The sequence below is a fragment of the Allorhizobium ampelinum S4 genome, assembly GCF_000016285.1.
In the GTDB taxonomy this organism is placed as follows: Bacteria; Pseudomonadota; Alphaproteobacteria; order Rhizobiales; family Rhizobiaceae; genus Allorhizobium; species Allorhizobium ampelinum.
In genome coordinates, this window is record NC_011989.1 from 2064131 (window position 1) to 2179473 (window position 115343).

The window sequence follows — 115343 nt, forward strand, 5'->3', positions numbered from 1 at the left end:
ACAATCTGCTGGTGGAATATGGCGAGATGCAGCTCGACATCGCCATTCGCATGAGGGTTCACCTGCTGATGCAAGCGGTCAAGGCGGCCAAGCTGCCGAGCCTGATCGACCTCACCCCCGGCATTCGGTCGCTGCAAATCCATTATGATGGCACCAGCCTGTCGCGCACCCGGCTGCTGGGCCTGCTCAGCGAAATCGAGGCCAGCCTGCCCCCGGCGGGAGATGTGACGGTGCCAAGCCGCACGGTCTATCTGCCGCTCTCCTGGAACGACCCGGAGGCGGAACTGGCGATGCGCAAATACCAGGAGCTGGTGCGGCCCAACGCCCCCTGGTGCCCGTCCAATATCGAGTTCATCCGCCGCATCAACGGCCTTGCCGACGAGCAGGCCGTGAAGGACACCATTTTCAACGCCCGCTATCTGGTGATGGGGCTTGGCGATGTCTATCTCGGCGCGCCGGTTGCCACACCGCTCGATCCACGCAACCGGCTGGTGACCACCAAATACAATCCGGCCCGCACCTGGACGCCGGAAAATGCCGTTGGCATTGGTGGCGCCTATATGTGCATTTACGGTATGGAAGGTCCGGGTGGCTACCAGCTGTTTGGCCGTACCATCCAGATGTGGAACACCTGGCGGCAAACGCCGGTTTTTACCCGCGACAAGCCCTGGCTGCTGGATTTCTTCGACCAGATCCGCTTCTTCCCCGTCAGCCACGATGAGCTGATGGAGGCCCGCGCTGCCTTTCCACATGGCGGCTATCCAATCCGCATTGAGGATGGCGCGTTTTCCTATGCAAACTACGCGGCGGAGCTGGCTGAAAATGCCGAAAGCATCGGCACGTTCAAGCGTCAGCAGCAAGCCGCCTTCGAGGCGGAACGCCAGCGCTGGAAGGACCAAGGCCTCGACAGCTTCACCGCCGATGAAGACGCGAGCCCCGGTCCGGGCGGCGATATTCCAGACAATTGCTTCGGCGTCGAAAGCGCCGTCCCCGGCAATCTCTGGAAACTGCTGGTGGAGGAAGGCCAGTCCGTTGCCGCCGGAGAGACAATTGCCATCATCGAATCGATGAAGATGGAGATCACGGTGACGGCTCATGCGCCGGGCATCTTGCGGGAGTTGCGCGCCATCCCAGGAAAGACGGTCAAAGCGGGCGACGTGATCGCCGTGCTGCAAAACCTCTAAAATAGCCCGCCTCAGCGACACAATGACCGGATATATGGAATGAAATTTCATTTATCCGGTCAAATTTTCTACTAAAAAACCAGAGAATAGATGGAGCTTTCTCGTCCTCGGCCCGATTCGGACCGATAATCACCGATATCGGAGCATGATCGACGCGGGATCGGCATGTTCGGATGCTCTGACAGTTGCGGAAAGGATCAGCCATGCCAAGCAAGACCTGTAGCATCGATACACTTGTCGTTCCGGGACTGAACGGTTCAGCCGCCGGGCATTGGCAACGGCATTGGGTTGAAGGCCAGCCCTCCAGCATCATGGTCGAGCAGGACGATTGGGCTCATCCCGAGCTTGGCGCCTGGAAAGCCCGGCTGGAACAGCAGCTTTCCTCGTGTAGGTCAGGCGCTTGGATCGTCGCCCATAGCATGGGCTGCCTTCTGACCGCCCAAATGGCCGATAGTCCGCTTCGCCATCTGATCCGTGGCGCGCTGCTTGTCGCACCCTGCGACCTGAAAACCACCGAGAACCAACATCCCGATGTTATCCGTTTCGGTGACATGCCCTGTCAGCGCCTGCCCTTTCCCTCATTGATGATCGGCAGCAGCAACGATCCCTATATGGATACAGAAACGTTACAGCGCACCGCGTCCTGCTGGGGCAGCCGGCTGGTCAATCTTGGCCCCGTGGGCCATATCAATCCGCAAAGCGGGTTTGGACGGTGGAGCGAAGGGTATGCTCTGCTCTCGCAGCTGCAAACCACCGTTGAGGGCCGCCGCGCCATCCAGCCAACACTTCCTGCGAGAACGGCACCAACAGCCGCAGCTGAGCCACACGTGCATTCACACGCCTGAACATACGTACAATTTTTTTCAACCTACCTTTGCAAGCAGAGCCTTGATTAAGGCCTCGCCTCATGATCATCATCGGAAAACCTGGATATTCCGATGACATCCCTCTCCCCCAATCTTTCCAATCCGTTGCGCGGCATGGCGCTGATGGCGGGCTGCATGCTTGTGCTGCCGGGCATGGACGCGATTGCCAAATACATGGCCAATATCGAAGGCATGTCGCCGGGGCAGATCACCTTTTATCGCTTCTTCTTCCAGCTTGCCTGCACCCTGCCCTTTCTGGTCGCCTTGCAGGGCAGAAATGCCTTTACCGCCAAGCGGCCGTTTCTCAACCTGCTGCGGGGCGCGTTGCATGGCGCGGCAAGCCTGTGTTTTTTCGCCGCCGTCAAATATATGCCGCTCGCCGATGTGTTCGCGATCTATTTTGTCGAGCCCTTCATCCTGACAGCGCTGTCGGCGCTGTTTCTGGGTGACAAGGTCGGATGGCGGCGCTGGCTTGCCATCCTGATTGGCTTTGGCGGCGCGATGATCGTCATCCAGCCAAGCTGGGAGGTTTTCGGCGCAACCTCGCTGCTGCCGGTGCTCTGCGCCTTCCTGTTTGCGCTTTATATGTTTCTCAACCGCGCCATCGGTAATGCCGACTCGCCGATGACCATGCAGACCATGTCAGGCGTCGGTGGTACAATTTTCATGGGCGGCGCGCTCCTGATTGGTCAATCCGCAGGCAGTGCCGATTTCACCGCCTCGCTTCCCACCAGCGTGACCGGTCTGCTGCTGCTGGTTCTGCTCGGTGTTCTCTCAGGCCATATACACCTTCTTGTGGTGAAGGCCTTTCGCATGGCACCGCTTTCGGTGCTCGCACCGTTCCAGTATTTCGAGATCATTGCGGCGACTATTCTCGGCTATGTGCTGTTTGATGATTTCCCGTCGCCGTCGAAATGGCTGGGCATCGGCATCATCGTCGCCTCCGGCCTATTCATTCTATGGCGCGAACACCGCAGCGCCTCTGCCGAAAAAGCTCTGGCTGCCACCTAAATACACCCAAAAAAGAGCAAATCCATATTTGGTCTTTTACTATTCGAATCCCATGCATTTTCAGGGCTTACCTGCAGCGCTGCGCATATAACGTATCGTTTCAGCTCATTGTAACCTTTTGTAAACTTCGTTCGTTATGGCGAAAGAAAGAATTGGCATTTAGATCAATCTACGGTTTCATGATGAAACGAGGTTTCGACTATGAGGGAATTTCGTCTCTCGTTTCCGGCATGTGTTATCGCCGGAAAACAGAGATTGGACCACCATGACGTGGTTCTTCTCCAGACATATGGCCTGCCGCATGGGGTTTGCACCCATGAAGATGCATTGACGCTTCTGGTGCTGAACGGATGTTGTCCTGATAAATGCGCTGAATGGCAGAGCTATTTTATCGATTCCATGGCTTGCTACATTTTGCGCAAACGGCCGCCGGAAAACCGCATCGACCGGTATAAACTGCAATGGCTGATCAGCACCCTCACCACCGATGGCAAGGCAAACTCGCCAATCGAACAGCGGCTTTTGCAACACATTTCCATGATGATGGCAGACTTGCAGAATGGGCCTATCGAGTCGCCGGTCCTGGTTGATGTCACTGAAAAGACAGTCGTCAGCAGCGTTCATCCATTGAAAAGACAGGGAAGAGAGCTGCACAGCCGTTTCTCAAACCGCGACCACAAAGATAAAAAGCCTTTGCCTCTTCAGCAGCGCAAAAAACGATTTGCGCTGGGCTGAGTTTTGAGAAAAACCCCTTCCGGATCTTGAGGCTTTGCGCAAGTCAGTGCAAAACTCCGCCGACAAGAAACCAAGGGAGACTTCTTTATGGATGTTCGCGCCGCCGTTGCCACCCAGGCAGGCAAGCCGCTTGAAATCATGACCGTGCAACTGGACGGCCCGAAGGCTGGCGAAGTGCTGGTTGAAGTCAAGGCCACAGGCATCTGCCATACCGATGATTTCACCTTGTCCGGCGCTGATCCGGAAGGCCTGTTTCCGGCCATTCTCGGCCATGAAGGGGCTGGCATCGTGGTCGATGTCGGGCCAGGCGTTACCTCGCTGAAAAAGGGCGATCACGTCATCCCGCTTTATACGCCCGAATGCCGCGAATGCTATTCCTGCCTGTCGCGCAAGACCAATCTGTGTACCGCCATCCGTTCCACCCAGGGCCAGGGCGTCATGCCGGATGGCACGTCACGCTTTTCCATCGGCAAGGACAAGATCCATCATTACATGGGTTGCTCGACCTTCGCCAATTTCACTGTCCTGCCGGAAATCGCCTTGGCCAAGGTCAACCCGGACGCGCCTTTCGACAAGATCTGCTATATCGGCTGCGGCGTCACGACAGGCATCGGCGCGGTGATCAACACCGCCAAGGTCGAGATCGGCGCCACCGCCATCGTCTTTGGCCTGGGCGGCATCGGCCTCAACGTGCTTCAGGGCCTGCGGCTTGCAGGCGCCGACATGATCATCGGCGTCGATATCAACAATGACCGCAAGGCCTGGGGCGAGAAATTCGGCATGACGCATTTCGTCAATCCGACCGAAGTCGATGGCGACATCGTTGCCTATCTGGTCAACCTGACGAAGCGCAATGGCGACCTGATCGGCGGTGCTGACTACACATTCGACTGCACCGGCAATACCAAGGTGATGCGCCAGGCGCTGGAATCCTCGCATCGCGGCTGGGGCAAATCGATCATCATCGGCGTCGCGGGTGCTGGCCAGGAAATTTCCACCCGTCCATTCCAGCTGGTCACGGGCCGCAATTGGATGGGGACCGCATTCGGCGGCGCGCGCGGTCGTACCGACGTTCCGAAGATTGTTGAATGGTACATGGAAGGCAAGATCCTGATCGACCCGATGATCACCCACACCATGCCGCTTGAGGACATCAACAAGGGCTTCGAGCTGATGCATTCGGGGACAAGCATCCGCAGCGTGGTTCTGTATTGATGGCAAATATGCCTTATCGGGTTGACGTGCGGAGACTGGATGCATTCTCCGCACGAGACCTTTATGACCTTCTGAAAATGCGCGTCGATGTGTTTGTCGTCGAGCAGAAATGTCCCTATCCGGAGCTTGATGGCAAGGATATCGAAGCCCTGCATCTGCGGCTGACAGATGGTGATGACCTTATCGCAAGCGCCCGGATTTTAACGCCGGAGGAGCCTTCGTCCAAGGTCAAGATCGGGCGTGTTGTCGTCTCGCCCTCCCATCGCGGCAAGCGGCTTGGCGATGCCTTGATGCGCGAAGCCATTGCGGCCTGTGAACAGCGGTTTCCCTCAAGCCCGATTGCGCTTTCCGCCCAAAGCCATTTGCAACTTTTCTATCAGTCGTTTGGCTTTCTTCCGGTCTCGGCGGAATATCTGGAAGACGGTATTGCCCATGTCGATATGGTCCGTGCCGTCTCGATCGGGAGGGCCTGAAACCAATGATCTATGTGGATGCCGACGCCTGCCCGGTTAAAGCCGAGGTGTTGAAAGTGGCCGAACGCCACGACATGCCAGTGACCTTCGTTGCCAATTCCGGCCTGCGCCCGTCTCGCGATCCGATGGTGACAAATGTCATCGTCTCCAATGGTTTCGATGCCGCTGACGACTGGATCGCCGAACGGGCCGGGCCAGGCGATATCGTCATCACCGCCGATGTGCCGCTGGCCGGGCGCTGCGTCGCTACGGGTGCTTTCGTCACCGGGCCGACCGGGCGGATGTTCGATGAGACCAATATCGGCATGGCAACTGCCATGCGCGATCTCGGTGCCCATTTGCGCGAGACCGGCGAAAGCAAGGGCTATAACCGCGCCTTCAGCCCCCGCGACCGCTCGCAGTTTCTGGAAACACTGGATCGGCTTTGCCGCCGCTGCAAATCCCTCCGTCAGGACACGGCCCCATTATGACCTCCAAGAAAAAGCCTCGTTTCTACGCATTGAGACGCCATAGGCACAGCCCGTTCTATGCGTCTGGTCTGCTGGGACTTTTGACGTTGCCGGTCTTTCTGTGGATCAAGCCCGCCTTGGCCGTCGAATGCTCGGCCATCGTGTTTTTCGTCCTCTATATCGCCTTGATGATAAAACGCATCCCCGGCATCACCGCTGAACGCCTGAAAACCAGCCCGCAACGCGACGATGCGCCGACCATCGTCATCCCGCTGGTCAGCCTGCTGGCGGTAGTGGCCGCAGTCGCCGCTCTGTTCAACGCCTTGAACCGGGCCGGTTCTCCCAGCTTGCTGGAAGTGTCGCTAGCGTTTGTGTCGGTCATCAGCGGCTGGTTCACCATTCACACCATGTTTGCAATGCATTACGCCCATGATTATTGGCGTCATCTGACAAGCAATCCCGACCCCGGCCCTTCCGGCGGTCTGGATTTTCCCGACACGCCGGAGCCAGGCGGCTATGAATTCCTGTATTTCGCCTTCGTCATCGGCATGACCGCCCAGACATCCGATGTCGCCATCACCAGCACGGCCATGCGGCGGCTCAACCTCGCCCATTCCATCGTGTCTTTCTTCTTCAACACGATTTTGGTCGCGGCAGCCGTCAACGCCGTCGTTTCGATAGCCAATTGAATAGCAGGAGCCCTATCGCATGAATATTCTGTCGCAAAACACCGCCTTTGGCGGCATGCAGGGCGTGTTTTCGCACCAGTCCGATGTCACCGGTTGCGAAATGACCTTTGCCGTCTTCGTGCCACCCCAGGCGATCAGTGAAAAGCGCCCGGTACTCTGGTATCTGTCCGGCCTGACTTGTAGCCATGCCAATGTGATGGAAAAGGGCGAATACCGTCGGCTGGCCGCAGAACTCGGCCTGATCATCGTCTGCCCGGACACCAGCCCACGCGGCAATGACGTGCCAGATGAGTTGACCAACTGGAAAATGGGCAAGGGCGCTGGCATGTATCTGAATGCCACCGAAATGCCCTGGGCCGAACATTTCCAGATGTACAGCTACATCACCGAGGAATTGCCCGCGTTGATTGCTGAACAGTTCCGTGCCGACATGAGCCGCCAGGGCATTTTCGGCCATTCTATGGGCGGCCATGGCGCATTGACCATCGCGCTGAAACATCCCGACCGCTTCAAGAGCTGCTCTGCGTTCGCCCCAATCGTCAGCCCGCTAAAAGCCGATTGGACGCAGGACGCTTTTGAGAAATATCTCGGTCCAGACCGTTCCCTCTGGCGTCAGTATGATGCCTGCGCTCTGATCGAGGATGGAGCGCGCTTTCCGGAATTCCTGGTGGACCAAGGTAAGGCCGATAGTTTCCTGGAAACAGGTCTACAGCCCTGGCTGCTGGAAGAGGCGGTGAAAAACACCGATATCGGCCTGACGCTGCGGCTGCATGAGCGCTACGACCATTCCTATTATTTTATCTCGACGTTTATGGACGATCACTTGCGCTGGCATGGCGAGCGGCTATAGCGCTTTATATCTGCTGCATAATTTTCTCCTTAAATCGATTCCGATTTAAGGAATTATGCAGTAGGCTAATAATCATACAATTGAGCGGGTCTTCAAAACATCCAGCACGATCTCCGCCCCCGCTTCACCCGCGGGGGTTTTTGTCTGCATTTTCTGCCAGACCAGATCGAAGCCCTCCACCATGGCTTGCCGCTCCCGCGTCTCGGTGGATAGTCGCTCCATCCAGCGGGCCAGCGATGCGCCGCGCAATTGCTCGTTCAGATATTCCGGCACCACGACATAATCAGCGATGATGCTCGGCAAGGCGCCAGTCCAGGTCTTGATCCGGCTATGCAGCAGCTTGATCAGCCAATCGGTCTTATAGGTGGAGACGACAGGCACGCCAGCCAGGCAAAGCTCCAGCAATACCGTTCCTGAAGCAGCGATGGCCGCATCCGATTCGGCAAAGGCCCGCCACTTGGCGTCCTCCCCAACGACCACATCTGGCTTTTCCTCCCAATTGGCAACAGCCTCGCGCACCTGACGCTCCCGCCGTGGTACCGTTGGCAGCACAAACCGCGTCGGCCCATTGCGCTCGACGAAAATCCGGGCTGCATCCCGAAACACCGGCGCGAGCGCCGAGATTTCCGCGCCCCGCGACCCCGGCAGCAGCATGATGGTTTTCGGCTCCTCTGCGGCAGGAAGCGGACGCAGCAGCCGGTCTGCCCGGCAGGCGAGCATGGCGGGGCTGGTGACCAGCCGATGCCCGACAAAATGGGTTTCCGGCCCGCCAAGACGCTGCATCACGGCGGGCTCGAACGGCAGGACGGCCAAAACGCTATCGACATAGGCTAGCATGGCCTTGGCCCGGTATTCCTTCCACGCCCAGACGCTCGGGCAGACATAGTTGACCACCGGCATGGTCGGGCAGGCCGCCCTCACCTTTTTCGCAACACGATGGGTGAAATCAGGACTATCAACAATCAGCAGCAAATCCGGTTTGGCTGATACAAGCGCTTTGGCGGTCCTGCCGATCAATGTCAGGAAACGCGGCAGCTTTGCCAGAACCTGGGTAATGCCCATGACCGACAATTCCGAAAAATCAAACAGTGAGGTCAGACCCTGCGCCTCCAGCGCGGGTCCACCGACGCCGATCAGCGTGATCTCTCCGTCATAGCGCTGCTTCAGCGCCGCGATCAGATCCGCACCCAGCAAGTCGCCAGAGACTTCGCCAGCAATGACTGCGATCTTCAGGGGCCGGTTTTCCATGCTTCACTTCCCTCAGTCGACTTCATTGAGGCTTCGCCTCACCTTAGCTTAACCAGGCTTCGCCCTCAGGTGCCAATTCAATACCGGAGATAAAAATACCCGCCGCATCGGCCTGCCTCAAGGTTTCCTGGCGTTGCAAAAGCAGCGCCCGCCCGGCCTGAACCGCAATGCCGGAAAGCCCAGCCCGGGCGGCATTTTCAATGGTCGACTGCCCGATGGTCGGCAGGTCGGCGCGAATATCCTGCTGCGGTTTGCACAGCTTGACCAGCACACCACTGCGCCGCGATGAAATTCGCCCTTCGGACCGAAGTTCGGCGACGCGCTGCAACATCCGGTCCGTGCCTTCGACACCTTCCAGAGCAACGATGCGACCGCCGACGCTGACAGCGCCCTGCCCGACATCCAACCGGCCCAAGGCATCAGCGGCCTTGGCAGCGGCGGCAATGTCGCGCCTGTCATCATCTGTCGGTCGGGACGAACCGAGCGGCCCAAGCTCCGCCAGCAGTTGCGGTGCAATCTCATGCGCGCCCACCACCCGGCAGCCCTGCGACTCGATCAGTTGAATGACCATTTTCAGCACAGCGTCATCCCCACCCGACAGCAGGGTTTTGACCGCGAAAGGCAGCTTCACCAAAAAACGAAGATTAACGTGGATCTCTTTGAAATTCGGACGCTTTTTAACACCACCAGACATCACCACCCGTTTGATGCCATGTCGCTTTATCAGGCTCGACAGGCCCGCCATATCGCCGACCCCGATCACGGCAGACTGGAAACCGTCCCAGCGTTGGTCCGCCTCGTTTTTCAGCGGCAGGATGAAGGGATCTTCACCCGCCGCCCGCGCCGCTTCGGCGACATAGACCGGCAGCATACCGCTGCCGGCAATGATGGCGAGACGCCCCTGCGGGCCGCTCATCCCTCAGCTCTTGCCGCGGAATGGCGACGAGAGCGCCCGGTCGCTTTCGGCAACAATGAAATCCAGGATTTCAATCACCTCGGCGCAATCGGCGAACTCTTCGCGAATAGCCGCAGCCTTTTCACGAATGGCACCTTCTTCATCGAACAATGCCTTATAGGCCTTGCGGACGCGGTGAATGGTGGCGCGTTCCACCCCGGCCCGGGTCATGCCGACCACATTCAATCCACCCAGCAGGCCGGGATTGCCGTTCAACATACCATAGGGAATGACATCGTAGCTGCAAGCCGACAGCCCACCGATAAACGCCTGTCGTCCGATACGGGTGAACTGGTGAACGGCGGAACCGCCGCCGAGAATGGCCCGGTCACCGATTTTGACATGGCCAGCCAACATCACGTTGTTGGATAGAATGATATGATTGCCGAGCTGACAATCATGCGCCACATGCGAATTGGCCAGAAACAGATTGTTACTGCCGACCACCGTGTGTCCGCCACCTTCTACCGTGCCGCAATTGATCGTTACGCCTTCACGCATCGTGCAATTGTCGCCGATGGTCAAGGTTGTCTCTTCGCCGGAATGATGGATGCTCTGTGGCTCGCCACCGATAACCGCATTGGGAAATATCCGGCTATTCTTGCCGACGACGGTTTTTCCCGTCAGCACCACATGCGACAAAAACTCAGCACCGTCGCCCAACACGACCTTGGAACCGACATGGCAGAACGGTCCTATCGTCACATTTTCCCCGATCACCGCGCCATCTTCGATGACGCTGGAGGGATGAATGCGGGCACTGGCTGGAATAACGGTCATTGCGCTTCCTTATTGACGATCATTGCCCCGATATCGGCTTCTGCGACAAGCGCGCCATCCACCTTGGCATCGCAGTGAAACTTCCAGACATTGCCGCGCTGTTTCTGCTTGGTAACGTGGAACTCCACACGGTCGCCAGGCACCACAGGCTTGCGGAACCTCGCATTATCGATCGTCATGAAATAAACGAGATCGCCAGCCGTTCCGGCTTTGCGGGCACAGATCGCCCCTGCCGTCTGCGCCATGCCTTCAATCAGCAGCACCCCTGGCATGATCGGCTGCTCGGGAAAATGTCCGGTAAACTGCGGTTCGTTTGCAGTTACGTTCTTGATACCGATAGCTGCATTGTCGCCATCGATGTCGATGATGCGATCCACCAGCAGGAAGGGATAGCGATGCGGCAGGAGCTTCATGATCTCCAGAATATCCGCGCGTCCCAACTCTTTCTGCTCAACGGTCATTTCTGCCCCTTTCCAACCTTCGACTTGCCTTCAGACCGTCCCATGATCTGGGCGCAATCCCTGAGAAAATCCCCAAGCGGACGTGCCGGAATACCACCGAATTTCTCGCCCGGCGGAAGATCGCCAATAACACCGCTCATCGCGGCAATTTGAACACCGTCACCTATCTTGATATGGCCGTTAACGCCAGAGCCACCACCAATCAATACGCCATCGCCAATCACCGTGCTGCCGGCAATGCCGACCTGGGCTACGATGCCGCAATGGCGGCCGATGCGCACGTTGTGAGCGATCTGGACTTGATTGTCGATCTTGGTTCCTTCGCCGATCACCGTGTCATCCATCGTGCCGCGGTCAATCGTCGTATTGGCGCCGATTTCCACATTGTCCTGGATAATCACCCGTCCGATCTGCACGATTTTCACCATGCCACGCGGGCCTGGCGCATAACCAAAACCGTCCTGGCCGATGCGCGCCCCGTTATGGATGATAACGCCATTGCCGATATAGCTAGCAATAATACTGGTGCCTGCGGCAATCGAACAATCGCGGCCGATCTTGACACCACGGCCAATCACTGAGCCCGCGCCGATCAGACTGCTAGCGCCGATTTCCACATCCGCACCAATCACCGCCATCGGCTCGACCACAACCCCATCTTCAAGACGGGCACTCGGATCGACAAAGGCCGCAGGAGAAATGTCGGCAGCGCCTGGCCGGGCAACAGGCAAAGGCTGTTTGCCATCTGGATGCAGGAACTGCCCTGCGATAGCAAAAGCTGCATGCGGGTTTTTGATCAGCAGAACCGGAATATGCTCCGGGATCAGCGAACGCAGCGCAACATCGCAAAGGATGGCCCCGGCCTCACAGGTTTCGAGTTCGGCTTTGTTGCGCCTCGACAGGATATAGCAAATATCGCTCTGCTTTGCCCGATAGACAGGCGCCACCGAACGAATGACGCGGTCACCCGCCTCATCCTGTAACAGTTCCGCCCCAAGACGGTCCGCCAGTTCTTTCAAACTGACGCCCGCGTGGGGCGGATAAAAAGTTTCATGCTCCATCACACCAATGTCCCAGACGAGTGAGTTTGTCTGAGGTTCGGACTATAGAAATCAGAACTGGTTCGCAATGGAGAATCGGAACTGCTGCACCTTGTCGTAATCTTCCTTGAGGATAGGCTGTGCGTAATCGAAGCGCAGCGGACCGAAAGGAGATGCCCAGACGATGCCGGCACCAACAGATGCACGCCATGCCATGTCTTCGCCCTGTGCTCCACCGCTGTTCTTCACGTCATTGCCGTAAAGCGTACCGGCATCAGAGAAGACAGCGATACGGAAGCCTGCATCCTGCGGAACGCCCGGAATGGGCATGCTCGCTTCAGCAGAGGCGGTGAAATAGGTGGTGCCACCCAAGGAGTCGTCGTTGCGGTTCGGCATACGAACACCAATACCGTTGTTCTCAAAGCCGCGGATTTCCTTACCGCCGATCTGGAACTGGTCGAAGACGTTCAGGTTATCACCTGTAGCCATGACATGACCGGCGCCGAAAGACAGCGATCCGATAATATCCTGCTCATCCGACAGGCTCTTGAAGATACGGGCCTTACCGTAGAGCTTGTAGTACTCGGAATCGCCACCGAGACCGGCAAACTCGTGGGTGAATGTCGCATAGATGCCTTCATGCGGCAGATTTTTATCATCCAGCGTATTATAGGTCAAAGTCTGCGAAACCGAAGACACGACCCATGGGCTGCCGTTGATTAGATCCTGATAAGGCTGCGACAGGGATGTCGTCCAGTCGTCGACGCCCTTGTACTTGATCTGCTTGTAGGTGTAGCGGAACGTCGTTGCCAGATCTTCAGTAATCGGCGCCGTGACGCGCAGGGTGCCACCCTGTTCGTTGTAATCATAATAATCGTTGCTGCTCGTGCTGCTCTTGAACAGGTCGAAACCAACAGCAAGGCGATAGCCGAGGAAGTAGGGCTCGGTGAATGACAGATTGTAGGTCTGGCTGTCATCCGTACCGGCACCAGCCGCAATACGGATATACTGACCGCGACCGAGGAAGTTCTTTTCTTCCACCGAAGCTTCCAGGATCAGGCCATCGCCACCAACGGAGTAGCCAGCGCCAATACCGAAGGAGCCAGTCGACTGATCTTCGACATTGACGACAATGATGACACGGTCTGGAGCACTGCCCTGAGCCGTCGTGATATTGACCGAGCTGAAGTAGCCCAAAGCTTCAAGACGACGCTTGGCGCGGGTAATGACTTCCTGGTTGAAAGCATCGCCTTCACTGATGTCGAATTCGCGACGAATAACGTAATCGCGTGTCCTTGTATTGCCCTTGACTTCGATACGCTCGACATAGGCGCGCTCACCCTGGTCAACCATATAGGTGACACCGATCGTGCCATTGCCCATATCGCGGTTGCCGCGCGGAACGACGCGGGCAAAGGGATAGCCCTTGGCGGAAACGCGCTGTTGGATCGCTTCCATCGATTTCTGGATTTCGCGGGCGCTGTAAACGCCGCCCGGCGACGTTGTCACCAGACCCTTCAACTCAGTCGGGTCCACGCCTTCAACAGAGCTTTCGACATTAATATCGGAAAACTTGTAACGCTGACCTTCATCAACCGTGATGTTGACGGTGTATTCGTTGGTCTGCTCGTTCAGCGATGCATCCGAAGACGTGATCCGGAAATCGGCATAACCATGATTGTAATAGAACTGACGCAGAGCTTCCTCGTCAGCCTTCAACTTGTCGTCGTTATAGACATCCTTACGGGTCAGGAACGACAAAGGATTGGACTTCTTGGTGCTGATAACGGCCGCAAGGCGGCTATCGCCATAGGCGTGATTGCCGACGAAGTTGATGGCAGCGATTTTGGTACGATCACCTTCATTGATGACAAAAGCGAGATTGACGCGACCAGGGCCAACCGGCGCGGTCTGCGTCGTGACTTCAACTTCACTGCGGCCAATGGCGGCATAGGCCTGCTTGATGCGGTTTATATCGGCCTGGATGAGTTCCTGGCTATAAGGACCAAGCGGCTGCGTCTGAACAACAGTCGTAAGCTTGTCATCTTTGATCTTGCGGTTGCCGTTGAACACGACCTGGTTGACCAACTGGTTCTCGTTGACCGTAACCACCAGGGCGCTGCCGGAAACCGAAATCTTCACATCGGAAAAATAACCCGTTGCGTAAAGACGCTTTACCGAGTCGTCGATGTCGGAATTGGAAAAGGCTTTTCCAGGCTGGATCGTCAAGTTGGAACGAACAGCCTCCGTCCCGACACGCGTCGCACCACGCACATCGATCCGCTGGATCAAGGCCGCATTGGCAACAGAGGCAGATGCCACAACGGCGAGGCCTGCACTTAACGAAACTACACCAGCAGACAGCGCAATCGCTGACACCGCGTTCAAAAATTTTGAACCAGCCTTCATGTGAACTTCTAACCTTTTTTCCGTTGTCCCTCGGTCTTTAAACCGACTCCGGTCCGTTGGTGGTTTTAACCGCTTTTGCTCTACAAGCAAGACCAGTGGTTAATTTCCATTTACTTCGTTTCAACACGTGGCGTATTCGCCACTACCAAGTTGAAACATCGTAAACAAATCCTTATCATCAATGCAAGAACCACTCAGCCAATCAACCTGCTGATGTCGTTCCATGTAGCGAACACCATCAGCGACAGAATCATGACCATTCCCACCTTGAACGCGATTTCCTGCGCACCGGCACTGACTGGTTTTCCTCGTACTGCTTCTAGCGCATAGAGGATTAAATGGCCGCCATCAAGCACCGGAACCGGCATAAGGTTCAGTAACCCAATGGAAACCGACAAAACTGCCGCCAATTGCAGCAAAGCTACAACACCAAGTGTCGCAACCTGACCAGATGCCTGCGCTACCCTGATAGGTCCCCCCAGCTGGTCAGCATTCATTCGGCCAGCAAACAGGTTTGCCAGATAATCATAAGTACCCGTCACGATATTCCAGGTTTGATCGACCCCGGCGCTAACCGATTCGATAAGCCCCAGTTTTTCCACACGAAAATTGCCCCTGGCTGCCGTCGTCATGATGCCAATCTGGCCGACTTCCATCTTATTGCCGAAACGGTCGATGGTTTCGGTCCGGCGCGGCGTCATTGATAGGTCCATCTGGGACTCACCACGCTTGACCGTGACGACGATCGGCACAAGCGGGCGAACGCTCACATAGCGGACCACATCGTCGAAGGTCTTGACGCTGCTGCCATCGAGCGCCACCAGAATGTCTCCGGGCTGCACACCGGCTTCAGCCGCCGCACTCGCAGGCTTGACCTCTGCCACGACAGGATCGGAAACGGGCTTTCCATAAAGGCTGAATGTGACCGAGAAAATTAAAATTGCCAGCAGGAAATTTGCAATTGGCCCGGCGGCAACAGTGGCTGCCCTTTTCCACAATTTTGCACCATTCAGCGTGCGGGCGCGATCCTCAGGGCTCAGCGCCTCAAACTCCGCGGTATCGGTCTTGCTGGACGCATCGGCATCACCGAAGAAGCGCACATAGCCACCCAACGGAATGGCGCTCAGTTTCCAGCGCGTGCCGTGGCGGTCATTGAAGCCGACCAGTTCCGGGCCAAATCCCAACGAGAATGCGAGAATCTTGATACCCGACCAGCGCCCAACCAGATAATGGCCCATTTCATGCACGAAAACGATCAGCGACAGGACCAGAACGAAGGGAATGATATAACCCGTCAGGAAACCGATAACAGCCATAGCACGCCCTTCTCAAACACTCGCTTTACCTATGCGCCAGATTGGCACCGCCGTAAAGGATACACATCACCATTGGTGAACAGCAGAAACTGACTGGTCGTCAACCGTTCGTCAGTGACCGGCGAAATCGAACAACAGTCCACCAACCGAATCGGTCACTCCGTTGTTGATGGCAGCAACGATCATAGCAATCAGAAATGCCGCGAAGCTTGCGGTCGCCAGTCCGTCAACACGATCCATCACGCCGCCGTGACCGGGAATGAGATGACTGGAATCCTTAGCGCCACAGCGGCGCTTGACGAAGGATTCGAACAGGTCTCCCATTTGGCTACAGATGGACAGGACCAGAGCCAACGCAGGTATCCACCAGCCATAGACCGTGAAATAGGATGCCGTCACCGCGTACCCGCCGATGACGGCCGCCACGGTTCCACCGATGGCACCGGACCAGGTTTTGCCCGGCGATATGCGGGGCGCCAGCTTCGGGCCACCGAGCGTGCGTCCAACGAAATAGGCGAAAATATCCGTGCTCCAGACAATGACGAAGACAAAAAGCATGGCGACAAAGCCGATGGCATCGTCATCGCGAATGGCAGCCAAAGTCACAATACAAGCTCCGGCATAAAATACGCCACCGGCAAGCCACCAGGACCAGCGACGCAAAAATGTAAGAAAAACAAGCGTCAAAGTGAAGCCGGACAGCAAGGGTAGGCTCAAAGAGGTATCACCCGCCACAACATTGCCGGCAATGACAGCAACCGAAAGCCAGCCAATGGCAAGGCCACGGATACTGACTTCGTCGAGCCGGGTCATCGTCGACCATTCCCAGAACACGGCGAGGCCGATCACAGCGGCGAGCCCCCGGAAAGGCAGGCCACCGGTCCAGGTGGCGGCGAGTACCACCGCGACCATGACGATGGAGGACAAGATACGGAGCCTGAGTTCTCTGGTCATGGCTGGCTACGATCCGGCAACAACGGCGGCGGCTGGTGCCAGACCGCCGAATCGCCGACTGCGGGAGGCATAGAGTTCCAAGGTCGCCAGAAAGCTCTCGCGGCTAAAATCGGGCCAATATTCCGGCACGAAGATCAATTCGGAATAGGCGGCCTGCCAGAGCAGGAAATTCGACAGGCGTTCCTCGCCGCTGGTGCGGATGATCAGATCCGGATCAGGTATTCCCGCCGTATCCAATCTGGCGGAAATCGCCTCCTGTGTAATGGCGCTGGCAGGTAAAAGTCCTGCCTGCACATCGCGCACCAGGGCTGAAACTGCCCTGGTCATCTCATCGCGCGCACCATAATTGAAGGCAATCACCATAGTCATGCCGGTATTGGTGCGGGTGGTCTCCTCTGCTTCGATCAGCAGCTTGAGAATATCGCTCTTCAGCGTGCTGCGCTCACCGATGATCCGTACCCGTACGTTATTGGCACGAAGCTCGGCAAGGTCGCGGCGCACGAAGGTCTTGAGCAAACCGAACAGGTCAGTGATCTCGGTTTCCGGCCTGCGCCAGTTTTCCGATGAAAACGCAAACAGGGTCAGATAGCGCACGCCGACTTCGCCTGCCGTGCGAACCACTGTCTGCAAGGCTTCCATTCCCTGCCGATGGCCATAAGCGCGCGGCATGCCACGCTGATTGGCCCAGCGTCCGTTGCCATCCATAATGATGGCAACGTGCTCGGGAACGGCGGAAATATCCAAAGTCGTCATATCAGGTCCTGCATTGGCGTCGCAGAGAAGGCAAAAGGTGCAGACTAGACCTGCATGATTTCCTTTTCCTTTTCGGCAAGCAAGCGATCGATATCGGAAATCGTGTCATCCGTCATCTTTTGCAGCTTTTCCGAAAGGCTTCGCGCATCGTCCTTGCCGATTTCGCCATCCTTTTCAGCCTTTTTCAGGCTGTCCATGCCATCGCGGCGAACATGGCGGATCGCGACTTTCGAGTTTTCGGCATAACCATGCGCCACTTTGACCAGCGACTTGCGGCGCTCTTCATTCAGTTCCGGCAGCGGAATGCGCAGGTTTTGGCCGTCGACAATCGGATTGAGGCCGAGATTGGATTCCCGGATCGCCCTGTCGACCGCACCGACCATGCTCTTGTCCCAGATAGAGACGCCCAGCATGCGCGGTTCCGGCACGGTGATATTGGCCACGGTGTTCAGCGCAACGCGAGAACCATAGGCTTCAACCATGACCGGGTCGAGAATATTGGCCGAGGCGCGACCAGTGCGCAACGAGGCGAGGTCGCTCTTGAATGCGTTAATCGCGCCATCCATGCGGCGCTTGATATCGTTGAGATCAATACCTGCTGTCATCTTACAGTCTCCGACAATTCTTCAGTGACGCCTTGAAAACGTGAAACGATCCGTCTGTCAATCGGTCCCGGCTGCCATTCGCCTCCGTCAATCGTCATTAACGACTGTTTTCACACCACCGCCTTGCAGGATGGCGCTGAAGCCACCCTTTTCGTGGATGGAGAAGACGATGATCGGGATCCGGTTTTCCCGCGCCAGGGCAACGGCGGTAACATCCATCACCGCCAAGCCTTTTTCGAGCACTTCAGCATGGGTAATATGGTCGAAACGGGTGGCTGTCGGGTCCTTTTTCGGGTCGGCGGAATAGATGCCATCCACCTGGGTGCCCTTGAAAATCGCCTGCGCACCCATTTCGGCTGCGCGCAATGCAGCGGCAGAATCGGTGGTGAAGAATGGATTGCCGGTGCCGCCAGCGAAAATCACCACCCTGCCCTGCGACAGGTGATGAACCGCGACGCGCTGCGAAAAACTCTCGCAGATTTCCGGCATGGCAATGGCCGAAAGCACCACGGTGTCGATGTCCAGCTTGCGCAGCGAGGTTGCTAGCGCCAGCGCATTGATGACCGTACCGAGCATGCCCATATGGTCGCCGGTTACCCGATCACCGCCCTTGGAGGCAACGGCCACGCCGCGAAAGATATTGCCGCCGCCGACAACGACGCCGACTTCGACGCCCATGGCGCGCGCCTCTGCGATATCGCCGGCGATCCGATCGGCGACCGCGACATCAATGCCGAAGCCCTGGCTGCCCATCAGGGCTTCACCGGAGGCTTTGAGAAGAACTCGTTGATAAATGGGCTTGGAGGTCATGGTCTCTCCTGGAATTGAACCTGCCGCCTGATGAAACATCCCGGCTTGAGACCGGCGGATGATGAAACAGAGGCCGCAATGGTGAAAAACGTCACGAAGTGTGCCGCAGCGAACAAGAAGCGCGGGCGCCAGCAATGCCGGATACACGAAGGGCACCGCGTTGTCACGCGATGCCCTGACTTTTCCCATGATTGGAATGTTTTACGGTAAAGACCGATCAGCCCTTGGCGACAGCAGCCACTTCGGCAGCGAAATCGCTCTCTTCCTTCTCAATGCCTTCACCCAGCAGCAGGCGGGCGATGCCGGTGATCTCGATTGGCGCGCCAACGTCCTTTTCGGCTTCCTTGAGGGCGGCGGCAACGGTCAGGTCGGGATTGATAACGAAAGCCTGCGACAGCAGGGCCACGTCTTCGAAGAACTTGCGCATCCGGCCTTCAACCATCTTTTCAATGATGTTTTCCGGCTTGCCCGATTCGCGCGACTGCTCGATGAACACATTACGCTCGCGCTCGGCAACAGCGGCATCTACTTCTTCAGCGCGCACAGCCAGCGGGTTGGTGGCAGCAACATGCATGGCGATCTGGCGACCGATCGTGTTGAGCGCTTCCTTGTTGCCGGTGGACTTCAGGGCAACCAGCACGCCGAGCTTGCCGAGACCGTCAGCAACAGCATTGTGGACGTAAGTTGCGACAACGCCGTCCTCAACCTTCAGCTGGGTGGCGCGGCGCAGAGCCATGTTCTCGCCAATGGTCGCAATCGCGTCCTTGATCGAGTCGGAAACCGACTTGCCGGTCGCGGCATAAGTCGCGGCATTGATGGAATCAACCGTGCCGTCGGTGGAGAGAGCGACGTTGGAGATGCCGCGAACCATGTCCTGGAAGGCATCGTTGCGGGCAACGAAGTCAGTTTCGGAATTGACTTCGACGACCACGGCGGTTGTGCCGGAGCTGGCAATACCGATCAGGCCTTCGGCTGCGGTGCGACCGGACTTCTTGTCGGCCTTGGCAATGCCCTTGGCGCGCAGCCAGTCGATGGATGCTTCCATGTCGCCGCCATTTTCAGCCAGCGCCTTTTTGCAATCCATCATGCCTGCGCCGGACTTTTCGCGCAGTTCCTTCACCATTGCAGCAGTGATCTCGGTCATTGTTTGCCTCTTTGTCTGTTCAGGGGCGGGCGGCAGGACAGAAACCTGCAACCGGCGCCCGGATTGGGCACGACTTGTACCCGGAAATGTTACAGCGTGATGAAATCAGTGTCATCACACGCACGGGGAACCGTAAGATGGTGCCCGGGGATAAGACCCTATTCAAAGGAGCGGGCCGCCGCACAGCCTGACGCTGACGGGCGGCCCATCAATCCTGTAGAAAAGGCAGGCCTCTAAAGAAGGCTGGCCTTTACAAAGGGCGGGTCACACCCGCCCTCATCCGGTCAAGGCATCAAGCCTCAGCGGAGCCTTCCAGAGCAGGCTCGATTGGAGCTTCAACCGAAGCGCCGATATCGCGGCCAGACGAGCCCTGCTGACGGGCGATGCCGTCGATGGCAGCGCGCGAGATCAGGTCGCAGTAAAGAGCGATGGCGCGCGAAGCGTCGTCATTGCCTGGGATCGGGTAATCGATCAGGTCCGGATCGCAGTTCGAGTCGATGATGGCAACGACCGGAATGCCCAGGCGCTTGGCTTCATCGATAGCGATCTTTTCCTTGTTGGTGTCAACGATCACCATCAGGTCCGGGGTGCCGCCCATGTCGCGGATACCGCCGAGAGCCTTGTCAAGCTTTTCGCGCTCGCGCTCAAGGTTCAGACGTTCCTTCTTCGTGAAGCCCTGGGCTTCCGAATTGAGGATTTCGTCGAGCTTGCGCAGGCGCTGGATCGAATTGGAAATGGTCTTCCAGTTTGTCATCATGCCGCCGAGCCAGCGGGAATTGACGTAATACTGGGCAGAACGCTTGGCAGCATCGGCAATCAGGTCAGAGGCCTGACGCTTAGTGCCGACGAACAGAACGCGACCGCCACGGGCAACCGTGTCAGATACGACCTGCAGGGCGCGCGACAGCATCGGTACGGTCTGAGCCAGATCGATGATGTGGATGTTGTTACGGTCGCCGAAGATATACGGCTTCATCTTCGGGTTCCAGCGATGTGTCTGGTGGCCGAAGTGAACGCCAGCTTCCAGAAGCTGACGCATGCTAAAATCAGGCAATGCCATGCCTTTTTCTCCTTTTCCGGTTGAACCCCCGTGAAGCAAACAGCGTCTTTTTCAAAACGCCACCGGGCGGAACGGACCGGATGTCTCCCGGCCTATCCCAAGCTTCACGTGTGGAATGCCGGTCGCATAGAACGATTTGACGGCCAAGGCAAGACTATTGCATAATTCTTTAGACCGGAATCTGTTTAAAGAGAAAATTATGCAACACATATAGAGCCACAGCGAACCATTGTGCGCTATATATGGCGCACAATGGTTCGCTGTGGGGCCAAGAAAAAGCCTGCAATTGCTACTTTTGCGCCTTGCAGGCCGTCGGTGGCAGCAATTCCAACTTGGAAAGCTTGCCTGTCAGGACAACATCACCGTAATCCAGCGTCAGATCCCGCGTCACCCCATTATCATAGAGGTCGAAGGACTGGGTATAGACCGGCAATTGATCGCCATCCGACTTGTCCTCATAATAGGCGATGGCGACCGGCCAATAGGTGCGGCCCGACAGGGGGTCCTTGGTATCGCCCGTCAGCTTTTTCGATGCCCCCAGCACCGTCGTGGTCAAATAGCTTTTGTCGCCGTCTTCCGTGCCATCAAACACACGAGCCTCGAAGAAGCGATTACCCTTCCTGGCCTTATCTATCATATCGATCATATGTTGAGCCGGAAAACGAGCCGAGGCCAGTTCCAGCTCCTTTTTCTGCGGTTCCTTCAACTCGATGCGAAGACCGTCTGTTTTCGCCGCAGCCGCTCCTTTGACATCCTTGTCCAGCTTGTCGTCGGTAAAACTTTTCGATTCGAAATCGAATCGTCTGGCTGCCATGTCCTCAAAAGTCCGAACCTGCTGGTCCGTCACGCTGACCTGATCGCCGGTCTCGATTTTGGTGACGAATCGGAAGCTGGTAGAATAACCGTCGCAAGCCGAGCCATTGAACTCATAGACCATCCGGCCGCTCATATTATCGACGCCGGACTGGTCGGTCGCCTTTTTCAGCTGGATATCATAGGTGGCGCGATGTGGCGCAAGATCGCCTACAGCCTGCGGATCGACCTTCACGGGTGTCACAGCCGTGTTTGCCGTCAATGCCATAACAAGGGCCAAGGTCAACTGCGGCATGCATATTCTCCTGTTGCGGTCTGGCTTGATGCTATAAGAACTGAGTTGTCAAAAGCGAGGCGCTTACGCAACTTGCCTGAGTTTATCACCACGTTTCCGTTTTCATGCTAGCCGGGATTTGATCATGTCCGACACTATCGACAGCCGCCTTGCCGCCCTTGGCATTACCCTGCCCCAGGCCGCAGCACCTGCTGCCAATTATGTACCCTATGTCATCAGCGGCAACCTACTTTATCTCTCTGGCCAATTGCCGATGGAAGCCGGCAAAATTGCCGTGAGCGGCCTGGTCGGCAGCGATGTGGACCTCGCTTCGGCCCAGCGCGCCGCAGAGCTGTGCGCCATCAATATTCTGGCTCAGGCAAAATCGGCACTGGACGGCGACCTTTCCCGCATTGCCCGCGTCATCAAGCTCAACGGCTTCGTGGCCTCAGGCCCCGGCTTTACCGATCAGCATCTGGTGATCAACGGCGCTTCCAACCTGATCGCCTCGGTGCTGGGTGAGGCGGGCAAACACGCCCGCGCCGCCGTTGGCATGGCCGCCCTGCCCCTGAATGCCGCCGTGGAAATCGATGCCATCCTGGAGATCCTCCTGTGAGGGATGCAAGCTGGATCAAGGAGCGCCCGGTTGCCCATCGCGGTTTTCACGACCAGAACAAACTGGTCTGGGAAAATACGCTGTCGGCGGCCGCCCGCGCCATAGAGGCCGGTTTTGCCATCGAATGCGACCTGCAATATACCACGGACAGCGTGCCGGTGGTGTTTCACGACGACGATATGCAACGCCTGTGCAACATGACCGGCGACGTGCGCGCCCGTACCTCGGCGGAACTGAAAATGATGTCAGTTGGCGGTACAGCCGACAAGGTGCCGACGCTGCGGCAATTGCTCGATCTGGTCAAGGGCCAGGTGCCGTTGATCATCGAGCTGAAAGGCAGACTTGGCGACGACGAGGGCTTTGTCGAAGATGTGCTGGAGGTTCTCAACGGCTACCAGGGCAAAGTCGCGCTGATGAGTTTCGACCATCATCTTCTAAAAGAGCTGAAGGCCAATGATTGCCCCTACCCAGTCGGGTTGACTGCCGAGGGTGCCAAGCCGGAAAATTTCTTTGTCCATGACGAGGCCATGCAACTGGGTCTGGATTTCATCTCCTATTGCGTCGCTCATCTGCCAAACAGCTTCATCGACGCGCAGCGGCAGAAAAACATTCCAGTGATCACCTGGACGGTGCGGGATGAAATCATGCGCGCCCACACCTATACTTATGCCGATCAAATGACGTTTGAAGGCTTTGACCCGCGCGACACCGTGGCATCATAACCTTATAGTGGAGTGGCATGACACAAGAGGTCATCATCCGGGTCGAGCAGTCTTTCCAGGCGATCGACAGACACGCATGGAACAGGCTTTCCGGTGCCGCCAAGGCATCGGGAGGCGAAGCCTATAATCCGTTCAACAGCTGGGCCTATCTTTCAGCACTGGAAGAATCAGGCTCTGCCACCGCCAAAACCGGCTGGCTTGGTCATCATCTGCTGATGGAGGATGGCAATGGGCAATTGCTTGGCGCTATGCCCTGCTATCTCAAGAGCCATAGCCGGGGTGAATATGTCTTCGACCAGGGCTGGGCCGATGCTTTCGAGCGGGCTGGCGGGCAATATTATCCGAAATTGCAGGCCTCAATTCCGTTTACGCCAGCAACCGGCCCAAGGCTGATGGTTGCAGATGGCGTCGAGCCGGAAAGCGCCCGCGCCTCGCTGGCCGCCAGCTTTGCGGAAATATCCCGCAAGCTCGGCGTCTCCTCAGCCCATGCGACCTTCCTGCCGGAAAACGAGCTGGAGCATTTCGAGGATGCGGATTTCCTGCACCGGCTGGACCAGCAATTCCACTTCATCAACCAGGGCTACGCCGATCACGACGCCTTTCTGGAAACGCTAGCGTCGCGCAAACGCAAAGCCCTGAAGAAGGAGCGGCGGGCGGCGCTGGAAAACGGCATCACCATCGATTGGCTGACAGGCAGCGACTTGACGGAAGCGGTGTGGGACCAATTTTTCACCTTCTACATGGATACCGGTAGCCGTAAATGGGGCAAGCCCTACCTGACCCGGCAATTCTACTCGCTGATTGGCGAGCGCATGGCCGAGGACATTCTGCTGGTGATGGCCAAACGCGATGGCCGCTATGTGGCGGGCGCCATCAATTTCATCGGCGAGGAGACGCTGTTCGGTCGTCATTGGGGCTGTAGCGAAGATCACCCTTTCCTGCATTTCGAGGTCTGCTACCATCAAGCCATCGACTTTGCCCTGGCCAAGGGGCTGAAAAAGGTCGAAGCGGGCGCGCAGGGCGAGCATAAGCTGGCGCGTGGCTACCAGCCGGTTACCACCCATTCCGCCCATTACATCGCCCATCCGGGTCTGCGCCGAGCCATTGCCGATTATCTGGAACGCGAGCGCGAAGAGGTGGAGCACATCGGTGCCTATCTCGGAGAACATACGCCGTTTCGCAAGGGCGAACGCCAACCGCGCGACGGCGAGGAAATCGACGGCTGACCTTGATTGAGAGGTCAGAAGCAGAATAGACAAGACCCGGTAACGGAGACAGATAATGACCAATTCGGCCTATGATCCAGACAATATTTTCGCCAAGATCCTCAAGGGCGACATCCCCTCGATCAAGGTCTACGAGGATGACGACGCGCTGGCCTTCATGGATGTGATGCCGCAAGCGCCGGGTCATTGCCTGGTGATTCCAAAGCAGGGATCGCGCAATCTGCTGGATGCCGATCCGGCTGTGCTGGCAAAACTCATCCCGGTCGTGCAGACATTGGCCGTTGCAGTCAAACAGGCCTTCGATGCCGACGGTGTCTATGTTGCGCAATTCAACGAGCCTGCCGCGGGCCAGACCGTGTTTCATCTGCATTTCCACGTCATTCCCCGCCATGATGGGCAACCGTTGAAGCCGCATGTGGGTGGCATGGAGAATATCGACGTGTTGAAGGCCAATGCCGCAAAGATTATCGCAGCGCTATAGCATCGTGCAGAACACTGGAGTCAGCAGGATGCTATAGGTTTTTGTTTTTATGCATTTCCGGACGGAAAACCGCTTCACACTTTTCCTGGAAATGCTCTACAGGACAAACAGACCTGCGGCCAAAACACCCAGCGACACCAGAACCCCAACGATGATCCGCTGACCGGCAAGCAGGAACGCTGCAAAACCGAGGCCGGTGGCAGCCAGCCGCAGCCAGAGCGGCGAATGTTCAAGTGTGCCGGTTGGAAAGACGATCAGCTTGGCCGTCACGGCCATGACCAGGGCCGTGGCAACCGCCCTCACCCAATAGAGCGGCTCGGAACCTTCCTGAAGGCGGTTTCCGGCCAGCACGCCCAGCCAGCGCCAGAGATCGGTCGCCAGCCAGCCTGCGACGATGATAACCAGATAGGGCCAGAACTCCGCCATCATAGCTCCTCCGACAGGTTTTCAACTGGACGAATATCCGAGGGCTCATGGCTTCGGCGGCGGATTTGCCGGTCAATCAGATAGGCAATCGTGCCACCACCCAGGCCTGCGATCAGGATGTCGAAACCTGGGACCGCCAGTGCCAGCAGCGGCCCGGAGACGATGCCGATCACAAAGGCGATCTTCACCACCCGCTGCTTGCCGGTCGCCCAGATCGAGGCGACGAAATAGACCGGCGTGAGAAAAAACAGCAAACCGGCGACAAGCGGCGGCAGGCTGGAGACAAGGCCATAGCACACACCGACCAGAATGGTGTTGACCGCCACCAAAGTCAGGCCGAATCCTGCGAAAAACGCCACCCGCCCTTCCCGTGGCACGGTCTTCAGATTGCCCATCGCATAGACCCAGGCGGTAATGGCGACGAAATGCGACAGGAACAGCAGGAGCCAGGTCGGGGTGCGTTGGCTGCGCATTTCCGGCACCAGCGAGGCGACCATCGGCATCATCCGGATCGAAGAGAGCGATACGGCTAGAAAACAGGCCAGCAGATTGGCTCCGCTCGACATCATGCCGATCAGGATCATCTTGGCAGGCAAGGCCCAGACGATCACGGTCATGAACATCGCTTCATAGCGGCTGACGCCGCTTTGCAATGCGAAGGCGCTGAAGCCGACAAACGATACCATGAGAATAATCGCCGGCAGGCTGAAAAGACCGCGCATGCCCGTGAAGAACCAGCGCAACTGGCTGCGGTCGGCAAGGAGGAGAGATGACATAAGATTTCCAGCAAAAGTCGAAGCGTTACAGCGCATTGCGTTGAAAAATCAGCGCTTCCGCTCATGACAATGCCGGGCAAACTGCCCGGCATTGATGCTGTCAAAAATTTGACCGTTCTTCCAAAAGAATTACTTCTTTTTCGGCACCTTTGGAACCGTGGTTTTCTTGGCGACCGGCTTGGTCTCCTTCAAGGCTTCAACTTCCGGCTCAGCCTTGGCGACTTTTTTTGCCTTGGAACGCGGCTTGGCGATGACCTCGCCATCGTCAGGCACCACGGCGGCAATTTCGGCTTCCTTCTTCGGCTTGACCGGCGCCACATCGGCCACGCAGTCCAGGGATAGCTGTTCGTCACCATCCTTTGTGATAGTGCCGACCTTGACGATCCCGCCCTTCTTCAGCTTGCCAAACAGGATCTCATTGGCCAATGGCTTTTTGATATGTTCCTGAATGACGCGGCCAAGCGGCCTTGCGCCCATTTTCTCGTCGTAGCCACGCGTCGCCAACCAGGCGACAGCGGGTTCCGACAGGTCGAACGTGATGCCACGTTCTGAAAGCTGAGCTTCCAGCTGCATGACAAACTTCTGCACGACCTTGTGGATCACTTCGCTTGGCAGCGGGGCGAACGGAATGATCGCATCCAGACGATTGCGGAATTCCGGGGTGAACAGACGATTGATCGCCTCTTCATCCTCACCACTGCGCTTGGAAGATCCAAAGCCGATCGCCGACTTGGCCATTTCCGACGCGCCCGCATTGGTGGTCATGATCAGGATTACATTGCGGAAGTCGATCTTCTTACCGTTATGGTCGGTCAGCGAGCCATGGTCCATAACCTGCAACAGGATGTTGTAGATGTCAGGATGGGCCTTTTCGATTTCGTCCAGCAGCACGACGCAATGCGGATGCTGATCGACACCATCAGTCAGCAGGCCACCCTGATCGAAGCCGACATAGCCGGGAGGGGCCCCCAGCAGACGCGACACCGTGTGACGCTCCATATATTCAGACATATCGAAGCGCAGCATTTCCACGCCAAGCGACGCGGCCAATTGCTTGGCAACCTCGGTCTTGCCGACGCCTGTCGGACCGGAGAAGACGTAGGAGCCAATCGGCTTATTGGGTTCACGCAGCCCTGCCCGGGCCAGCTTGATCGCCGTTGACAGCGCTTCGATGGCATCGTCCTGACCGTACACGACCGAGCGCAGTTCCTTGTCGAGATTGGCAAGAACCAACTCATCGTCCTTGGACACGGTCTTGGCCGGAATCCGCGCCATCGTCGCGATGGTGACTTCGATTTCCTTCTCGGTGATCAACTTGCGGCGACGCGAGGCAGGCAGCAACATTTGCGCGGCACCCGTCTCATCGATCACGTCGATGGCCTTGTCCGGCAGCTTGCGGTCGCTGATATAGCGGGCCGAAAGCTCGACAGCCGTCTTGATCGCCTCGTTGGTGTAACGCAGCTTGTGATATTCCTCAAAATAGGGCTTCAAGCCCTTCATGATCTCGATGGCATCATCGATGGACGGCTCGTTGACATCGATCTTCTGGAACCGGCGCACCAGCGCCCGATCCTTCTCGAAGAACTGCCGATATTCCTTATAGGTGGTCGAACCGATGCAACGGATCGCGCCAGACGACAAGGCAGGCTTCAACAGGTTGGAAGCATCCATCGCCCCGCCGGAGGTTGCCCCGGCCCCGATCACCGTATGAATTTCATCAATGAACAGCACGGCGCCCGGATAATCTTCCAGCTCCTTGACCACCTGCTTCAAGCGTTCCTCGAAATCACCGCGATAGCGAGTACCGGCCAGAAGCGTGCCCATGTCGAGCGAGAAGATCGTCGCATCGGCCAGTGCCTCAGGCACCTTGCCTTCAACGATCCGCTTGGCAAGGCCTTCGGCAATTGCCGTCTTGCCGACGCCGGGATCGCCGACATAGAGCGGATTGTTTTTTGAGCGGCGGCACAGGACCTGAATGGTACGGTTGACCTCGTCGTGACGGCCGATCAGCGGATCGATCCGGCCGGTCTTGGCCTTTTCATTGAGGTTGACGCAATAGGCCTTGAGGGCTTCCGGCTGCTTCTTGGCCGGACCTTCCTCCTGCTCACGCGGCGGCTTCTGGCTGGCTTCACTCTCTTCCTCGACACCGCGCGGTGGACGAGGTTGAGACGTGCCAGGCCGCTTGCCAATACCGTGGGAAATATAGTTGACGGCATCATAGCGGGTCATTTCCTGTTCTTGCAGGAAGTAAGCCGCATGGCTTTCACGCTCGGCAAAGATCGCCACCAGAACATTGGCACCCGTCACTTCTTCCCGACCGGAAGACTGGACATGGATGACAGCCCGCTGGATGACTCGCTGGAAGCCGGAGGTGGGTTTGGAATCCTCATCATAACCGGTCACCAGATTGGCCAGCTCATTATCGACGTAATCGCTCACGGTCTTGCGCAGCGTATCGAGGTTCACATTGCAGGCGCCCATCACGGCGGCGGCATCGGCATCATCGATCAGTGCCATCAGCAAATGTTCAAGCGTTGCGTATTCGTGGTGGCGCTCATTGGCAAAAGTCAGTGCCTGATGCAGCGCCTTTTCCAGGCTCGGAGAAAATGTTGGCACGGTCAGATCCTCATTTCTTTTCCATGACGCATTGCAGCGGATGCTCGTGCTGCCGCGCGAAGTCCATAACTTGGCTTACCTTGGTTTCGGCGACTTCATAGGTGAAGACGCCGCATTCCCCTACCCCGTGGTTGTGTACGTGCAGCATGACGAGGGTTGCCGCTTCCCTGTCCTTTTGGAAGAAACGCTCCAGAATATGGATGACGAACTCCATCGGCGTATAGTCATCATTTAGCAGCAGAACGCGATATAAATTGGGCTTCTTGGTTTTCGGCTTCGTGCGCGTGATAACCGACGTGCCCCTGTTTGGTCCGTCGTTGTTACCCTGCGCTTGCATGACGATCGGTTGCGCGATCATTTCCATCCATTCTCCCGAGTTCCGGCCGCTTCATCGCAAAAGGCGAATCCCGCCAGACCTCACAGATTCATTAAGGTAGTCCATTTCTCATCGATTTTAAGCCCATAGATACGCACTGCAAAGAGAATTGCGTGTCCGGCCTCAAAAAGGCACCCCGGACAAGTCCCGATACCGACGCAACAGGCCTAAAGATAAGTGCCTTACCCGCGTTTTCCAGACCAGCAATCGCAGCACGTTCAATTCCAGCTGAGATTACCACCAGATCATCATATTGTCTCCCCAGCAATGCCCCAGGCTGACCACAAGATTGAACATGGACATAAGCTGCCAAACCTGTGCTGCATGGGAAGTACCAACGAAAAACGGCCGTCCCACAGGACGGCCGCTTGCAGCGACATCAATAAAAAATGATCAGGCAGCCGTGGCGGCGGACGCCGCTTTCGAAGCCTTGGCAATCGGAGCCTCATAAGGCTTATATGCCGTCTTGGCCAGATCAGCATACATTTCGGTGATCTTGGTGGCTTCCGACACGAAGGTTTCGTAGGAGCTCTTCGCATATTTCGTCTGCAACTCGAAAACGGTTTCGATGCTGCGGGCAGCGGTCAGCTGCTCCAAGAAACCGGCCAGATCCTGGAAGGACTTTTTCGAGTAATCCTGGGCTTCAGCAGCGATCGACTGCATGCCCTTGGCAACCTCGGAATAATTCTTCACCATCGTATCGACGGCTTCTTTGCTCTTTTTGTTCACGTCTTCGAAATTCAACATAACAGCACTCCTTTTTCCTCTGCTGACCCAAACCATAGGACAGATTGCTAAAATTGGTCAAGTCAATTTGTGCAGTGCGTCATCGCCAAAAAGTTGTATTTTATCAATAACAAAAAAGGGCGACCCCATACGCGGCCGCCCTTCATTATCAAATATCAATAAATGCATCCCTTATGAATGCAACCTGCGATCAAAGATCGACATCCAGAATGGCCATCGAGAAATTGTAGGACAGATCGCCGTCCTCGTCATCCTTGAAGACAACGCCGAGAAACTCTTCGCCCACATACACTTCTGCCGAGTCATCCTTGCGCGGGCGCGCCTTTACAGCCATCGTCGGGTTGAATGTCCGCTTGAAATAAGCGTCAAGCTTCTTGATTTCGTCTGCTTTCACAAAAATCTCCATGGATTGTCTGCGCAGCACGAACCTTCGATCCGGCCATGATGCCGCAGCGCTCTCAAAATTCCAGCATGGCAGTGACTGACAAACCGCACGAACCATGCTTCGGCGGCCTGCTTGTCGCATGGGCCAAACAGCTGTGTAAAGCTGCGAATATCGATCCGCCCCTGCTTTTAAGGGATAATTACTGGAAGCGGAATCGGTTCACTAAAAAAATCATCAAACCATTTCATCCGTGACCACCAACCAAAGCAGTCCCGGATGTCATCTGGTTCGAGCGCCAGGCACCGCAATCTCAAAATCCATTGACGGTTGCGATCATGTGGGTACCCCGCATTACGTCAGCCGTCCTCGGACACCAACTGGTTCATCGACCGGGCCGGTTCCGCACAGCCCGCTTCGCCGACCACCCGGGCCGGTACGCCTGCCACAGTCTTGCCAGCCGGTACGGGCTTCAGCACCACAGAACCAGCGGCCACGCGCGAACAGCAGCCAATCTCGATATTGCCGAGCACCTTGGCACCCGCCCCGATGAGCACACCGTCACCGATCTTTGGATGGCGATCTCCGGTTTCCTTACCCGTGCCCCCCAATGTAACCCCCTGAAGGATAGAGACATTATTACCGATTACCGCAGTGGAACCAACCACAAGCCCGGTGGCATGATCCAGGAATATTCCCCTGCCCATCGGTGCAGCCGGATTAATATCCGTCTGAAAGACACTGGAGGACCGGCTTTGCAAATAGAGCGCGAAATCGCGCCTGCCCTTGTTCCAAAGCCAGTTTGCCAGCCGATGGGTCTGGATCGCGTGAAACCCTTTGAAATACAGCACGGGCTCGATAAAGCGCAGGCATGCAGGGTCGCGGTCATAATAGGCCTGAATATCGACGCGCAGCACCGTACCCCATTCCGGCCAATCGCTCAGCATTTCCTCGAAGGTCTGACGCAAGAGACTGGATTGCAGGTCGGCATGATCAAGCCGTTCACAGATCCGGTAGATGACGCTGTTTTCCAGCGAACGATGGTTAAGCACGGTGGAATAGAGGAAAGCCGCCAGAAGCGGATCATGCTCGGCGGCACTGCGCGCCTCCTGGCGCATGCTGTCCCAGATCGGGTCCATGGGCTTGATCATCTCGCGCACCGCAAGATCGTGCATGACAGCCATTGCAATCTCCTCATTGACGTTCATCCTCCATTATATAGATGATCTATCGATCAGACCAGATGGGGGCATGAGATGAAAAAAGCGCGGACCTTTGCGGACAACGGCATTCGAGTGGCCGGACAAAATGGCATCGGCGCGCTGATTATCGATAATCCAACCCGCAAGAATGCGATTACCCAGGCCATGTGGCGCGCCATTCCACCGGCACTGGACTGGCTGATTGCCGAGGCCGGGGTTCACTGCATCGTCATGACAGGCGGCGGCCAGACGGATTTCAGCGCTGGCGCCGACATTTCCGAATTCGACGCCGTGCGCAATGACAGCCGTCAGGCGCGGATCTACGAGGCTGATAATAGCGCGGCTTTCTCGGCCATTCGGGAATCGCGGGTGCCTGTCATCGCTTCGCTTCGCGGGGTTTGCTATGGTGGAGCCTTCGGGCTTGCCGCCGCTGCCGATCTCAGGATCGCTGACGACACCGCGATCTTCGCCATACCCGCAGCCCGCCTCGGCCTGGCCTATCCCGCGGATGCCGTTGCCGACCTCAGCCGGACGCTGGGCAGCCAGATCGCCCGGCGGGCACTGTTTACGGGTCAGGCGTTTCCTGCAGCTTCTCTGCTGAGCTGCGGCTTTCTGGGCGATCTCGTAGCCCCCCAATCCCTTGATGGTGCTGCCTTTTCACTGGCAGAAACCATCGCTGCCAATGCGCCGCTGTCTATCCACGCTGCCAAGCTGGCGCTGCGGGCAACGGAAAGCCAGGACGACAGCCTGCTGAGCGAGGCCGCTGTTCTTGGCTCAACCACGTTCGAAAGCGCCGACTACCGCGAAGGCCGCACGGCCTTTCGCGAAAGGCGCCAACCGATCTTTACCGGAGAGTGAAAACCTTTATCTTCCATCCAGCTCGGCGTAGAATTCTAGAACGGCCTGTTTAAACACCCTGTCACCAACCGCCAGCATATGGTCGCGCTTGGGAATATCGAGTGCGCGGGCATTGGGCATCAGCGCTGCCAGTTCCTGGGGCGATCCGGCAATATCATCCACTGTGCCAACGCCGATCAGGACAGGCATGGTGATTTTTGCAAGGTCGGCTGCGGACAGCAGATCGCGCGATGTGGATATACAGGCGGCAAGCGCCAGCCGGTCGCTGCGGGTCTGCTCGGCAAAGGCGCGAAACATCCGTCCGCGCTCATGGGTCACATCATCAAGCGAAGGCGCCAACAGCGCATCGGCAATCGGATCCCAGTCGCCGACCCCGGTGGATATGCCGATGCCAAGCCCGCCAAACACCAGCGAGCGGACCCGCTGCGGAAAATCCAGCGCCATGAAAGCCGAAATCCGCGCGCCCATCGAATATCCCATGACATGTGCTTCAGCCACACCAAGATGATCGAGCAAAGCTGCGGCATCCGCTGCCATGTTTTCAGGGTGATAGACTTCCGCTTCATGCGGCTTGTCGCTCTGACCGTGGCCACGATTATCAGGCGCAATGACCCGGTAACCGGCATCGCCCAGCGTTTTCAACCAGCCAGGATGCACCCAATTGACCAGGGCGCTGGAGGCAAAGCCGTGGATCAGCAAAACCGCCGGGCCAGACGGATCGCCCTCGTCGAAATAGGCGATCTCCAGACCGTCATGGCGAAAGCGGGAAAAAGCGGGAGCGTTCAGATTCATCACAATCGGTCCAGTTGATAGTCGATCAAGGTGGCGTGCCCCGGCCCGCCGCCCCACAACATGCCATCCCCAATCTGCCAACAAAGACAGGAAGACGCCAGACATCCGCAAGGGTTGCGATACGCAGTAGCCCTGCTGCATAAGTCGTAACCCCTGTAAGGTTCAAGAGTTTATCTGCCCATACCCCTGCAAAGGCACAGGAATTCTGTAAAAACAATCGGCAGCGCCCTGCATTGGCTCTACCCATTTCAAAAAAAGGCGGCTAATGTCCGGCGCAACCCAATCGCGGTGCATGGCGCTAGCAGAGATGCGGATCACGCGCCATAAACGTTTCATCTTCAGTTGAGTTTCCGGACCTTGCAGGCCTTGGAAACTGGGCAACAAGGCATTCGGAGCATAGACATGGCCGGTCATTCCATTCCTCATTTCCAGAACGACGGCGGACATCGGCTTGTCGAAATCGGCGTCAAGGAATTCATGTGCACCGGCGCGTCCGTTCCTTTCGATCATCCGCATATTTTCATCGACCTTGGCCATGACACCGAGAAGGTTTGCCCCTACTGCTCAACGCTCTATCGTTATAACAGCAGCCTGAAGGCAACTGAGACCAACCCGGCTGGCTGCGTTTTTCACGTCAAGGCGGCCTGAGCGGCTCTCAGCGACGCGCCAGCGATCGGATCATCACCATGTCCACGAAAACCGTGGCAATTGTCGGCGGCGGCATAGCCGGTCTCGTCGCGTCCTTGTGCTTTGCCCGCGTGGGTATTGCGACCCGGATTTTTGAGAAAAGCCCGCAATTGCTTGAGGTCGGCGCTGGCCTGCAACTGACGCCAAACGTCACCTGGATTCTCAACGAACTCGGTGTTCTCGAAAACCTGCGCACGCGCTGGCATGAGCCGGATGTGGTGGCGCTCGCCTCCGGCATCAGCTTGAAACGACTGTGCAACGTACCAGTTGGCGCCCACGCGAAATCCCGTTGGCAGGCGCCTTACGGCGTGTTGCATCGCGCAACGCTGCAACAGGCTCTTCTTGAGGCCGTGGCCCAAAATCCGCTTTGCTCCCTGACATTGGACCAGAGGGTTGAAAGCCCCGATGCACAAATCCTGCGCGATCCGCAGACCGGCGAACGTCCCGACCTGCTGATCGGTGCCGATGGTGTCTGGTCGCGGCTACGCAATTTCGTCGCCGGAGGCCCCGATGTGTCCTTCAGCGGCAGCATTGCCTGGCGCGTCACTCTGCCTCAGGCTGAATCGCCTGCCTTTCTCGACCGCCAGTCCGTAACGGCTTTTCTGGGACCGAATGCCCATATGGTCACCTACCCCTTGCGCGATACCGACAGTATCAACATTGTGGCCATCGGCGCGGGCGTCGATCCCGGCGAAGGATGGGCGGCACAAACGCAAGAATCTCAAGCACTGCTGCTGGAGCGGGCCTTCAAAGGGTGGAATAGCGACATCCGCACCATGCTGGCGAATGCCAAGGGTAACATGACCTTCTGGCCACTGTTTCAGGCTGGAAATGGCCGTTGGCACAACGACAAAGATCTGGTGCTGATCGGTGATGCGGCCCACGCCATGCTCCCCTTCTCGGCCCAGGGTGCCGCCATGGCCATTGAAGACGCTTTCGAACTGGCCGATTTCGTCTCCAGCCGGTCCATCCCCCAGGCGCTCGCGGCTTATGAGGCGAGCCGGCAAAAACGGGTCAGTGCCGTGCGCAAACGGGGGGCAATCAACAAATTCGCCTATCACGCCAAGGGGCCGCTGCAAATCGGGCGCGACGTCCTCTTGTCCTTGCGGTCTTCCGATAGTTTCGCGCGCGATCTCGACTGGCTCTATGGCTACCGGCCTGTCTTGACAGACCGGTAGCCATAAATTGTCCGATGCCTTCAATCCGAAATCGCTTTCGGGTCGGAGAATTAAACAGTAGCTGCCGCTGCGAATCCTCTCTCCAGGTCCGCTTGAAGGTCGGCAACATCTTCAAGTCCGATCTGAAGACGAATCAAAGGCCCGTCGGTTGGCGGTTTTGTGACAACGCGGTCGCCGACATTGGCCAGTACCGCCAGGCTTTCGTAACCACCCCAGGACCATCCAAGGCCGAAAATCTGCAAGGCATCGAGAAAAGCATGCGCCTTGCGCTTGAACTGCGCCGGATCGCTTTCCGCCAGCACAAAGGAAAATATCCCCGACGCGCCTTTAAAATCGCGTTTCCAGATGTCATGACCGGGAAAACTGGGCAGGGCCGGATGCAAGACCCGCGCAACATCGTCCCTCGTCTCCAGCCATTCGGCAACGGTACGAGCACTGCGATCATGATGGGCGAGCCGAACCGCCATGGTTCTAAGACCACGCAGAACCATATAACTGTCCTCTGCCGAACCGCAGAGGCCCATGGCGCCATTGGCAGCCTTAAGACGCGGCCAGCAGGCCGCATTGGCCGAAACCGTCCCCATCAGGATGTCGGAATGGCCAGCCGGATACTTCGTTGCTGCCTGCATGGAAATATCGACACCGAAATCCAGTGGCCGGAAATAGAGCGGCGTTGCCCAGGTATTGTCCATGCTGACCACGGCGCCATGACTATGAGCGATATCAGCCAGAAGGCGAATATCCTGCATTTCGAATGTATTGCTGCCGGGAGCCTCAGCGTGAACCAGCTTTGTATTGGCGCGCATCAGCGATGCTAGTCCCGCGCCGATGGCAGGGTCATAGTATTCAACCTCGACACCCATCCGCTTCAACATCGTATCGCAGAAATGTCGGGCTGGGTCATAAACCGAATCAACGATCAGCGCATGATCGCCAGGCGATAGGAAGGCCAGGAAAGGGACGGTAATCGCAGCGAGGCCGGAGGGCAATATAATCGTTCCAGCCGACCCTTCCAACACGTCGATCGCATCGCAAAGCGCATCCGTCGTCGGTGTGCCGCGGGTGCCATAGGTATATTTCTGCGTCCGTGTTTCCATGCTTTCGGCAGTCGGAAACAGCACCGTCGATGCCTTGACGATCGGCGGATTGACAAAACCATGGTAGCTCGAGGGATCATGGCCGATATGGCACAATTTCGTATTGGTGCCGGCGCTCGTCAACCAGTCTTTTTTGTCGGACATCCGCTATAACTGCCTTTTTCACGTGCTGGCCGCCTGCCCGATCGAGCAACTTGCCAAGAGTTATGACTATCGAAAATAGCGGCGCAATCCACCTCGTTATCGGTTTATCGCCGCCGCTTCTCCACTTCTTTTTTTGAACAGGCCAGCCAATCATGGTCAAGCCTTCCCGCGTCACCGGGACAATGAAATTCAACGGCGCCATTTAGACTAAATTTTCATCATCAACTGCGGCTTTCCTGTGTTGTAGGCCTATTTTATGAGCAAAAAAATCGAATTGCCACTTTTCGACGCATTTTCCACCCATCAACACTTGACCATGAACCCATTTATGAATGTGATGGGCTTGCTAGGGTCACAACCCGGGCACCGGTGCATGGAGAGGGGCAAGAGCCATGTCAGGCACCGGAGGGAAGACAAACAGAAAAAAAGGTTGGGAAACATGAAAAAGACGCTCCTGTCAGTTGCGCTTGGCGCTGCGGCATTTGGTTTTGGCGCATCGGCAGCCTCGGCCGACACGCTGAGCGATGTTAAGGCAAAAGGCTTTGTTCAATGCGGCGTCAGCCAGGGCATTCCCGGATTTTCCGCTCCGAATGACAAGGGCGACTGGTCGGGTCTGGATGTCGATTACTGCCGCGGCATTGCTGCCGCCGTCTTCGGCGACGCCTCCAAGGCCAAGTTCACGCCCGTATCCGCTAAAGATCGCTTCCCTGCGTTGCAGTCCGGCGAAATCGACGTCCTCACGCGTAACACGACCTGGACGATCAGCCGCGACACCTCGCTCGGCTTCAACTTCCGCACCGTCAACTACTATGACGGCCAGGGCTTCATGGCTAAAAAGAGCCTCAACGTGAAATCGGCTCTGGAACTGTCCGGCGCTGCCGTCTGCGTTCAGACCGGCACCACGACCGAACTGAACCTTGCCGACTATTTCAAGGCCAATGGCCTGAAATACAACCCCGTCGTATTCGAAAAGGAAGACGACGCAACTGCGGCTTACGACGCCGGTCGTTGTGACGTCTACACCACCGACCAATCCGGCCTCTATGCGATCCGCCTGAAGCTCAAGAACCCCGATGACAACGTGGTTCTGCCGGAAGTTATTTCCAAGGAGCCACTCGGGCCGGCCGTACGCCAAGGTGACGATAAGTGGTTCGACGTGGTCAGCTGGGTTCACTATGCCATGGTGAACGCCGAAGAAGCCGGTGTTACCTCCAAGAACATCGACGACTTGAAGGCAAACGGTGGCCCAGACATAAAGCGTATGCTCGGTGCTGAAGCCGGCAGCAAGCTGGGCACCGATCTTGGCCTGAAAGAAGACTGGGCTTACAATGTCATCAAGTTGGTCGGCAATTACGGCGAAGTTTTTGATCGTAATGTCGGCGTCGGGAGCCCTTTGAAGATTGCACGCGGCGTCAACGCGTTGTGGTCTAAGGGCGGCCTGCAGTACGGCCCGCCGATCCGCTGATCCGCAACCGGGTCCGATAACCAACCCAAACCAAGCCTTTTTGGGGAGGCGGTGTCCGCACCGCCTCCCCATTGCAAAAGGGCAAGGACATGCGCACCCAAAAAAAGGGTGAAAAAGGGGGAAAAAGCCTCAATGGCAATACAGGATTCGAGCTCCTCTAAAACCGGATCGGTCAGCGCGGCATCGCTCATCTACGACCCGAAGGTCCGTGGCATATTTTATCAGGTGGTTACCTTAGTAATTTTGGTCGCCTTCATTTGGATGGTCGCCAACAATACCATTCACAATCTCCAAAAAGCCAATATCACCTCCGGCTTCGGCTTCCTGCAAGGCCGCTCCGGTTTCGACATCGGCCAGCAATTGATCAGCTACAGCAGCGATTCGACCTATGGTCGCGCACTTCTCGTTGGCCTGCTCAATACGCTGCAAGTCGCCGCGGCCGGCATCATCACCGCCTCGATCATCGGCTTTGCCGTCGGTCTCGGCCGATTGTCGCACAACTGGTTGATCGCCAAGCTCTGCCAGGTCTATGTCGAAATTTTCCGCAATATTCCGCCGCTGCTGGTCATCTTCTTCTGGTACCGCGGTGTCATCGCCATTCTGCCGCAGGCGCGCGATTCCATCGCGCTGCCTTTCGATATCTATCTGAACAATCGCGGCATCACCTTTCCAAAGGCGATTTTCGGCGACGAGGCCTGGCTGCTGTTGCCAGCCATCGCGATAGGCATCGTTCTTTCCATTCTCCTCAGGAAATGGGCCCGCAAGCGCCAGATGGCGACAGGCCAACAATTTCCAATCCTATGGTCGTCGCTGGCGCTGATCCTCGGCCTTCCAGTCCTGGTGTTTATGGCGATTGGCATGCCGCTGACCTTCGATCTTCCAATTGTCGGCCGGTTCAACATGCAGGGCGGTTCGGTCGTCGGACCCGAGTTCACCTCTCTGTTTCTGGCGCTGTCCTTCTACACCGCCGCTTTCATAGCGGAAATCGTTCGCGGTGGCATCAAGGCTGTGTCCAAGGGGCAGACAGAAGCGGCCAGCGCGCTCGGCCTCAAGCATAACCACACCTCACGGCTCATTGTCGTGCCGCAGGCAATGCGGATTATCATTCCGCCGCTGACCAGCCAGTATCTCAACCTTGCGAAAAACTCATCCCTGGCTGTTGCCATCGGCTTTGCCGATATCGTCGCTGTCGGTGGTACGATTCTCAATCAGACCGGACAGGCCGTCGAAATCGTTGCCGTCTGGCTGGCCGTCTACCTGACGATCAGCATCAGCACTGCGGTCTTCATGAACTGGTTTAATGCCAAGATGGCGCTGGTCGAGAGGTAATATCATGGCATTACACACCCCTGTATTCGTACGCACGGAGATGGTGTCCGCCTCTCCGGCCCCCGCTGGCCAGATCGGCACGACGGCCTGGGTCCGCAAGAATCTGATTGCGACCCCGAAAGACGTTGTGCTGACCCTGCTGGCATTGGCCTTTCTGGCCTATGTCCTGCCGGGCCTGATCAACTGGCTGTTCGTCCACGCTGTCTGGTCGGGGGCAGGCCGCATCGCCTGCCTTACCGTCTCTCAGGGCGGGGCCTTGCCCGATGGCAGCGCTGGGGCCTGCTGGGCCTTTGTCGGCGCCAAATTCCAGCAATTCATCTTCGGGCGCTATCCGAGCGAAGAGATCTGGCGGCCGTTGACCGTCATGGTCCTGTTCGCCGTCCTGCTGGCACCCATGCTGATCCCGAAGGCGCCGTTCAAGGGCACCAATGCCTTACTGCTGTTTCTGGTGCTGCCGGTGGTTTCCTTCTTTTTGCTCACCGGCGGCTTTGGCCTCGAGCATGTGGAAACGGCCCGCTGGGGCGGCCTGATGGTGACCCTGATCCTGTCCTTCTTTGGGATCGCGGTTTCGCTGCCGGTTGGCATCATGTTGGCGCTTGGCCGCCGGTCGACCATGCCGGTCATCAAGATGCTCTGCGTGATCTTCATCGAAGTGGTGCGCGGCGTCCCCTTGATCACCGTACTGTTCATGGCCAGCGTCATGCTACCGTTATTCCTTCCCGATGGCTGGAGTTTCGATAAATTGCTGCGCGCTTTGGTCGGTGTCTCGATCTTCTCATCGGCTTATATGGCTGAAGTCATTCGCGGCGGCCTGCAGGCGATTCCCAAGGGACAGTTCGAAGGTGCCGATTCGCTTGGCCTGAGCTACTGGCAGAAAATCCGGCTGATCGTCCTGCCGCAGGCGATCAAGCTGGTCATTCCGGGTATCGTCAATACCTTTATCGGGCTGTTCAAGGATACGTCGCTGGTCTCGATCATTGGCATGTTCGACCTCCTGGGTATCGTCATCCTCAACCTGTCGGACTCCAACTGGGCAACGCCTGAGACAGCCGTAACCGGTCTGGTGTTTGCAGGCTTCATCTACTGGCTGTTCTGCTTCAGCATGTCGCGCTACTCGTATTTCATGGAACGGCACCTCGACACGGGCCACAAGCACTAGCATCTGTCGGTTTCGACCTGATCCGGCAGTTGCTTCATTCTTTCGTTCGTTTGTCGGGACAAGATCGACGTCCGGCTTTCCTGACAAACTCCACTTCTAGGAAACTCAATTATGGCTGAAGCTCAAACCTCCATCGAGAAAGCCCCAACCAAAACCGCAATCGAATTGATTGCCATGAACAAATGGTATGGCGAATTTCACGTCCTTCGTGACATCAACCTCAAGGTCGCGACCGGCGAGCGGATCGTCATCGCGGGTCCGTCGGGCTCCGGCAAGTCGACGATGATCCGCTGCATCAACCGGTTGGAGGAACACCAGACCGGACAGATTATCGTCGACGACATCGAGTTGACCAACGACCTCAAGAAGATCGATGAAGTCCGTCGCGAAGTCGGCATGGTGTTCCAGCACTTCAATCTGTTCCCGCATCTGACGATCCTCGAGAATTGCACACTGGCACCGATCTGGGTCCGCAAGATGCCGAAGAAGGAAGCCGAAGAAGTTGCGATGCACTATCTGAAGCGCGTCAAGATCCCGGAACAGGCCAATAAATATCCAGGCCAGCTCTCCGGTGGCCAGCAGCAGCGCGTGGCTATTGCACGTGCGCTCTGCATGAAGCCAAAAATCATGCTATTCGACGAACCGACCTCGGCACTTGACCCGGAAATGGTCAAGGAAGTGTTGGACACTATGGTGGGTCTGGCGGAAGAGGGCATGACCATGCTGTGCGTTACCCATGAAATGGGCTTCGCCCGCCAGGTTGCCGACCGGGTGATCTTCATGGACCAGGGCCAGATCGTCGAACAGAACGCGCCCGCCGAGTTCTTCGACAACCCGCAGCACGAGCGCACCAAGCTGTTCCTCAGCCAGATCCTGCACTAAAGTTTGTCAGGGAAAAGCGGAATCCGGTTTTCCCGAAAAGACAAACGAAACTAAGAGAAGCAAGAGTCTGTCTGGTTCAATCTGAACCAGACAGACTCTCGGATCTGACCAGTCTCGACCGTTTGTCTGAAAAGCCATGACGAATTGCAGAATTTGTCATGGCTGTATTCGATAGAGCGACATTGTTGATGTCGCCCTCTCCGCCATGGCTTACCCCCGCTCCTACAGCGCTTCAAACGAATTTAGAACCGCGCATTCTATAGGGTTTTGGGGCGAGCGGGCGGCCCTTGCACGGCCTTTGCCAGTGAAAACAGCAGGGGCTCCTGGAATGGAAATGCCATTAAATCCAGTCCAACCGGCAGGCCTTCAGATTGCCCTACCGGCACGTTTATGGCCGGCCATCCAAGCGCTGAAGCCAGTACGCCATTACGTTCGGGTCTCGACGGTTCACCGATCAAAAGAGCCGCGCGCTGTTGAACAGGGTAGGCCAGCGCGTCAAGCCGATGCTCCAGCATAATCTGCTCGGTAAGCGTTCGTATCGTCTTCGCAGCAGCGATCTTACGGGCATAAACTAGCTTCGCGTCATCCCTATCCGCTTCCAGGGCCGTTTTAAGCAGCATATGCATGGTCGAATGCGGCCAGCGTCCGTCTTCGACATAGGCTCTGAAGCTACGGATCGGGGCATGGGTATTCAAGCCGCTCAGCAAGCCATCGAATGCGCTTTCAAATTCGTGAGCATGCAGCGCCAGGTCACTATATAGCGTTCCAGAATTGAACTGTGGTTCCGCGATATCGACAACAACGACATCGCTGCTGCGAAGCCGCTCAAAAGCAGCATCCAGGCATTGATTTATGCCGACATGCTCCCGACCTGTACCAAACAGCCCAGACAGCACACCGATGCGCATACCCTCGACTTTCGGCCATCGTGACACGTTAAGACCGTTCCTATCGAAATCTCGGGCCGCCAAACTCACGGCGTCATCCCTATCAAAGCCAATCATCATCCGAAATGCCAGTGCCAGATCTTCGAGCGTCCCCGCGAGCGGCCCCAGCACGTCCATGGTCGGCGAGACGGGAATCGTGCCGCTTCGGGCGATCAGCCCCCGGCTCGGCCTCAATCCGAAAACGCCGCAAACATGCGCGGGATTGCGGATCGAATTCACCGTTTCCGTACCTAACGCAACCGTGCAAGCCCCAATCGCCACAGCAATGGCCGAGCCACCGGAAGATCCGGCTGGAGTACGGGACGGATCGTAGGGATTGAGTGACTAGCCGCCAAGCAAGCTTAATGTGCTTCCCGCCCCGGCCAGTTCATCCAGATTGGTCTTGCCGATCACCACCGCGCCATGCTGCTTCAACTGGCGCAGCGCAAAGGCATCACGACGCGGAACATAGTCTTTAAGGGCGACGGCCCCGCCGGTCGTGTTCAGCCCCGCGGTTTCAATATTGTCCTTGACGGCAACAATCATGCCCCGTAGCGGAAGGTACTCACCCTCTTCATGCCGACGGTCCACCGATTTAGCCTCATCCAACACCAATGGATTGAGGCAGAGGAACGCATTAAGCTGCCCGAAAATCCGGAGGTTCTCCAGGCAACGTTCCGCATGAGCGACAGACAAGCCGAGCGTTGCCCCTTGATCCTCCACAACCATAAACCGCAAGCTCCGAGCGACAGTGTCGGACCGAAAAGAGGAAGCCGACCATCTTAAAGCCTAGGATTAGGCCGCCTCAATGGCCTTGGCAACGGCTTCGATGGCATCGTCGGCCTTGGCACCATCAGGGCCACCTGCCTGGGCCATATCAGGCCGTCCACCGCCACCCTTACCACCAAGGGCGGACGAGGCAATACGGACCAAATCGACGGCGGAAACCTTGCTGGTCAGATCACCCGTCACACTCGCGACAGCACTGGCTTTGCCATCCTCAGCAACTGCGATCAGCAGGACAACGCCAGACCCGAGTACAGATTTGGCCTCGTCGGCCATGCCCTTGAGATCCTTAGGATCAATCCCAGCGAGTTGCTTGCCGATGAACTTGATCCCACCTAACTCGCGCGGCACGTCGGCAGCGCCGGTTGAACCGCCGCCCATCGCAAGCTTCCGCTTGGCATCAGCCAATTCGCGTTCCAGCTTGCGGCGCTCGTCCACCAAAGCTTCGACGCGAGAAACGACATCGACGGGTTGGACCTTCAAGGCGGATGCCAGCGCTTTGACACGCTCATCCTGTTCGGCCAGATAGGCACGGGCGGATTCGCCAGTCAGTGCCTCGATCCGGCGGACGCCTGCACCAACAGCGCTTTCCGCCACCAGACGCACCAAGCCGATATCGCCTGTCGCCGAGACATGCGTTCCACCGCAAAGCTCAATGGAATAGGGCCTGCCCGCCTTGGGACCGCGCACCACCGTCCCCATCGACACGACACGCACTTCATCGCCATACTTCTCGCCAAACAGCGCCATGGCACCCTCGGCAATCGCATCATCCACCGCCATCAAGCGGGTGGTGACAGCAGCATTCTGGACAATAATTTCATTGGCCATGTCTTCTACGATCTTCAACTCCTCCGCCGTCACAGGCTTTGGATGAGAAATATCGAAGCGAAGACGCTCCGGCGCAACCAGCGAGCCCTTCTGTGCCACATGGCTGCCCAGCACATCGCGCAACGCCTCATGCAGCAGATGTGTCGCGGAGTGGTTGGCCCGTAGCCTGGAGCGACGAGCATGATCAACATTGAGCGCGACGACCGTACCGGCGCGAACAGTCCCTTCACGAACAGTGGCAACGTGGACAAACAGCCCCTCGCCCTTCTTCAAGGTATCGCGCACCTCAAGAACGAACCCATCGCCAACGATCTCACCTGTATCGCCAACCTGGCCACCAGATTCGCCATAGAACGGTGTCTGGTTGACCACGACCTGAACATTCTCGCCCGCCGTAGCTTGCTCGATCACCGCACCATCACGCACCAGCGCCTGAATTTCGCCCTCGGCGCTTTCGGCGGAATAACCGAGAAACTCGGTTGCGCCGTGCTTGTCCTTCAACTCGAACCAGACAGTTTCCATCGCCTTGTCGCCGGAGCCCGACCAACTGGCACGGGCTTCGGCCTTCTGACGCTGCATAGCATCGTTAAAGCCGGTGATATCGACGCCAATGCCACGGGCGCGCAAGGCATCCTGCGTCAGATCCAGGGGAAAACCGTAGGTGTCGTAAAGCTTGAACGCGGTCTCGCCGTCAATGCTATCGCCCTTGTTCAGAGTGGCCGTGGCGTCGGACAGCAGCGAAAGGCCACGCTCCAACGTCTTGCGGAAACGGTTTTCCTCGAGCTTCAAGGTTTCGGAAATCAACGCCTCGGCGCGGACCAGTTCCGGGTAGGCGCGCCCCATCTGCTGCACAAGCACAGGCAGAAGCTTGTAAATCATCGGATCGCGGGAACCGAGCAGTTCCGCATGTCGCATGGCGCGGCGCATGATCCGGCGCAGAACATAGCCGCGGCCTTCGTTCGATGGCAACACACCGTCTGCAATCAGGAACGCAGAAGACCGCAGATGATCGGCGATCACCCGGTGGCTGGCCCGGCGCTCGCCCTCAGCCGGAACACCGGTGAGATCAACGGAAGCATCGATCAGCGCGCGGAACAGGTCGATATCGTAATTGTCGTGCTTGCCCTGCAACAGGGCGGCAACCCGCTCCAGGCCCATGCCCGTATCGATGGATGGACGCGGCAGGTCAACCCGTTGTTCCTTGGTCACCTGTTCATATTGCATGAAAACCAGGTTCCAGATCTCGATGAACCGGTCGCCATCCTCATCGGCGGAACCTGGAGGTCCGCCCCAGATATGGTCGCCGTGGTCATAAAAAATTTCGGAGCACGGACCGCAGGGACCGGTATCACCCATTGCCCAGAAATTGTCGCTGGTGCCAATCCGGATTATCTTCTCTTCCGGCAGGCCTGCAATTTTCTTCCACAAGCCAAAGGCTTCGTCATCGGTGTGATAGACGGTGACGCAAAGCTTGTCACGATCAATACCGAATTCCCGGGTAATCAGGTTCCAGGCCAATTCGATGGCATTTTCCTTGAAATAATCGCCGAAGGAAAAATTGCCCAGCATTTCGAAAAACGTGTGATGGCGCGCCGTGTAACCGACATTGTCAAGATCGTTATGCTTGCCCCCGGCCCGAACGCATTTTTGCGCTGTGGTCGCACGGGAATAAGGCCGGTGTTCCAGTCCGGTGAAGACATTCTTGAATTGCACCATGCCGGCGTTGGTGAACATCAACGTCGGGTCATTGCGGGGCACGAGCGGGCTCGACGCAACGACTTCATGACCATTGGTCTTGAAGTAATCGAGGAAGGTCGACCGAATGTCATTTACGCCGCTCATGGGATGCCCTTGGAATAAGTGTCCGTTGCCGGACAGACGTCAGAAAACAACGGCTTTTATCGTCCGCCATGACGCCTGTCCAGCCTATCGAAAGAAAAGGGCCGGAGATGTAAATCCCCAGCCCGCAACAATGAACAGATCCAACCGCCAGATAAGCGGTCCTAATCGATCAGGCGTCGTCAAGACCGACGCTGTCATTGGCGTCCGGACCGCCATTTTCAAGAAAACGCTCGGCGATCAGACCGGCATTCTGGCGAAGTGCTGTTTCGATTTCATCGGCAACCGCTGGGTTGTCGCGAAGAAAGATCTTGGCATTTTCCCGGCCCTGCCCCAAGCGCTGGCTATTATAGGAAAACCACGCACCGGCCTTCTCAACAATCCCAGCCTTGACGCCCAGATCGACCAATTCACCGGTCTTCGACACGCCTTCGCCATACATGATGTCGAATTCCACCTGCTTGAAGGGCGGCGCCATCTTGTTCTTGACCACTTTGACGCGGGTCTGGTTGCCAACGATCTCTTCCCGGTCCTTGACCGCGCCGATACGGCGAATATCGAGACGAACCGAAGCGTAGAATTTCAACGCGTTACCACCGGTCGTCGTTTCCGGGGAACCGAACATCACGCCAATCTTCATACGAATCTGGTTGATGAAAACGACCATGCAGTTCGAACGCGAGATCGAGCCCGTCAGCTTGCGCAGCGCCTGGCTCATCAACCGCGCCTGCATGCCCGGCAGGCTATCGCCCATTTCGCCTTCGATTTCAGCTTTCGGTGTCAAGGCCGCAACCGAGTCGATCACCAGCACATCGATCGCCCCCGAACGCACCAGCGTATCGGTGATTTCCAGTGCCTGTTCACCGGTATCTGGCTGTGAGATCAGCAAATTCTGGAGATCAACACCCAGTTTGCGGGCATAAACCGGATCCAGCGCATGCTCGGCATCGACAAAGGCGCAAACACCGCCCTTTTTCTGGGCTTCGGCAATGGTTTGCAGCGCAAGCGTGGTTTTACCGGAGCTTTCCGGTCCATAAATTTCAATGATACGGCCTTTGGGAAGACCACCAATGCCGAGCGCGATATCGAGGCTGAGAGAGCCTGTCGATACGGTTTCAACCTCCACGATTTTCTCGTTCGCGCCGAGCTTCATGATCGAGCCCTTGCCGAACGATCGCTCGATCTGCGACAGGGCCGCTTCCAATGCCTTGCTTTTATCCACCGTTTTGTCCTCTACGAGCCGCAAAGAATTTTGTGACATTTGAACCACCTTTAGGTTATTGAAGCCGCGTAGGCAACGAAACAGCAGACACGAACTATGTACATGGTTTGTTCCGTTCTTGCAAGTCTTGCCCAAGTCTTTGTGTTTATTTTTTAATCTGACGGGTGTTCTCTTAATGTTTCCATGGCATTGGCCGTTAAGAGAAGTTGGTTTTCAGCCCATCGTACCCTTCGGAATGACGCCTTCGCGATTCGAATTTCCACTGTTTCCAGGAGGCTGGCAGGTATGAGTCTCGACATTCTCGTTCTGGGCGGCGCGCATATCGATCGGCGCGGACGCATCGATGCGGAAACCATTGCTGGCGCCAGCAATCCGGGGCGATGGTTGGAAGAACCGGGCGGCGGTGGCTTCAACGCGGCGCGCGCCCTGGCACGACTTGGATTGAATGTTGCTATGATCAGCCCCCGCGGCGGCGATGCGCTTGGCCAACGGGTGGCGGTCGCCGCCGAAGCGGCTGGCGTCGACGACCGGCCCTTCACCTTTTTGGATCGGAGCACCCCAAGCTACACTGCTATTTTGGAAAAAGACGGCAATCTGGTGATCGGCTTGGCCGATATGGAGCTCTACCGCTTGTTCTCGCCACGCCGGCTGAAAGTACGCGCCGTTCGCGAATCTTTCGAAGCCACACGCGTTTTGCTGGTTGATGCCAACCTGCCGCAAGAGACGCTGGAGGCGATTGCGGCCATGGCGCGTGAGCTTGCCAAGCCTCTGGCCGGGATCGGCATTTCACCGGCCAAGGTGGTGCGATACGCCGACTGCCTCGATAGGTTCGATATGCTGTTTCTCAACAGCGCTGAAGCAGCGGTTCTGGCGGGAACAAAACCGGATGCCCCTTCTGATTGGCCGGATCTGCTTCGCGCCAAAGGCCTCCATGGCGGCGTTGTCACCAATGGTGCGGGACCGGTCGTTGCCTTTGATCCAAGCGGTGACTATGCCTTGACCCCGCCGCCACTGGACGCACTGGCCGATGTGACCGGAGCTGGCGATTCGCTTTGTGCGGGGGTGCTTTCGCAAAGAGTGAATGACAGTTCCTTGCCGCTGGCGCTGCGCCACGGTGTTGCTTTGGCTGGCCTGACCCTGCTATCTGACAGGGCAACAGACGAGGACCTCACCGCAGATCGCCTCGCCGCGCGCCTTGACCTTGTTGGCGAGCCGCGCGCCCTTCCCCGCCAAACGAGTTCCCGATCATGACCCGTTCGATTTCTCCGCTCCTGCCCATCGTATACGCCCGCGAAGTGGCTGCGGCCAAGACGCGCAATGCGCCTATTGTCGCGCTGGAATCCACCATTATCACCCATGGCATGCCCTATCCGAAAAATGTCGAGATGGCGCAAAGCGTGGAGGCAATCATTCGCGACGGTGGTGCGGTCCCGGCGACCATCGCCGTGATTGAAGGCGTTTTGCATATCGGGCTGGAAGAAGATCAGTTGCAAAAACTGGCGCAAATGACTGATGTCCTGAAGGTCTCTCGTGCCGATCTCGCCTACGCCATTGCCGAACGCCGCACCGGCGCTACCACGGTAGCCGCGACGATGATCGCTGCCGCCCGCGCCAATATCTCGGTTTTTGCCACCGGCGGCATCGGCGGCGTGCATCGTGGCGCAGAAGAAAGCTTTGACATTTCAGCGGACCTGGAAGAACTGGCCCGCACCCCTGTCATCGTCGTCTGCGCCGGAGCAAAAGCTATTCTTGATATTCCCAAGACATTGGAAGTCCTGGAAACCCGTGGCGTACCTGTCGTGACTTACGACAGCGACGAATTTCCAGCCTTCTGGTCGCGGGAATCGGGCTTGAAAAGCCCACTTAAACTGGAAAGCCCCGCAGCAATTGCCAATTTCCAGAAGGTACGCGACCAATTGGGCATTGATGGCGGCATGTTGATCGCCAATCCCGTGCCGGAAGCAGAGGAAATCGCGCGCGAGGAGATGGAAATCTATATTGGCCGGGCGCTGGCCGCGGCTGAACGCGAGGAAATCACTGGCAAAGCCGTCACGCCTTTCCTGCTCGACGCAATCTATCACCTCACCGACGGCCGCAGCCTGACCACCAATATCGCGTTGGTGGAAAACAACGCGCGTCTTGCCGCGGAAATTGCCGTCGCGATGCTGTAAGCCACTGATATCAAAATGGATCGGGGGTGATAATGTCCCCGATCAGACACTGCGGCAGATTATTGTTGTCGATTTATCGTTGGCCATCCGCACTGAAACAACTTGCTACCAACTTTCATTCCGCAATTTCACGTCTTCGATAGTATCGATTTTCTCTATCTTTCTGCCCATTCCCAACCGACAGTCGTCAGGACAATAAAGCAAAGGCTTTCTGTTTCTATAGGAGCCTCTCAGCCTCCCGTATTTAAAGGATGCTTCTCGTTCGTCTCCTCTTCAACGCCGTCTCTCGCCGCGTCATCGAAGGAAATTTGCAAGAAGGACTTGCGGAACACAACTGGAACAGATAGCGTATGTTCTGTATTTGTTTCATAATTCAAAGGGTAGGTCCCAATGCTGACTCGCAAGCAACAGGAACTTTTGCTGTTTATACACGAGCGCATGAAGGAGTCTGGGGTGCCGCCCTCCTTCGATGAGATGAAGGATGCCCTGGACCTCGCCTCAAAATCCGGCATTCACCGGCTGATCACCGCTTTGGAAGAGCGCGGTTTCATCCGTCGCTTGCCAAACCGTGCACGAGCGCTGGAAGTTATCAAGCTGCCAGAGGCCATGACCTCCAGCATACCGCCCCGACGTACAGGATTTTCGCCATCCGTCATTGAAGGCAGCCGAGGCAAGTTGCAGGCAGTTCCATCCGCTCCGGCCAAACAGGTCGAGGAAGTACGCAATTCCTCATCCATACCTGTCATGGGCCGTATCGCGGCAGGCGTGCCGATCTCCGCTATCCAGAACAACACCCATGACATTTCCGTGCCGATGGAAATGCTGGGCAGCGGCGAACATTACGCCCTTGAGGTCAAAGGCGATTCGATGATCGAAGCTGGCATTCTCGATGGCGACACGGTGATCATCCGCAACGCCACCACCGCCAATCCGGGCGATATCGTCGTTGCTCTGGTAGACGATGAGGAAGCCACGTTGAAACGCTTCCGCCGCCGTGGGGCGTCCATCGCGCTGGAAGCTGCCAATCCGGCCTATGAGACCCGGATTTTCGGACCGGACCGGGTAAAAATCCAGGGCAAGCTTGTCGGTCTTATTCGTCGCTATCACTAAGCTCACTGACATCTCCAGCGCCTGACTGGACGTCGTCGCTGGCAGCAGATGGAACATTGGCGTGGGCCGTACCATTCGGTCGATCATAGCGATTGCTGCGCCAGTCGAAATAACGATGGCGGGTCCAGGGCCGATACTGATTTTGAAATGCCGTAACGATATGCAGCGTTCGGGTGGCGGGATCACCAAGCGTGATCTCCATTGCACCGAACCGTCGCAGATCGTTACGGGTCAGGACTTTCGGGGGACGTGACAGCATCGGTCCAGCGTTAGCGGCCTTCTCGGTTTGCAAGAAGGCGAGAGGTTCGCCCGCTTCTATTAGGGACGGGGAATTCTGGTCTGAGTTTGAGGCGCCGCCCTTCACTTGGCTATCTGTGGGCACTGCAACACCCTTCCCCGGTACCGTCGTTACACTGGCTGCAGAAATGTCTCCCGCTTGCGTTCGGCTGATCGTTTGGGAGCGAACGGACGGGCTGCTGTTGTCAGATGGCAGCATGTCACCATCGGCCATGATCCGTTCAATTTCAACGTCCGCCCCAGTCGCGTCTTCCGCAGGCTCCCGGGTAACGGTGGTTTCGTTTTTTTCTGAGGGAATAGTGGATGCTATCGGCGCCTTACATTCGGCATCACGGCCGGCCTCAGTCGAAACGATCAGGTCGGACAGGGCGCAAGCGGCCTGGTTGTAGTCGCGGTTCTGCACCAGGCTGACGGTCCAACCATTGCTGAGCCTCGCGAGGCAAAAGGCATCGGTGCGGCAATGGAAAAGATCAGGTTTTTTATCGGCCTTCTCCTTTGCCGTCGTCATCTCCGCCATCGCCTGTTGCGGCTCTACTGGCTCTCTTCCCTTGACTTTTTGGCCCCCCGTCTTTGTTTTTCCGGCCCGCGTTGTTTCCCGCGCCTTGTCCTCGCCTTTCCCCGCGCCCTGTTGGCCTGTCTCGATCTCAACAGCTGCCAGCTTGGGCAATATTTCAGGCGCAATCGGATCGGCAATGTCGAGCACTGAGCGCCATTGGTTGAAAATGAAACTCGGCGGACGCTTCTTGTTGGTGGCGATGGTCAAGAGATGGCGGTCGTCGGTCCGAAAGAGAGCGAACAGTTGGCCATCTTCGGATATGGCGAGATCGGGCAGTGGCGGATCGGTTTTTATCGCCTCATAGCCAAACGCCGTCAGCATCATCGCCACGCCAATCAGCCGCAGCCGCGTCTTCATCAGGGTCAGTATCAGCAGGCCGGTTGCCGAGACCGGCAGAAACCACCACTCGAACCGGCCGAAGGTGAAGCCATTACCCCAGCTCGCGACCTTGCTGGCAATCATCAATACGCCCTCAAGGCCAAGCCCCATCAACTGGATCGGCCATTGGTCCAGACCGAACGGCATGAGCAGCACGCCGATCATCGCCGCTGGCATGACAAGCATCGACATAAGGGGAGCCGCCAGGAGATTTGCCTCCAACCCATGCAATCCGACCCGGTGGAAATGCGCCGCTGAAAACATCGCTGTGGAAAAACCGCCAAGTGCAGAGGTCATCAGAATGCCGCTGACCAGCGTCATCAACGGCTTCAGCACTGTCAGCGCCGGGATCGCCGGCAGGATGGGAGGCATTCTTGGGCGTTGGCGCCAAAGGTCGAATCCGGCGATCAGGGCAAAGGTGGCTGCAAAGGACATTTGCAGGCTCGGTCCCATGACCTGGGACGGCGAGAGGAGAATCACAAGGATAGCCGCCAGCGCGGCATTGCGCAGGCTGAGCACAGGTCGGTCGAAGAAAGCCGCCGACAGCATGATAACCATCATCAGATACGCGCGCTGGGCGGCAATGTCGTAGCCGGAAATGAGAAAATAGCCGGTCGTGGTGGCTATCGCCCCTGCTGCGGCAGTCTTCTTGATCGAGCGGGCCTCCGCCATGCCAGGGACAAGGCTCAAGAGGCGCCGGATCCCCACGAAGAACAGCCCACCGGCCAGTGCCATATGCAGACCGGAAATCGAGATGATATGGGCAAGGCCGGAAACGCGAAGATCGTTATTGGCCTCCTCCGAAAGGCCGCGCCGCTCGCCGGTCACAATCGCCACGGCAAACGCGCCCGCATCGCCCGGCACGATGGCCCTGATACGATCAGAAATGCCATTGCGCAATTCCTGTGTCGTTTCATCCAGCTTGATTCCGGCACGCTCCCAAAAATCCGGTGGCGCTATCTCTGGTCCCGGCAGAAATGGCTTGGGTGGCTGGTAAAAATAGCCGATCGCGCCGGTGCCCGCAAAATAGGAGGCAAAGGCAAAATCGTTTAAGCCCGGCAAAGCCGGTCCGGACGGCGGGGAGAGCCGCGCCCTGCCCTCAATCCAGTCGCCGGGGTTGAAGGGAACATGCTTGCCGCGGGCCAGAAGCGCGACCTGCTGTGGCATACGCTTAAGACTAGGGTAGCGCGTTTGATGCAGTGCAATCACATATCTTTGATTGCCGTCCGCATTTGGTTCTACCGAAACCACTTTGCCGCGCACCACGGTCGTCACTGCACTGTCTATGATGATCGTGTCCAGACGCGCGGTTTGCACATCGGCTAGCAACATGCCAGCAAGACCGAGAGTTGCAATGCCGCAGACGGTGGCCAGGACAGGATGACGGTAACGGACCCGCAGCCAGACCACTCCGGCTGCACAAAAAGTCAGGAAGATCGGCAGACGGGGAAGGTCCTGCGGACGGGTAAACCACCAGATCGCACCGAGACCAAGCAGAACGGGTAAAAACAGAAATGTCCGACCATAGGCAAGCTCCTGCAGAGCATCCCGGTGGAGAGCACGCAGAAGGCGCTGCCAGCGGGAGACCAGCAGCGGCGATGCGCTGAAGTGGCCCTCGAAATCAGGGGCTTCCGCCTCGTCCTCCGGGTCTATGTGCGGACGCCGTAGAACCTCGTCAAACAGGGTTTTGGAAGAGCGACTATCCCATGGCAAGCCGCGCGCCGGACGCGCTTCTTTTTGCCTGATCAGTTCCCATTCCGCCGTATCCGGCATCGATCCTGCCGTCGCCCCGGTGCCCTGCAATGCCACACGCCTTCAAATCGCTGAAAACGAGCGGCGAGGCCCCTGAAAATTGCTTTTGTGATAATTCGGCAACAAAACTTACCTTGCCGCTAACGGCAGACTATCAATCAAAAGCTGTAGGAGAAAGGGGGTGTAAACCAAGAAAAGCAGTTCTGGCAATAACGCATGCCTGCAATGCAAGTGCCGATTTATTGCAATGCACACTTTGTCCTTTGGATAGCTTGGCATTAACCTCTGGATCATATAGCTAATTGCAACGCTTAACCTGGGACGAGGCGAAAGCTGCGTCTCCCGCCTATATCCGGAGGATCACCATGACGGAACAAAGCGCAAACTTGAAGATTGAGGACAAGGCCGTCGATCTTGACGTGCGAAGCGGCACGATCGGCCCCGATGTTATCGACATCGGCGCTCTTTATAAGCATACCGGCAAGTTTACCTATGATCCCGGATTTACCTCCACGGCATCATGCGAATCGAAAATCACCTATATCGATGGCGACGAAGGCGTGCTGCTGCACCGCGGCTACCCCATCGAACAGCTGGCTGAAAAAGGCGACTTCCTGGAAGTCTGCTACCTGCTGCTCTACGGCGAACTGCCGACAGTCGCTCAGAAAAAGGACTTCGATCACCGCGTCACGCATCACACCATGGTGCATGAGCAGATGTCGAAATTCTTCTCAGGCTACCGTCGCGACGCCCATCCGATGGCGGTCATGGTCGGTACTGTCGGCGCTCTGTCGGCTTTCTATCACGACTCGACCGACATCACCGATCCGCACCAGCGCATGGTTGCCAGCCTGCGGATGATCGCCAAGATGCCGACCATCGCCGCCATGGCTTATAAGTATCACATCGGCCAGCCCTTCGTTTATCCCAAGAACGATCTGGATTACGCCGCCAACTTCCTCAACATGTGCTTTGCCGTGCCTTGCGAGGAATACAAGGTCAACCCGGTTCTGGCCCGCGCCATGGACCGGATCTTCATCCTGCATGCCGATCATGAGCAGAACGCCTCCACCTCCACGGTGCGCCTGGCTGGCTCGTCGGGTGCCAATCCGTTTGCCTGCATCGCGGCTGGCATCGCCTGCCTCTGGGGTCCTGCCCATGGCGGCGCCAACGAAGCGGCCCTGAACATGCTGCGCGAAATCGGCACGGTTGACCGGATTCCGGAATATATCGCCCGCGCCAAGGACAAGAACGATCCGTTCCGCCTGATGGGCTTCGGTCACCGGGTCTATAAGAACTACGATCCGCGCGCCAAGATCATGCAGAAGACCATGTATGAAGTGCTGGAAGCCACCGGCAATGCCGGCGATCCACTGATGCAGGTCGCGCTCGAGCTGGAAAAGATCGCCTTGAGCGATGAATATTTCATCGAGAAGAAGCTCTATCCGAATGTCGATTTCTATTCCGGCATTACGCTTCGCGCCCTTGGATTCCCGACGGAAATGTTCACCGTTCTGTTCGCGCTCGCCCGCACCGTCGGCTGGATTGCTCAGTGGAACGAGATGATCGAGGATCCGCAGCAGCGCATCGGTCGTCCGCGCCAGCTGTACACCGGCGCACCCAAGCGCGACTACCTGCCCGTCGCCAAGCGCTGATCGGCAATACCCTGTCTTATGCAAAGCCCGGCGATCAATTCGCCGGGCTTTTTCGTGGGCCTGCCTGCCAATGACAGGTTTCATGCCACGGCATTGGGGTTTTCCATCAAGAAAGCCTTCAATTTGTTCAGGGATTGCTTTAAGCAACGGCGACTGCTTCGCATCCGGCGAAGAATATTGATGAGGTTTTCGTTCCGATGCTCGTGATCCTGAGAAAAGCTGCCGGCACCTGGGTGGCAAAAGGGCTTCTTCTTTTGCTTGTCGCGTCCTTCGCGATTTGGGGCATTTCCAGCTCGATCATGAGCGACACGTCGGACAAGGTCATCAAGGTCGGCAGCCAGAGCGTCAATTCCAACGAATTCCGCCTCGCCTATCAGCGGCAGATCTCCGATCTCAGCCGCCGTTTCGGCACACAATTGACAAGCGAGCAGGCCCGTTCGCTTGGCATCGAATCGCAGGTCTACCAACAGTTAGTCGCGGGTGCAGCCCTCGATCAGTTGGCCTCGGACATGAATCTCGGCCTTTCCCAGGACCGCCTGGCGCAGTTGATCGGTGACGATCCGGCCTTCAAGAACACCAATGGCCAGTTCGACCGGCAATTATTCACCTCACGGCTGCGCAATTCCGGCATTCGTGAGCAGGATTATATCACCGAGCGCTCAAAGGTCGCGGTTCGCAGCCAGATCGTCGATGCGACGGCGGAAGGATTCGTGCCTCCGAAAGTGCTGATCGATGCGTTGAAACTCTATCGCCAGGAAAGCCGCAGCATTGACTACCTGCTGCTGACCACTGCCAATATCGACCCGATCAAGGCACCGGACGAAACGGTCCTTAAAACCTGGTTCAACACGATGAAATCGCGCTACCGCGCGCCGGAATATCGCAGCTTTTCCTATGTAAAACTGGAGCCTGCCGATATCGCCGATCCGAAAGCCGTGACCGACGAGCAGGTGAAGCAGGAATACGACGCCAACCTCAAGAAATTCGAAGTGGCCGGCACCCGGACGCTGGAGCAATTGACCTTCCCGACCAAGGAACTGGCCGAAACCGCGGCTCAGTCGCTGAAGAATGGCAAGACCTTCGATCAGTTGGTGGCCGACCAGGGCAAGACGGCGACAGATGTGCTGCTGGGTGATTTCACCCGGGCAGATATTCCCGATCAGAAACTGGCCGATGCCGCATTCGCCGTCGCCAAAGACAGCGATACAACACCTGTCGTTGAAGGCGCCTTCGGCCCGGTTATTCTGCGGGTCAGCAACATCAAGCCAAGCCACACGAAGACGCTGGACGAAGTCAAGGATCAGATTCGCGCTGATCTTGCTGCCAATGCCGCGGCCCAGCAGATCAATGACGTGCATGACCGGTTTGAGGATATGCGTGCCTCCGGCTCGAGCCTTGAGGAAGCCGCCACTAAGGCTGGTCTGAAAGCCATCAAGATTGACGGTATCGATGCTCAGGGACAGGACAAGACAGGCAAGCAGGCAGAAAATCTGCCGGAAAAAGCCAATCTGTTAAAATCTGTCTTCGAAACCGAAGCGGGTGCAGAGCCCCTGCCCCTCAATATCGGCAGAAATGGCTATCTGTGGTTCGACGTGACGTCCATCGATGCGTCTCGTGAGAGAACGCTGGACGAGGTCAAGGACAAGGCCGTTTCCGACTGGACCACCGAGCAGCAGAAACAAGCGCTGGGCGCCAAGGTGGAGCAGTTGAAGGCCAAGGCCGATACCGGCGTGGCACTGGCTGATCTCGCGACTGAACTGGCCATCGGCGTCGAGACCAAAGCCGGTCTTCGCCGCGATACCGAAGATCCGGTGCTTGGCCCTGCCGCCGTCCAGGCCGCATTCCGTGGACCGTCCGGCACGATTGGCTCGGCGGTTGGCGCCGATCCGATGACCCAGATCCTGTTGAAGGTTACGGATGTCAACACCCAGCCGACCGGCGATGTCGTAGACCAGCAGGAAAGCCAGATTACCGCGCTGGCGAAATCCGCCGGTGACGATATTCTCGATCAGATGGTCAACCAGCTCCAGACCAAATATGGCGTCACCATCAATCAGGCGCTGGCCCAGCAGGCCATCACACGCTGAACCGCCGGGAGGGCGAAGCATATGAACGGGCTGAAGCCATTCATCGCAAAGGTCGCCAGCGGGCAAGCACTGACACGGGATGAGGCGGCGGACGCCTTCAACATCCTGATGTCGGGAGAGGCAACGCCTGCCCAGATTGGCGGCTTCCTGATTGCCCTGCGCATGCGCGGTGAAACCGTGCCGGAGATTGTTGGCGCCGTTACCGTCATGCGCCAAAAGATGCTGCCGGTCATCGCACCCACAGATTCCATCGACATCGTCGGAACGGGCGGAGATGGAACCGGCACCTATAATATCTCGACGCTGGCCGCCCTGATTGTTGCAGGTGCCGGTGTTCCGGTCGCCAAGCACGGCAACAAGGCGCTGAGTTCAAAATCCGGTGCGGCTGATAGTCTGACTGCCCTCGGCGTCAAGTTGGATATCGATCCATCCGTCATAGGCCGCTGCATATCGGAGGCTGGCGTCGGCTTCATGTTTGCGCAGCTGCATCACTCTGCCATGCGCCATGTCGGCCCGGCGAGAGTGGAGCTTGGCACCCGCACCATTTTCAACCTTCTGGGACCGCTCGCCAATCCGGCTGGCGTTAAAAAACAGTTGCTCGGAGTCTATGCGCCTGAATGGGTGATACCGCTGGCCGAGACCCTGCGTGACCTGGGCAGTGAGAGCATCTGGGTTGTGCATGGCAATGGCCTTGATGAAATCACCACGACCGGAACGACGCAGGTGGCGGCGCTCGAACAGGGCAAGATCCGTAGCTTTGAGCTGACGCCCGGTGATTTTGGCGTGGCACAGGTTGAGCTAGCCGCCCTGAAGGGTGGCGACGGCGAATATAATGCCAAGGCCTTGCGCGCTGTTCTTGAAGGTGAGAAAAATGCCTATCGCGACGTGGCGCTCTGCAATGCCGCCGCGGCCCTGGTCATTGCCGGAAAAGCCAACACACTGGCAGACGGCATGGCGCTCGGCGCGCAATCGCTGGACAGCGGCGCTGCCCTGAAACGGCTGGAGACATTGATTACCGTCTCCAATGGAGGACATTCGGCATGAGTGACATCCTGAAGAAAATCGAAGCCTATAAGCGCGAGGAAATCGCGGCAGCCAAGAATGCCGTACCGCTGGACGAGATCAAGGCCCGCGCCGCCGACCAGCCACCGGCACGTGGCTTCTACAAGGCATTGCGGGCAAAGCAGGCAGCTGGCAATTTCGGACTGATTGCCGAAATCAAGAAAGCCAGCCCGTCCAAAGGTCTGATCCGTCCCGATTTTGACCCACCGGCGCTGGCTAGCGCCTATGAAGCGGGCGGGGCTGCCTGTCTGTCCGTGCTGACCGACGCTCCAAGCTTTCAAGGTGCACCGGATTTTCTGGTCGCAGCCCGCGCGGCCTGCACACTTCCAGCGCTGCGCAAGGATTTCATGTTCGAGGCCTATCAGGTGCATGAAGCGCGTGCCTGGGGCGCAGATTGCATCCTGCTGATCATGGCGTCCCTGTCAGATTCTGAGGCCACCGATCTGGAAGGGGAAGCCCTGGCGCTTGGCATGGACGTGCTGATTGAGGTGCATGATGAAGAGGAAATGCTGCGGGCGCTGAAACTCGCCTCACCGCTCGTCGGCATCAACAATCGCAATCTGCGGACGTTCGAGGTCGATCTTGCCGTCAGCGAACGGCTGGCCGCCATGGTTCCTGCAGATCGGTTGCTGGTTGGTGAAAGCGGAATTTTCACCCACGAAGACTGCCTTCGCCTGCAAAAATCCGGCATCGAAACTTTCCTGGTCGGAGAAAGCCTGATGCGCAAAGACGATGTGACTGGTGCCACCAAGGCGCTCTTGACTGGTGCATCCGACCGCATAGCCGCCGAATGAGCGGCCTGACCCATATCGGTGCTGCGGGCGAAGCGCATATGGTCGATGTCGGCGACAAGGTCGAGACCGTGCGGGTCGCTATAGCCGAGGGTCATATCCGCATGGCACCGGAAACGCTGGCGTTAATCCGCGACGGCAACGCCAAGAAGGGCGATGTGATCGGCACGGCGCGGCTGGCCGGCATCATGGCCGCCAAGCGCACGGCAGACCTGATCCCTCTCTGTCATCCATTGATGTTGACCAAGGTCAGTGTCGACATCACCGAGGACACCACCCTGCCCGGCCTGCGCGTCACAGCAACCGTCAAATTGACCGGCAAGACCGGCGTCGAGATGGAGGCGCTGACTGCCGTTTCGGTTGCCTGCCTGACGATTTACGACATGGCAAAAGCTGCCGACAAGACCATGGATATCGGCGGAATTCGGGTGGTTGAAAAGACCGGCGGAAAATCCGGCCCGTTTCGTCATCCGGAGGCCGGATAATGGCGCTGCTACCCGTGGAAGAGGCCCAAGCCAGACTGCTGGCGTCTGCAACCCCGGTGCAGGACACCGAAATTCTGCCGCTCCGCCAGGCCCGCAATCGCATTCTCGCAGAGGATATGGCAGCTCGGCTGACGCAGCCGCCTTTCGATGCCTCGGCCATGGACGGCTATGCGCTGCGGGCCGAAGATGCCCTCTCGCCGGGGAGTGAATTGTCCGTGGTCGGCCAATCGGCGGCCGGGCACGGCTTTGATGGCAGGGTGGGCGCCGGTCAATGCGTGCGGATCTTTACCGGCGCCCCGGTGCCAGAGGGCGCCGATAGCGTCCTCATTCAGGAAGATACGGAACCGGCAGAAAAGAGCCTTCGTATCCGCACCACATTCGGCGCTGTGCAGGGACGCCATATCCGGCCTCGCGGCCAGGATTTTGCTGAAGGCACGGTTTTGATTCCGGCAGGTAAGGCTTTGGACTTTGCCAAGCTGATGCTAGCCGCAAGCGGCAATCATGCAAATGCCCTGGTCTATCGCAAGCCGCTGATCGCCCTTCTCGCCACTGGCGACGAGCTGGTTACGCCTGGTACTGCGCCGGGGCCAAGCCAGATCATCGCCTCCAACACATTTGCCATTGCCGCCCTTGCCGAAAATTTGGGCGCGGATGTGCTGGATCTCGGCATCGTGCCTGATGATCATGATGCCATCGTCGCGGCCATCCGCAAGGCAGAGGCGGCAGGCGCGGATGTGCTGGTGACGACTGGCGGTGCATCGGTCGGCGACCACGACCTGGTGCAGGCAGCGCTTACTGATACGGGCATGGTGCTGGATTTCTGGAAAATCGCCATGCGCCCGGGCAAACCGCTGATGGTGGGCAAGCTCGGACCGATGCATGTGCTGGGCCTGCCCGGCAATCCCATCTCCAGCATGGTCTGTAGCCTGCTGTTTCTCGAACCGCTGATTGCCAAGCTCGGCCATCGCGCTTTGCCGCAGCGCCTCAGACACGCCCGCACGGCAACTGCACTTGCTGCCAACGATCAGCGACAGGACTACCTGCGCGCCCAATTGCGGGTCGATTCGGCGGATGGGCTCTGGGTGACGACCTTTCCGAAACAGGATTCCTCGATGATGCGGATTTTCGCCGAGGCAGGGGCCTTGATCGTGCGGCCACCGCATGCATCGGCCCTTCGGGAAGGCGGCCAGTGCATGGTGTTGTTATTGCATCCGTAAACGCCTCTTGGTGAAAGTCATTTGCCGCCTTATCTAATGAAACGACACGCGGACGACCAAACCCGGAGCATGCCTTGAAATTTCTGCCTGAACGTCTGCGCAACCGGATCGAGCCGCGCCTTCTCGCCAGTCTGACCGTATTGGCCGGTCTTGGGTTGCTGTTTGCAAAAATCGCAGAAGACGTCTTCGATCAGGAAAGCCATGCCTTCGATCGGGCCATATTGCTGGCGCTCCGGATCAAAGACGATCCCGGCTTGACAATCGGCCCGCCCTGGCTGGTCAATTCAGTGCGCGACATTACCAGTCTTGGCGGCTTCACGGTGATTACCCTCGTTACCGTGCTGACGGTGTTCTATCTGCTTGCGGCGGGCAAAACCCGCAATGCCATGATTGTCGGCTTGGCGATTTCGCTCGGAGCCTTAGCCGAATCCGGCCTTAAACTGCTGTTTTCGCGCGCCCGGCCCGATGTCGTGCCGCATCTGGTCACAGTGCAGACTATGAGCTTTCCAAGCGGCCATGCCATGATGTCGGCCATTACCTATCTGACGCTGGGCGCCATGCTGGCCCGCGCTCAGCCGACATGGCAATTGCGCTATTTCACCTTTGGTGCTGGCCTGTTCCTGACGCTGCTGATCGGGGTTAGCCGGGTGTTTCTCGGCGTGCATTGGCCAACGGATATCATCGCGGGCTGGACGGTCGGCGGTGCCTGGGCGCTGTGCGTCTGGATGATAGCCGATGCGTTGAACCGCCGCCGCACACCACTTGAACCTGAACAGTGATCAGCCGATCAACTGGTCCAGCCAAGCCTTGTCCAGCACGCTTTCAAGCTCACGAGCCAGATCGTCCAACGCCTGTTCGACGCTTTGCCGGTAATTTACTGTACCATTGCTGATCCCGAAGCTTTGCAGCAGCGCAGCCCGGTATTCGTCATTGCCAAACAGCCCATGCAGATAGGTGCCCATCACCTTACCATCAGCAGAAATCGCCCCATCGGCGCGACCACGGATCGTCAGGGCAGGACGCTGGCAATCCGGGCCATCGGTCTGGCCGAGGTGAATTTCATAGCCACTCAGGGCCATGTCGTATTCCAGCGAATGGGCGGCGCTGTTGCGCACGGTCTTTTCTGGTGCCATCTCTGTGTCGATCTCAAGCAGACCAAGGCCTTCAACGCGGCAAGGCGCGCCTTCCAGCCCGAGCGGATCGGCAACACTGTTGCCCAGCATTTGATAGCCACCGCAAATGCCGATGATCCGCCCGCCACGCCGACGATGCAGAGTGAGGTCCTTGTCCCATCCCTGCGCGCGCAGGTCCGCCAGATCGCCAATCGTTGCCTTGGAGCCCGGCAGAATCACCAGCGCCGCATCGGCGGGCAAGGGTTCGCCGGGACGCACATAGACCAGATCGACGGAAGGCTCCGAGGCAAGCGGATCGAAATCATCAAAATTGGCAATACGTGACAAAACCGGCACGGCGATCTTCAAAGCGCCTGTCGAACTTCGGCTCAGTCGCTCCAGCGCCACGCTGTCTTCCGGCGGCAAGCGGCCAGCGGCCTTCAACCAGGGCACAATGCCGAAACTCGGCCAGCCGGTATATTGGGTAATGGCTCCGATTCCGTCTGCAAACAGGCTCTGGTCACCCCGGAACTTGTTGATGATATAGCCAGAAATCATCCGGCGGTCTTCCTCCGGCAGGATGGCATGGGTGCCGACCAGTGAGGCAATCACCCCGCCGCGATCGATATCGCCAACCAACACCACCGGCACATTGGCGCGGGTGGCAAAGCCCATATTGGCGATGTCACCGGCCCTTAAATTAATTTCGGCTGGAGACCCGGCACCCTCGACAATCACCAGATCAGCCCCGGCCTTCAGCTCTTCAAAACTATCAAGCACGGCACCCAGCAATTGCGGTTTCAGCCGCTGGTAATCGCGGCCCTTCGCCTGGCCAAACACGCGACCCTGCACGATGATCTGGCTGCCGGTCTCACTTTGCGGCTTCAGCAAAACCGGGTTCATATGCACCGAAGATGGCACGCCACAGGCCAGCGCCTGGAGCCATTGCGCCCTGCCGATTTCCCCGCCATCATCAGCCACGGCGGCATTGTTGGACATGTTCTGCGGCTTGAACGGACGCACGACGCGTCCATGGAGCCTCGCCAACCGGCAAAGCCCGGCCACCAGCACCGTCTTGCCGACATCCGAGCCGGTCCCCTGGAGCATAACCATCCGCGTCATGACGTTTGCCAGCTCCTGCAATTTGGTTCAAAGCGCAACCGTGTTGAGATTTGGCCGCGCGTCCTTCTACCAGACCTCATGTCGATGGTTTGTGGTATGACCTGTGGCCCGCCGGAAGGCAATGGCGGTCAAAGATTGGCTTTTCCACAGTTTTTCCTGAAAAGGATACAAAGCCAGCGGGAACCGGTATGATTGACAGCGCCGGATTCCTGCATTTTTTCAATCCATTGGGGGTTCATCAGGATGTGGGAGCGCTCGGATTTACCCATGAAAGCATGTGCGTTTGCACGATGCTTAATGGCTTTTATGCGACATTTATTCGAACAAAAAGCTGTAAGGTGGTTGATTTATACGGCCAAGCCCCTACCCTTGTCGTTGTCGTAAACAGACAAGGACTGCCTTGGGACTGGACCGGACTTCACAATCCGCCAGGCTCGCCGACGAGCGGTCCTTCCATCCAATATGCCCGACCCGGGTTGCGAAATATGCGGCCGGGATCGGCTGTCATGCGTGAAACAATCACGCCCATGCGCTAAACATGCGCCAATAAAACGGAGAACTCCACGATATGAGGACATTGATCGTTTCCACGATACTCGCCGCCGGATTGTATGGCATGGCCGGTTCTGCCGAAGCTGCCGATTGCGGTTCGGTCTCCATTGCGGAAATGAACTGGGCCTCAGCCGGCGTCGCGGCCAATGTCGACAAGATCATTCTGGAAAGCGGTTATGGTTGTTCCGTCAATCTGGTGACCGGCGACACCATGCCAACCTTTACCTCAATGAACGAAAAGGGCGAGCCGGATCTCGCCCCTGAGCTTTGGGTCAATACGATTCAAAAGCCACTGGCGGAAGCCGTCAAGGACGGTCGCCTGCTGAAAGCCGCACGCATTCTGAAGGATGGCGGCGTTGAGGGCTGGTGGGTTCCGAAATATATCACCGATGAGCATCCCGACATCAAGACTGTCCAGGACGCGCTGAAACATCCCGAGCTTTTTCCCGCCCCGGAAGATCCGTCCAAGGGCGCTGTTACCAATTGCCCATCCGGTTGGGCCTGCCAGGTGACAACGGAGAATATCTACAAGGCGCTGAAGGGTGACGATGCAGGCTTCCAGCTTGTCGATAGCGGCTCGTCTGCCGCGCTGGACGGCTCGATTGCCAATGCCATTGAAAAGAGGCAGGGATGGCTTGGCTATTATTGGGCGCCGACCGCCATTCTCGGCAAATATGATATGGTCAAGCTTGGCATGGATACTCCCTTCGACAAGGCGGAATGGGACCGCTGCACCTCGGTTGCCGATTGTGCAGATCCCCGTGTCAACGATTATCCGGTCACGGATGTCTATAGTGTCGTTACCAAGAACTTTGCCGAGAAGGCAGGTGTGACGATGGACTATGTCGGCAAACGCCAGTGGGACAATGAAACCATCGGCAAGGTTCTGGCCTGGATGAGCGAAAACCAGGCGGACAATGCCGATGCGGCCGAATATTTCCTGAAGACCTATCCCGATGTCTGGACACAGTGGGTCTCGCCTGACGTCGCTGAAAAGGTCAAAGCCGCTCTTTGACACAACCCGGAAGGCTGCCTTTCCGTGATCTCTCATCCGTGATGAATTCAATCACTCGCACATGACGATAGACATGTCTCTAACGTCATGTGCGCAGCGGCTTGGCCATGCCACCGCCCCCCCCCGCAATACAATGATCAAGCCGCATCGATAAAGCCGAACACATCGGCATTGGCTTTGATCCGCACGATAAGGAGCACATATGGCATCCGCTATCTGTAGCTATATCCCCACCCTCCTCTGCCAGTTTCCGGCGGTCGATGACACTCTGATGCGGAGTTTCAAGAAGACCGTCGATACCGGCTTCAAGACGTTCGTCCGTTCCTATGGCGATTTCCTCGACGGATTGACCTTGCCGCTGCAATGGTTCCTGAACTGGCTTCAGGCGCTGTTCGTTGATACGCCCTGGATCGTGATGATCTTCGCACTGGCCGCCATTGTCTACGGCGTCAGCCGCAATTGGCGCATCACGCTCGGCACGGCTCTTGCCATGGTGTTGATCGGCATGGCCGGTCTCTGGCAGGATACCATGATAACGCTTGCCATGGTGACCGTTTGCACGCTGTGCGCCGTCGTCATCGGCATTCCCCTCGGCATCTGGATGGCGCGGTCCGACCGCGCGCAGTCGACCTTAAACCCGGTGCTCGACGTGATGCAGACCATGCCGAGCTTCGTCTATCTGATCCCTGTTGTGATGATTTTCGGGATCGGCAAGGTGCCGGGCCTGATCGCGGTGGTGATCTATGCCATCGCGCCGATTATCCGGCTCACCAATCTCGGTATCCGCCTTGTCAGCCGCGAGGCCATCGAAGCAGCAGATGCTTTCGGGTCGTCGGAGCGGCAGAAACTGTTCAATGTCCAGATCCCGCTGGCGCTGCCCAACATCATGGCGGGCATCAACCAAACGATCATGATGTCGCTGGCCATGGTGGTCATCGCCTCAATGATCGGTGTTGGCGGGCTCGGCAAGAATGTCCTGCAGGCCATCACCAACCAGTTCTTCACCATCGGGCTGCTCAACGGCTTTGCCCTTGTGGCGATCGCCATCATTTTCGACAGGGCAAGCCAAGCCTATGGCAAACGCCTCCAGAAACATACACAGGTGCTGCATGGCTAGTCACGGCATAGACATCCGCAATCTCTACAAGATTTTCGGCCCCGATGAGAAAACCCATATCGACGCCGTACGCCAGGGCATCACCAAGGCCGAGTTGAATGACAGGCATCACCATGTGCTCGGCCTGCGCGACATCAGCATCGACATGCCCGGTGGTGAGATCACCGTGGTGATGGGGCTTTCTGGCTCCGGCAAATCCACGCTGATCCGCCATATCAACCGGTTGATCGAACCGACAGCGGGCGAAGTGCTCTATGATGGAACCGATATATGCGCCATGTCGCCAGCGCAACTGCGTGATTTCCGGCGCCGGAAAACCGCGATGGTCTTTCAGAAGTTCGGCCTGCTGCCACATCGAACCGTGATGGAAAACGTCCTCTACGGCCTCGATATTCAGGGCATGCCACGGCAGGAAAGTCTTGCCAAGGGGCATTACTGGATCGAGCGGGTCGGGCTTTCCGGCTTTGAGAATCATTACCCGAACCAGCTTTCCGGTGGCATGCAGCAGCGCGTCGGCCTGGCGCGGGCCTTGGCAACCGATGCCGATATCCTCTTGATGGACGAGGCCTATTCCGCGCTGGACCCGCTGATCCGGGTCGATATGCAGACCATGCTGATCGACTTGCAGCAGGAATTGCAAAAGACCGTGGTGTTCATCACCCACGATCTGGACGAGGCTTTGCGTCTGGGCGACAAGATCGCCATTCTGCGCGATGGCGAGGTGGTGCAGCAGGGCAGCGGTCAGGATATCGTGCTGCGTCCAGCGGACGATTACATCTCCGCCTTCGTGCGCGAGGTCAATCGCGGTCGGGTGATCCGCATCGGCACGGTGATGGTCCCAGCGCGTAATCAATCAGGCCAGTTCAAGCTCACCGCCCGCACGACACTGGAAGCGGCGGCCCGGGCCATGGTCGAGCAAGGCGTCACAGAGGCGCAAGTGACCGATAAAGCGGGTCACCAGATCGGCACCATCGACCTGTCGATCATCCTTTCGGCCATGGTCTCACCTGCGCACAGCGTCCAACCGGCGCTAGCAGCGGAATAAATGATCTTGGCGGCAAGCAGGAGATCGTCCCCACTGCCTTGCCGCCATGTTCTTCAATTCAGAATCGCATGGGTCAGCATTGCTATCGCCAGCTATTACGCTCCAGCAATCGAAGCTTGAATGAAGGCGACGTATTTGTCCTTAAGACCCGCTTGCAGCCGCTCGGCCATCAGCATGGCGATCTGGAATTGGGTGAAACTATCGGTTTCTTCCAGCGCCATTTCCGCCAGACCTGTGACGCCTTCGGCGTAAAGTTCAGGAGAATCGGCCACCTCCTTGATAAAGCTGCCGAGAAACCGGTTGACCGTGAATTTGCCCAGACGCTGGCGCTCGTCGATGGAAAGCGGCGAGCCGACCCGGTTGATCAGCACGAAAACATCGAGAAACAGCAGAAGCATTTCATAATGAACCGCACTCTCCGGCAGTCCGGCTTCAAGCAGCATAACCTTGCGTTCCGCATCGATCTGCGCCTTTTCAGCCCATTTTGCGGCATTGTAGCGATAGCGGATCGACGGATCATGCGCCATTTTTCCGGTCGAAAACAGGGATAGTGCGACAGCCCAATCGCATGTCGCTGCCTTGGTCGGATGCGATCGCAGAAACAGATCCATTGTCGCAAGCCAGACTTCGCGGCGCAGGATGGAATAGAAACCGCCATTGTTGGTCGGACTTTTCTGTAGATAGGCGAGCATTCTTTCGCCAGGATCATACTCTTCCAGGGCAAAGGCCTGAACCGAACCAGTTTCGGACCGCTGGAGGAAGCTTTCGGTTACTGGCAGCACGCCAACGTAATCGAAGGGCAGATCATCGAGATCAAAAGGCGCCTGATCCGCTTCGGCAAGGATCTCGTCATCATCGCCCATTGGCATGATGAAGGGCGTGGAGGCCGCCTCGACAGCGTTGAACATATTGGCAAAGGCCGTTTGTGCCTCGCTTGCCACATAGGTCAACCGTGGAGACAGGTCCTGCAAATAGGCTTTTTTGGCGGCATCGCCGGAATTGTCGCTGACCACCAGCAGGGCGTCCCGCGCCTCGCAAAAAGCAAGCGCACTGTCGATGGCAGCGCGCGAACCGTCGAGCGGGCGATGGCTGGGCATGCAGATAGTCAGTTCGGCCATAGAAACACTCCGAAAAAATGCGGGCCCCATGACAAGCCCCCATTGCAGAAAATAGCATTCAGGCGGGATCAGCTCTCAGACAATTTTCCCAGCTCAGACTCGAAATGGGTAATTATACAATATCCGCAAAGCTTTGCCGCATTTGGTTCGCCTTTGAAGAACAGCGATATCCTACCGTCAAACGTTGCGGCACCTGTGTCAACCAGCGGATGAAGCCGACCGCAAGCCTCACGCAAGGCTCAACGGAGTCAAATGGTCGATCACCAAACAATGCCGCGAATTATTCAGTTGATAAAATCGCAAGCTCTGCTCCAGCGACGATTGTTTAAGAACCAATGCAGATAATATTCGCAGAGACTCACAACAGACACGCCGGGCAAAAGCCAAGACAGCAGGAGACCTTCATCATGTCCGCCACCGCCGTTACCGACCGAGACACCGTCGCCATGAAGCTGGGTGGATTCTCTGATGACGACAAGGCCTTCCTGGCCCTGATGCTGGAAAACCCCAAGCAGGACGAGACCTTTGCAGAAGGTCTGTTCGCCTATCTGGAACAATCCGCCGCGCAACGCTTCCTCAACTCCTTGAAGCTGGAGCGCTGTGGCGAATGGCTTGGCAATAGCTGCCCGGCCCGGATGCAGATCCGCTTGATGGAAATTGCCAGGTCCAGCCAGCATGGCGCCTATCTGGCCTTTCGCCAGGGGCTGACACGCTCCGGCGGCCTGGAGCGTGCCTATCCGAAATCAGCGCTGTGAGCGTGGGCCCGTCCCCGGCCTTCATCCAGGCTTTGCAGGCCTATAAGCAGGGCGATCTGCGCGCCTGCCTCGACCGCCTGCATCCACTTTTGAAAAAACGTCCACCGGATGCCAATATGCTGCTGGTGGCGGCGCAATGCCATGCAAAGCTGGAGGAAAAACTCCAGGCCGCCGAGCTTTACGCCCGGGTGGCGGATGTGCAGCCGCAAAATCGCCGGATGTTTCTCCTGATGGCCGCGCGTTTATATATGCAGATTGATCAGGGGGAGCAGGCGCTTTCCCTGATCCGCAAAGTGCCAGAATCCCAAAACCTCGAATCCCAACACCTCGCATCACTCGACCCGGAAGAGCAGAGAACCTATCGGCGGCTGCTGCGAGGACAATTGTGCCTCGAGGAAATCGAAGCCAGCGACAACGCGCTGCTGGCCAAGATGCGAGAGGGTGCTGATCCGGCATTTTTCAACATCGACGATCCCTACCAGCACATGCTGTGGTGTGACGACGAGGCAATCAATGGCCACCAAACCCGGATGGCCAGCGGAAAGCCGTTTACGGTGCAATCACGCCAGGCACGCCGTAGCCTACCCCATCATTTCGGGAAAAAAATCCGTGTCGGTTATCTTTCGTCGGATTTTTCCGACCAGCATCCAACCATGCGGCTGTTGCAAAGTGTTTTGCTGGGTCACGACGCCGCCCGCTTCGATATCCACCTCTTCTGTCACACGCCAGAGGATATCAGGGGGCTGGATCGGGGACTGCGGCAGACCTACCCCAATCTTCACGACATCCTGCGCATGGACGATGGTACGGCACGCGATTTCATCCGCAGCTTCGACCTGGATATTCTGGTCGATCTCAAAGGCCATACCAAAGATGTCCGCGCCGATCTGATCAATAGTGGACTTGCCCGCTTGCAGGTCGCCTATCTCGGTTTTCCCGGCTCCGCCTATGGGATCGATTGCGATTATGTCATCTCCGACCTGATCGTTACGCCGGACTCATCCAAACCCCATTATCACGAGAGGCTCTGCCGATTGCCGGAAACCTATCAGGCAAACGACAACCGCTATCGCCCGCACCCACCGGCCACATCCCGCTCCCTGCTCGATCTGCCGGAAGATGCCTTCGTGCTGGCCTCCTTCAATATGGTTCGCAAGATATCTCCGCAAACCGCGCGTCTCTGGGCAAGGATGCTGGACGCCATTCCCTCATCCATTCTCTGGGTTCTCTGCGCCGGGCGCGAACAGCGCGACCGCCTGACCGCATTCATGACCGGGTGCGGAATCGAACGTTCACGCCTTTATTTCACTGGCGCCGAAAGTTACGCGCCGCATATTGCCCGAATGCAGGCGGCCGATCTCGGTCTCGATACCTATCCCTATAACGGCCACACCACGACCTCGGACAAGCTATGGGCGGGCCTGCCGGTCATCACCTTCAAGGGCAGCAATTTCGCTTCAAGGGTGTCTGAAAGCCTGTTGACCGCGCTCGGCGTTCCACAATTGGTGGCGGAGACACCGGATGATATGGTGCGTCTGGCCGCAGACCTGGCGCAGGATCGGCCCCGGCTTGCCGCACTCAGGCAGACGATTGGGGACAAACGGCTGCACGCGCCGCTCTTTGACACGCAACGGTTCACCCGCCATCTGGAACGCGCTTTTGAGTTGATGGTAGAACGGGAAAAGGCCGGCTTGGAACCGGATCACATCGATGTGCCAGCCCTGCCGAGCCGACAGGAACCGTTCAGGCAGGATACTGACTGATAGTCACAAAGATCGAGATGCGTCAGTTGGGGCGCTGGTCTACCACAGCGATGATCGGTCCGAGTGGATAGGCCCGGTCGATCCGGCCAGCCATCGGCTCGGCAAGGCTTGAAATCGTCCCGTCCAGATAAAGCGCATTGGCCGCGCCCAACCGATCGCGAAAGAACGCGGCCATATCGTAGAAACGCACAGGGTCTTTGCTCAACACAAACACCACCTGTCCGCTGGCATCGATACCGACACCATTGCGGATTTTCAAACTGTCGCTCGTGGGGAGAAACTTCGGGTGCAGAACACCATCAATGACCAGCATTGGGCCGGATTGGGTAGCGAAATCCGCTTCAATCTTCTGGGTTTCGAATTGCCCGGTCTCAAGCACACCAGCATGGCCGTCTTTTAGAAAAAACACGCCATTCGGCTTCAGGTAAAAATTGCCCCAACCATCGGCGGTTTCGGCTGTCTTGCGCGTCATACCATAGTCTACGAACAGGCCAACGGGACTGAGATCGGAGTGATACATACCGCCATTGACGGCAAAGGTGAGGATCAGTCTTTGCTGCCAAAGCTGGCTTCGCAATGCCTCGAACCCACCATAGACATCGCCGTCGGCATTGCGGTTGAAGATGCGAATTGTGCGCGTGGCGGGATCAAATCGACAGACACGATAAGCAAAGCCGTTTTCCGTCTGGTCACGACAACTCTGTTCTTCTGCCTCAGCACGCTCTGGAGAAATAACAAGCGGGGACAGGATCGCAAAAAGCCAAACGACTATTTTCAAACGGAGCGCGTTTTCCGAGCAAAATCTCAAAAGTGAACTCTCACATAAAATATTTGAAGGCGCACCCATTCGGGTCCGTCTTCTGGCACGGACGCCAATACGCAAGGTTCACGAGGGAATAGAGCAAAAAAGCTAGCTGTATCCCGCCGTTGACTTGACACCACTCTTACTGCTGGGCGGAAGCGGTCAGAATGCCCACTTCCTGAGTTTGGCCCGCAAATTGAATCGGCGGACCCTGGAAGGCGACATGCCCAGCGGCCGAAACGACAACCGCCAGAATATAAGCAGCACTCACTTTGGCAACCAGATGCATGGACATGGACCTAACTCCTCTTCCCTCTCCCGAAGCAGCTTTGCTTCATCCCTTGAAGGGCGTGAAGCAAAACTGCTGTTAGGTTGCGTTATTTAGCAGCCTTGGCGACATTATTGCCCGCCGCTTGCGTGGCGTTCACGGTATTGGCTGTATCTTTGCCCATACCACGGATCGTGTTACCGCATGACGACAATGCGGCAGCGGCAACAAAGAGAGCAGCAACGGCAGCGAGCTTTTTCGTGTTCATATTGGATAAACCCCTATTATGATAATCGGGCACCACAGGTGCCTCGCATTGGCATGAACGCGGCAACTCGAAAAAAGTTCATTCGCACCCAAAGATTTTAGCGTTTTTAACCAAACATTTACGCCGCATGATATCCGCACTTATGAAAGTTTGGTTCAGATTGCTCGCGAGCACAATAAATAACATGGGCTAAAGCGGCGCTTGAGGGGATTGATCATGGGGCAGCAGCAGGGCAAAGGCGCAATTCTGGTGATGACTGCCGGGGGGCCAAACCCGTGGATGGTGGTCAACGCGCTGAAAGCCCGTTTCGGTGACGTGCAGGTCCTCTTGGAAGAACAGGAAAGCAAGGCGGAGATTTTTCGACGCCGTCAACGGCGGGTTGGAACCGTGGCAGCACTTGGTCAGCTAGCCACCATGGCCGCCGGCAAATTCATGCGCCGAGCAGCCCAAAAACGCACAGAAACGATCTGTCAGGATTTTGCAGCCGATCCCCATTTCAATTCGCAGATCCCAGTGACTACGGTGCGCAGCATCAACAGTCCCGAGGCGCAGGAGGCGATCCAACAGCTCTCTCCCGGTGTGATCCTGTTGGTCAGCACCCGGCTGATGACGGCCAAAATTCTGGCCAGCATGCCCTGCCCCGTGCTTAATCTTCATGCTGGCATCAATCCCGCCTATCGCGGTCAGATGGGCGGCTACTGGGCGCTGGCAAAAGGCGATCGCGGCAATTTCGGCGCAACGGTGCATCTGGTCGATCAGGGCACCGATACAGGCGCGGTCCTCTACCAGGTGCGTGCGCAGCCTAGCTCCGGCGATTTCATCTCCACCTATCCGATGCTGTTGACGGCAGCAGCCCTTCCCATCACCTGCCAGGCGGTTGGCGACGCGCTGGAGGGCAAGCTGACCCCTATCGCACCGACCGGGCCATCCGCCCTCTATTTTCCGCCGACCCTCTGGCGCTGGCTGTGGACGGGCCTCACCAAAGGCATCTGGTAGCGAAGAGCACTCTGGTTCAGCCTGAAACCGGCACGTCCTCCCGCCGGTTCTCAATCTCCATGATCAGTTTTTTCTTCGGCCTCAGGGTAATGCGCATCGTCGGCTCCGGTGTCACCTCGCTCTTGTTGCGCAGACGAAAAGTCTTGGCCAGCACCGCCAGAATGGCAACGGCCTCCATGGTTGCAAAAGCACTGCCGATACAGATGCGCGGCCCTGCCCCAAACGGCATGAAGGCGTAGCGATGCCGTGCCTTAACCGCTTCGGGCGCAAAACGGTCTGGATCGAACACCTCCGGCCTGTCCCAGATCAGGCTATGGCGATGAACGGCATGGATTGGCACCAGCAGGACAGTTCCGGCCTGAATATGGTGTTGGCCCAACGTAAACGCCTCGTTCGCGGTCCGGGTAATGACCGGCGCTGGCGGATAGAGCCGCATGGCTTCGTTGAAAACCTGTTTGGTATAGGTCAATTTCTCGACATGCTCGGCCATAACCGGACCATCTCCCACCACACGGTCCAACTCGTCCAGTAGCTTTTGCTCGATAGCCGGATGCTTAGCCAGCAGATGGAATGTCCAGGCAAGCCCAAGGGCGGTGGTTTCATGCCCGGCGGAGATGAAGGTCAGCAGGTTGTCGATGATCTGCTCATCGTTCATTTCTCGGTCTGTTTCCGGATCGTGAGCCGATAGCAACATCGAGATCAGGTCGGCACGTTCCACGCCTTCAGCGCGCCGCTCGGCAATCATTGTGGCCATGGCGGACCGCAAATAGTCCACGGCGCGGCTTGCCTTTCCCTTGCCGGGATAGGGTATCCATTCCGGCGCCTTCAACATCCCAAGCGCAAACATCCAGCCCGTCGGTTCGAGGTAATCGGTAACGCTCTGCTCGACCCGCGCGACATCGATCCTGTCGCGCCCTGTCATCATCGTCTCGACAATGATATCAAATGTCGTCTGCATCATTTCATGACCGATATCGACCGTCTCGCCAGCCTGCCAGGAATCACGGCGGCGTTCGGCTGCGGCAACCATCGCCGGCAGGAAGCCTCTCAGCTTTTCCCATTGAAAACCGGCGGCAACCGATTGGCGCTGCCATTTCCAATGGGCGCCATCAGCCGTCAACAACCCCTGCCCTAAGGCCGGCCCCAGTGCACGGCGAACGTCTTCACCCTTGCCAAGCACCGCTGCATTTTTGACCAGAGCCTCATGGATCAGTTCAGGGTCCATCACATGCAGCCGTACCTCATCGCCAAACTGCGCATAGACCAGCTTATGATCATAAATCTGCGGCGGCAGGGCATCCAGCGGATTGCGGATCAGATCAGCAATCACCCGCACCGGCGAACGACGGCTGGCAACGACACCTTCACTCGTAGCGGACAAGACCGGCATATTCATCTGCCATCTCCTTTGCATAGACCCTTTTTGGGCGGCATCCAGGATGTAGAGATCGAACAGGACCGCTCCAAGTCCCGTCGCCAAATTGCCTTTATCCGGTCAGGCGGCCACCGCTGTGTCGACACAGCCGCGATTTCCCAGCACGCAACGCACGTAATCGGCAACAGCCTTGACCGGCGGCGAGGCATCTTCACACACGGCAAGGCCGACCTCGTAACTGCCAAGATCCGGCAATCCATCACGCTCGGTCAGTTCCACCATATCCTCCTGCAACAGGAAGCGGGCAAGCGGCGCGACGGCGATATCAGCCCGGATCGCCGCATATTGCCCGACGTGGTGACCGCAGAAATAGGCGATGCGGAATTCCTTGCCCCGGCGGGTCAATTCGGTCATGGCGCGCTTGCGCCACACACAGCTCTCATCCCAGACAGACAGCGGCAGCGGCGTTTTCAGATGGGCCTGACCGTGTTTTTTTCCGGCCCAGACCAGCTTTTCGCTCATCACTGTCATGGTGGGATCGGCGGCGATGCCGTTTAGAAAATTGAACAGTGTTACGTCCAGCCGCTTCTCATTCACCGCCTTGCGCAGCTCCACAGAACCGGCAATCGTCACCTCGATGGCCAGATGCGGCCATGTGCGCGCCAGATGAGTGAGAATACCGGGCAGGACCAGTTCGCCGATATCATCAGGTGATCCCAGCCGCACCACACCATTCATCTCGGGCGCCAAAAACCGTGCCACCGCCTCATTGTTCAGGGCGAGGATGCGCTTGGCATAGCTGAGCAGCAAAGCCCCATGCGGCGTCAACGTGACGGAACGGGCATCACGGCGAAACAGCGAGACGCCCAGTTGATCCTCCAGCTTCTTGATCTGCATCGATACCGCCGAGGGGGTGCGAAACACCATGTCTGCGGCAGCCGTAAAACTGCCGACCTCGGAAATCGCCACGAAGGTGCGCAGCACGTCATTATCCAGAAGTGGCAAACTGGCCGCTGCCAGAACGGTGGAAGGCATGGAGGGAGACTGGGAAAGGGTCATTGGACAACCATCAATTTTTCTCAACATAAAGATCATATCGTTTCGTTTGATTGAATGTCAATTCCACCTGACACTGTTTGCAACGAAGCCGTTCGGCATCAGGAGGAGTGAAAAGCATGGTCTTCGAAACAACACCCCGCCGCGTTCCACCCATGCTGCGGCTCTGGCTGGCCTTTCATCGCTGGCGGGACAGACGCCATCTACGCCAGGCACGTGAAAAGGCGATGGCTCATCTTAATGGCTTGCCTGAATACCTGCGGGCGGATGTGGGCATCGTCGTGCCGGAACGGCCGGACAGTAAACCGATCACAATATGCGATGCGATAGATCACAAACATTCGCTTTATTGATCAATGAATACGGCAGATGATGTCTCTGCCGCCTCAGGACCAGAAAGTTCTTAGGCGAGATCAACGAAAGGAACTTTCCATGGCCTACATTTCTCATTCCAGCCCTTCGCGGCTGTTTACCGGCAGTATTATCCTCGCTGAGTCGGCTTTTCATGCCATTGCCACGTGGTTCAGCCAGCTAGAATCCTGGCGGCAACACCGCGCCATGGAAAAGGCGCTGGCAGAAGCCCCTTTCGATATGCGCAAGGATCTTGGCTGGCCTGCACACGACACGTGGCAGACCCGTCGCGACATAGTTTAAACAGCCCAAAAGGGCTGCTTCGGGCCTCGTTCTTCCTGACATTCAGGCGAAATATTGTGTTTTTTCAATCCGCTGGCCATACGTGTCCCAACCGTGCTCCATGACGGCTGACTGATGAAACACCCACAAATGGTCCGGCAATAATGATGTCAAATTGTTGTCGTCGGTTTCTATCGTGCTATTGTCGTTTTTGAGCTATTGGCGGAATTAAAAACTGTCAATTCTAGCAGATCTCCTCAGCACGGTGGCATCATGAGCAAAACGCCTGTTAAAAAACGCAATATCGTCTTTTTTCTTGTCCCGAATTTCACGCTATTGCCGTTTGCGGGCGCCATCGAAACATTGCGCATTGCCAACAGGATGCTGGGCTATGCGGCTTATGAGTGGCGGCTCTGTTCAGTCGACGGCAACAAGGTGTCGTCTTCATCGGGCATCAGCATCGAGGTCGATTCGTCGCTTGCCGATGAGCGCCGTTTCCTGGCCGGTGAAAACCGGCCCAATATGGCGATTGTCTGTTCCGGCGTCTTTGTCGAAGAGTTTAACAACAAATCCGTCAACGCCTGGCTGCGAGAAGCCTATAACCGCAACGTCGCGGTCGGCAGCCTTTGCACCGGCGCCCATGTGCTGGCCCAGGCCGGACTTTTGAACGGCAAGCGCTGCGCGATCCACTGGGAAAACCTGCCCGGATTTTCGGAAGCCTTCCCCCAGGCCGAAGTCTATGCCGATCTCTATGAAGTCGACAGCAATCTCTACACCTGCGCGGGCGGTACAGCTTCGCTTGACATGATGCTCAACCTGATTGGCCAGGATTTTGGCGAGGGCCTCGTCAACCGGGTCTGTGAACAACATCTGACCGACCGGGTTCGGGCTGCCGGAGACCGCCAGCGCCTCCCGCTGCGCGCCCGCCTTGGCGTGCAGAACAACAAGGTCTTGCAGATCATCGAATTGATGGAAGCAAGCCTGGCCGAGCCCTTGTCCCTGCTTGATATCGCCGACAAGGTGGATCTGTCACGCCGCCAGATCGAACGGTTGTTCCGCCAGGAAATGGGCCGCTCACCGGCGCGCTATTATCTGGAAATCCGCCTTGACCGTGCCCGGCATCTGCTGGTGCAATCCTCGATGCCGGTGGTGGAAGTCGCCGTCGCCTGCGGCTTTGTCTCCGCCTCGCATTTTTCCAAATGCTACCGCGAATTCTACAATCGCTCGCCCCAGCAGGAACGCGCCGAACGCAAACTGGCAACGGCAAAAGCGGCGGTTGCCGCATAAGTATAATTCGCCACAGCCTACCGGTTTTTACAACACGCCCTCGTGCACCATATTTGGTACACGAGGGCGTTTCTGATTTTCATGGAATCGCAGCAACGCTCTTTGTTTTTGCCCATTTCCGGGTGCCAAAACCAGTTTCCAATTTTCCTGGAAATGCTCAAAGGTAAGCTATAGCCCGCTATTGGTTGCATGGGTCCTGCATAAACCTTGTCGGCTTCAACCACTCAGGCAAGTGAAACGAAGACCGACAGCTTCATACAAGTTTGCCTTCCTACCGTGCCTTGTAACTGCGGATAGGAGTGCAACAATGACGATCGGCCTTGATGATTTGTCGCTTGAGCGACTGATGAAGGAGCGTGTGTGGACCTTCGGTAAAGCTGGCGCCGAACAGGTTTTTGCATCGCAGATATCCTTCGAGAGCGGCGGTTGGCTGCGCGGATATTCCCATACCAATGAAAACTCCTGGCGCGTGAAAGGCGGGGCGGTCGAGTTTCTGAGCCAGAACGCTGCTGTCACCACGCGATTCGATACCGTACGGTCTGTCGACGGACGCATCGAAATGGAGGGACAGTTCCGTCTGCCGGGAGAGCGTGGCGTTCATCTCTTGACGGAATGCGGCGAGGCACGGAAGCCGCAGAACAGAACCGCTCTTATCGTGCCCATTCACGACGCCTATTTCATCTATGGCATCAACCTGCTGTTTCAGAGCATTGGTGCCGACTACGACATCATTTTCGTCTTTTCCACCGATGCCGATCGCCTGCAGTTCAGAGAGATGCATCAGGCGTCCCCTTTCCTGAACTACTCATCCATCGTGCTGTCGGATTATTTCTCAGGCAGCGCACTGTCGGTCGTCGCTGAGGGTAGAACCTGGCCGACGGTCAAGAAATTCCTGGCGCTTTCTCTCGCCCATAAGCTTTACGACTATCTCCTGTGCGTCGATGCCGAGACCTTCATTCTCAATAAAACGGGCTGGACAGAGGCCGCCGCAAGCGTTGTTTCCGCAGCACGCTGGTACGGCGGTACTCTGACTGCAAACCACTCGGCCGAAAGGCAGATCATGCACGCCTCGTCCATAAAGCTGGCACCGGCGGTCGATCATGAAAAAATTCAGGCCATTTCCGGCAATTGGGGCATCTATACCTGGTGGTGGGATATTCCGGTCTATTCGGCCAAGAGCATCCCGGGCTTTCTGGAGTGGATTGGCTGGGACGCCAGCCTCCAATTTGTGGAAAGGCTCGTCCACAGCGTATTCGACCATATCACCTACCAGTTCTACATGGCTCTTTACGGTGGTTTCTCGTTTACGATGGTCGAAGGCATCGCCCATGCGATGGAATTCTGCAACGCCGGGATTGTCTCCAAGGTGCATCAACAGATCCATCCAATGAGATGGACGAATGCCTTTGCCTACACGCAGGACCCGAACTTTTTCCGAGAGAACAACTATCTTGCCGTCTATCACATCGACAGGAAGAGCTTTCCTCAGTTCAACCCCGGCTAGTTTCCGGGGAATTTGCAGTGGCCGGTGAAGCACCTATTTCGCAACGTTTGAATGGAAAGAGCGATGAAAATTCTCGCGCACAGGGGCTGGTGGCTGGAACCTGTCGAAAAAAACAGTGAAACGGCTTTCAGGCGCGCCTTTGAAAATGGATTCGGGGTCGAGACGGACACGCGCGACCAAAATGGCGTGCTGAAAATCGCGCATGACATGCCCGTCGGCGACCAAGTGATGGATCTCGACTATTTTTTGGATCTGCACAAGAGCTATGCCGGATCGGGCACGATTGCCATGAACATTAAGGCAGACGGCCTGCACAAGGCGCTCCGCGCCTCGTTGGAGGGTGCCGGGATAACCGATCTGTTCTGCTTCGATATGGCTGTTCCAGATGCCATCGGCTATCTCAACAACGGCTTTATAACCTATACCCGCCATTCCGAACTCGAACCGCTGCCTCCCTTTTATGACAAGGCCCAAGGCGTGTGGCTGGATGCCTTCTATTCCGACTGGATCACTCCTGATGTCATCCAGAAGCATCTCGATGCCGGCAAGAAGGTGGCGCTCGTCTCTCCAGAACTGCACGGGCGTGATCATACCGCCGCCTGGGATGTTTGGGGTGATCTGACAGGTGACGACATCTCAATCTGCACCGACTTGCCGCACCTCGCCGCCGAGAAATGGGGATAAGCCAGCCATGAACCAGACGGACAGGACATTATGATCAAGGCAGTGCTTTTCGACATGGACGGCGTTCTGATCGATGCCAAGGAATGGCATTACGAGACGCTGAATGACGCGCTGGCGCTTCTCGGGCTCAATATCAGCCGCACCGAACATCTCGCCGTCTATGACGGCCTGCCAACACGCAAAAAACTGGAAATGCTGACAAAGACGCGGGGATTGCCGCCAAGGCTGCACGATTTTCTCAACACGCTCAAACAGAAGATGACCTATCAGGTCATCGTCGAAAAATGCCAACCGGTCTTTCATCACGAATACGCCCTCGCGCGCCTGAAGCGGGAGGGCAAGCATATCGTGGTCTGCTCAAACTCCGTCAGGTCGAGCGTCGAGGCGATGATGCGCCAGGCTGACCTGTTGAAATACCTGGATTTCTTTCTATCCAATCAGGATGTCGGCAAGGCGAAGCCCGATCCCGAAATCTACCTGACGGCAATCGACCGGCTGCAATTGCAGCCGGAGGAATGCCTGATCCTGGAAGATAACGATCACGGCATACAGGCCGCCCGCTCCTCAGGCGCCCATGTGCTGGTGGTGGGATCGACCAACGACGTCACCTATGAGCGTATCATGAACGAAATCACCAAGATCGAATCGGCCCTCACATGAGATATCTTATTCCCATCGCGTCGAAGGATGATCTTTTCCCAAAGGACGAGTTTCATTTCCCCAAGCCTCTGATCGAAATCGACGGTTCGCCGATGATCTCGCTCGTCGTCAACAGTATCCGCAACCGCGATGCCTCCGCGAAGTTCATCTTTATCGTTCTTAATCAGGATGCGCTTGAATACAGTCTCGATTCAATTTTGAAATTGCTGGCTGGCGAAAGCACCGTCGTTATCAAACTGAACAATCCGACCATGGGCGCTGTCTGCTCCGCTCTGATGGCCGTCGATCATATTGTGGACGACGATCCTCTGGTGATCTGCAATGGCGACCAGATCATCGACGCGGATCTGGCGGGCATTGCACGAGATTTTACGCGCTCGCAGGCCGATGCAGGTGTCGTGACCTTCAATTCCGTACACCCCCGCTGGTCCTATATCCGTGAAGATCAGTCTGGATATGTCATAGAAACGGCGGAAAAGCGCGTTCTGAGCCGCAAGGCGATTGCTGGATATTACTATTTTAGAAGCGGCAGTCTATTTGTGGAATTTGCCCAGAATTATTTGCTGAAAGCCGACCCGTTTGGTGGAAAATACTATCTTTCCCCGGTTCTGAACGAGGTTATTCTCGCCGGTGGCAAGATCGTCCAACACGAGATTCCATCCGACAGCTATATCTCGTTCTATTCGCCCAAGCGCATCGAATTCTATCAGAACGAGATCCGGGACAAGGTTGCCGCGATGACCAAGCCCGCCCGTCAGGTTCAGGTCGTCATTCCGATGGCGGGCCTTGGCAGCCGGTTTGCGCAAGTCGGTTACCTCAAGCCAAAGCCGTTCATCGATGTAAAAGGCAAGACGATGATCGAGCGTGTCATGGACAATCTGCGCCTCGATCATGCGCGCTTCGTCCTGATCGCCCGGCAGGACCATCTGGATGCGGAACCCGATGTCGTCAGTGGTTTGAAAGCTCATGGCGATCTCGCATTTTCGCCGATCAACTTCGTAACCGAGGGTGCGGCTTGCACCGTCTTGACGGCGCGGACACATCTTGATCCCGATGCCCCATTATTGATTGCCAATTGCGACCAGATCGTCGATTTCGAATGCGCGGATTACATTCAAGATGCACTGGAGCGCGATCTGGATGGCTCAATTCTCTGCTTCAAGGACAAGGATCGAGACCCGAAATGGTCGTTCGCTCATGTGAACGATGATGGCCTGGTCGATGAGGTGAAAGAAAAGGTGGCGATTTCCGACAACGCGACCGTTGGCATCTATTATTTCAGACGCGCCCGCGATTTCATCGATGCCGCGACCGATATGATCGCCCACAACGATCGCTCCAACAACGAGTTCTATGTCTGCCCGGTTTACAACTACCTGATCAAGCAGGGAGCCAGGGTCGGCGTCTATCATGTCGCTCCCGACGCCATGCACGGTATAGGCACGCCTCCCGATCTGGAGGCCTATCTTAGGCTGATTTGATAAGCATGAAATGTATCGTACCCCTTGCCGGGCCTGATTTGTGGACCCCGAAATATGGCTTTAGACCGCTGGTGGATCTCAGCGGAAAACCGCTGATCGACGCTGCCTTGGGTGACAGGGCGTGGTCGAACCGGCTTCGGCCAGAGGATTACATCTTCGTCATCCGCGAGGTTCCAAACCTCGCGGAGCTTGTTGAATATCTGCGCCTGAAATGGCCCGGCTGCCGCATCGTGACACTCTCCGACCTGACCGGAGGCGCCCTGTTCTCCGTGCTGGCAGCAATGGCGCTCGTCGCGCCAGACGAGCCCGTCATCATCGATCTGGCCGACATCCTGTTCGCAAGCGGACCTGATGATCCGGAGACCCTGTTTTCGACAGAAGGATGTGGGGCAGTCGTGCCGGTCTTTGCCTCAAGCGAAAACTGCTACAGCTATTTGAAGATGACTGACGGCGTGGTGGTTGAAGCGCGGGAAAAACAGGTGATCTCGGAAAACGCCTCCGCAGGCGTATACATGTTCCGAAACATCCAGATATTCCTCAGTGCAGCCGGTCACAATATCAACAACCGCCAGACCATGAGCTATAAAGGCGTGCTTTTCATCTGCCCCATGGTCAACGGCGTCATCGCTGACGGCCACACCGTGCTGGCACCCCATATTGAAAACTGCCAGCCCGTGGGAAAGATTTTTCACGAACGATAGAGTCGCTCGGTCATTTGTGATGTCGGCGTCAAATCTTTCAAGGACCATTTAAGCTGGATGTCTGCCAACGAGCCTTAGTTCTTCGCGTCATATTCTTCAGAAAAGCGGCTTTGATCAACGCCATTATGAAAAGCCAAACACCGGAAAAAAGACCTGCTCGACATAGATTTTTCCAGCATTCTCACGTTATCGGAAGCCACGATCTGCTTAACAAATGGGAATTGAAGAGAATTAAGAAAGGGCGCGACGCTATGTTTTCTGCAGGAACGAAGCCTACATCAAAACGACTGTCGTTACTGTTGTCCCGGTTATCTCCCATCATAAAATAATGCCCGTCAGGGACCAGAAAGTCAGCAGAATTGTCTCCTTTTGACTCATCTGTCATTTCGATGATCTGATGTTCTGCCCCTCCTGGCAACCGCTCCAAATACAAAGTTCCCGGCGACCCTGGTCGGGTTTCGTCTTGCCCGAGCCGTTGGCGATCAACGAGAGTGTCATTGATGTAAAGCCGCCCGCTGCGCATTTGAATACGGTCACCGGGTAATCCAATGACTCGACTGACTAATTCGTTGCCCGAATAAGAGGGAAGCATGAAAATGACGACTTCGCCTCTCAGCGGCAAGCGTCCGCCAATACGGGGCGATGGCCCTAATCCTTGCATGATTGAATACCGGCTCATTCCGTAAGTTACCTTTTCGGAAAATACATAATCCCCAACCTCAAGCGTCGGCAGCATCGGTCCAGAAACAATGGAAAATGGTTGAATGAGAAGGTTTCTTATGGCGAAGGCGCTGAGAAGTGGCACAACAATCAAGACAATTGCCAAATTATGGAGCCGCGCGAACCACGGATAGCGGTCCAGAGGCGGCTGGCGTGAAGCCGCAATATAAACGTGGAAGCTACCTCCCAAGCGATAACTAATAACAACAAGAGTAAATATAAGTTCGTGCTGCTGGATCCCTTGGTATTTCATCACAAATGGAAATACATATCCGATAAAAACATCGGCGAGCATATAGAGAAGACCTGATCGCCCTCTGCCAAGATAAAAACAGCCAATAGCTGGAGAAAGAACAAGAGCCAAACCAGCAGCCCATATCGGATTCCGCTTGCGAAAGGCAGAAACAAATTTCAACGGCTACTCCTTTGAAAAAGACTGAATATGAGTCAAAAAAGCTGTGATGAAATTAATCATCACAGCTTTCTTTGGAAAGACAGAGAGAGATGAAAGAACAATCGTCTCTTTACCTCTCTATAGGTCTAAATCAGCTGCACCCACTCGTGCTTCCGCAAGTGTCGCACTTTTCACACGTCCCATTCCGTACCATCGTGAAGTTCTGGCACTCGGAGCACATGTTGCCGGTATAGCCTTGGGCGATGGAGCGCATGCGGCGGGCGGCTTCTACTTTCTTGGCTTCGGCCTTGGCGGCTTCGGCTTCGTCGGTGGCGGCGTCGGAGAACAAGGTTTCCGTGACCATGTCTTCCACCAGTTCGGCGGCCCGTTCCTCGTAATCGCGCTTGAAGGACACGACTTCGGAGGTGGAAATGGCTGTCGTCACTTCCAGCTTGCGGGCTGCATTGCCGGAAAAGGCTGCAACATTGCCCGAGGCCTTGGCCGGAGTGCCGGTTACAGCACCACGGGGTTCGGCGGTTCCGGCCTGGCTGCTGGAGACCAGGGTCGGCTTGTAGCCGCGGGTCAGGCCCTTGGAGACCACATCGGCCTTGCCTTCCTTCACGCCGCGGCCAAGCGCCGTGGTGGAGAAGTCGGACGTGTCGACATGAGCCAGATCGTTGCGGCCCAGATAGGAGATCGCCAGTTCGCGGAACACGTAGTCGAGGATCGACGTGGCGTTCTTGATGGCGTCGTTGCCGGTTACCATGCCCGCCGGTTCGAACTTGGTGAAGGTGAAGGCGTCAACATATTCTTCCAGCGGCACGCCATATTGCAGGCCGAGCGATACCGAAATCGCGAAGTTGTTGATGAAGGCGCGCAGAGCCGAGCCTTCCTTGTTCATGTCAAGGAAGATTTCACCGAGACGGCCATCGTCATATTCGCCGGTGCGCAGGAAGATGGTGTGACCACCGATCTTGGCCTTCTGGGTATAGCCCTTGCGGCGGGTCGGCAGCTTTTCCTGTTCGCGGACGATCCGCTCGACAATGCGCTCAACGATACGCTCGGTAATGGTCACGGCCTGGGCAGCCTGCGGCTGGGCCAACAGTTCCTCAACCGCGTCCTCATCATCCTCATCCTCGATCAGCGAGGAATTCAGTGGCTGGCTGAGCTTGGAGCCATCGCGGTACAGCGCATTGGCCTTCAGCGCCAGTTTCCAGGACAGCATGTAAGCTGCGCCGCAATCTTCCACCGTTGCCTCGTTCGGCATGTTGATGGTCTTGGAGATCGCCCCGGAAATGAACGGCTGGGCCGCTGCCATCATGCGGATATGGCTTTCGACAGACAGATACCGCTTGCCGATCTTGCCGCAAGGATTGGCGCAATCGAAGACCGCCAGATGTTCCTTCTTCAGGAACGGCGCGCCTTCCAGCGTCATCGCCCCGCAGACATGGATATTGGCAGCCTCGATATCCTTCTTGGCAAAGCCCAGATGCTCCAGCAGGTTGAAGCTCATGTCGGTCAGTTGTTCAGCGCTGACTCCAAGCGTTTCCTTCAGGAAATCAGCGCCCAAGGTCCATTGGTTAAAGACGAACTTGATGTCGAAGGCAGCGCCCAGAGCAGCGTTGACCGCCTCGATCTTCTCGTCGGTAAAGCCCTTGGCTTTCAGCGAGCCGGGGTTGACGCCCGGTGCCTGGTTGAGATTGCCGTGGCCGACAGCATAGGCCTCAATCTCGGCAAGCTGGCTTTCCGTGTAGCCAAGCGTGCGCAGGGCTTCGGGAACGGCGCGGTTGATGATTTTGAAATAGCCGCCACCGGCCAGCTTCTTGAACTTCACCAGGGCGAAATCCGGCTCAATGCCCGTGGTGTCGCAATCCATAACCAGGCCGATCGTGCCGGTCGGGGCAACGACGGAGACCTGAGCATTGCGGTAGCCATGCTGTTCGCCCAGTTCCAGCGCCTTGTCCCAGGCCGCCTTGGCATGGGCAATCAGGGCAGGATCAGAGCATTCGGCATGAACCAGCGGCACGGGATCGACGGCAAGACCCTCATAGCCGTCAGACAGGCCATGGGCGGCGCGGCGATGGTTGCGGATAACGCGCAGCATGTTGTCGCGGTTTGGCGCATAGCCCGGGAACGGACCAAGCTCAGACGCAATTTCAGCCGACGTGGCATAGGAAACGCCGGTCATGATGGCGCTCAGCGCACCGCAGATGGCGCGGCCTTCAGCCGAGTCATAGGGAATGCCAGTCGACATCAGCAGGCCGCCAATGTTGGCATAGCCGAGGCCGAGCGTGCGGTATTCATAGGACAGTTCAGCAATCTGGCGCGAAGGGAACTGCGCCATCATCACGGAGACTTCGAGCACGACGGTCCAGAGGCGAACGGCATGTTCGTAATCGGCAATGTCGATTTTCTTGGTATCGGCATCCTTGAACTGCAACAGGTTCAGCGAAGCCAGATTGCAGGCGGTGTCGTCCAGGAACATATATTCCGAGCACGGATTGGAAGCGCGGATCGGGCCAGCCGCCGGGCAGGTGTGCCAGTCGTTCATGGTGGTGTTGAAATGCAGGCCCGGATCGGCAGACGCCCAGGCAGCGTAGGAAATCTTTTCCCAGAGATCGCGGGCCTTCAGGGTCTTCATCACCCGGCCATCGCGGCGGGCGGTCAGGTTCCAGTTGCCATCGTCTTCGACAGCCCGCAGGAAGTCATCCCGCAGCGAAACGGAATTATTGGAATTCTGGCCCGAGACAGTCAGATAGGCTTCCGAATCCCAATCCGTGTCATAGGTCTTGAATTCCAGATCCTTATAGCCCTGCTGGGCGAACTGGATGACCCGCTTGACGTAGTTTTCCGGCACCATATCCTTCTTGGCAGCACGGATTTCGCGCTTCAGGGCCGGGTTTTCATTGGGGTCGAAGCAAGCGTCGTTATCGGCTGAGCAATTGACGCAGGCCTTCATGATCGCCTTCAGATGCTTGGCGACGATCTTGGAGCCGGTGACGAGCGCTGCAACCTTCTGCTCTTCCTTCACCTTCCAGTCGATGTAGTTTTCAATATCAGGATGGTCGATATCCACAACCACCATCTTGGCCGCACGGCGTGTGGTGCCGCCAGACTTGATGGCACCAGCGGCACGGTCGCCGATCTTCAGGAAGCTCATCAGGCCGGACGATTTACCGCCGCCCGACAGCTTTTCGCCTTCGCCGCGCAGATGGGAGAAGTTGGAGCCGGTGCCGGAACCGTATTTGAACAGGCGCGCTTCACGCACCCACAGATCCATGATGCCGCCTTCGTTGACCAGATCGTCTTCGACGGACTGGATGAAGCAGGCATGCGGCTGCGGATGTTCATAGGCCGACTTGGACTTGGTGAGCTTGCCGGTGAAAGGATCGATATAGAAATGGCCCTGGCCGGGACCATCGATGCCATAGGCCCAATGCAGGCCAGTGTTGAACCATTGCGGGGAATTCGGCGCGACGCGCTGGGTGGCGAGCATATAGGCCAGCTCATCGCGGAAGGCGAGTACGTCTTCTTCTGTAGTGAAATATTTGCCCTTCCAACCCCAATAGGCCCAGGTGCCAGCCAGACGCGAAAAGACCTGACGCGCATCGGTTTCCGAACCGTAGCGCTCGTCTTCAGGCAGATCCTTCATGGCCTTTTCATCGGCAACCGACCGCCACAGGAAAGACGGAACATCGTTTTCCTCGACCTTTTTCAAGATCTTCGGCACGCCAGCCTTGCGGAAATATTTCTGGGCCAGAATATCGGCCGCCACCTGGCTGAACTGCGCGGGCACATCGATATCGGCCAGCCGGAAGACGACAGAGCCATCCGGGTTCTTGATTTCGCTTACCGCCTTGCGGAATTCAATCTCCGCATAGGGCGACTGGCCGGGCTTGGTGAAACGGCGTTCGATGCGCATCTGGCTAGTCCTCGTTGGTCCAAGCACCCGGAAAAGGGCGCAAAATAGGTTTCACGGCACCACGTTCAAGCGGCTTGCCGTTGGTTCGCTCTCTTCGGAGCGAGGCCGATCATAATGATGGTCCGCTCTGTATCTTGCGCCAGCCTTATCCGCTAGACACTAAATATAGTATCAACAGCGTTTTCATGCCAGAACAAATGGCCGCAGCGCGCCAGAAAAATTCACAAGGATATCCGCGCGGTCAAAGCATGGAAGCCATGACCGTTTCAAACCTGATGATGTTCGCTGATTTGAACCGACCTCGTAGACATCTCGGTTCAGCCGCCGCCGCAACAATCAATTCATTAACCCTGCCTGCGGGCAAGCGCAAGAGCTGGTCTGTATCGAAAATATGAACCCTATATGTTGTGGTCAGCATCTGTGGAAAACGGGGAAAGAGGCTAGCCTAGAGAATTCATAGGCTTGGCGGAAAAGCTTCATGATTAACGCTGGGTGAAGGTTTTTTTTATCCACCGTCACATCGTGGCACGCAAGCAAGACGACAGAGGCCTGCCGCCGCATGTCTGCCTCTATCCCGAAACGAATCGGAGGTTTTTTGTGCCCAAGAACGCCCTGACCGTGCTCGCTTCCATCAGGAAACCCTTTAATACAGAGGGAATATGTCTTGCTAATTACCAAACGAACTAAAGGGATATTAATGTTTGTGGACAACTATATCGGCACCAGGGTCTGGAATGATGTCCATGCCTAGATATGCTGCGCCAGTCGCCATGAGAGCGCCGGGCTGCGCTTAAGGTTTGGTCATGACCATCAGTAATCTGTCTATCCTGAAGAAGGTCAGCCTTCTTGTGGTGCTGATGGGCGTTGCGGCAGGCGCTATTGCCGCTGCTGGCGCCTTCGGCCTGTCTTCGCTTGGTGCCTCGCTTCAAAATACCGGACAGCGTGAAGAAGTGGCCCGCGAGGCCATGGACCTGCGCGTCGACATTATCGCCATCAGCCGCATGACCTACCAGCTGGCTTTCGCGCCGGAAAAGGCCGCTGATTTTGCCAAGGAAACCGAAACGCGCTCCAGCGAAATGCTGGCGCGCCTGCCAAAGATCGCGGCCACCGCCGATGAGAACGAGCAGAAGCAATTGCAGGATGTTCGTACGACACTCAACACCTATTTCGACCAGATCCGCCAGATGGTGAAAGTGGCCGGCACAGACGCCGCCAAGGAACCCGGCGTAATGGCCAAGGAGCTTTCCAAGGCCCTTGACGGACAAAAAGCGGTGACGGCGGCGGTCAAGGTCTACAGCACCTATTCCGCCAAGACCCTGTCTGCGGCCCGCAGCAATGCCATTGCCAGCTCGCAGCTGACGATGATCGCACTGCTGTCGACCGCAGCGATCAGCATCGTTCTCGGCGTTGCGGTCAGCACGCTGATTGCCCGTCGCGGCATCGTCAATCCGATCCGCCTTTTGACCGACAATATGAACCGGATTGCCAAAGGCGCCCTGGGCGACGCCATTCCGGGCACAGAGCGCGGCGACGAAATCGGTGAGATGGCCCGCGCCCTGGAAATCTTCCGGGCCAACAGATTGCAGATGCAGGAAATGGAAGCGCAGGAAGCCGCGCTCAACAGTCAGAGCAAGGATCTGCAATCCAGCATCAGCAGCATTGTCGCCTCGGCAGCCGCGGGTAATTTCTCGCAGCGCATTACCAAATCCTACGAGGATGCCGACCTGCAACGCTTCGCCTCCAGCGTCAACGAACTGGTGGCCAATGTCGATCTCGGCGTCACCGAAGTGCGGCGCGTGATTGCCGCCCTCTCCTCTTCCGATCTCACCCAGGATATGCGCGGCAATTTCCAGGGCGCCTTCGCCGAATTGCAGAGCAACGTCAACCACGCGATGGCAACGCTTCGCGAAGCCATGCAAAGCATTCGCGGCGCTTCGGGTACGATTACCGACAATTCCGGCGAACTGAGTTCAGCCGCCAACCAATTGGCCCGCCGGACCGAACAGCAGGCTGCGGCCCTGGAAGAGACCGCAGCAGCGCTCGAAGAAATCACCACGACGGTTCGCACCTCCACTGAACGCGCCCATGAAGCCAACCAGATGGTGGAGCAGACCCGCAACAGTGCCGGAAAATCCGGCGAAATCGTCCGTAGCGCCATTGATGCGATGGGCCGGATCGAGCAATCCTCGCAGAAGATCAGCCAGATCATTTCTGTGATCGACGAAATCGCCTTCCAGACCAATCTCCTGGCGCTGAATGCTGGTGTCGAAGCAGCCCGCGCCGGAGAGGCCGGACGCGGCTTTGCCGTCGTTGCCCAGGAAGTCCGCGAACTGGCCCAGCGCTCCGCCAATGCGGCCCGCGAAATCAAGGCGCTGATCAACACCTCCGCCGATGAAGTCAAGGGCGGCGTCTCACTGGTTCTGTCCACCGGCGAAGCTCTCAACGAAATCGTCGGCCTAGTTGATCATGTCAACGGCCATGTGGCGAGCATCGCCCGCGCCGCTCAGGAACAGTCGGCAGCACTGGCTGAAATCAACACATCCGTCAACCACATGGACCAGATGACCCAGCAGAACGCCGCCATGGTCGAAGAAACCACGGCTGCCAGCCAGGTCCTGGCCAGTGAATCCCGACAGTTGCTGGTGCAGCTTGAACGGTTCCGGCTGGAGGATAACAGACGGGGTGAGTATCGCGCGGTGGCGTAATCAGACCGAAGAGGGTGTTCCTCTTCCAAAAGCTAAAAAATCCAAAAGCCCCTGTGCTTGAAAAAGCGCAGGGGCTTTTTAATTCAGGGATGCAATGGAAGGGCGCTGACCGGCTGACTAAACCGCCGTCACAACGCCAACGATAAGAGAAACCGAGACGAAAGTGAGCCAGACAGCGGCGACGCGCTGGAGGATATGCAATCGGCCCTGGCCGCCATGCCCAGCCTGGGTCAATCGCCCGGCGGAACCCCAAAGCAAGGCGACGGCTGCGACCAGCAGACAAAACAGGCCAAGGCAAGGCAGGAAATTCGGATTGCCAGGAGCGGGAAGAAGAACGAGACCGAACACCAACGCCTTGGGATTGAGCATAGTCGTCAGATAGATCCGGCCCGCTGTGATGGGATTGAGCGCATTGCCCTGCCCCGGCATCTGCCAAAGCTTGAAGGCGATGACCAACACCCAGATCGCCGCGGCGATTTTCAGCAGGATGGCAGCGGCAGGCCAGCGCGCCATCAGCTGATCTCCCAGATAAACCAGCGGCAGGATGGTCGTCAGGTAGCCCGCTAGTTCCGCTGGCACAAGACGCAACACGCGCGCCAAACCGCCTTGAGCACCGGCAACGCCCATCAAGGTATTGGTCGGCCCTGGCGCCAGAAGCAGCACCAGGACGGCGGGAAGAAAAGTTGCAATCATCATCAGTCAATCCATTATCAACAACAGATTGCCTTTTGCATGGAAACCATGGCCGACGCATTGACAGCGATCAATTGCGCCGATCCATAGATTGCAAGGCTTTTAGCCCTTATGGCCCTTGGCGATTGGTTCCTGATAGGTGAAACCCATATCCCAGGGGAAATAGATCCAGGTATCCTGGCTGACCTCGGTCACGAATGTATCGACCGTCGGCACGCCTTTCGGCTTGGCATAGACGCAGGCAAAATGCGCCTTCGGGATGATTGAGCGCACTTCTGTGGCAGTCTTGCCGGTATCGGTGAGGTCGTCGATAACAAGCACGCCTTCGCCGCCATTGGTCAGCAATTCCGGCGTAATGCCCTTCAACAGGTTGAATTCGCCCTGGTTGACATAGTCGTGATAGGAGGCGACGCAAACCGTCTCGATCAAGCGGATATTCAGCTCACGCGAAATGATCGCCGCCGGAACCAGTCCGCCCCGGGTGATGCAGACAATGGCGCGAAACTCCTGCCCAAGCCCGGCCAAGCGCCAGGCAAGCGCCCTGGCATCACGATGGAATTGATCCCAGGCAACGGGAAAGGCTTTATCGGGAAGAGACATGCAAGGGCTCCGCGCATCAAGAAAAGACAGAAGGAAAGGCAACCGAAGCGCTTCGCGTTTCAACCGCCCGCCGCGTCATCGCAGCAAAAACGAAGACAGTGACGCCATTTAGCTTGCGCATCGGCCCGGAAATCGCCCGGCTGGAAGAGCCATGGGCGCAGCAGACCTTGCGCAAAAGCCCTTTCGGCTCCTTGTCTTTCTCGGTGCTATAGCGGCAATCTGCCCATGAAGGCAAGAGACGGAAAGAGGATGCCGGAAACAGTAAGGCATCCGGTTAGAAACCGAATGCCTTACGTCAACACATTTTTCAATTCAGCGCTTATCAGCGCGAAAGCAATGTCAGGGCCGTCATGGAATCAAGCACGGTGCGGGTCACGCCACCGAACAGCACTTCCCACCAGCGTTTATGGGAATAGGCTCCCATCACCAACAGATCGATGCTCTGGTCGGACAAGCGGTTTTCGATATGCGCCGCCGCCTTCAATTGCTCCTGATCCTGCTGGGTCACGGTGACATTGATATCGTGGCGGCTCAGCGTCGCGGCAATTTCGGCGCCGGGCAGGCTGCGTGAAAGATCGTCACCGCTGCTATCGACCACCGAGAAGATTTCAACGCTTTCAGCCTGTTTCAGGAAAGGGAGGGCATCGAATGTGGCGCGTGCCACTTCACGCGACCCGTTCCAGGCAATCAGCACCCGCTTGATAGGCCGCGGCGTCTTCAGGATGTAAGGCACGAGAAGCACGGGCCTGCCGCTATCAAACAACGCCGTTTCCAATTCGCTGCGGTTATCCGAAAGCGAACCGCTTTCTCCCTGGGCCGCCACGACCAGATCGGCGCAGCGGGCGCTGTCAACAAACGAACCTGTCGAACCGACGGAGGTCACGAAATTGCGCCATTCGGTCGACACGCCTTCGCGCCGCGCCACCTCGGCGAAGATTGCCTCAATGGCCCCGGTTTCCTTATGGGCCAGATCCTGCATGGCCTGTACCGCGACCGGATCGGGTATTTCCATCGGCGCGATCAGGGGCATGCCGGCCACCGCTTCGCAATGAACGCCGATGACATGGGAACCGAACTGTTCGGCCAGCGCAATGGAAAAATCAGAAACCTGCGCTGCCGTACGGCGGTTGTCGAGAACGCTCAGAATTGTCTTGTAAGCCATTGTCATCTCCCCGCAAATTGCTCCGACCGAACATCGTCCGAGCAAAAGCATACTGCATCGTGGTCTGGGCGACAGAAAGACACGCTTGCGTCATCCCGCCCAACCACCGAAAAAGATAATGCGCCGAAACCACGCCGGTTCCTTGATTTCGCTCAAGGCTGAATTGGGATTTCGCTCAAGGCTGATCTGGAGTCCCACTCAAGTCTCAGCCACGCGGGACATTCTCAGGCCTCCAGCACGGTCTTGCTCAGGCCTCCAGCACGGTCTTGCCGCCGGTAATTGCCGCAATCATCTCCTCGACATCAAGAACAGCGGCATTCAGAACATCTTCGGCCCTCGCCCGCACCACGAGTTCGGTGTGAAAACCCTTGGAGCCGTCATAGCGGGGATAAGAACCGATGCTGGTCTGCGGATGCGCCTTCTGAACGGCGGCCAGCGCCGTGCCGATCTCGCCTTCACCATAGGGGCAGGCAATCGCCCGCGACAGAACACGGACGCCACCGGGCAATGTTTTGACGACATTTTCGAGCATGGCCTGAAACACCTGCGGAACACCGGCCATGACATAGACATTCTCCACCCGGAATCCCGGCGCGGTGGAAACCGGATTAGCGATATGCTCCGCGCCTTGCGGCATGCGGGCCATCCGTTGGCGCGCCTCGGTAAACTCCAGGCCACGGCGAGCATACATTTCCGCCATCAGTGCCATGGCCTTTTCGTCATGCAGGCACGGCAGGCCGAAAGCTTTTGAGATGGCATCGGCGGTAATATCGTCATGGGTCGGGCCAATACCACCCGAGGTGAACACATGGTTATAGCGACTGCGCAGCGCATTCAGCGCCTCGACGATTGCCTCTTCCTCATCGGCGACAATCCGCACTTCCTTGAGGTCGATACCGGCCAGGGTCAGCACATCGGCCAGATGGCCGATATTCTTGTCCTTGGTGCGGCCAGACAGCAATTCATCGCCAATGGCAAGCATGGCGGCGGTGACGACTTGAGACGGGGAAGCGGCGGTGGAATCGGACATGGCAGGGCCTTCTAACGGACTTTGACGATCTGGGGCGAACTAGGACTATCTTTGGCTAACCGCATAATTCCCCCAATCGGGTCCGATTTAAGGTGACGATCAGGCAACGGATCGGAAATCTTGCGGCGGCTTTCGTGCATTTATTCGATGCATATCGATGTAACGTCATTTTTGCGAGACTGGACCAAACAGAGAGACGAAATTATCGGCTACGCCATTTTTTCGTCCTTGCCCCTCGCCCGGATTCTTGTCCCTCCATCCGCCAAACAGCAAGCCGCCCTGCGTGAGAGAAAACGCAGGGCGGCTTGAGCAACAAGACGATAGAGCCGAGAAATAAGCACCGGTTTTCGGAAAATCCGATGCTGTCACAGGGTCTTAAAACTCTTCCCAGCTTTCCTGCTTGGCTGCGGTATTCATGCCGAGTGCCTTGGCGACCTGACCGACCATGCGGCGGGCGGGCGACGCGACAGGCCTTTGCCCGGCGCTGGCTGGAACAGGACCAGCGGATCTGCCTCCAGAAGGAGCGGCATTGGCCACTAAGCCTGATGAACCAGAACCAATCTGGAACTGACCGACCAGATGGCGCAGCTTTTCCGCTTCATTGGCCAGCGACGAACTGGCGGCGGTGGCTTCTTCCACCATGGCGGCATTCTGCTGGGTCACCTGGTCCATTTGGTTAACCGCGATATTGACCTCGGAAAGTCCGACGGACTGTTCGCGCGCCGAAATGGCGATGGCATCGAGCTGGCCATTGATGGCGACGACATGGCCTTCGATCACCTTCAGAACTTCACCGGTTGCCGTCACCAGCTTCACGCCGTTTTCAACTTCGCTGGCGGAATTGCGGATCAGGTCCTTGATTTCCTTGGCAGCCTGGGCAGAGCGCTGGGCAAGTTCGCGCACTTCCTGGGCGACCACGGCAAAGCCCTTACCAGCCTCACCTGCCCGCGCCGCTTCCACACCGGCATTCAGCGCCAGAAGATTGGTCTGGAAGGCGATTTCGTCGATCACACCGATAATGTTGGAGATCTGGCTGGACGACTGCTCGATCCGCTGCATGGCGTTGACGGCATTCGAGACCACTTCGCCGGACTGCCGGGCCGACTGGTTGGCCTGAACGGCCATCGCCCGGGCCTCTTCCGCACGCTTGGAGGAATTAGAGACGTTGGTGGTGATCTGATCCAGTGCCGCTGCGGTTTCTTCCAGCGAGGCTGCCTGCTGTTCGGTACGCTTCGACAGGTCGTTAGCGCTCTGGCTCACTTCTCGCGAACCGCTGTCAATCGAGCTGGTCGAGATGGCAACGGACGACATCGTGTCACGCAATTGCTCAACCGTGCTGTTGAAGTCAGTCCGCAAACCTTCGAATTCACCGGCAAAATTCTGGGTAAGCTGGAACGTGAGATCCCCAGCCGAAAGCCGCTTCAAGCCTTCCGCAAGACCAGACGTTGCCTGGGCCATTTCCGCGGCGCGCTTGGCATCGGCCTCGGCAACGCGCTGGCGTTCCACTTCACTCATGTCGCGGACCGCAGCGGCCTGTTTTTCCAGCTCGCGAGCGGCAAGACCGTTATCCTTGAAGATCTGCACGGCACGCGCCATGGTGCCAATTTCGTCACGACGGTCTGTGCCGTCTACCACTGCCGAAAGATCACCACCGGACAGGATGCCCATCTTGGCGGCCAGATCGCGGATCGGGACCACCAACCAGGCACGGATGGCAAAAAAGCCAATCGTCAGAACAACAATGAGGCCACCAATCACCCCAGCCACAGTCATCAACACCGTGCTATTGGTCAAATCGGTGAGGTCATTGCTTTCTACTTCGACAGCCTTGCCAATTTCCGTCACTGCTGCCGTGAAACGCGGGGAAAGCTTTGCAAATTCCGGCTGGCATTCCTTCAGGAAGACAGCCTGGGATTTCTTCACATCCTCATCGGTTGTCGCGGCTTTGCCGACCTGCAAGGCATTGGCGCAGGCCTGATCGAAAATTTTTAATCCCTCAGCTTTCAGGGCGGGGATTTGGCTATTGGTGGGCATTGCCGTTGCCGCCGTGTCCATAAAGCTGATGAAAGAGGTTCGGTTCGCCTCAAATTCCTTTGTCGCGGATTGATTAAGCTCATCGGTGCGCGACAGCATGACATCCGCCAAGGACGCTCGGACCGCCTGCAAAGACCTGTTGGCACGGGCCATGCTCAGCGAGGCCTTAGCCTCCTCATTCAAAAGGCCGCTATAAGCGGAGTCAATCGTTTGCAACTTCAGCCCGGAATAGCCAGCTACGCCAAGCGCAAACAGGCCGAAGATGGCCATGATGGATAGAAATTTCCCGATGATTGGCAGATGTTTCATCTCGTTTCCTCGTCACTCCAGGCAGGTCCGCCTTCGAGCTGATAGTGTGTGTAGTTCTCGATGTGCCGGGCCGGCTAAAATCCTCCCGCCGGTCACACAACGACCTCTTGCCGCAGCACAGATTGCCGCAGCCGTTCCCATAAATGTAGGGGGGAAGCACTAACATTTAGTTACGTCTAAATTTCAGATATCTCATATCAATGCAATCGGCAGCGCATCGTGGCCTGTCAGCCCGCTGCCGAAAATGACACTTGAGCGAATCGCGGATAGAGCATCGGACTGGGAACGGGCATCAGCTTTCGGAAAAGCCGACGCAAAACAAAATTATGCAGCAGATATAACGCGCTACAGCGGATCTTTCTGCACCATTTATGGCTCACGGCACTGTAAAGCAGCGCATCGGATCCAGTTTTCTGCACGATGCAGTTGCAGCAAGGCAAAAACCCCTCGTCACGAGATTGGGTGTTCAGGCCACGGCACAGCGTAAAGGTCTCGAAACAGAGAGGCTGGCTTCGCCTCACGACCCAAAGGAATATCTGAAACACCCTCTTGCAATTCCGCGTCAGGTCGTTGAAAACGCTCTTCGCGCGGACGTGGCGAAACTGGTAGACGCAAGGGACTTAAAATCCCTCGGAGCAATCTGTACGGGTTCGACCCCCGTCGTCCGCACCAGACACGAAAAACCCGTGGCCTCATATCCAAAACAAGCTGGCCGAGAAATCGAACTCGACTGCTAGAGCATGTCGCGCAAAAGTGTGCAGCGGTTTTGCGGTAACGACATGTGTAAAAACAAAAACTTAAAGCGTGTTGCTTGAGGCTGATAAGCCGCAACACGCTTTAAAAACATTAATCTGAAGTGCTCTTACTTGTTTTATGCATTTCCGGATGGAAAACCGCTTCACACTTTTCCTGGAAATGCTCCGGTATCAAACCAGACAGTCTCAAAGGCCATCTATGCAAAACGCCCCGGACCGAGGTCGGTCCAGAGCGTCAAAGTAAACAGGCCAAGCGCGCAATGCCACGCTTCAGATAAAGCGCAAAACTCTTTATACCGCCATGCCCCAGTCGTCTGCGTCATTAACGCCAAACATGCGCTCAAGGTTGAGGAAGCAAATCATGCTTTCACCCTGGGCAATGATGCCGTCGGAAAAGGCGGCGCTTGGTCCGGCTGCCTGCGGCAAGGGCTGCAAGCGATCGGCAGGGATGGTCAGAATGTCGGAAACGCCATCCACCAGCAGACCGACGGTCACGCCATTGACATCAGCGACGACCACGGCGCTGCGCTGGTTGACCTCGGAATTGGCCATGCCAAGCTTGACGGCCAGATCGACGATCGGGATGACCGTGCCGCGCAGGTTCATCACGCCCAGCACTTCGTAAGGCGCATGGGGGAGCGGGGTCACAGTGGCCCAACCGCGAATTTCACGAATGGACGTGGTTTTAACGCAAAATTCCTGCGCATGAAGCCGGAAAGCAATGATCTCCAGAGAGCCCGCTTGCACCAGATGCGATGTGGTCATCAAATTTTCTCCCAGCTTTCATAGGTTTGGGACAGTATTTTAGCATATACGTCCTTAAATCGCTGCCGATCCAGACAATCACGTGCAATGCAAGCCTCTGCACCGTGAACCGCCCGACTTGCAATCTATGCCGTAATCCTGCCAGCCTTCGATTGTGCCTCTGCCAGCCACACGTGGCCACTTTGGATTCCTTGATCAGAAACATAGTTGATGCGTCTTAACCGTTAGTGAATTCAAATATAAATTCTGAAAGGACTGTACAGCATACCGCAATCAAAACAGAGAAATGCAACCTAACCGATTGAACGGCCTTATCTATTTCAAAAAAATCGATTTCGGATGAAAGAATTATCCATTTAAAAAATGGTCCATATGCCAGTGCATCGCGCTGGAAAATACAAAGGCTCGAAATAGGGGGACCGTCCACGCCTCAGCGAAATCTCAAACACATCAATGCCTTAAGGCATTCGAAAATGGAATACGCCGAATCGTTTTTAATGGCTGTTCGGATAAGGCCTATAGCAGTCCGAGTTCGGCCAGTTCCCGCTTCAAGTCGTCGGGCATGTCATCCAGGCCGGCACCGCCGGCGGAAAGATCACGCGGGGCATCTTTCGGGTCCAGATAGCGCCAGCCCTGAAACGGGCGGCGTGGCGCTGGCGTGGTTTCAATGACCTCAGGGCCAAGCACCAGTTCGCAGCGGTTGATACCATCAGCACCAGTGACGCTGACAATATCCAGCAGAGGCTGGCGGGCTGCAACCTGACCCTTGATGATCCAATAAAGCGAGCCGCCGTCCAGCAATTCCTCAACCCGTTTGGGCATCATCCGGGTGACATGCGAACTTTGCGGTGCCAAGCCAGCCGACATCGCCACCAGGGCGCGTTCCGCGACCCAGTGCTTGAGATCGTCGATGCTATCGGCACCGACACAGAGTTTGATGAGATTGAGCGCCATGGGTTTTGCAGATAGACCTTTCATGCCGCAGGTCAAGCAGTAGCGTTAACATTCCACGACATTGACGGCCAGGCCACCAAGCGAGGTCTCTTTATATTTCTCACTCATGTCATTGCCTGTCTGGCGCATCGTCTCGATACAGGCATCTAGCGGTACGAAATGGCTACCATCCCCCTTGATGGCCAGCGAGGCCGCCGTCACCGCTTTGACGGCACCCAGCGCATTGCGCTCGATACAGGGTACCTGTACCAGACCCGCCACGGGATCGCAGGTCATGCCGAGATGATGTTCGAGCGCAATCTCGGCGGCATTTTCGATCTGCTCCGGGCTGCCGCCCATCACCGCTGCCAATCCTGCCGCAGCCATGGCCGCTGCCGAACCCACCTCGCCCTGGCAGCCGACTTCGGCACCGGAAATCGAGGCATTGTGCTTGATAATGCCGCCAATGGCCGCAGCCGTCAGCAGATAATCACGCACCCCCTGCTGATCGGCATCGGGATGAAAATGCAGGTAATAGCGGATCGTTGCAGGCACGACGCCTGCTGCCCCATTGGTCGGCGCCGTCACCACCCTGCCGCCAGCGGCATTTTCTTCGTTGACAGCCATGGCATAGACCGAGAGCCAGTCATTGGCCAGCAGCGGGTTTTGCCGGTTGGAGCGCCATTCTTCCTGGAGCTTGTCATGGATGTAACGGGCGCGGCGCTTGACTTTCAACCCGCCGGGCAGTTCGCCCTCACCCCGCAAGCCACGATCAATACAGCCGCTCATCGCCGTCCAAAGCCGGTCGAGGCCTTCGTCCAGCGCCTCGCGACTCAAGGAGACTTCCTCATTGGCGCGCTTCATCTGGGCAATCGTCAGCCCGGATGACGCTGCCATTGCCAGCATCTGCCGGGCGGAGGCGAAAGGATAAGGCACTTTGACGGCGTGAGTTTCTGTCTTCTTCGTCTTCTGCACGGCAGCAAGCTCGATGTCGGTCACCACGAAGCCGCCACCGATGGAATAATAGACGGTTGTCAGCAGCAGGCGACCCTGCTTGTCAAAGGCCGAAAATCGCATGCCATTGGCGTGACCTGCCAGCGGCGTCTTCTTGTCCAGCACCAGATCGGTCGCCGGATTGAACTGATAGGCCGGATGCCCGGCGGGACAGACCTTGCCGCTGCGCTGCACCTCGGCGACAAGCTCCGCCATCCTGTCGGGATCGACCCTGTCGGGCATCTCGCCGGTCAGGCCGATGATAACAGCGCGGTCGGTGCCATGACCAACGCCTGTATAGGCCAGCGAACCGTGCAGGCTAACCTTCAGTGCCGCGACCTCGGCGCCAGCCGGGCGCGGCCAGTCATTGGAGAGGATCAGATCAAGAAACCGGCCTGCTGCCGACATCGGCCCCATCGTGTGCGAGCTGGATGGCCCGATGCCGATCTTGAAAACGTCGAAGACGGAAAGAAACATGCAAGGACCCTACCCGTGAAGCCGTAGCCAATAGCCTAAACTCTAGCCTTATCCTCGGCAAATTCGTGATGAAGGATCGACATTCAGTGAAACCGCAGCGACAAAAACCGCAAAACAAAAACAGCGCGGCTCGTCTCCAGCCGCGCTGTCGTCCCCCGCCGTAAAGCGGATTTCTACCGCAACAAAGCGGCAGGCACGAGGCCAATCCCCCGAAAGCCCCCGAGCACAGCATGGATAGACGATTTGGTGGCCTTGCTCAATCGCTGACAACGGTCAGAGCCGCATATTTCTTAAACGATACCGCAAGCACCTTGGCATGAGCGCTGCACCTCCATCATCGATAGTGACAATGGATATTGGCGCTTTGTGAATTGGCCTCGGCCTATCATGATAAAATCAGCCCAGCATGATAAAACAGGATGAAAATTGCAGATTCGCAACAGTCATCACCTGTCGTTACCTTAAAGTTTGAAAGACAATGTCGGACATGACCCTTCTGGATTGGCTTGCTCTGCTGCTGTTTTTCTGCGGCTGGTTCGGCCTGGCTTTTTTAACCAATGGCCGTCTGATCAAATCCCGCCTCAGCCTCAGCCGGATCATGGCGGAGCGCCGACGCGCCTGGATCTTCAATGCGCTGAAACGAGACCTGCGGATGATCGACACGCAGATTCTCGCCGGTCTGCAAAACGGCACCGCCTTTTTTGCCTCGACCTCAATCATCGCCATCGGCGGCTGTTTCGCCATGCTGGGCGCCACCGAAAAGGTCGATCTGGTGCTGCGGGATCTACCTTTATTCGGGGCGGGCGGGCGGGCCGCATTTGAATTGAAAGTCTGCGGACTGATCGCGATTTTCGGCTATTCTTTCTTCAAGTTCGGTTGGTCCTATCGCCTGTTCAACTATTGCACCATCCTGTTTGGCGGCCTGCCCATGCATGCGGAAGTTCGCCAGGACCCGGCCGCAGCCGAAGACGCCGCCGAAACCGTGATTGCCATGAATGTCATCGCCGCGCAGAACTTCAATTCGGGCCTGCGGGCAATCTTCATGTCCATGGGCTATCTCGGCTGGTTCCTGAACGCCTATATGTTCATGGCAACAACGGTGCTGATTTTCTTCGTGCTGATGCATCGCCAGTTCTTCTCCAATGCCCGGCTGGCCGCCATGCTGAAAAATCCGCTCTCCGCGCCAGGACACATGACAGCAAGCCTACAAACCAGCCCGCATCATGCAACCGATGGCGACAGCTCATCTGGAATGTCGTAAAGAACCGTGATGCCAGGTGTCATTAAAATGACCTTGGCATAACTCGAACCAAGGGCATGATCTGCCCCGGTGACCATTTGCCATCCCAGCATGTCCGGTCGCTGTAGATAGCTGTTTCAGGACATCGCGTGGCTTTTCCAACCGAATCTCCCCTTCCCGCCAAATCCCCCCCCCGCATTGGCCTGCTCGATGCAATGCGCGGGCTCGCGCTGCTGGCTATGGCTTCCTATCACTTCAGCTGGGATCTGGAATTCTTCGGCTATCTGCCACCGGGTACGGCGGAAACCGGCGTTCTGAAGATCTATGCCCGCTGCATCGCCTCGACCTTTCTGTTCCTGGTCGGCATCGGCCTGGTGCTGGCGCATCGAAATGGCATCCGCTGGACGTCCTTTGGCAAGCGATTTGCGCAGATTGCCGCAAGCGCCTTTGCCATATCCGTTGCCACCTATCTGGCCATGGGGGCAGGCTGGATCTTCTTCGGCATTCTGCATGCCATCGCGCTGATGAGCCTGCTCGGCCTGGCCTTCATTCGCCTGCCGGTGGTCGTCACGCTAGGCGCGGCAATTGCCACGCTGATCCTGCCGTTTTATGCGCGCTCGGCTGTATTCGATGCACCCTATTTCTGGTGGCTTGGCCTGTCCGAGACCATTCCGCGCTCAAATGACTATGTGCCGGTGTTTCCCTGGTTTGCCGCCGTATTGTTTGGCATTGCCAGCGCCCGCCTCGCCTTGCGGTTCGGCCTGTGGCAAAAGCTGGCAGCCTGGCCGTCCGGCCCGAAATTGCTCTCGCTTGCGGGCCGCCATAGCTTGGTCTTCTACTTGGTGCATCAGCCGGTCCTGATCGCTCTCGTCTATCTGGCGACGCTGGTCGTCGCCCCGCCGCCGCCCGACAGAGCGGCAGCTTATGACCGCAGTTGCCAGCAATCCTGCACGGCTGGCAATAATGATGCCGGCTTTTGCCAACGGTTCTGCGGCTGTACATTGGAGAAGTTGCAGACCCGAAATATACTCGAACCGCTCCAGTCTGGGGCAATCATAGCGGCGCAAGATGAAAGGGTCCTGAAACTGGCGCGGGAATGCACGATCGCCAGCCAATAAAGGGTCCTAACATGAACGCCTATCGCATGAAGCCGCTGAAATACCCATGGCCGCCGCTTCTTTATGTCGGCGCCTGTGTCCTTGCTTTTTTTCTCAACGCCTATATTGCCCCTGTCAGCCCTTTCGAGGAGCAGGAGCCCGTGATGTGGATGACCGGCGCGATGATCGCCACCGGTGCAATCGCCATCGATTTCTGGGCCATCAAGACCCTGATGTCCAACTATACACCCCTCAGCCAGCACCAGCGCGCCCGGCGGCTGGTGACAGAGGGACCTTACCGCTATTCCCGCAACCCGATCTATCTCGGCTATACGCTGCTGATGATCGCGGCGGGAATGATTCTCGGCAATGTCTGGCTGATCCTGGCAGCGCCCCTTACCGCCATGTTGACGACCATGGTCGCCATCCGCTGTGAGGAAATGCATCTATTGGTACGGTTCGGCGTCGATTTCGAACGCTACTGCCAGCACACACGCCGCTGGCTTTGACGGAATACCGGAAGCGATGAGATTAGCAAAAAGGGTGTCGGCTCACTCTATGAACCGACACCAATTTCCACCAGACGGGTCAGGCAGGCCTCCTCGGCCTGATCCAGTTCCGCAAGGGTCTCGTCGATATCCTTGCGCTTCTGGCGCAAATCGTCACGCTTTTCATCGATGCGCTTCATCATCAGCTTCAATTGGCCGATCTCGCCCGGCGGCTGCTTATAGACATGGATGATTTCGCGAATATCTGCTACCGTAAAGCCGATGCGACGAGCACGCAGAATTTCTTTGAGAAGATGGCGGTCGGCACCCCGGTAGACACGGGTACGGCCCTTGCGTTCCGGCTGAATCAATCCCTCGTCCTCGTAGAAACGAAGAGTGCGGGTCGATACGCCGAATTCTCGGGTCAACTCGGTGATGCTGTAAGATTTTTTCAAGGCCATGGTGTTCCGTATCGCTCAAGACGATAATCATATTAACTTTGACGTAAAAGTCAATTTTTGTTCACCTCAACGCTTCAAGCGTTGGAACATCGCGTCATTTTGACGGATCTTGCCATGTTGAAGACGGATGGGGAGGCAAGTGCATGCGTTTAGCGTGCATCAAATCGCAAACCACCAGGTGGCGAGCCCCAGAAACGCAAAGAAACCGGTAATATCGGTGACAGTGGTCACGAAAACCGCAGAGGAGACCGCCGGGTCGGCACCGATCTTGTCCAGCAATAGCGGAATGAGAATGCCGGCAATGGCGGCGGCCATCATGTTGATCAGCATGGCCGAGGCAATGATGCCGCCGATATTTGCATCATGGAACCAGAACCCGGCAATGACGCCGATCAACACACCGAAGATCAACCCGTTCAACAACCCGACACCCGCTTCGCGTCGCACCACCCGCCAGGCATTGTGAATGTCGAGATTGCGGGTGGCCAGCGCCCGAACCGTCACCGTCATGGTCTGCGATCCGGCATTGCCACCCATTCCCGCGACAATCGGCATCAACACGGCCAGCGCGACGATCTGCTCAATGGTTGCCTCAAACAGTGAGATCACCGAGGCGGCCAGGAACGCGGTCAGCAGATTGACCAGCAGCCACGGCACGCGCGAGCGGGAGGTCTCTGGAATGCTGTCCGACAATTCTTCATCGCCGACGCCGCCCAGGCGCATCAAGTCTTCCTCGGCCTCTTCCTGGATCACGTCAACCACGTCATCGATGGTCAGCACGCCGACCAGGCGCCCGCCCTCATCGACCACGGCGGCGGAGAGAAGATCGTATTGCTCGAACAGTTGCGCCGCCTCTTCCTGGTCCATTTCGGCCGGGATAGGGTGGTTGGTCTCGCGCATAATGGTTTCGATCTTCACCTGACGCTTGGTGCGCAGGATTCGGTCGAGATCGACCACGCCTAACAGCTTGAAGGTGGGATCAATGACGAAGATCTGAGTAAAGCTCTCGGGCAGACCTTCTTCTTCGCGCATATAGTCGATGGTCTGGCCCACCGCCCAGAAGGGTGGCACGGCGACAAATTCCGACTGCATACGCCGTCCGGCGGAGCTTTCCGGGTAATCCAGCGCGCGGCGCAGCCGCACCCGCTCGGTAAACGGCAATTGCGCGAGGATTTCGTCGCGGTCTTCCTCGTCGAGGTCTTCGAGAATGTAGACGGCATCATCCGAATCGAGATCGCCGATAGCCGCGGCAATCTGCTCGTTCGGCATCTGGTCGACAATCTGAAGGCGGATGGCGTCATCCACCTCGGTCAACGCCGTCATGTCAAAATCGTCACCCAGAAGGGTAATCAGCGCCAAACGCTGATCCGGCTGGATCGCCTCAATCAGGTCGCCCATTTCCGATTCGTGCAGATGCGCAACTTCCTTGCGCAGGAACAGCACATCACGATCGGCGATAGCGGCGCCAACAAGCGCGCGGAAATCGCTGCGGATCGAGCCGTCCTCGTCGTAGATATCCGCCTTTTCCTCGTCACGGGAATGACGCGGGCGTAGCTGTTCTTCAATATCACTCATACTCGCGCCCCGTTCGGTTCACGGCAGCCTGCCGCAAACGAATCCTGCATTTCACCGGATCAGCTTCACCATAAGTGCATGACAGTGACGATACATGCCACAAAAAACAGCAGGTTATCCGTCACAACAGGGTCAGCAGTAGCAAAATGCCAACACCGATGCGCCAGGCTCCGTCAATCAGCAAAAGACCGCGCCGGATATCCGCACCACCAATGGCGCGTTGGCCCGCGGCATTCATCATTGGCTCGTTGACCACGTCTCCGGCATATATACGCGGTCCCGCCAGCGCCACATCCAGCCCACCCGCCGCCGCCGCTTCCGGCCAGCCGGAATTGGGCGAGCGATGCAGGCCGTGATCAGCCATCATCACCGTGAAGCACCTTTTAGCCGTCGCTATACCCTCACCAGTGCCGGCAGCACAGACGATCAACAATCCCGCCAGCCGGGCAGCGGGCCAATTGGCCAAATCGTCCAGCCGTGCAGAAGCCCAGCCGAATTGCACATAGCGTTCGGATTTATGGCCAATCATCGAATCGGCAGTGTTCAGCATTTTATAGGCAAGCAGACCCGGCAGACCGAGCACGCCATACCAGAAGGCGGGTGCCACCACCCCATCGGCAAAGTTTTCTGACAGGCTTTCCAGCGCGGCACGCGCCACACCGGCCTCATCAAGCACATCGGGATCGCGCCCGACAATCATCGACACCGCCCGGCGACCACCGGCGAGGCCCTCATGCAACAAGCCGTCGGCGACGGCCTTCACATGGTCCAGCAGACTTTTCTGCGCCAGAAACACTGCCGTGACAGCAATTTCCAGCAGGAACCCGATAAAGCCAAGTGCCGCGAACAGGCGATGCAGCCCATATCCAACGCCAAGGCTTGCCATCAGCAGAAGCACAATCGTCAACACCCCGCCCGCCTTGCGCAGCGGATCGGCCAGAGCAGGCCGGTTCAGCAGCCGGTCGAAGGCCGAAATACATGTGCCAAACACCACGACCGGATGCGGCAGGCGCGCCCATAGCCAGGGCGGATCGCCAACCACGCGGTCAAGCACCAGCGCCAGAGCTAAGATAAGCAGATGCGCTTCCATCATGACTGGAAGGCCTGCAAGGCAGCCAGAAGCCGGGCATCGGCCTCTTCGTCGGGCGTCAGGCCAATCCGCAACCAGCCCGGCGCATACTCAAAAATCCGCGTCAGGATATGCACGCGTGCCAGATGGGCATGCAAGTTGGCCGCACCCGTGTATTCCACCAGTGAAAACAGCGGCGTGCCGCCAATCACCGCCAAACCTGCCTGCGCCAAAACCGCTTCAAGCGCTGCCTTGCGGGCAAAGATCTGAGCACGCAAGCCACGATGGTCAGCGCTGAAAAGCTGCGTTGCCACCGACAGAGCCGGTCCCGATACCGCCCAAGGCCCTAGCCACTCGGCAAACAGATCCAAAAGCGCCTGATCAGCAATCACAAAACCCAGCCTCAAGCCCGCCAGACCGAAGAATTTGCCGAAGGAACGAAACAGCAGCAGATTGGGATGATCCGCCACCAGCGGCGCAAGAGATTGCTCCGGCTGCACATCGGCAAAGGCTTCGTCCACCAGCAAGAGGCCGCCATGGGACGCCATGCGCTGGGCAACCGCGCCCAGTTCCGATCTTCCGATCTGCCGCCCGGTCGGATTATTGGGGTTCACCACCACCGCCAGTCCATGGACGGATGTTATTTCCTCAAGACTGTCCACCGCATCGACAGCAATACCGGCCAGCGTGAGGCTACGGGCATATTCGCCGTAGGTCGGGCTGAGAATGACGGCGCGCCTGCCTGCATCCATCAACTTCGGCAACAGTTGGATAACCGATTGTGTGCCTGGAACCGGCAGCGGCAAAACGGTCCCGCTGCCGTAAAAATCGCGCGCCGCAAGCCGGGCTGCGTCCTCGCGTTCGCGGTCCGGCAGGCGGTGCCAGGCGCGGGCATCGATGGCGGGCAGATCAGGGGGACAGGGATTGATGCCGGTGGACAGGTCCAGCCAGTCTTCAATGTTTCCGCCATAAAGGCGCGCTGCCGCAGCAAGGCCGCCGCCATGGGCAATGGTCTGGCCGGGCTGTACTGTCATGCCCGGTTCTCGCCCGCACGGTCGATAAGATGCATATAGGACCCAGCCACATTGGCACGCCGCAAGCCGACCTGCCCCAAGGACAGGCCCAAGGCATCCTCGGCGGCAAACAGCCGGTCGCCCTCGCCTTCCTCGATCACGGTCGAATAATGAAACTCGTGGCCGGTCATCGCATGGGCAAAGAAATCTCCCGCCAATGGCCGTAAAAGCCGATAGCCCAGATGGCGCTTTCGCGCGGCAAAGCTGGTTTTCAGCGGTAAAAGTCCCAGCATCGCATGGTCCGTTCCATCCGCGTCGGTCAACCCCTCACCCAGCACCATATAGCCACCGCATTCCCCGTAAATTTTCACCGGCCTTGCCGCCGCCGCCTGCATTCCCGCCCGGAACCGGTGAGCATTGGCAATCCTTCCGGCATGAAGTTCGGGATAGCCGCCAGGCAGATACACCGCATCGGCATCGTCTGCCGGAGCCTCATCCTGCAGGGGCGAAAAGAAGCTGATCTGCGCGCCGCGGCGTCGCCACCCCAGCAGCATATGCTCATAGCAAAAGGCAAACGCCTCGTCCCGCGCCACGGCGATGTGATGCCCTAGCGGCGCAAGCCGGGCAATATTGGCCTCCGAGACCGGATCAGGGCTGCGAACCGCAGCCCGAATGATAGCGCCGAGATCACAGCCTTTTGCCACGACCTGCGCGGCATGGGTGATAAAGCCTTCGAGATCAGCCTGTTCCGCCGCCTGCACCAATCCCAGATGCCGCTCCGGCAGTGCAAGCCCCGTATCGCTGCGGATCACGCCCAGCACCGGCATGCGGATTGTCTCCAACGCCTGGCGCAGCATCGCCTCATGCCGATCGCTGGCGACACGGTTGATGATAACGCCGACTATCAGCAGACCGGGCCTGAAATCGGCAAAGCCCTTTACCAAGGCGGCGACGGAATGCGAGGTGCGGGCGCAATCGACCACCAGCACCACCGACAGGCCGAGCATCAGGGCAAGATCCGCCGCCGAACCGGTGCCATCCGCCGCCCCGTCGTAAAGCCCCATCATCGCCTCGACCACCAGGGTCCGGCCACCCTGACGGTGCAGGGCGGCATTGGCGGCAATCAATTCAGGGCGCATCGCCCAGGGGTCGAAATTCAGGCAGATCTCACCGCTTGCCGCCGCATGAAAGGCCGGATCGATATAATCCGGCCCGGCCTTGCCCGGCGCCAGCTTATGACCGGCTTCGCTCAAGGCGCGCAATAGGCCAAGCGTGACGGTGGTCTTGCCTGACCCGGAGGCAGGCGCGGCAATCAGAAGGCCACTCATGCCGTATCCTTTAGGCTTCGATTGGCAAAGGGGTCCGGTTGCAAGGCCCGGCCCGACAAGGCACCGAGCCAGTCCAGCGAGGGGCGAAGCCGCACCACCTCGCCCAGCACCACGATGGCGGGTGGCTGGATACAAGCGGCCTGCATGGCGTCTTCGGCCTCACCCAGCGTGGTTTCCAGCACCCGTTGCCGGTCCGTTGCCGCGTCGCAGACAAAGGCCAGCGGCTCTTCGGGCTGGCGCCCCGCCGCCAGCAATTGCGCGGCGATGTGGCCCATATGCTTCATCGCCATATACATGACAATCACCCGGGAACCCTTGGCTACCGCCTGCCAATCAATTCCGTCAGGCATGGCGCCGGACGAATCATGGCCGGTCAGGAAGGTGACAGCATGGTTGATCTCGCGGTGGGTGACGGGGATGCCCGCATAGGCCAGCCCGCCAATGCCTGCGGTAATGCCGGGTACGATGCGAAACGGCACGCCATGCTCGACCAATGTCAGCGCCTCCTCGCCGCCGCGCCCGAACACGAAGGGGTCGCCGCCTTTCAGCCGCAGCACCCGCTTGCCGGATTTCGCCAGTTCCACCAATCGCAGAGAAATATCACGCTGCCGGGCCGAAGGCTTGCCGCCGCGCTTTCCAGCATATTCCAACACCGCGCCTGGATTGGCGTAGGAAAGGCAAGCCTCATCAACCAGCGCGTCATGAACAATCACATCCGCCATGGACAGGCCACGCACCGCCAAAAGCGTCAACAGACCTGGATCACCCGGCCCTGCCCCCGCCAGCCAGACATGGCCCGGCTGCAATAGGGGCAAAGGCTTGAAAACATCTTGCATCATGGCGAGAAGATCTACTGCATAATTTCCCAAACCGAAATCGGCTGGCGGGGAAAATTATACCGCCATGACGATGATTTGTCCGAATGAGCAGCAAGGGTCACGCCCATCTTCCCCCTGCCGCACGCCTTGCCTATAAAGAACCATGACCGAAGCCGCACCGCCAACCGAAACACCCGATGCCGCTGCTTCGCGCAAGCCGAATGGGCCGCTGCGCAAGGGCTGGACCACAGGCGCCTGCGCGACAGCCGCGACCAAGGCAGCGCTGACGGCACTTTTGACCGGTGAATTTCCCGATCCGGTGTCGATCCGCCTGCCCGGCGGGCAAGAACCAGCCTTTGCGCTCGCCTATGAACAGATCGCGGGTGGCCAGGCCTCGGCGGGAATCATCAAGGACGCGGGCGACGACCCTGACGTGACCCATGGCGCAACCGTGATCGCCACTATACGGCGTCTCACCGCCGGTTCTGGCATCCGCTTCGTGGCGGGCGATGGCGTCGGCACGGTGACGCGGCCCGGCCTGCCGCTGGCCATAGGTGAACCAGCCATCAACCCCGTGCCGCGCGCGATGATGGTGGCCGAGGTGGAGGCACTGGCCAAACAGCATGGATTAACGCCCGATGTGGAAATCACGGTTTCCATTCCTGGCGGGCAGGCGCTGGCGGAAAAGACCTGGAACCCGCGCCTGGGCATTATCGGCGGGCTTTCGGTGCTAGGAACCACTGGCATCGTCAATCCATTTTCCTGTGCCGCCTGGATTCACTCCATCCATCGCGGCATCGATGTCGCACGCGCCATGGGCCTTCCACATGTGCTTGGCGCCACCGGCTCGACTTCCGAACGTGCCGCCCAGCAGCTTTACGGCCTGCCGCAGGAAGCGCTGCTGGACATGGGTGATTTTGCCGGCGGCCTGCTCAAATATCTGCGCCAGTACCCCGTGCCCCGGCTGACGATTGCAGGTGGATTTGCCAAGTTGAGCAAGCTGGCGCAAGGCGCGCTGGATCTCCATTCCGCCCGCAGCCAGATCGACAATACCTTCATGGAAACATTGATGTCCGATCATCCTCTCTCGCAAGACATCAAGGAGAGGATCAGGTCTGCCAACACCGCCCTGGAAATCCTCGACATCACCCGGCAAAACAATCTGGACATGGCAACACCGATTGCGCAAAGGGCAAGAGAAACCGCCCTGTCAGTTCTACGCGGTGCCGATATCGCGGTCGATGTGATCGTCACCGACCGAGCGGGAGCGATCCTTGCCATCGCCTCCTGAACGCATCCTCATTCTCGGCGGCACAGCAGAGGCGGCAAAACTTGCCGCAGAGTTGGTGGAGCAAGGTGAGGCTTTCGTCATTACCGCGCTTGCCGGACGCACCGAATATCCGGCCAGTCTGGCTGGAGACGTCCGCATCGGTGGCTTCGGCGGTGTCGATGGGCTGGTGGCCTATCTGAGGAGTGAAGGCATTACCAGGGTGATCGACGCCACACATCCATTTGCCCGGCAAATATCCGCCAATGCTGTCGAAGCCTGCCGAAAGGCGGACATACCGCTCATCGTCCATCTGCGCCCGCAATGGCTGGAGCAACCCGGCGACCGCTGGAGCATGGTCGAAACACTGGAAGCGGCGGCCCATACGTTGCCGGAGGGAGCCAAGGTCTTCCTGGCGCTGGGGCGGCAATATATCGACATATTTGCGCGGCGAACGGATTGCCACTTTGTGATCCGCATGGTGGATGCGCCATCAGCGCCGCTACCCTTTACCCATGCCGACATCGTTGTCGGCAAAGCGGCGGCGGATTGGGAAGCAGAAAAAGCCCTGCTGGAAAGCCATGCCATCACCCATCTCGTGACCCGCAATTCAGGCGGCGAGGCTAGCTATGGCAAGATTATCGCGGCCCGAAAATTGGGATTGCCCGTGGTGATGATCGCCCGCCCGATCACTTGACGACCGATTGCGTTGTCACATTGATATTGATTTTGTTTCGCCACGGTGAAGGCGATATCCTCACACCTTCTGAGCTGGCGACCGAATTGCCGTGACCTTGGGCTTCACACCCATACGTCCGCTGAGCGGCACGCAATTGGTCTTGCCCGAATAGGGCCAATATTCGAGCTTGCAGCCATAAGGGCCGCCGACATTTTCCTCAATGACCGCAATACCGTTCGTTGCCAGAAACTGCCGCGCGAAATCAAAATTGCGCGCCCCTACATTATAGAAGGAGTTGCCGGGACTGGCGCCACCGAAAATCTTTGCCTCCAAACGCCAGACATTTGCGCCACGCGCCAGCAACCCGTCAACAAGAAGCTCCATCAACTGGCAGCCATATCGCGCCGCCTCGCTTTTGCTCATGCCCTTGGCAACCGGACCCGGCAAGACGAAATGATTCATACCGCCGAGACCCAGCACGGGATCGCGAATACAGGCAGCGACACAGGAGCCAAGCACCGTCGTCATCACCGTATCGGGATCGTCGCTGACGGCAAATTGTCCCTGCGAAATGGTCACCCGACCCTTGGGCAGATCCATTCGTGAAGCCACTGGAGCATTCCAAACGAAAGACATTCAATCCGACCCCTAACATTACATTCTAATGAAAGCATAGATTGAGATAAAAACCTATTGATCATTTCTGTCCGTACGCCGCGCCACAGCGCCCTGCGTTTTGGAAAACCGCACAAAGGACGCTGTAACACTTTATATTTTCTGCATAATGTTCTCCTTAAACTGCAACCGGTTTAAGAAATTATGACTCAGGCTTTGGATAAGAAATTACACCAGACATTATTGCAACATGCTCACTCATCGGACACAACGCAGACACCAGCCAATTCAGTGGTGCCGATTTTCCGATTAGCCAAGCGTTCTGGTTTCCTGGCTAATAAACCATGAATATATTGATTTATTGTCTACTCTTCATCGGTTAACACATGGAGCGATGCGAAATAGAGCGTTTCCAGGAAAAGTGGAAACGGATTGTCCGTCAGGAAATGCGTAAAAACGAGGAGCCAGAGCGTCAATGCGCTTCCATGAAGAGCAAACCGTTCTAGGAAACATGCGTTACAGTGCTTTTGTAAAACGTATCCCCGTATTATCGTAGCCAAGGCGATGATAAAGCCGATGAGCAGGGAGACGATGGTTGCTGGGATTTATTGTCACCCGATCTGCACCCTTCTCGCGAAGCCATTGCTCTGCATAGGTGATCAGTGACGCGGCAATACCCCGCCCTCGAAAATCAGGCGAGACAACCAGGGCGATGATGGCGCCACCAAGACCGCTGCGGTAAAAGGATGGCGAAACAGAAAGGCCAATCATTCCGGCAACGATATTTTGCTCGACTGAAACAAACGCAGCGTAATCATCGCGGCCTGTGATGCCCTCCATCCGCAGCGCAATATCTTCGACCGAACTGGGATAGCCGAGTTCGGTCATAAGATTTGCCAGCGTCGGAAAGTCCGATTTTATCGCAGGTCTTATTTCCATTTGCTTTCAGAACCTGTCTTTTAAGAGCAGCACACGGCAGGCATCGCTACTCTGGTCTTGTTCTACCGCATTACGCGTTTAAACTTTCGGCCAAGTCACGCTTCCTGCACAGACACGATCGTGTCGTGGATCAGCTTCAGCACGGCACCGGCCTCGATATCGGTGCAGATCGTCTGGCTTGGCAGGTCGTCCCAATCGCTGGGGCCGAAGCCCATGCTGTCAGGCTTCTGGATGGTCTGGCCATCGGCAATACCGCCGCAGACCACCCGGATCGAACCGCTGCGGGTGGTAAATAGCTCCGGTGCCACAACGTAGGCGCAGGCGCAGCTGTCGTGGACCACCATGCCATCAGGCACCCGGCTCTCGTAGAACTTGATGTAGAACTGCGACAGGTCGAACAGCAATTGCGCCCGCATGCCTGCCGCGTCGCGGATGTCGGACAGCGCCTGGCGGGTCATCACGGTTTTCGTCGTGACATCAAGACCAACCACAACCACCGGCCAGCCGGCGGTGAAGACGATATCGGCCGCTTCTGGGTCGCCGTGGATATTGGCCTCGGCGGCGGGCGTCACATTGCCGTTGACATCGAAGGCACCACCCATGATCACCACGTCCTTGACCAGAGAAACGATCTCAGGATCTTCCTTCAAAGCATTGGCAAGGTTGGTCATTCGGCCAACTGCGACAATCCGCACTTCGCCCGGATTGGCGCGGATGGTCTCGACGATGAAACGATGCGCCGGGCGCGGATGGAGCGGCACGTCCACGGCATCCGGCACACCGATATTGCCAAGTCCGTCATCGCCGTGAATGAATTTCGGCGGCTCATGGGTAACGCGATGCGGAATGAAGGTTTCGCCAGCACCCTTGGCAACTGGTGCCGCGATATTCCATTCCTGCTTCAGATAAAGCGCATTGCGGGTCGTGGTCTCAATGGTGGCATTGCCGAACACCGTGGTAATGCCCAGCAGATCGATATCCGCATGGTGATGCAGAAACAGCAGTGCCATGGCATCGTCAACGCCGGGGTCCGTATCGAAAATCACCTTATGCATCGCGCTGTCCTTCTTGGGTCATTTGGCCTTTATATATCCTTTGATGGGACAATAGCGGCCTTGCGCTATCCCGCAACCGCTGCCGCCGTCAGACGGCCTGGTTTTTCTTGGATACACCCTTCTTGCCCACATTGCGCAGCACATGGGAAAAATCAGAATTGTAGAGATCGCTATCGCGGAAGGCGACATCGCCGAACACTTTGCCGACCATGATCAATGCCGTGCGGGTGATTTTCGCCTTGCGCACCTCCTCCGCCATATCCTTCAACGTGGTGCGGATGAACAATTCGTCCGGCCATGTGGCGCGGTAGGCGATCACCACGGGGCAGTCTTCGCCATAGTAAGGCGTCAGCGTCTCGCGGATATGGTTGAGATTGCGGATCGACAGATGGATGGCCAGCGTGGCGCGGGATTTTCCGAGGATATCAAGCGTCTCGAATTCCGGCATCGACGACGCCTTCATCTCGGTGCGGGTAATGATGACTGTCTGGGCCACTTCCGGCAGGGTCAATTCGGTCTTCAGCCTCGCGGCAGCCGCCGCAAAGGCGGGTACGCCCGGCACCACGTCATAGGGAATATCCAGCGCGTCCAGCCTGCGCATCTGTTCGGCAATCGCCCCATAGATGGCCGGATCGCCAGAATGCACCCGCGCCACATCCTGGCCCCGTGCATGGGCCGCCTGGATCTCGGTGATGATCTCGTCCAGATGCATCGGCGCGGTATCCTTGACCAGCGCATCCTCAGGCGCGGCCTTGACGATTTCCTCCGGCACCAGCGATCCGGCATAAAGGCAGACCGGGCAGCGCTCAATCAGCCTCAAGCCCCGCACGGTGATCAGGTCGGGTGCGCCTGGACCGGCACCAATGAAATAAACCGTCATGTCATGCGTCCTTCTGCATTGCCGTATCCGCCTTGCCGGAATAGCCGCGCGGCGTGTAAACCCAGGTCTTGCCGTCACCGGTTTTGACAGTGCGGCTTTCCGACGAACCAACGATGACCACCGTCAGCATATCGACGTCATCGACATTCAAGCCAGCCAGTGGCACCACCCGCACCATCTCGCCGGGACGGCCAAGATTGGTGGCGAGAATGACCGGCGTATCGGCCGGGCGATAGGTCAGCAGCTGGTCGCGGGCATAGGCCAGTTGCGTGCGCCGCTTCATCGATACCGGATTGTAAAAGGCGATGACGAAATCGCCCTCGCCCGCCGCCTTCACCCGGCGCTGGATATGCTCCCAGGGCGTCAACAGGTCGGACAGTGAAATGGTGCAGAAATCATGGCCGAGCGGCGCGCCAATCCGGGCGGCGGCGGCCTGAAGCGCGGAAATGCCCGGCGAAACCTGTACCTCGATCCGCTGCGCACCCGCAGAAATTCCGCCCTTGTCCAAAAGCTCGAAGACCAGCGTCGCCATGGCATAAATTCCGGCATCGCCGGAACAGACCAGCGCCACTGTCTTGCCCTCGCCCGCCAGTTCCATCGCATGGACCACGCGGGCTTCTTCCTTGCCAAGGTCGAAATCATGCCGGGTCTTGCCCTCGGCAAGCGATCCGAGCAGATCGAGGTAAAGCGAGTAGCCAACGAGATCGCTCGACGCTGCCACCATGCGCGAGACTTCCGGCGAACGCCAACCTTCCGACCCCGGCCCGATGCCGACAACGAACAAGGTCCCACGGGCGCGGCCAAAGCTTGTTTCCTTGATGGGCTGGGCGCTGCGGCCCAGAGCGGCAGTCACGCCTTTCGATTTGATCTTGGGCAGAACCAGCACACCGTCCGAACCGGCCACCGCCAGCGCCGCGCCCTCCGCCACGCCGTGGCAACCGACCTCGGCAAACACCACATCCGACGGGTTTTGCAGACGGGGGCGTTCCTGCTCCAACCGTTCGGCGGAAAAGAACCGGGCGGGCACACCGAAATGCGCGGCCACCGCATGGATTGCCGCCTCATCGGCTTTAACGTCAATCGAGGCCACGGCAGCAAGGCTTTGGGCAGCAAGACCAGATGTGTCCAATGCCTGCTGCGCCAGCGCAATCGCCTCTTCAATTGAGGTATGGCGCTCGCAGCCCATGCCCAGCACCAGGGTTTTCGGGTGGTAGACCAGCTCCAGCGGCCCCGCCGTTTGGCGCTGATCGGTGACGGTCAGCGTCACCTTGCCCTCGTCGTCAAAGGCTAGACGCGAAGCCGCCAGCCACTCTGCATTGCCAACCAACCGGACGCTTGCCCCGGCCACCAGTTCGGCCATGACGGTCTTGGCCTGTTCAGGATTGGCCAGCACATAGCCCTCAGGGGGCGCATCCAGTGCCACACCGAAACGCAGGTCCCCCGCCGTGGTAATCGCCGCATGGGCATCGAGAATCTCGGCCACCGTCCGCGCCATGTCATTGGCACCGTGATGGCCGCCCAGCAGTGGCACGACGGAAGCGCCATCCTCGGACACGCAGAGCACCGGCGGTTCGGACTGCTTGTCGGTGAGCA

The 115343-nt window shown here is 57.4% G+C and carries 106 protein-coding genes, 1 tRNA gene and 1 pseudogene (2 of these 108 running past the window's edge); 52 read left to right on the forward strand and 56 right to left on the reverse strand.

The annotated features are described in order from the left end of the window. The 9 genes from AVI_RS09825 to fghA form a co-directional block, all read left to right on the forward strand. Nucleotides 1–1184: the 3' end of a 5-oxoprolinase/urea amidolyase family protein gene (locus AVI_RS09825; RefSeq protein WP_015916211.1), read on the forward strand. The gene continues 2548 nt to the left of window position 1, outside the view; 1184 of the gene's 3732 nt are visible here — the last part of the coding sequence; the start codon falls outside the window, past its left edge; its stop codon occupies nt 1182–1184. A gap of 203 nt (nt 1185–1387) precedes the next feature. Continuing rightward, entirely contained in the window at nt 1388–2029 is a 642-nt protein-coding gene (locus AVI_RS09830) for an RBBP9/YdeN family alpha/beta hydrolase (RefSeq protein WP_015916212.1), read from the forward strand. Nucleotides 2030–2122: 93 nt separating this feature from the next. After that, nucleotides 2123–3061, forward strand: coding sequence for a DMT family transporter (locus AVI_RS09835; RefSeq protein WP_015916213.1), 939 nt, complete (start codon nt 2123–2125; stop codon nt 3059–3061). A gap of 255 nt (nt 3062–3316) precedes the next feature. Beyond that, entirely contained in the window at nt 3317–3796 is a 480-nt protein-coding gene (locus AVI_RS29070; RefSeq protein WP_049777179.1) for a hypothetical protein, read from the forward strand. 87 nt (nt 3797–3883) lie between these two features. Beyond that, the gene (locus tag AVI_RS09845; protein ID WP_015916215.1) at nt 3884–5011 is read left to right on the forward strand and encodes an S-(hydroxymethyl)glutathione dehydrogenase/class III alcohol dehydrogenase; all 1128 of its coding nucleotides are present in this window, start codon (nt 3884–3886) and stop codon (nt 5009–5011) included. Continuing rightward, a complete protein-coding gene (locus tag AVI_RS09850; protein ID WP_041696667.1) occupies nt 5011–5484 on the forward strand; it encodes a GNAT family N-acetyltransferase in 474 nt (157 codons plus the stop codon). The genes AVI_RS09845 and AVI_RS09850 overlap by 1 nt, the downstream gene beginning before the upstream one ends. A 5-nt stretch (nt 5485–5489) precedes the next feature. Next, nucleotides 5490–5954: a YaiI/YqxD family protein gene (locus AVI_RS09855; RefSeq protein WP_015916217.1), complete on the forward strand. Its 465-nt coding sequence runs from the start codon at nt 5490–5492 to the stop codon at nt 5952–5954. Continuing rightward, the gene (locus tag AVI_RS09860) at nt 5951–6622 is read left to right on the forward strand and encodes a DUF1345 domain-containing protein (RefSeq protein ID WP_015916218.1); all 672 of its coding nucleotides are present in this window, start codon (nt 5951–5953) and stop codon (nt 6620–6622) included. Before AVI_RS09855 ends, AVI_RS09860 begins: the two co-directional genes overlap by 4 nt. A 19-nt stretch (nt 6623–6641) precedes the next feature. Next, complete coding sequence (gene fghA / locus AVI_RS09865; protein ID WP_041696669.1) at nt 6642–7472, forward strand: S-formylglutathione hydrolase; 831 nt, start codon at nt 6642–6644, stop codon at nt 7470–7472. A gap of 72 nt (nt 7473–7544) precedes the next feature. Here fghA and lpxB read toward each other — a convergent pair whose 3' ends face one another. The 14 genes from lpxB to AVI_RS09935 all read right to left on the reverse strand — a co-directional run bounded on the left by lpxB (nt 7545) and on the right by AVI_RS09935 (nt 22115). Then, on the reverse strand, nt 7545–8720 hold the full coding sequence (gene lpxB / locus AVI_RS09870) for a lipid-A-disaccharide synthase (protein ID WP_015916220.1): 1176 nt from the start codon (nt 8718–8720) through the stop codon (nt 7545–7547). 43 nt (nt 8721–8763) lie between these two features. Then, nucleotides 8764–9636 (reverse strand): LpxI family protein, encoded by an 873-nt coding sequence (locus tag AVI_RS09875; protein ID WP_015916221.1) that lies wholly within the window; start codon nt 9634–9636, stop codon nt 8764–8766. A gap of 3 nt (nt 9637–9639) precedes the next feature. Then, on the reverse strand, nt 9640–10455 hold the full coding sequence (gene lpxA, locus AVI_RS09880) for an acyl-ACP--UDP-N-acetylglucosamine O-acyltransferase (RefSeq protein ID WP_015916222.1): 816 nt from the start codon (nt 10453–10455) through the stop codon (nt 9640–9642). Beyond that, nucleotides 10452–10916 (reverse strand): 3-hydroxyacyl-ACP dehydratase FabZ, encoded by a 465-nt coding sequence (gene fabZ, locus AVI_RS09885; RefSeq protein ID WP_015916223.1) that lies wholly within the window; start codon nt 10914–10916, stop codon nt 10452–10454. The genes lpxA and fabZ overlap by 4 nt, the downstream gene beginning before the upstream one ends. Then, complete coding sequence (gene lpxD / locus AVI_RS09890; protein ID WP_041696672.1) at nt 10913–11977, reverse strand: UDP-3-O-(3-hydroxymyristoyl)glucosamine N-acyltransferase; 1065 nt, start codon at nt 11975–11977, stop codon at nt 10913–10915. Before lpxD ends, fabZ begins: the two co-directional genes overlap by 4 nt. 51 nt (nt 11978–12028) lie before the next feature. Next, nucleotides 12029–14365, reverse strand: coding sequence for an outer membrane protein assembly factor BamA (gene bamA / locus AVI_RS09895; protein ID WP_015916225.1), 2337 nt, complete (start codon nt 14363–14365; stop codon nt 12029–12031). A gap of 194 nt (nt 14366–14559) precedes the next feature. Continuing rightward, nucleotides 14560–15681 (reverse strand): RIP metalloprotease RseP, encoded by a 1122-nt coding sequence (gene rseP / locus AVI_RS09900; RefSeq protein ID WP_015916226.1) that lies wholly within the window; start codon nt 15679–15681, stop codon nt 14560–14562. Between the two features lie 111 nt (nt 15682–15792). Then, nucleotides 15793–16635 carry a phosphatidate cytidylyltransferase gene (locus AVI_RS09905; protein WP_015916227.1) on the reverse strand — a complete coding sequence of 281 codons (843 nt, stop codon included), beginning with the start codon at nt 16633–16635 and terminating at the stop codon, nt 15793–15795. A gap of 6 nt (nt 16636–16641) precedes the next feature. Continuing rightward, entirely contained in the window at nt 16642–17388 is a 747-nt protein-coding gene (locus AVI_RS09910; protein ID WP_015916228.1) for an isoprenyl transferase, read from the reverse strand. A gap of 44 nt (nt 17389–17432) precedes the next feature. Further along, entirely contained in the window at nt 17433–17993 is a 561-nt protein-coding gene (frr, locus tag AVI_RS09915) for a ribosome recycling factor (protein ID WP_015916229.1), read from the reverse strand. A gap of 87 nt (nt 17994–18080) precedes the next feature. Then, entirely contained in the window at nt 18081–18803 is a 723-nt protein-coding gene (gene pyrH / locus AVI_RS09920; RefSeq protein WP_015916230.1) for a UMP kinase, read from the reverse strand. A gap of 217 nt (nt 18804–19020) precedes the next feature. Beyond that, nucleotides 19021–19947, reverse strand: a complete 927-nt coding sequence (gene tsf / locus AVI_RS09925) for a translation elongation factor Ts (RefSeq protein WP_015916231.1) — start codon at nt 19945–19947, stop codon at nt 19021–19023. Between the two features lie 292 nt (nt 19948–20239). Beyond that, a complete protein-coding gene (gene rpsB / locus AVI_RS09930; RefSeq protein ID WP_041696674.1) occupies nt 20240–21007 on the reverse strand; it encodes a 30S ribosomal protein S2 in 768 nt (255 codons plus the stop codon). A 289-nt stretch (nt 21008–21296) separates the two neighbouring features. Next, nucleotides 21297–22115: a cell envelope integrity EipB family protein gene (locus tag AVI_RS09935; RefSeq protein ID WP_015916233.1), complete on the reverse strand. Its 819-nt coding sequence runs from the start codon at nt 22113–22115 to the stop codon at nt 21297–21299. Nucleotides 22116–22239: 124 nt separating this feature from the next. Here AVI_RS09935 and AVI_RS09940 point away from each other — a divergent pair, with 124 nt between their 5' ends. Genes AVI_RS09940 through AVI_RS09955 form a run of 4 tightly spaced genes read left to right on the forward strand, consistent with a single transcriptional unit; the run spans nt 22240 to nt 25139 of the window. Further along, complete coding sequence (locus tag AVI_RS09940; protein WP_015916234.1) at nt 22240–22710, forward strand: RidA family protein; 471 nt, start codon at nt 22240–22242, stop codon at nt 22708–22710. Further along, on the forward strand, nt 22707–23432 hold the full coding sequence (locus AVI_RS09945; RefSeq protein ID WP_015916235.1) for a glycerophosphodiester phosphodiesterase: 726 nt from the start codon (nt 22707–22709) through the stop codon (nt 23430–23432). Before AVI_RS09940 ends, AVI_RS09945 begins: the two co-directional genes overlap by 4 nt. A gap of 17 nt (nt 23433–23449) precedes the next feature. Continuing rightward, nucleotides 23450–24658 carry a GNAT family N-acetyltransferase gene (locus AVI_RS09950; protein WP_015916236.1) on the forward strand — a complete coding sequence of 403 codons (1209 nt, stop codon included), beginning with the start codon at nt 23450–23452 and terminating at the stop codon, nt 24656–24658. Nucleotides 24659–24713: 55 nt separating this feature from the next. After that, nucleotides 24714–25139, forward strand: coding sequence for an HIT family protein (locus AVI_RS09955; RefSeq protein ID WP_015916237.1), 426 nt, complete (start codon nt 24714–24716; stop codon nt 25137–25139). A 96-nt stretch (nt 25140–25235) separates the two neighbouring features. Here the strand turns inward: AVI_RS09955 and AVI_RS09960 are convergent, their stop codons facing one another. From AVI_RS09960 to cysE, 7 genes are all read right to left on the reverse strand, one after another. Next, the gene (locus AVI_RS09960) at nt 25236–25568 is read right to left on the reverse strand and encodes an AzlD domain-containing protein (RefSeq protein ID WP_015916238.1); all 333 of its coding nucleotides are present in this window, start codon (nt 25566–25568) and stop codon (nt 25236–25238) included. Continuing rightward, nucleotides 25565–26341, reverse strand: a complete 777-nt coding sequence (locus AVI_RS09965; RefSeq protein WP_049777180.1) for an AzlC family ABC transporter permease — start codon at nt 26339–26341, stop codon at nt 25565–25567. The genes AVI_RS09960 and AVI_RS09965 overlap by 4 nt, the downstream gene beginning before the upstream one ends. Nucleotides 26342–26470: 129 nt before the next feature. Beyond that, nucleotides 26471–28957: an ATP-dependent Clp protease ATP-binding subunit ClpA gene (gene clpA, locus AVI_RS09970; RefSeq protein ID WP_041696676.1), complete on the reverse strand. Its 2487-nt coding sequence runs from the start codon at nt 28955–28957 to the stop codon at nt 26471–26473. 10 nt (nt 28958–28967) lie between these two features. After that, entirely contained in the window at nt 28968–29315 is a 348-nt protein-coding gene (gene clpS, locus AVI_RS09975; protein ID WP_041698048.1) for an ATP-dependent Clp protease adapter ClpS, read from the reverse strand. Between the two features lie 411 nt (nt 29316–29726). Beyond that, entirely contained in the window at nt 29727–30080 is a 354-nt protein-coding gene (locus AVI_RS09980) for a phasin family protein (RefSeq protein WP_015916242.1), read from the reverse strand. A 190-nt stretch (nt 30081–30270) separates the two neighbouring features. Continuing rightward, nucleotides 30271–30474 carry a DUF3126 family protein gene (locus AVI_RS09985; RefSeq protein ID WP_041698049.1) on the reverse strand — a complete coding sequence of 68 codons (204 nt, stop codon included), beginning with the start codon at nt 30472–30474 and terminating at the stop codon, nt 30271–30273. A 347-nt stretch (nt 30475–30821) separates the two neighbouring features. Next, nucleotides 30822–31646 (reverse strand): serine O-acetyltransferase, encoded by an 825-nt coding sequence (cysE, locus tag AVI_RS09990; RefSeq protein WP_015916244.1) that lies wholly within the window; start codon nt 31644–31646, stop codon nt 30822–30824. Between the two features lie 72 nt (nt 31647–31718). Between cysE and AVI_RS09995 the strand changes: the two genes are divergently transcribed. After that, nucleotides 31719–32522, forward strand: a complete 804-nt coding sequence (locus AVI_RS09995; protein ID WP_015916245.1) for an enoyl-CoA hydratase-related protein — start codon at nt 31719–31721, stop codon at nt 32520–32522. A 6-nt stretch (nt 32523–32528) separates the two neighbouring features. Here the strand turns inward: AVI_RS09995 and AVI_RS10000 are convergent, their stop codons facing one another. Together AVI_RS10000 and AVI_RS10005 are read right to left on the reverse strand one after the other, a co-directional pair. Next, on the reverse strand, nt 32529–33314 hold the full coding sequence (locus AVI_RS10000) for an alpha/beta fold hydrolase (RefSeq protein ID WP_015916246.1): 786 nt from the start codon (nt 33312–33314) through the stop codon (nt 32529–32531). A 162-nt stretch (nt 33315–33476) separates the two neighbouring features. Continuing rightward, nucleotides 33477–33728: a hypothetical protein gene (locus tag AVI_RS10005; RefSeq protein ID WP_041696678.1), complete on the reverse strand. Its 252-nt coding sequence runs from the start codon at nt 33726–33728 to the stop codon at nt 33477–33479. Here AVI_RS10005 and AVI_RS10010 point away from each other — a divergent pair. Beyond that, the gene (locus AVI_RS10010; protein WP_015916247.1) at nt 33717–33962 is read left to right on the forward strand and encodes a zinc-finger domain-containing protein; all 246 of its coding nucleotides are present in this window, start codon (nt 33717–33719) and stop codon (nt 33960–33962) included. The genes AVI_RS10005 and AVI_RS10010 overlap by 12 nt on opposite strands. 38 nt (nt 33963–34000) lie before the next feature. Further along, nucleotides 34001–35179, forward strand: a complete 1179-nt coding sequence (locus AVI_RS10015; protein ID WP_041696680.1) for an FAD-dependent monooxygenase — start codon at nt 34001–34003, stop codon at nt 35177–35179. A 50-nt stretch (nt 35180–35229) separates the two neighbouring features. Here the strand turns inward: AVI_RS10015 and AVI_RS10020 are convergent, their stop codons facing one another. Continuing rightward, a complete protein-coding gene (locus AVI_RS10020; RefSeq protein ID WP_015916249.1) occupies nt 35230–36420 on the reverse strand; it encodes a cystathionine beta-lyase in 1191 nt (396 codons plus the stop codon). Nucleotides 36421–36859: 439 nt separating this feature from the next. Here AVI_RS10020 and AVI_RS10025 point away from each other — a divergent pair, with 439 nt between their 5' ends. From AVI_RS10025 to AVI_RS10040, 4 genes are all read left to right on the forward strand, one after another. Next, the gene (locus AVI_RS10025) at nt 36860–37885 is read left to right on the forward strand and encodes an amino acid ABC transporter substrate-binding protein (RefSeq protein ID WP_015916250.1); all 1026 of its coding nucleotides are present in this window, start codon (nt 36860–36862) and stop codon (nt 37883–37885) included. A gap of 132 nt (nt 37886–38017) precedes the next feature. Next, nucleotides 38018–39214 (forward strand): amino acid ABC transporter permease, encoded by a 1197-nt coding sequence (locus AVI_RS10030; protein WP_015916251.1) that lies wholly within the window; start codon nt 38018–38020, stop codon nt 39212–39214. Nucleotides 39215–39218: 4 nt separating this feature from the next. Then, nucleotides 39219–40373, forward strand: a complete 1155-nt coding sequence (locus AVI_RS10035; protein ID WP_041696682.1) for an amino acid ABC transporter permease — start codon at nt 39219–39221, stop codon at nt 40371–40373. 111 nt (nt 40374–40484) lie between these two features. After that, nucleotides 40485–41255 carry an amino acid ABC transporter ATP-binding protein gene (locus AVI_RS10040; protein WP_015916253.1) on the forward strand — a complete coding sequence of 257 codons (771 nt, stop codon included), beginning with the start codon at nt 40485–40487 and terminating at the stop codon, nt 41253–41255. Between the two features lie 257 nt (nt 41256–41512). Here the strand turns inward: AVI_RS10040 and AVI_RS10045 are convergent. The 3 genes and pseudogenes from AVI_RS10045 to recA all read right to left on the reverse strand — a co-directional run bounded on the left by AVI_RS10045 (nt 41513) and on the right by recA (nt 46898). Then, nucleotides 41513–42910 (reverse strand): annotated as a pseudogene (locus AVI_RS10045) (amidase). Between the two features lie 66 nt (nt 42911–42976). Further along, complete coding sequence (alaS, locus tag AVI_RS10055) at nt 42977–45640, reverse strand: alanine--tRNA ligase (protein ID WP_015916254.1); 2664 nt, start codon at nt 45638–45640, stop codon at nt 42977–42979. A gap of 169 nt (nt 45641–45809) precedes the next feature. Further along, nucleotides 45810–46898 carry a recombinase RecA gene (gene recA, locus AVI_RS10060; RefSeq protein WP_015916255.1) on the reverse strand — a complete coding sequence of 363 codons (1089 nt, stop codon included), beginning with the start codon at nt 46896–46898 and terminating at the stop codon, nt 45810–45812. Between the two features lie 246 nt (nt 46899–47144). Here recA and AVI_RS10065 point away from each other — a divergent pair, with 246 nt between their 5' ends. The 3 genes from AVI_RS10065 (at nt 47145) to lexA (ending at nt 50140) form a co-directional block, all read left to right on the forward strand. Beyond that, nucleotides 47145–48110, forward strand: a complete 966-nt coding sequence (locus tag AVI_RS10065) for a carbohydrate kinase family protein (protein ID WP_015916256.1) — start codon at nt 47145–47147, stop codon at nt 48108–48110. Then, complete coding sequence (locus AVI_RS10070; protein ID WP_015916257.1) at nt 48107–49030, forward strand: pseudouridine-5'-phosphate glycosidase; 924 nt, start codon at nt 48107–48109, stop codon at nt 49028–49030. The genes AVI_RS10065 and AVI_RS10070 overlap by 4 nt, the downstream gene beginning before the upstream one ends. 390 nt (nt 49031–49420) lie before the next feature. Beyond that, nucleotides 49421–50140 (forward strand): transcriptional repressor LexA, encoded by a 720-nt coding sequence (gene lexA, locus AVI_RS10075; RefSeq protein ID WP_015916258.1) that lies wholly within the window; start codon nt 49421–49423, stop codon nt 50138–50140. Here lexA and AVI_RS10080 read toward each other — a convergent pair. Then, complete coding sequence (locus tag AVI_RS10080; RefSeq protein WP_139192386.1) at nt 50121–53180, reverse strand: ComEC/Rec2 family competence protein; 3060 nt, start codon at nt 53178–53180, stop codon at nt 50121–50123. The genes lexA and AVI_RS10080 overlap by 20 nt on opposite strands. A 308-nt stretch (nt 53181–53488) precedes the next feature. Between AVI_RS10080 and gltA the strand changes: the two genes are divergently transcribed. From gltA to AVI_RS10115, 7 genes are all read left to right on the forward strand, one after another. Beyond that, nucleotides 53489–54778: a citrate synthase gene (gene gltA / locus AVI_RS10085; RefSeq protein WP_015916260.1), complete on the forward strand. Its 1290-nt coding sequence runs from the start codon at nt 53489–53491 to the stop codon at nt 54776–54778. Between the two features lie 197 nt (nt 54779–54975). Then, complete coding sequence (locus tag AVI_RS10090) at nt 54976–56865, forward strand: peptidylprolyl isomerase (protein ID WP_015916261.1); 1890 nt, start codon at nt 54976–54978, stop codon at nt 56863–56865. 21 nt (nt 56866–56886) lie between these two features. Further along, nucleotides 56887–57909, forward strand: a complete 1023-nt coding sequence (gene trpD, locus AVI_RS10095; RefSeq protein WP_015916262.1) for an anthranilate phosphoribosyltransferase — start codon at nt 56887–56889, stop codon at nt 57907–57909. Next, on the forward strand, nt 57906–58721 hold the full coding sequence (gene trpC / locus AVI_RS10100; protein WP_015916263.1) for an indole-3-glycerol phosphate synthase TrpC: 816 nt from the start codon (nt 57906–57908) through the stop codon (nt 58719–58721). The genes trpD and trpC overlap by 4 nt, the downstream gene beginning before the upstream one ends. After that, nucleotides 58718–59203, forward strand: a complete 486-nt coding sequence (gene moaC / locus AVI_RS10105; RefSeq protein WP_015916264.1) for a cyclic pyranopterin monophosphate synthase MoaC — start codon at nt 58718–58720, stop codon at nt 59201–59203. Before trpC ends, moaC begins: the two co-directional genes overlap by 4 nt. Beyond that, nucleotides 59203–60420: a molybdopterin molybdotransferase MoeA gene (locus AVI_RS10110; RefSeq protein WP_015916265.1), complete on the forward strand. Its 1218-nt coding sequence runs from the start codon at nt 59203–59205 to the stop codon at nt 60418–60420. Before moaC ends, AVI_RS10110 begins: the two co-directional genes overlap by 1 nt. Nucleotides 60421–60494: 74 nt before the next feature. Continuing rightward, nucleotides 60495–61199, forward strand: coding sequence for a phosphatase PAP2 family protein (locus AVI_RS10115; RefSeq protein ID WP_139192385.1), 705 nt, complete (start codon nt 60495–60497; stop codon nt 61197–61199). On the opposite strand, the gene AVI_RS10120 is transcribed toward AVI_RS10115, so the two are convergent. Next, nucleotides 61200–62654, reverse strand: coding sequence for a cobyric acid synthase (locus AVI_RS10120; RefSeq protein WP_015916267.1), 1455 nt, complete (start codon nt 62652–62654; stop codon nt 61200–61202). It lies immediately after the preceding gene. Nucleotides 62655–63222: 568 nt separating this feature from the next. Here AVI_RS10120 and AVI_RS10125 point away from each other — a divergent pair. The 3 genes from AVI_RS10125 to AVI_RS10135 all read left to right on the forward strand — a co-directional run bounded on the left by AVI_RS10125 (nt 63223) and on the right by AVI_RS10135 (nt 66383). Beyond that, a complete protein-coding gene (locus AVI_RS10125; RefSeq protein ID WP_015916268.1) occupies nt 63223–64221 on the forward strand; it encodes an ABC transporter substrate-binding protein in 999 nt (332 codons plus the stop codon). Between the two features lie 202 nt (nt 64222–64423). Then, on the forward strand, nt 64424–65338 hold the full coding sequence (locus AVI_RS10130; protein ID WP_015916269.1) for an ABC transporter permease: 915 nt from the start codon (nt 64424–64426) through the stop codon (nt 65336–65338). Then, nucleotides 65331–66383, forward strand: coding sequence for a quaternary amine ABC transporter ATP-binding protein (locus tag AVI_RS10135; protein ID WP_015916270.1), 1053 nt, complete (start codon nt 65331–65333; stop codon nt 66381–66383). The genes AVI_RS10130 and AVI_RS10135 overlap by 8 nt, the downstream gene beginning before the upstream one ends. A 95-nt stretch (nt 66384–66478) precedes the next feature. Here AVI_RS10135 and AVI_RS10140 read toward each other — a convergent pair whose 3' ends face one another. Continuing rightward, nucleotides 66479–67501, reverse strand: a complete 1023-nt coding sequence (locus tag AVI_RS10140; RefSeq protein ID WP_041696689.1) for a glycosyltransferase family 2 protein — start codon at nt 67499–67501, stop codon at nt 66479–66481. A gap of 407 nt (nt 67502–67908) precedes the next feature. Between AVI_RS10140 and AVI_RS10145 the strand changes: the two genes are divergently transcribed. Further along, nucleotides 67909–68256: a hypothetical protein gene (locus tag AVI_RS10145; protein ID WP_015916272.1), complete on the forward strand. Its 348-nt coding sequence runs from the start codon at nt 67909–67911 to the stop codon at nt 68254–68256. After that, a complete protein-coding gene (locus AVI_RS10150; RefSeq protein ID WP_015916273.1) occupies nt 68253–70019 on the forward strand; it encodes an O-linked N-acetylglucosamine transferase, SPINDLY family protein in 1767 nt (588 codons plus the stop codon). The genes AVI_RS10145 and AVI_RS10150 overlap by 4 nt, the downstream gene beginning before the upstream one ends. A gap of 22 nt (nt 70020–70041) precedes the next feature. On the opposite strand, the gene AVI_RS10155 is transcribed toward AVI_RS10150, so the two are convergent. From AVI_RS10155 to AVI_RS10160, 3 genes are all read right to left on the reverse strand, one after another. After that, entirely contained in the window at nt 70042–70866 is an 825-nt protein-coding gene (locus AVI_RS10155; protein WP_015916274.1) for a phosphodiester glycosidase family protein, read from the reverse strand. A 97-nt stretch (nt 70867–70963) separates the two neighbouring features. After that, the gene (locus AVI_RS31060; protein WP_156538118.1) at nt 70964–71116 is read right to left on the reverse strand and encodes a hypothetical protein; all 153 of its coding nucleotides are present in this window, start codon (nt 71114–71116) and stop codon (nt 70964–70966) included. 82 nt (nt 71117–71198) lie between these two features. After that, nucleotides 71199–71357 carry an entericidin domain-containing protein gene (locus tag AVI_RS10160; RefSeq protein WP_015916275.1) on the reverse strand — a complete coding sequence of 53 codons (159 nt, stop codon included), beginning with the start codon at nt 71355–71357 and terminating at the stop codon, nt 71199–71201. Between the two features lie 216 nt (nt 71358–71573). Between AVI_RS10160 and AVI_RS10165 the strand changes: the two genes are divergently transcribed. Next, complete coding sequence (locus tag AVI_RS10165) at nt 71574–72353, forward strand: formyl transferase (protein WP_041696693.1); 780 nt, start codon at nt 71574–71576, stop codon at nt 72351–72353. A gap of 16 nt (nt 72354–72369) precedes the next feature. Here AVI_RS10165 and AVI_RS10170 read toward each other — a convergent pair whose 3' ends face one another. Together AVI_RS10170 and AVI_RS10175 are read right to left on the reverse strand one after the other, a co-directional pair. Continuing rightward, the gene (locus tag AVI_RS10170) at nt 72370–73749 is read right to left on the reverse strand and encodes a cytochrome P450 (RefSeq protein WP_015916277.1); all 1380 of its coding nucleotides are present in this window, start codon (nt 73747–73749) and stop codon (nt 72370–72372) included. A gap of 99 nt (nt 73750–73848) precedes the next feature. Beyond that, the gene (locus AVI_RS10175) at nt 73849–74787 is read right to left on the reverse strand and encodes a LysR family transcriptional regulator (protein WP_234617761.1); all 939 of its coding nucleotides are present in this window, start codon (nt 74785–74787) and stop codon (nt 73849–73851) included. 116 nt (nt 74788–74903) lie between these two features. Between AVI_RS10175 and AVI_RS10180 the strand changes: the two genes are divergently transcribed. From AVI_RS10180 to AVI_RS10215, 8 genes are all read left to right on the forward strand, one after another. Continuing rightward, nucleotides 74904–75137 carry a hypothetical protein gene (locus tag AVI_RS10180; protein WP_041696695.1) on the forward strand — a complete coding sequence of 78 codons (234 nt, stop codon included), beginning with the start codon at nt 74904–74906 and terminating at the stop codon, nt 75135–75137. 79 nt (nt 75138–75216) lie between these two features. Beyond that, nucleotides 75217–75438: a hypothetical protein gene (locus tag AVI_RS10185; RefSeq protein WP_041696697.1), complete on the forward strand. Its 222-nt coding sequence runs from the start codon at nt 75217–75219 to the stop codon at nt 75436–75438. Between the two features lie 252 nt (nt 75439–75690). Then, on the forward strand, nt 75691–76704 hold the full coding sequence (locus AVI_RS10190) for a GlxA family transcriptional regulator (protein WP_015916280.1): 1014 nt from the start codon (nt 75691–75693) through the stop codon (nt 76702–76704). A gap of 307 nt (nt 76705–77011) precedes the next feature. Then, nucleotides 77012–78208, forward strand: coding sequence for a hypothetical protein (locus tag AVI_RS10195; RefSeq protein WP_015916281.1), 1197 nt, complete (start codon nt 77012–77014; stop codon nt 78206–78208). Nucleotides 78209–78271: 63 nt separating this feature from the next. Then, complete coding sequence (locus AVI_RS10200) at nt 78272–78892, forward strand: phosphatidylinositol-specific phospholipase C/glycerophosphodiester phosphodiesterase family protein (RefSeq protein WP_041696699.1); 621 nt, start codon at nt 78272–78274, stop codon at nt 78890–78892. A gap of 30 nt (nt 78893–78922) precedes the next feature. Next, a complete protein-coding gene (locus tag AVI_RS10205; RefSeq protein ID WP_015916283.1) occupies nt 78923–79552 on the forward strand; it encodes an HAD family hydrolase in 630 nt (209 codons plus the stop codon). Continuing rightward, nucleotides 79549–81033, forward strand: a complete 1485-nt coding sequence (locus AVI_RS10210; RefSeq protein WP_015916284.1) for a glycosyltransferase family 2 protein — start codon at nt 79549–79551, stop codon at nt 81031–81033. The genes AVI_RS10205 and AVI_RS10210 overlap by 4 nt, the downstream gene beginning before the upstream one ends. Nucleotides 81034–81038: 5 nt before the next feature. Then, a complete protein-coding gene (locus AVI_RS10215; protein ID WP_015916285.1) occupies nt 81039–81734 on the forward strand; it encodes a glycosyltransferase family protein in 696 nt (231 codons plus the stop codon). A gap of 181 nt (nt 81735–81915) precedes the next feature. Here the strand turns inward: AVI_RS10215 and lepB are convergent, their stop codons facing one another. Further along, complete coding sequence (gene lepB, locus AVI_RS10220; RefSeq protein ID WP_015916286.1) at nt 81916–82869, reverse strand: signal peptidase I; 954 nt, start codon at nt 82867–82869, stop codon at nt 81916–81918. 130 nt (nt 82870–82999) lie between these two features. Then, a complete protein-coding gene (locus AVI_RS10225; protein WP_015916287.1) occupies nt 83000–86770 on the reverse strand; it encodes a vitamin B12-dependent ribonucleotide reductase in 3771 nt (1256 codons plus the stop codon). A gap of 185 nt (nt 86771–86955) precedes the next feature. Between AVI_RS10225 and AVI_RS30515 the strand changes: the two genes are divergently transcribed. Continuing rightward, complete coding sequence (locus tag AVI_RS30515) at nt 86956–87165, forward strand: hypothetical protein (protein WP_071204147.1); 210 nt, start codon at nt 86956–86958, stop codon at nt 87163–87165. A 408-nt stretch (nt 87166–87573) separates the two neighbouring features. Continuing rightward, entirely contained in the window at nt 87574–89475 is a 1902-nt protein-coding gene (locus AVI_RS10230; protein WP_015916288.1) for a methyl-accepting chemotaxis protein, read from the forward strand. A gap of 117 nt (nt 89476–89592) precedes the next feature. On the opposite strand, the gene AVI_RS10235 is transcribed toward AVI_RS10230, so the two are convergent. From AVI_RS10235 to AVI_RS10255, 5 genes are all read right to left on the reverse strand, one after another. Further along, nucleotides 89593–90171: a hypothetical protein gene (locus AVI_RS10235; protein WP_015916289.1), complete on the reverse strand. Its 579-nt coding sequence runs from the start codon at nt 90169–90171 to the stop codon at nt 89593–89595. Nucleotides 90172–90270: 99 nt separating this feature from the next. After that, nucleotides 90271–90768: a xanthine phosphoribosyltransferase gene (gpt, locus tag AVI_RS10240; protein WP_015916290.1), complete on the reverse strand. Its 498-nt coding sequence runs from the start codon at nt 90766–90768 to the stop codon at nt 90271–90273. 322 nt (nt 90769–91090) lie between these two features. Continuing rightward, the gene (locus tag AVI_RS10245; protein ID WP_015916291.1) at nt 91091–91930 is read right to left on the reverse strand and encodes a universal stress protein; all 840 of its coding nucleotides are present in this window, start codon (nt 91928–91930) and stop codon (nt 91091–91093) included. 247 nt (nt 91931–92177) lie between these two features. Further along, nucleotides 92178–92960, reverse strand: coding sequence for a competence/damage-inducible protein A (locus AVI_RS10250; protein ID WP_015916292.1), 783 nt, complete (start codon nt 92958–92960; stop codon nt 92178–92180). Between the two features lie 375 nt (nt 92961–93335). Continuing rightward, the gene (locus tag AVI_RS10255; protein WP_015916293.1) at nt 93336–95303 is read right to left on the reverse strand and encodes a methyl-accepting chemotaxis protein; all 1968 of its coding nucleotides are present in this window, start codon (nt 95301–95303) and stop codon (nt 93336–93338) included. 587 nt (nt 95304–95890) lie between these two features. Between AVI_RS10255 and AVI_RS10260 the strand changes: the two genes are divergently transcribed. Further along, nucleotides 95891–95975: transfer RNA gene (locus tag AVI_RS10260), tRNA-Leu, on the forward strand. Between the two features lie 374 nt (nt 95976–96349). On the opposite strand, the gene AVI_RS10265 is transcribed toward AVI_RS10260, so the two are convergent. The 3 genes from AVI_RS10265 to AVI_RS10275 form a co-directional block, all read right to left on the reverse strand. Beyond that, entirely contained in the window at nt 96350–96823 is a 474-nt protein-coding gene (locus AVI_RS10265; protein ID WP_015916294.1) for a chemotaxis protein CheW, read from the reverse strand. 516 nt (nt 96824–97339) lie between these two features. Further along, the gene (locus AVI_RS10270) at nt 97340–97777 is read right to left on the reverse strand and encodes a DUF1489 family protein (protein ID WP_015916295.1); all 438 of its coding nucleotides are present in this window, start codon (nt 97775–97777) and stop codon (nt 97340–97342) included. Nucleotides 97778–97822: 45 nt separating this feature from the next. Next, complete coding sequence (locus tag AVI_RS10275; RefSeq protein WP_015916296.1) at nt 97823–99226, reverse strand: L-serine ammonia-lyase; 1404 nt, start codon at nt 99224–99226, stop codon at nt 97823–97825. Between the two features lie 487 nt (nt 99227–99713). Between AVI_RS10275 and AVI_RS10280 the strand changes: the two genes are divergently transcribed. The 3 genes from AVI_RS10280 (at nt 99714) to AVI_RS10290 (ending at nt 102072) form a co-directional block, all read left to right on the forward strand. Continuing rightward, a complete protein-coding gene (locus AVI_RS10280) occupies nt 99714–100487 on the forward strand; it encodes a DUF599 domain-containing protein (RefSeq protein WP_015916297.1) in 774 nt (257 codons plus the stop codon). 128 nt (nt 100488–100615) lie between these two features. After that, entirely contained in the window at nt 100616–101584 is a 969-nt protein-coding gene (locus AVI_RS10285; RefSeq protein WP_015916298.1) for an acetyltransferase domain-containing protein, read from the forward strand. An 11-nt stretch (nt 101585–101595) separates the two neighbouring features. Beyond that, a complete protein-coding gene (locus AVI_RS10290) occupies nt 101596–102072 on the forward strand; it encodes a methyltransferase family protein (RefSeq protein WP_015916299.1) in 477 nt (158 codons plus the stop codon). Nucleotides 102073–102119: 47 nt separating this feature from the next. Here AVI_RS10290 and AVI_RS10295 read toward each other — a convergent pair whose 3' ends face one another. The 6 genes from AVI_RS10295 to cobA form a co-directional block, all read right to left on the reverse strand. Next, entirely contained in the window at nt 102120–102506 is a 387-nt protein-coding gene (locus AVI_RS10295) for a MerR family transcriptional regulator (RefSeq protein ID WP_085946629.1), read from the reverse strand. Between the two features lie 165 nt (nt 102507–102671). Beyond that, a complete protein-coding gene (gene mgtE, locus AVI_RS10300) occupies nt 102672–104087 on the reverse strand; it encodes a magnesium transporter (protein WP_015916301.1) in 1416 nt (471 codons plus the stop codon). A 121-nt stretch (nt 104088–104208) separates the two neighbouring features. Beyond that, nucleotides 104209–105180, reverse strand: coding sequence for an adenosylcobinamide-phosphate synthase CbiB (gene cbiB / locus AVI_RS10305; RefSeq protein ID WP_015916302.1), 972 nt, complete (start codon nt 105178–105180; stop codon nt 104209–104211). Continuing rightward, entirely contained in the window at nt 105177–106190 is a 1014-nt protein-coding gene (gene cobD, locus AVI_RS10310; protein ID WP_015916303.1) for a threonine-phosphate decarboxylase CobD, read from the reverse strand. Before cobD ends, cbiB begins: the two co-directional genes overlap by 4 nt. Beyond that, nucleotides 106187–107497, reverse strand: coding sequence for a cobyrinate a,c-diamide synthase (locus AVI_RS10315; RefSeq protein ID WP_015916304.1), 1311 nt, complete (start codon nt 107495–107497; stop codon nt 106187–106189). The genes cobD and AVI_RS10315 overlap by 4 nt, the downstream gene beginning before the upstream one ends. Further along, nucleotides 107494–108336: a uroporphyrinogen-III C-methyltransferase gene (cobA, locus tag AVI_RS10320; protein WP_015916305.1), complete on the reverse strand. Its 843-nt coding sequence runs from the start codon at nt 108334–108336 to the stop codon at nt 107494–107496. The genes AVI_RS10315 and cobA overlap by 4 nt, the downstream gene beginning before the upstream one ends. A gap of 142 nt (nt 108337–108478) precedes the next feature. Between cobA and AVI_RS10325 the strand changes: the two genes are divergently transcribed. Together AVI_RS10325 and AVI_RS10330 are read left to right on the forward strand one after the other, a co-directional pair. Beyond that, complete coding sequence (locus AVI_RS10325; RefSeq protein ID WP_080516980.1) at nt 108479–109606, forward strand: cobalt-precorrin-5B (C(1))-methyltransferase; 1128 nt, start codon at nt 108479–108481, stop codon at nt 109604–109606. Further along, entirely contained in the window at nt 109590–110279 is a 690-nt protein-coding gene (locus tag AVI_RS10330) for a cobalt-precorrin-6A reductase (protein WP_015916307.1), read from the forward strand. Before AVI_RS10325 ends, AVI_RS10330 begins: the two co-directional genes overlap by 17 nt. A gap of 60 nt (nt 110280–110339) precedes the next feature. Here the strand turns inward: AVI_RS10330 and AVI_RS10335 are convergent, their stop codons facing one another. The 5 genes from AVI_RS10335 to cobJ form a co-directional block, all read right to left on the reverse strand. Beyond that, entirely contained in the window at nt 110340–110873 is a 534-nt protein-coding gene (locus AVI_RS10335) for a chemotaxis protein CheD (RefSeq protein WP_187152350.1), read from the reverse strand. A 519-nt stretch (nt 110874–111392) separates the two neighbouring features. Then, on the reverse strand, nt 111393–111764 hold the full coding sequence (locus AVI_RS10340; RefSeq protein ID WP_071203694.1) for a GNAT family N-acetyltransferase: 372 nt from the start codon (nt 111762–111764) through the stop codon (nt 111393–111395). 146 nt (nt 111765–111910) lie between these two features. Further along, entirely contained in the window at nt 111911–112870 is a 960-nt protein-coding gene (locus AVI_RS10345) for a nucleoside hydrolase (protein WP_015916310.1), read from the reverse strand. An 88-nt stretch (nt 112871–112958) separates the two neighbouring features. After that, entirely contained in the window at nt 112959–113750 is a 792-nt protein-coding gene (gene cobM, locus AVI_RS10350; protein WP_015916311.1) for a precorrin-4 C(11)-methyltransferase, read from the reverse strand. Nucleotide 113751: 1 nt separating this feature from the next. Next, nucleotides 113752–115343: the 3' portion of a precorrin-3B C(17)-methyltransferase gene (cobJ, locus tag AVI_RS10355; protein WP_015916312.1), read on the reverse strand. 247 nt of this gene lie beyond the right edge of the window; 1592 of the gene's 1839 nt are visible here — the last part of the coding sequence; its start codon lies off the right edge, out of view — the gene reads right to left on this strand; the stop codon is at nt 113752–113754.

What these genes read in the sequence shown, in the direction of transcription:
- AVI_RS09855 (WP_015916217.1), top strand. Translation starts at nt 5,490, where the DNA reads ATGATCTATGTGGATGCCGACGCCTGCCCGGTTAAAGCCGAGGTGTTG.
- AVI_RS09995 (WP_015916245.1), top strand. Translation starts at nt 31,719, where the DNA reads ATGAAAAAAGCGCGGACCTTTGCGGACAACGGCATTCGAGTGGCCGGA.
- lpxA (WP_015916222.1), bottom strand. Translation starts at nt 10,455, where the DNA reads ATGACCGTTATTCCAGCCAGTGCCCGCATTCATCCCTCCAGCGTCATC.
- alaS (WP_015916254.1), bottom strand. Translation starts at nt 45,640, where the DNA reads ATGAGCGGCGTAAATGACATTCGGTCGACCTTCCTCGATTACTTCAAG.
- AVI_RS10265 (WP_015916294.1), bottom strand. Translation starts at nt 96,823, where the DNA reads ATGACCACATCGCATCTGGTGCAAGCGGGCTCTCTGGAGATCATTGCT.
- fghA (WP_041696669.1), top strand. Translation starts at nt 6,642, where the DNA reads ATGAATATTCTGTCGCAAAACACCGCCTTTGGCGGCATGCAGGGCGTG.
- AVI_RS10120 (WP_015916267.1), bottom strand. Translation starts at nt 62,654, where the DNA reads ATGACGCGGATGGTTATGCTCCAGGGGACCGGCTCGGATGTCGGCAAG.
- AVI_RS10000 (WP_015916246.1), bottom strand. Translation starts at nt 33,314, where the DNA reads ATGAATCTGAACGCTCCCGCTTTTTCCCGCTTTCGCCATGACGGTCTG.
- AVI_RS10010 (WP_015916247.1), top strand. Translation starts at nt 33,717, where the DNA reads ATGGCCGGTCATTCCATTCCTCATTTCCAGAACGACGGCGGACATCGG.
- AVI_RS09860 (WP_015916218.1), top strand. Translation starts at nt 5,951, where the DNA reads ATGACCTCCAAGAAAAAGCCTCGTTTCTACGCATTGAGACGCCATAGG.
- AVI_RS10325 (WP_080516980.1), top strand. Translation starts at nt 108,479, where the DNA reads ATGACCGAAGCCGCACCGCCAACCGAAACACCCGATGCCGCTGCTTCG.
- AVI_RS10275 (WP_015916296.1), bottom strand. Translation starts at nt 99,226, where the DNA reads ATGTTTCTTTCCGTCTTCGACGTTTTCAAGATCGGCATCGGGCCATCC.
- AVI_RS10270 (WP_015916295.1), bottom strand. Translation starts at nt 97,777, where the DNA reads ATGGCGCTCAATCTCATCAAACTCTGTGTCGGTGCCGATAGCATCGAC.
- AVI_RS09910 (WP_015916228.1), bottom strand. Translation starts at nt 17,388, where the DNA reads ATGACGACTTTGGATATTTCCGCCGTTCCCGAGCACGTTGCCATCATT.
- lpxB (WP_015916220.1), bottom strand. Translation starts at nt 8,720, where the DNA reads ATGGAAAACCGGCCCCTGAAGATCGCAGTCATTGCTGGCGAAGTCTCT.
- AVI_RS10245 (WP_015916291.1), bottom strand. Translation starts at nt 91,930, where the DNA reads ATGGCTTACAAGACAATTCTGAGCGTTCTCGACAACCGCCGTACGGCA.
- AVI_RS10185 (WP_041696697.1), top strand. Translation starts at nt 75,217, where the DNA reads ATGGCCTACATTTCTCATTCCAGCCCTTCGCGGCTGTTTACCGGCAGT.
- AVI_RS10025 (WP_015916250.1), top strand. Translation starts at nt 36,860, where the DNA reads ATGAAAAAGACGCTCCTGTCAGTTGCGCTTGGCGCTGCGGCATTTGGT.
- fabZ (WP_015916223.1), bottom strand. Translation starts at nt 10,916, where the DNA reads ATGACCGTTGAGCAGAAAGAGTTGGGACGCGCGGATATTCTGGAGATC.
- AVI_RS10315 (WP_015916304.1), bottom strand. Translation starts at nt 107,497, where the DNA reads ATGAGTGGCCTTCTGATTGCCGCGCCTGCCTCCGGGTCAGGCAAGACC.
- cysE (WP_015916244.1), bottom strand. Translation starts at nt 31,646, where the DNA reads ATGGCTGTCATGCACGATCTTGCGGTGCGCGAGATGATCAAGCCCATG.
- AVI_RS10125 (WP_015916268.1), top strand. Translation starts at nt 63,223, where the DNA reads ATGAGGACATTGATCGTTTCCACGATACTCGCCGCCGGATTGTATGGC.
- AVI_RS10160 (WP_015916275.1), bottom strand. Translation starts at nt 71,357, where the DNA reads ATGAACACGAAAAAGCTCGCTGCCGTTGCTGCTCTCTTTGTTGCCGCT.
- AVI_RS10190 (WP_015916280.1), top strand. Translation starts at nt 75,691, where the DNA reads ATGAGCAAAACGCCTGTTAAAAAACGCAATATCGTCTTTTTTCTTGTC.
- AVI_RS10235 (WP_015916289.1), bottom strand. Translation starts at nt 90,171, where the DNA reads ATGATGATTGCAACTTTTCTTCCCGCCGTCCTGGTGCTGCTTCTGGCG.
- AVI_RS10195 (WP_015916281.1), top strand. Translation starts at nt 77,012, where the DNA reads ATGACGATCGGCCTTGATGATTTGTCGCTTGAGCGACTGATGAAGGAG.
- AVI_RS10170 (WP_015916277.1), bottom strand. Translation starts at nt 73,749, where the DNA reads ATGAATATGCCGGTCTTGTCCGCTACGAGTGAAGGTGTCGTTGCCAGC.
- tsf (WP_015916231.1), bottom strand. Translation starts at nt 19,947, where the DNA reads ATGACCGAGATCACTGCTGCAATGGTGAAGGAACTGCGCGAAAAGTCC.
- lpxD (WP_041696672.1), bottom strand. Translation starts at nt 11,977, where the DNA reads ATGGAGCATGAAACTTTTTATCCGCCCCACGCGGGCGTCAGTTTGAAA.
- gltA (WP_015916260.1), top strand. Translation starts at nt 53,489, where the DNA reads ATGACGGAACAAAGCGCAAACTTGAAGATTGAGGACAAGGCCGTCGAT.
- cobA (WP_015916305.1), bottom strand. Translation starts at nt 108,336, where the DNA reads ATGATGCAAGATGTTTTCAAGCCTTTGCCCCTATTGCAGCCGGGCCAT.
- AVI_RS10340 (WP_071203694.1), bottom strand. Translation starts at nt 111,764, where the DNA reads ATGACCGAACTCGGCTATCCCAGTTCGGTCGAAGATATTGCGCTGCGG.
- bamA (WP_015916225.1), bottom strand. Translation starts at nt 14,365, where the DNA reads ATGAAGGCTGGTTCAAAATTTTTGAACGCGGTGTCAGCGATTGCGCTG.
- AVI_RS10065 (WP_015916256.1), top strand. Translation starts at nt 47,145, where the DNA reads ATGAGTCTCGACATTCTCGTTCTGGGCGGCGCGCATATCGATCGGCGC.
- AVI_RS10145 (WP_015916272.1), top strand. Translation starts at nt 67,909, where the DNA reads ATGTCCGCCACCGCCGTTACCGACCGAGACACCGTCGCCATGAAGCTG.
- recA (WP_015916255.1), bottom strand. Translation starts at nt 46,898, where the DNA reads ATGTCACAAAATTCTTTGCGGCTCGTAGAGGACAAAACGGTGGATAAA.
- gpt (WP_015916290.1), bottom strand. Translation starts at nt 90,768, where the DNA reads ATGTCTCTTCCCGATAAAGCCTTTCCCGTTGCCTGGGATCAATTCCAT.
- trpD (WP_015916262.1), top strand. Translation starts at nt 56,887, where the DNA reads ATGAACGGGCTGAAGCCATTCATCGCAAAGGTCGCCAGCGGGCAAGCA.
- AVI_RS10135 (WP_015916270.1), top strand. Translation starts at nt 65,331, where the DNA reads ATGGCTAGTCACGGCATAGACATCCGCAATCTCTACAAGATTTTCGGC.
- mgtE (WP_015916301.1), bottom strand. Translation starts at nt 104,087, where the DNA reads ATGAGTGATATTGAAGAACAGCTACGCCCGCGTCATTCCCGTGACGAG.
- AVI_RS10255 (WP_015916293.1), bottom strand. Translation starts at nt 95,303, where the DNA reads ATGAAACATCTGCCAATCATCGGGAAATTTCTATCCATCATGGCCATC.
- AVI_RS09835 (WP_015916213.1), top strand. Translation starts at nt 2,123, where the DNA reads ATGACATCCCTCTCCCCCAATCTTTCCAATCCGTTGCGCGGCATGGCG.
- AVI_RS10155 (WP_015916274.1), bottom strand. Translation starts at nt 70,866, where the DNA reads ATGGGTGCGCCTTCAAATATTTTATGTGAGAGTTCACTTTTGAGATTT.
- cobD (WP_015916303.1), bottom strand. Translation starts at nt 106,190, where the DNA reads ATGACAGTACAGCCCGGCCAGACCATTGCCCATGGCGGCGGCCTTGCT.
- AVI_RS10015 (WP_041696680.1), top strand. Translation starts at nt 34,001, where the DNA reads ATGTCCACGAAAACCGTGGCAATTGTCGGCGGCGGCATAGCCGGTCTC.
- AVI_RS09955 (WP_015916237.1), top strand. Translation starts at nt 24,714, where the DNA reads ATGACCAATTCGGCCTATGATCCAGACAATATTTTCGCCAAGATCCTC.
- AVI_RS10175 (WP_234617761.1), bottom strand. Translation starts at nt 74,787, where the DNA reads ATGACCCTTTCCCAGTCTCCCTCCATGCCTTCCACCGTTCTGGCAGCG.
- AVI_RS10205 (WP_015916283.1), top strand. Translation starts at nt 78,923, where the DNA reads ATGATCAAGGCAGTGCTTTTCGACATGGACGGCGTTCTGATCGATGCC.
- lexA (WP_015916258.1), top strand. Translation starts at nt 49,421, where the DNA reads ATGCTGACTCGCAAGCAACAGGAACTTTTGCTGTTTATACACGAGCGC.
- AVI_RS10200 (WP_041696699.1), top strand. Translation starts at nt 78,272, where the DNA reads ATGAAAATTCTCGCGCACAGGGGCTGGTGGCTGGAACCTGTCGAAAAA.
- AVI_RS10035 (WP_041696682.1), top strand. Translation starts at nt 39,219, where the DNA reads ATGGCATTACACACCCCTGTATTCGTACGCACGGAGATGGTGTCCGCC.
- AVI_RS10140 (WP_041696689.1), bottom strand. Translation starts at nt 67,501, where the DNA reads ATGGCCGAACTGACTATCTGCATGCCCAGCCATCGCCCGCTCGACGGT.
- pyrH (WP_015916230.1), bottom strand. Translation starts at nt 18,803, where the DNA reads ATGACCTCCAAGCCCATTTATCAACGAGTTCTTCTCAAAGCCTCCGGT.
- AVI_RS10230 (WP_015916288.1), top strand. Translation starts at nt 87,574, where the DNA reads ATGACCATCAGTAATCTGTCTATCCTGAAGAAGGTCAGCCTTCTTGTG.
- AVI_RS10005 (WP_041696678.1), bottom strand. Translation starts at nt 33,728, where the DNA reads ATGACCGGCCATGTCTATGCTCCGAATGCCTTGTTGCCCAGTTTCCAA.
- AVI_RS30515 (WP_071204147.1), top strand. Translation starts at nt 86,956, where the DNA reads ATGCCAGAACAAATGGCCGCAGCGCGCCAGAAAAATTCACAAGGATAT.
- AVI_RS10180 (WP_041696695.1), top strand. Translation starts at nt 74,904, where the DNA reads ATGGTCTTCGAAACAACACCCCGCCGCGTTCCACCCATGCTGCGGCTC.
- AVI_RS10090 (WP_015916261.1), top strand. Translation starts at nt 54,976, where the DNA reads ATGCTCGTGATCCTGAGAAAAGCTGCCGGCACCTGGGTGGCAAAAGGG.
- frr (WP_015916229.1), bottom strand. Translation starts at nt 17,993, where the DNA reads ATGACAGCAGGTATTGATCTCAACGATATCAAGCGCCGCATGGATGGC.
- AVI_RS10110 (WP_015916265.1), top strand. Translation starts at nt 59,203, where the DNA reads ATGGCGCTGCTACCCGTGGAAGAGGCCCAAGCCAGACTGCTGGCGTCT.
- AVI_RS09850 (WP_041696667.1), top strand. Translation starts at nt 5,011, where the DNA reads ATGGCAAATATGCCTTATCGGGTTGACGTGCGGAGACTGGATGCATTC.
- moaC (WP_015916264.1), top strand. Translation starts at nt 58,718, where the DNA reads ATGAGCGGCCTGACCCATATCGGTGCTGCGGGCGAAGCGCATATGGTC.
- AVI_RS10030 (WP_015916251.1), top strand. Translation starts at nt 38,018, where the DNA reads ATGGCAATACAGGATTCGAGCTCCTCTAAAACCGGATCGGTCAGCGCG.
- clpS (WP_041698048.1), bottom strand. Translation starts at nt 29,315, where the DNA reads ATGATCGCGCAACCGATCGTCATGCAAGCGCAGGGTAACAACGACGGA.
- cbiB (WP_015916302.1), bottom strand. Translation starts at nt 105,180, where the DNA reads ATGATGGAAGCGCATCTGCTTATCTTAGCTCTGGCGCTGGTGCTTGAC.
- AVI_RS09960 (WP_015916238.1), bottom strand. Translation starts at nt 25,568, where the DNA reads ATGATGGCGGAGTTCTGGCCCTATCTGGTTATCATCGTCGCAGGCTGG.
- AVI_RS10290 (WP_015916299.1), top strand. Translation starts at nt 101,596, where the DNA reads ATGAACGCCTATCGCATGAAGCCGCTGAAATACCCATGGCCGCCGCTT.
- AVI_RS09980 (WP_015916242.1), bottom strand. Translation starts at nt 30,080, where the DNA reads ATGTTGAATTTCGAAGACGTGAACAAAAAGAGCAAAGAAGCCGTCGAT.
- AVI_RS10345 (WP_015916310.1), bottom strand. Translation starts at nt 112,870, where the DNA reads ATGCATAAGGTGATTTTCGATACGGACCCCGGCGTTGACGATGCCATG.
- AVI_RS10165 (WP_041696693.1), top strand. Translation starts at nt 71,574, where the DNA reads ATGGGGCAGCAGCAGGGCAAAGGCGCAATTCTGGTGATGACTGCCGGG.
- AVI_RS10070 (WP_015916257.1), top strand. Translation starts at nt 48,107, where the DNA reads ATGACCCGTTCGATTTCTCCGCTCCTGCCCATCGTATACGCCCGCGAA.
- AVI_RS09845 (WP_015916215.1), top strand. Translation starts at nt 3,884, where the DNA reads ATGGATGTTCGCGCCGCCGTTGCCACCCAGGCAGGCAAGCCGCTTGAA.
- AVI_RS09905 (WP_015916227.1), bottom strand. Translation starts at nt 16,635, where the DNA reads ATGACCAGAGAACTCAGGCTCCGTATCTTGTCCTCCATCGTCATGGTC.
- AVI_RS09950 (WP_015916236.1), top strand. Translation starts at nt 23,450, where the DNA reads ATGACACAAGAGGTCATCATCCGGGTCGAGCAGTCTTTCCAGGCGATC.
- AVI_RS10020 (WP_015916249.1), bottom strand. Translation starts at nt 36,420, where the DNA reads ATGTCCGACAAAAAAGACTGGTTGACGAGCGCCGGCACCAATACGAAA.
- AVI_RS10210 (WP_015916284.1), top strand. Translation starts at nt 79,549, where the DNA reads ATGAGATATCTTATTCCCATCGCGTCGAAGGATGATCTTTTCCCAAAG.
- AVI_RS10280 (WP_015916297.1), top strand. Translation starts at nt 99,714, where the DNA reads ATGACCCTTCTGGATTGGCTTGCTCTGCTGCTGTTTTTCTGCGGCTGG.
- trpC (WP_015916263.1), top strand. Translation starts at nt 57,906, where the DNA reads ATGAGTGACATCCTGAAGAAAATCGAAGCCTATAAGCGCGAGGAAATC.
- AVI_RS09965 (WP_049777180.1), bottom strand. Translation starts at nt 26,341, where the DNA reads ATGTCATCTCTCCTCCTTGCCGACCGCAGCCAGTTGCGCTGGTTCTTC.
- AVI_RS10215 (WP_015916285.1), top strand. Translation starts at nt 81,039, where the DNA reads ATGAAATGTATCGTACCCCTTGCCGGGCCTGATTTGTGGACCCCGAAA.
- AVI_RS10130 (WP_015916269.1), top strand. Translation starts at nt 64,424, where the DNA reads ATGGCATCCGCTATCTGTAGCTATATCCCCACCCTCCTCTGCCAGTTT.
- AVI_RS10250 (WP_015916292.1), bottom strand. Translation starts at nt 92,960, where the DNA reads ATGTCCGATTCCACCGCCGCTTCCCCGTCTCAAGTCGTCACCGCCGCC.
- AVI_RS09830 (WP_015916212.1), top strand. Translation starts at nt 1,388, where the DNA reads ATGCCAAGCAAGACCTGTAGCATCGATACACTTGTCGTTCCGGGACTG.
- rpsB (WP_041696674.1), bottom strand. Translation starts at nt 21,007, where the DNA reads ATGGCATTGCCTGATTTTAGCATGCGTCAGCTTCTGGAAGCTGGCGTT.
- AVI_RS10225 (WP_015916287.1), bottom strand. Translation starts at nt 86,770, where the DNA reads ATGCGCATCGAACGCCGTTTCACCAAGCCCGGCCAGTCGCCCTATGCG.
- AVI_RS31060 (WP_156538118.1), bottom strand. Translation starts at nt 71,116, where the DNA reads ATGTCCATGCATCTGGTTGCCAAAGTGAGTGCTGCTTATATTCTGGCG.
- AVI_RS09935 (WP_015916233.1), bottom strand. Translation starts at nt 22,115, where the DNA reads ATGCCGCAGTTGACCTTGGCCCTTGTTATGGCATTGACGGCAAACACG.
- AVI_RS09940 (WP_015916234.1), top strand. Translation starts at nt 22,240, where the DNA reads ATGTCCGACACTATCGACAGCCGCCTTGCCGCCCTTGGCATTACCCTG.
- AVI_RS10040 (WP_015916253.1), top strand. Translation starts at nt 40,485, where the DNA reads ATGGCTGAAGCTCAAACCTCCATCGAGAAAGCCCCAACCAAAACCGCA.
- rseP (WP_015916226.1), bottom strand. Translation starts at nt 15,681, where the DNA reads ATGGCTGTTATCGGTTTCCTGACGGGTTATATCATTCCCTTCGTTCTG.
- AVI_RS09875 (WP_015916221.1), bottom strand. Translation starts at nt 9,636, where the DNA reads ATGAGCGGCCCGCAGGGGCGTCTCGCCATCATTGCCGGCAGCGGTATG.
- cobM (WP_015916311.1), bottom strand. Translation starts at nt 113,750, where the DNA reads ATGACGGTTTATTTCATTGGTGCCGGTCCAGGCGCACCCGACCTGATC.